This window comes from Nocardiopsis coralliicola, from assembly GCF_054779695.1.
The window spans coordinates 398,837-502,835 of sequence record NZ_BAAGXT010000001.1 but is presented as its reverse complement, the minus strand read 5'-3'; the positions used below and the strand labels follow the sequence as shown (position 1 = coordinate 502,835).

General features: G+C 72.1%; 90 protein-coding genes, 1 tRNA gene and 3 pseudogenes (1 of these 94 only partly in view). 39 read left to right on the top strand and 55 right to left on the bottom strand.

Annotated elements, in window-relative coordinates:
* Positions 1 to 318: 318 nt before the first annotated feature.
* Positions 319 to 546: pseudogene (locus ACYVGT_RS02090) on the top strand (hypothetical protein); the annotation flags it as partial.
* Here the strand turns inward: ACYVGT_RS02090 and ACYVGT_RS02085 are convergent.
* The 4 genes from ACYVGT_RS02085 to ACYVGT_RS02070 all read right to left on the bottom strand — a co-directional run bounded on the left by ACYVGT_RS02085 (position 543) and on the right by ACYVGT_RS02070 (position 7,330).
* On the bottom strand, positions 543 to 3,395 hold the full coding sequence (locus ACYVGT_RS02085; RefSeq protein WP_460854617.1) for a BTAD domain-containing putative transcriptional regulator: 2,853 nt from the start codon (positions 3,393 to 3,395) through the stop codon (positions 543 to 545). The pseudogene ACYVGT_RS02090 and the gene ACYVGT_RS02085 sit on opposite strands and share 4 nt — an antisense overlap.
* A gap of 54 nt (positions 3,396 to 3,449) precedes the next feature.
* Positions 3,450 to 3,911, bottom strand: coding sequence for a hypothetical protein (locus ACYVGT_RS02080; RefSeq protein WP_460854616.1), 462 nt, complete (start codon positions 3,909 to 3,911; stop codon positions 3,450 to 3,452).
* A gap of 97 nt (positions 3,912 to 4,008) precedes the next feature.
* On the bottom strand, positions 4,009 to 6,036 hold the full coding sequence (locus ACYVGT_RS02075) for a CocE/NonD family hydrolase (RefSeq protein ID WP_460854615.1): 2,028 nt from the start codon (positions 6,034 to 6,036) through the stop codon (positions 4,009 to 4,011).
* 19 nt (positions 6,037 to 6,055) lie between these two features.
* Positions 6,056 to 7,330, bottom strand: a complete 1,275-nt coding sequence (locus ACYVGT_RS02070) for an ATP-grasp domain-containing protein (RefSeq protein ID WP_460854614.1) — start codon at positions 7,328 to 7,330, stop codon at positions 6,056 to 6,058.
* Between the two features lie 294 nt (positions 7,331 to 7,624).
* Between ACYVGT_RS02070 and ACYVGT_RS02065 the strand changes: the two genes are divergently transcribed.
* Positions 7,625 to 8,848: a DUF418 domain-containing protein gene (locus ACYVGT_RS02065; RefSeq protein WP_460854613.1), complete on the top strand. Its 1,224-nt coding sequence runs from the start codon at positions 7,625 to 7,627 to the stop codon at positions 8,846 to 8,848.
* A 147-nt stretch (positions 8,849 to 8,995) separates the two neighbouring features.
* On the top strand, positions 8,996 to 10,243 hold the full coding sequence (locus ACYVGT_RS02060) for a M20 family metallo-hydrolase (RefSeq protein ID WP_460854612.1): 1,248 nt from the start codon (positions 8,996 to 8,998) through the stop codon (positions 10,241 to 10,243).
* 58 nt (positions 10,244 to 10,301) lie between these two features.
* On the opposite strand, the gene ACYVGT_RS02055 is transcribed toward ACYVGT_RS02060, so the two are convergent.
* The 6 genes from ACYVGT_RS02055 to ACYVGT_RS02030 form a co-directional block, all read right to left on the bottom strand.
* A complete protein-coding gene (locus ACYVGT_RS02055) occupies positions 10,302 to 11,000 on the bottom strand; it encodes a hypothetical protein (protein WP_460854611.1) in 699 nt (232 codons plus the stop codon).
* A gap of 66 nt (positions 11,001 to 11,066) precedes the next feature.
* The gene (locus tag ACYVGT_RS02050; protein WP_460854610.1) at positions 11,067 to 12,296 is read right to left on the bottom strand and encodes an aminotransferase class III-fold pyridoxal phosphate-dependent enzyme; all 1,230 of its coding nucleotides are present in this window, start codon (positions 12,294 to 12,296) and stop codon (positions 11,067 to 11,069) included.
* The gene (locus ACYVGT_RS02045) at positions 12,293 to 13,336 is read right to left on the bottom strand and encodes a transketolase family protein (RefSeq protein ID WP_460854609.1); all 1,044 of its coding nucleotides are present in this window, start codon (positions 13,334 to 13,336) and stop codon (positions 12,293 to 12,295) included. Before ACYVGT_RS02045 ends, ACYVGT_RS02050 begins: the two co-directional genes overlap by 4 nt.
* Positions 13,333 to 14,190 (bottom strand): transketolase, encoded by an 858-nt coding sequence (locus ACYVGT_RS02040; protein WP_460854608.1) that lies wholly within the window; start codon positions 14,188 to 14,190, stop codon positions 13,333 to 13,335. The genes ACYVGT_RS02045 and ACYVGT_RS02040 overlap by 4 nt, the downstream gene beginning before the upstream one ends.
* Before the next feature lie 74 nt (positions 14,191 to 14,264).
* Positions 14,265 to 16,439 carry a N,N-dimethylformamidase beta subunit family domain-containing protein gene (locus tag ACYVGT_RS02035; RefSeq protein ID WP_460854607.1) on the bottom strand — a complete coding sequence of 725 codons (2,175 nt, stop codon included), beginning with the start codon at positions 16,437 to 16,439 and terminating at the stop codon, positions 14,265 to 14,267.
* Positions 16,436 to 17,455 carry an extracellular solute-binding protein gene (locus tag ACYVGT_RS02030; RefSeq protein ID WP_460854606.1) on the bottom strand — a complete coding sequence of 340 codons (1,020 nt, stop codon included), beginning with the start codon at positions 17,453 to 17,455 and terminating at the stop codon, positions 16,436 to 16,438. Before ACYVGT_RS02030 ends, ACYVGT_RS02035 begins: the two co-directional genes overlap by 4 nt.
* A gap of 377 nt (positions 17,456 to 17,832) precedes the next feature.
* Between ACYVGT_RS02030 and ACYVGT_RS02025 the strand changes: the two genes are divergently transcribed.
* Genes ACYVGT_RS02025 through ACYVGT_RS02000 form a run of 6 tightly spaced genes read left to right on the top strand, consistent with a single transcriptional unit; the run spans position 17,833 to position 22,911 of the window.
* Positions 17,833 to 18,630, top strand: a complete 798-nt coding sequence (locus tag ACYVGT_RS02025) for an ABC transporter permease (protein ID WP_460854605.1) — start codon at positions 17,833 to 17,835, stop codon at positions 18,628 to 18,630.
* On the top strand, positions 18,627 to 19,418 hold the full coding sequence (locus ACYVGT_RS02020; RefSeq protein ID WP_460854604.1) for an ABC transporter permease: 792 nt from the start codon (positions 18,627 to 18,629) through the stop codon (positions 19,416 to 19,418). The genes ACYVGT_RS02025 and ACYVGT_RS02020 overlap by 4 nt, the downstream gene beginning before the upstream one ends.
* Entirely contained in the window at positions 19,411 to 20,499 is a 1,089-nt protein-coding gene (locus ACYVGT_RS02015; protein WP_460854603.1) for an ABC transporter ATP-binding protein, read from the top strand. Before ACYVGT_RS02020 ends, ACYVGT_RS02015 begins: the two co-directional genes overlap by 8 nt.
* Positions 20,496 to 21,140 (top strand): class II aldolase/adducin family protein, encoded by a 645-nt coding sequence (locus ACYVGT_RS02010; protein ID WP_460854602.1) that lies wholly within the window; start codon positions 20,496 to 20,498, stop codon positions 21,138 to 21,140. Before ACYVGT_RS02015 ends, ACYVGT_RS02010 begins: the two co-directional genes overlap by 4 nt.
* Positions 21,137 to 22,117 (top strand): carbohydrate kinase family protein, encoded by a 981-nt coding sequence (locus tag ACYVGT_RS02005; RefSeq protein ID WP_460854601.1) that lies wholly within the window; start codon positions 21,137 to 21,139, stop codon positions 22,115 to 22,117. The genes ACYVGT_RS02010 and ACYVGT_RS02005 overlap by 4 nt, the downstream gene beginning before the upstream one ends.
* On the top strand, positions 22,117 to 22,911 hold the full coding sequence (locus ACYVGT_RS02000) for an IclR family transcriptional regulator (RefSeq protein ID WP_460854600.1): 795 nt from the start codon (positions 22,117 to 22,119) through the stop codon (positions 22,909 to 22,911). Before ACYVGT_RS02005 ends, ACYVGT_RS02000 begins: the two co-directional genes overlap by 1 nt.
* A 215-nt stretch (positions 22,912 to 23,126) precedes the next feature.
* Here the strand turns inward: ACYVGT_RS02000 and ACYVGT_RS01995 are convergent, their stop codons facing one another.
* The 9 genes from ACYVGT_RS01995 to ACYVGT_RS01955 form a co-directional block, all read right to left on the bottom strand.
* Complete coding sequence (locus ACYVGT_RS01995) at positions 23,127 to 24,254, bottom strand: hypothetical protein (protein ID WP_460854599.1); 1,128 nt, start codon at positions 24,252 to 24,254, stop codon at positions 23,127 to 23,129.
* Positions 24,255 to 24,694: 440 nt separating this feature from the next.
* On the bottom strand, positions 24,695 to 24,844 hold the full coding sequence (locus ACYVGT_RS01990; protein ID WP_460854598.1) for a hypothetical protein: 150 nt from the start codon (positions 24,842 to 24,844) through the stop codon (positions 24,695 to 24,697).
* Positions 24,845 to 25,098: 254 nt separating this feature from the next.
* A complete protein-coding gene (locus ACYVGT_RS01985) occupies positions 25,099 to 26,301 on the bottom strand; it encodes a glycerate kinase family protein (RefSeq protein WP_460854597.1) in 1,203 nt (400 codons plus the stop codon).
* A gap of 57 nt (positions 26,302 to 26,358) precedes the next feature.
* On the bottom strand, positions 26,359 to 28,008 hold the full coding sequence (locus ACYVGT_RS01980; protein WP_460854596.1) for an SLC13 family permease: 1,650 nt from the start codon (positions 28,006 to 28,008) through the stop codon (positions 26,359 to 26,361).
* A gap of 327 nt (positions 28,009 to 28,335) precedes the next feature.
* Positions 28,336 to 28,956, bottom strand: coding sequence for a DUF1345 domain-containing protein (locus tag ACYVGT_RS01975; RefSeq protein ID WP_460854595.1), 621 nt, complete (start codon positions 28,954 to 28,956; stop codon positions 28,336 to 28,338).
* A 478-nt stretch (positions 28,957 to 29,434) separates the two neighbouring features.
* Complete coding sequence (locus ACYVGT_RS01970) at positions 29,435 to 29,746, bottom strand: DUF6506 family protein (RefSeq protein ID WP_460854594.1); 312 nt, start codon at positions 29,744 to 29,746, stop codon at positions 29,435 to 29,437.
* A 66-nt stretch (positions 29,747 to 29,812) separates the two neighbouring features.
* A complete protein-coding gene (locus ACYVGT_RS01965; protein WP_460854593.1) occupies positions 29,813 to 30,652 on the bottom strand; it encodes an ABC transporter ATP-binding protein in 840 nt (279 codons plus the stop codon).
* Positions 30,625 to 31,509, bottom strand: a complete 885-nt coding sequence (locus ACYVGT_RS01960) for an ABC transporter permease (protein ID WP_460854592.1) — start codon at positions 31,507 to 31,509, stop codon at positions 30,625 to 30,627. Before ACYVGT_RS01960 ends, ACYVGT_RS01965 begins: the two co-directional genes overlap by 28 nt.
* Positions 31,510 to 31,550: 41 nt before the next feature.
* The gene (locus ACYVGT_RS01955) at positions 31,551 to 32,537 is read right to left on the bottom strand and encodes an ABC transporter substrate-binding protein (protein ID WP_460854591.1); all 987 of its coding nucleotides are present in this window, start codon (positions 32,535 to 32,537) and stop codon (positions 31,551 to 31,553) included.
* Between the two features lie 197 nt (positions 32,538 to 32,734).
* Here ACYVGT_RS01955 and ACYVGT_RS01950 point away from each other — a divergent pair, with 197 nt between their 5' ends.
* A complete protein-coding gene (locus ACYVGT_RS01950) occupies positions 32,735 to 33,511 on the top strand; it encodes an IclR family transcriptional regulator (RefSeq protein WP_460854590.1) in 777 nt (258 codons plus the stop codon).
* A gap of 37 nt (positions 33,512 to 33,548) precedes the next feature.
* Here ACYVGT_RS01950 and ACYVGT_RS01945 read toward each other — a convergent pair whose 3' ends face one another.
* The gene (locus ACYVGT_RS01945; protein ID WP_460854589.1) at positions 33,549 to 34,655 is read right to left on the bottom strand and encodes an LLM class flavin-dependent oxidoreductase; all 1,107 of its coding nucleotides are present in this window, start codon (positions 34,653 to 34,655) and stop codon (positions 33,549 to 33,551) included.
* Positions 34,656 to 34,751: 96 nt separating this feature from the next.
* Here ACYVGT_RS01945 and ACYVGT_RS01940 point away from each other — a divergent pair, with 96 nt between their 5' ends.
* The 4 genes from ACYVGT_RS01940 to ACYVGT_RS01925 all read left to right on the top strand — a co-directional run bounded on the left by ACYVGT_RS01940 (position 34,752) and on the right by ACYVGT_RS01925 (position 38,132).
* A complete protein-coding gene (locus ACYVGT_RS01940) occupies positions 34,752 to 35,282 on the top strand; it encodes a cupin domain-containing protein (RefSeq protein ID WP_460854588.1) in 531 nt (176 codons plus the stop codon).
* Entirely contained in the window at positions 35,279 to 36,178 is a 900-nt protein-coding gene (locus ACYVGT_RS01935; protein WP_460854587.1) for a DsbA family oxidoreductase, read from the top strand. Before ACYVGT_RS01940 ends, ACYVGT_RS01935 begins: the two co-directional genes overlap by 4 nt.
* On the top strand, positions 36,175 to 36,711 hold the full coding sequence (locus tag ACYVGT_RS01930) for a flavin reductase family protein (protein WP_460854586.1): 537 nt from the start codon (positions 36,175 to 36,177) through the stop codon (positions 36,709 to 36,711). The genes ACYVGT_RS01935 and ACYVGT_RS01930 overlap by 4 nt, the downstream gene beginning before the upstream one ends.
* Before the next feature lie 644 nt (positions 36,712 to 37,355).
* Positions 37,356 to 38,132 (top strand): YqjF family protein, encoded by a 777-nt coding sequence (locus tag ACYVGT_RS01925; RefSeq protein ID WP_460854585.1) that lies wholly within the window; start codon positions 37,356 to 37,358, stop codon positions 38,130 to 38,132.
* A 54-nt stretch (positions 38,133 to 38,186) separates the two neighbouring features.
* Here the strand turns inward: ACYVGT_RS01925 and ACYVGT_RS01920 are convergent, their stop codons facing one another.
* The 4 genes from ACYVGT_RS01920 to ACYVGT_RS01905 all read right to left on the bottom strand — a co-directional run bounded on the left by ACYVGT_RS01920 (position 38,187) and on the right by ACYVGT_RS01905 (position 42,756).
* The gene (locus tag ACYVGT_RS01920) at positions 38,187 to 39,512 is read right to left on the bottom strand and encodes an enolase C-terminal domain-like protein (protein ID WP_460854584.1); all 1,326 of its coding nucleotides are present in this window, start codon (positions 39,510 to 39,512) and stop codon (positions 38,187 to 38,189) included.
* Positions 39,513 to 39,570: 58 nt separating this feature from the next.
* The gene (locus ACYVGT_RS01915; protein ID WP_460854583.1) at positions 39,571 to 40,740 is read right to left on the bottom strand and encodes an L-talarate/galactarate dehydratase; all 1,170 of its coding nucleotides are present in this window, start codon (positions 40,738 to 40,740) and stop codon (positions 39,571 to 39,573) included.
* Positions 40,741 to 40,821: 81 nt separating this feature from the next.
* Positions 40,822 to 41,727 (bottom strand): 5-dehydro-4-deoxyglucarate dehydratase, encoded by a 906-nt coding sequence (gene kdgD / locus ACYVGT_RS01910; protein WP_460854627.1) that lies wholly within the window; start codon positions 41,725 to 41,727, stop codon positions 40,822 to 40,824.
* Between the two features lie 135 nt (positions 41,728 to 41,862).
* Entirely contained in the window at positions 41,863 to 42,756 is an 894-nt protein-coding gene (locus ACYVGT_RS01905) for a LysR family transcriptional regulator (RefSeq protein WP_460854582.1), read from the bottom strand.
* 127 nt (positions 42,757 to 42,883) lie between these two features.
* Here ACYVGT_RS01905 and ACYVGT_RS01900 point away from each other — a divergent pair, with 127 nt between their 5' ends.
* The 3 genes from ACYVGT_RS01900 (at position 42,884) to ACYVGT_RS01890 (ending at position 46,015) form a co-directional block, all read left to right on the top strand.
* A complete protein-coding gene (locus ACYVGT_RS01900; RefSeq protein WP_460854581.1) occupies positions 42,884 to 43,891 on the top strand; it encodes a tripartite tricarboxylate transporter substrate binding protein in 1,008 nt (335 codons plus the stop codon).
* A gap of 53 nt (positions 43,892 to 43,944) precedes the next feature.
* Complete coding sequence (locus ACYVGT_RS01895; RefSeq protein ID WP_460854580.1) at positions 43,945 to 44,427, top strand: tripartite tricarboxylate transporter TctB family protein; 483 nt, start codon at positions 43,945 to 43,947, stop codon at positions 44,425 to 44,427.
* 64 nt (positions 44,428 to 44,491) lie between these two features.
* Positions 44,492 to 46,015 (top strand): tripartite tricarboxylate transporter permease, encoded by a 1,524-nt coding sequence (locus ACYVGT_RS01890; RefSeq protein ID WP_460854579.1) that lies wholly within the window; start codon positions 44,492 to 44,494, stop codon positions 46,013 to 46,015.
* A 129-nt stretch (positions 46,016 to 46,144) separates the two neighbouring features.
* On the opposite strand, the gene ACYVGT_RS01885 is transcribed toward ACYVGT_RS01890, so the two are convergent.
* Positions 46,145 to 46,618: a hypothetical protein gene (locus ACYVGT_RS01885; protein ID WP_460854578.1), complete on the bottom strand. Its 474-nt coding sequence runs from the start codon at positions 46,616 to 46,618 to the stop codon at positions 46,145 to 46,147.
* An 88-nt stretch (positions 46,619 to 46,706) separates the two neighbouring features.
* Between ACYVGT_RS01885 and ACYVGT_RS01880 the strand changes: the two genes are divergently transcribed.
* Together ACYVGT_RS01880 and ACYVGT_RS01875 are read left to right on the top strand one after the other, a co-directional pair.
* The gene (locus tag ACYVGT_RS01880; protein ID WP_460854577.1) at positions 46,707 to 47,144 is read left to right on the top strand and encodes an RrF2 family transcriptional regulator; all 438 of its coding nucleotides are present in this window, start codon (positions 46,707 to 46,709) and stop codon (positions 47,142 to 47,144) included.
* A 564-nt stretch (positions 47,145 to 47,708) separates the two neighbouring features.
* Positions 47,709 to 48,926 carry a globin domain-containing protein gene (locus ACYVGT_RS01875; protein WP_460854576.1) on the top strand — a complete coding sequence of 406 codons (1,218 nt, stop codon included), beginning with the start codon at positions 47,709 to 47,711 and terminating at the stop codon, positions 48,924 to 48,926.
* A gap of 22 nt (positions 48,927 to 48,948) precedes the next feature.
* On the opposite strand, the gene ACYVGT_RS01870 is transcribed toward ACYVGT_RS01875, so the two are convergent.
* From ACYVGT_RS01870 to ACYVGT_RS01860, 3 genes are all read right to left on the bottom strand, one after another.
* Positions 48,949 to 49,644, bottom strand: coding sequence for a hypothetical protein (locus ACYVGT_RS01870; protein ID WP_460854575.1), 696 nt, complete (start codon positions 49,642 to 49,644; stop codon positions 48,949 to 48,951).
* Positions 49,645 to 49,810: 166 nt separating this feature from the next.
* A complete protein-coding gene (locus ACYVGT_RS01865) occupies positions 49,811 to 51,007 on the bottom strand; it encodes a winged helix DNA-binding domain-containing protein (protein WP_460854574.1) in 1,197 nt (398 codons plus the stop codon).
* A 137-nt stretch (positions 51,008 to 51,144) separates the two neighbouring features.
* Positions 51,145 to 52,047, bottom strand: a complete 903-nt coding sequence (locus tag ACYVGT_RS01860) for a LysR family transcriptional regulator (RefSeq protein ID WP_460854573.1) — start codon at positions 52,045 to 52,047, stop codon at positions 51,145 to 51,147.
* Between the two features lie 132 nt (positions 52,048 to 52,179).
* Here ACYVGT_RS01860 and ACYVGT_RS01855 point away from each other — a divergent pair, with 132 nt between their 5' ends.
* Together ACYVGT_RS01855 and ACYVGT_RS01850 are read left to right on the top strand one after the other, a co-directional pair.
* The gene (locus ACYVGT_RS01855) at positions 52,180 to 53,364 is read left to right on the top strand and encodes a CaiB/BaiF CoA transferase family protein (protein WP_460854572.1); all 1,185 of its coding nucleotides are present in this window, start codon (positions 52,180 to 52,182) and stop codon (positions 53,362 to 53,364) included.
* Positions 53,365 to 53,380: 16 nt separating this feature from the next.
* Positions 53,381 to 54,673, top strand: coding sequence for an SLC13 family permease (locus tag ACYVGT_RS01850; protein ID WP_460854571.1), 1,293 nt, complete (start codon positions 53,381 to 53,383; stop codon positions 54,671 to 54,673).
* 242 nt (positions 54,674 to 54,915) lie between these two features.
* On the opposite strand, the gene ACYVGT_RS01845 is transcribed toward ACYVGT_RS01850, so the two are convergent.
* The 5 genes from ACYVGT_RS01845 to ACYVGT_RS01825 all read right to left on the bottom strand — a co-directional run bounded on the left by ACYVGT_RS01845 (position 54,916) and on the right by ACYVGT_RS01825 (position 59,139).
* Positions 54,916 to 55,389: a hypothetical protein gene (locus ACYVGT_RS01845; RefSeq protein ID WP_460854570.1), complete on the bottom strand. Its 474-nt coding sequence runs from the start codon at positions 55,387 to 55,389 to the stop codon at positions 54,916 to 54,918.
* Positions 55,390 to 55,634: 245 nt separating this feature from the next.
* Entirely contained in the window at positions 55,635 to 55,991 is a 357-nt protein-coding gene (locus ACYVGT_RS01840; RefSeq protein ID WP_460854569.1) for an MmcQ/YjbR family DNA-binding protein, read from the bottom strand.
* Between the two features lie 160 nt (positions 55,992 to 56,151).
* A complete protein-coding gene (locus ACYVGT_RS01835) occupies positions 56,152 to 57,414 on the bottom strand; it encodes a phospholipase D-like domain-containing protein (RefSeq protein WP_460854626.1) in 1,263 nt (420 codons plus the stop codon).
* Between the two features lie 157 nt (positions 57,415 to 57,571).
* Positions 57,572 to 58,009, bottom strand: a complete 438-nt coding sequence (locus ACYVGT_RS01830) for an STAS domain-containing protein (protein WP_460854568.1) — start codon at positions 58,007 to 58,009, stop codon at positions 57,572 to 57,574.
* A 182-nt stretch (positions 58,010 to 58,191) separates the two neighbouring features.
* Positions 58,192 to 59,139, bottom strand: coding sequence for a YDG/SRA domain-containing protein (locus ACYVGT_RS01825; protein WP_460854567.1), 948 nt, complete (start codon positions 59,137 to 59,139; stop codon positions 58,192 to 58,194).
* A 272-nt stretch (positions 59,140 to 59,411) separates the two neighbouring features.
* Here ACYVGT_RS01825 and ACYVGT_RS01820 point away from each other — a divergent pair, with 272 nt between their 5' ends.
* A complete protein-coding gene (locus tag ACYVGT_RS01820; RefSeq protein WP_460854566.1) occupies positions 59,412 to 64,859 on the top strand; it encodes an ATP-binding protein in 5,448 nt (1,815 codons plus the stop codon).
* Positions 64,860 to 64,976: 117 nt separating this feature from the next.
* Here ACYVGT_RS01820 and ACYVGT_RS01815 read toward each other — a convergent pair whose 3' ends face one another.
* The gene (locus ACYVGT_RS01815; RefSeq protein WP_460854565.1) at positions 64,977 to 65,477 is read right to left on the bottom strand and encodes a MaoC family dehydratase; all 501 of its coding nucleotides are present in this window, start codon (positions 65,475 to 65,477) and stop codon (positions 64,977 to 64,979) included.
* 198 nt (positions 65,478 to 65,675) lie between these two features.
* On the opposite strand from ACYVGT_RS01815, the gene ACYVGT_RS01810 reads away from it, so the two are divergent.
* Together ACYVGT_RS01810 and ACYVGT_RS01805 are read left to right on the top strand one after the other, a co-directional pair.
* Positions 65,676 to 66,464: a TetR/AcrR family transcriptional regulator gene (locus ACYVGT_RS01810; RefSeq protein WP_460854564.1), complete on the top strand. Its 789-nt coding sequence runs from the start codon at positions 65,676 to 65,678 to the stop codon at positions 66,462 to 66,464.
* A gap of 18 nt (positions 66,465 to 66,482) precedes the next feature.
* The gene (locus ACYVGT_RS01805; RefSeq protein ID WP_460854563.1) at positions 66,483 to 66,983 is read left to right on the top strand and encodes a methyltransferase family protein; all 501 of its coding nucleotides are present in this window, start codon (positions 66,483 to 66,485) and stop codon (positions 66,981 to 66,983) included.
* Between the two features lie 38 nt (positions 66,984 to 67,021).
* Here the strand turns inward: ACYVGT_RS01805 and ACYVGT_RS01800 are convergent, their stop codons facing one another.
* Positions 67,022 to 67,186: a CGNR zinc finger domain-containing protein gene (locus ACYVGT_RS01800; protein WP_460854562.1), complete on the bottom strand. Its 165-nt coding sequence runs from the start codon at positions 67,184 to 67,186 to the stop codon at positions 67,022 to 67,024.
* Between ACYVGT_RS01800 and ACYVGT_RS01795 the strand changes: the two are divergent.
* Positions 67,142 to 67,498 (top strand): annotated as a pseudogene (locus ACYVGT_RS01795) (class I SAM-dependent methyltransferase); the annotation flags it as partial. The gene ACYVGT_RS01800 and the pseudogene ACYVGT_RS01795 sit on opposite strands and share 45 nt — an antisense overlap.
* 277 nt (positions 67,499 to 67,775) lie before the next feature.
* Here the strand turns inward: ACYVGT_RS01795 and ACYVGT_RS01790 are convergent.
* The 5 genes from ACYVGT_RS01790 to ACYVGT_RS01770 all read right to left on the bottom strand — a co-directional run bounded on the left by ACYVGT_RS01790 (position 67,776) and on the right by ACYVGT_RS01770 (position 74,554).
* Positions 67,776 to 69,485 carry a DUF2075 domain-containing protein gene (locus tag ACYVGT_RS01790; RefSeq protein WP_460854561.1) on the bottom strand — a complete coding sequence of 570 codons (1,710 nt, stop codon included), beginning with the start codon at positions 69,483 to 69,485 and terminating at the stop codon, positions 67,776 to 67,778.
* A gap of 288 nt (positions 69,486 to 69,773) precedes the next feature.
* Positions 69,774 to 70,808 carry a hypothetical protein gene (locus ACYVGT_RS01785; protein ID WP_460854560.1) on the bottom strand — a complete coding sequence of 345 codons (1,035 nt, stop codon included), beginning with the start codon at positions 70,806 to 70,808 and terminating at the stop codon, positions 69,774 to 69,776.
* Positions 70,809 to 70,983: 175 nt separating this feature from the next.
* Positions 70,984 to 73,065, bottom strand: a complete 2,082-nt coding sequence (locus ACYVGT_RS01780) for a xanthine dehydrogenase family protein molybdopterin-binding subunit (RefSeq protein ID WP_460854559.1) — start codon at positions 73,063 to 73,065, stop codon at positions 70,984 to 70,986.
* Positions 73,062 to 74,057 (bottom strand): FAD binding domain-containing protein, encoded by a 996-nt coding sequence (locus tag ACYVGT_RS01775; RefSeq protein WP_460854558.1) that lies wholly within the window; start codon positions 74,055 to 74,057, stop codon positions 73,062 to 73,064. Before ACYVGT_RS01775 ends, ACYVGT_RS01780 begins: the two co-directional genes overlap by 4 nt.
* Positions 74,054 to 74,554, bottom strand: a complete 501-nt coding sequence (locus ACYVGT_RS01770; RefSeq protein WP_460854557.1) for a (2Fe-2S)-binding protein — start codon at positions 74,552 to 74,554, stop codon at positions 74,054 to 74,056. Before ACYVGT_RS01770 ends, ACYVGT_RS01775 begins: the two co-directional genes overlap by 4 nt.
* A 168-nt stretch (positions 74,555 to 74,722) precedes the next feature.
* Between ACYVGT_RS01770 and ACYVGT_RS01765 the strand changes: the two genes are divergently transcribed.
* Complete coding sequence (locus tag ACYVGT_RS01765) at positions 74,723 to 75,220, top strand: protein-tyrosine phosphatase family protein (protein WP_460854556.1); 498 nt, start codon at positions 74,723 to 74,725, stop codon at positions 75,218 to 75,220.
* 22 nt (positions 75,221 to 75,242) lie between these two features.
* Positions 75,243 to 75,316 (top strand) — tRNA-Pro (locus ACYVGT_RS01760).
* An 80-nt stretch (positions 75,317 to 75,396) separates the two neighbouring features.
* Here the strand turns inward: ACYVGT_RS01760 and ACYVGT_RS01755 are convergent.
* Positions 75,397 to 75,645: pseudogene (locus ACYVGT_RS01755) on the bottom strand (tyrosine-type recombinase/integrase); the annotation flags it as partial.
* A gap of 65 nt (positions 75,646 to 75,710) precedes the next feature.
* Here ACYVGT_RS01755 and ACYVGT_RS01750 point away from each other — a divergent pair.
* The 4 genes from ACYVGT_RS01750 (at position 75,711) to ACYVGT_RS01735 (ending at position 77,565) form a co-directional block, all read left to right on the top strand.
* Complete coding sequence (locus ACYVGT_RS01750; protein ID WP_460854555.1) at positions 75,711 to 76,043, top strand: Scr1 family TA system antitoxin-like transcriptional regulator; 333 nt, start codon at positions 75,711 to 75,713, stop codon at positions 76,041 to 76,043.
* Between the two features lie 8 nt (positions 76,044 to 76,051).
* Positions 76,052 to 76,186 carry a DUF397 domain-containing protein gene (locus ACYVGT_RS01745; protein ID WP_460854625.1) on the top strand — a complete coding sequence of 45 codons (135 nt, stop codon included), beginning with the start codon at positions 76,052 to 76,054 and terminating at the stop codon, positions 76,184 to 76,186.
* A gap of 286 nt (positions 76,187 to 76,472) precedes the next feature.
* Complete coding sequence (locus tag ACYVGT_RS01740) at positions 76,473 to 76,700, top strand: hypothetical protein (protein ID WP_460854554.1); 228 nt, start codon at positions 76,473 to 76,475, stop codon at positions 76,698 to 76,700.
* Between the two features lie 499 nt (positions 76,701 to 77,199).
* On the top strand, positions 77,200 to 77,565 hold the full coding sequence (locus ACYVGT_RS01735; RefSeq protein WP_460854553.1) for a hypothetical protein: 366 nt from the start codon (positions 77,200 to 77,202) through the stop codon (positions 77,563 to 77,565).
* Positions 77,566 to 77,749: 184 nt separating this feature from the next.
* Here ACYVGT_RS01735 and ACYVGT_RS01730 read toward each other — a convergent pair whose 3' ends face one another.
* The 7 genes from ACYVGT_RS01730 to ACYVGT_RS01700 are packed head-to-tail and all read right to left on the bottom strand — an operon-like array spanning position 77,750 to position 86,166.
* The gene (locus ACYVGT_RS01730) at positions 77,750 to 79,174 is read right to left on the bottom strand and encodes a xylulokinase (RefSeq protein WP_460854552.1); all 1,425 of its coding nucleotides are present in this window, start codon (positions 79,172 to 79,174) and stop codon (positions 77,750 to 77,752) included.
* A complete protein-coding gene (locus tag ACYVGT_RS01725) occupies positions 79,171 to 79,884 on the bottom strand; it encodes a GntR family transcriptional regulator (protein ID WP_460854551.1) in 714 nt (237 codons plus the stop codon). Before ACYVGT_RS01725 ends, ACYVGT_RS01730 begins: the two co-directional genes overlap by 4 nt.
* On the bottom strand, positions 79,884 to 81,092 hold the full coding sequence (locus tag ACYVGT_RS01720; RefSeq protein ID WP_460854550.1) for a CaiB/BaiF CoA transferase family protein: 1,209 nt from the start codon (positions 81,090 to 81,092) through the stop codon (positions 79,884 to 79,886). The genes ACYVGT_RS01725 and ACYVGT_RS01720 overlap by 1 nt, the downstream gene beginning before the upstream one ends.
* Before the next feature lie 18 nt (positions 81,093 to 81,110).
* Complete coding sequence (locus ACYVGT_RS01715) at positions 81,111 to 82,799, bottom strand: thiamine pyrophosphate-binding protein (RefSeq protein WP_460854548.1); 1,689 nt, start codon at positions 82,797 to 82,799, stop codon at positions 81,111 to 81,113.
* 17 nt (positions 82,800 to 82,816) lie between these two features.
* Positions 82,817 to 83,815: a hypothetical protein gene (locus ACYVGT_RS01710; protein WP_460854547.1), complete on the bottom strand. Its 999-nt coding sequence runs from the start codon at positions 83,813 to 83,815 to the stop codon at positions 82,817 to 82,819.
* On the bottom strand, positions 83,812 to 85,170 hold the full coding sequence (locus ACYVGT_RS01705; RefSeq protein ID WP_460854546.1) for an MFS transporter: 1,359 nt from the start codon (positions 85,168 to 85,170) through the stop codon (positions 83,812 to 83,814). Before ACYVGT_RS01705 ends, ACYVGT_RS01710 begins: the two co-directional genes overlap by 4 nt.
* Before the next feature lie 45 nt (positions 85,171 to 85,215).
* Positions 85,216 to 86,166: a hypothetical protein gene (locus ACYVGT_RS01700; protein ID WP_460854545.1), complete on the bottom strand. Its 951-nt coding sequence runs from the start codon at positions 86,164 to 86,166 to the stop codon at positions 85,216 to 85,218.
* 728 nt (positions 86,167 to 86,894) lie between these two features.
* On the opposite strand from ACYVGT_RS01700, the gene ACYVGT_RS01695 reads away from it, so the two are divergent.
* A complete protein-coding gene (locus tag ACYVGT_RS01695) occupies positions 86,895 to 87,299 on the top strand; it encodes a zinc-binding dehydrogenase (protein ID WP_460854624.1) in 405 nt (134 codons plus the stop codon).
* A gap of 499 nt (positions 87,300 to 87,798) precedes the next feature.
* On the opposite strand, the gene ACYVGT_RS01690 is transcribed toward ACYVGT_RS01695, so the two are convergent.
* Genes ACYVGT_RS01690 through solA form a run of 6 tightly spaced genes read right to left on the bottom strand, consistent with a single transcriptional unit; the run spans position 87,799 to position 95,871 of the window.
* Entirely contained in the window at positions 87,799 to 89,370 is a 1,572-nt protein-coding gene (locus ACYVGT_RS01690; RefSeq protein WP_460854544.1) for a tripartite tricarboxylate transporter permease, read from the bottom strand.
* 46 nt (positions 89,371 to 89,416) lie between these two features.
* Positions 89,417 to 89,980, bottom strand: a complete 564-nt coding sequence (locus ACYVGT_RS01685; RefSeq protein WP_460854543.1) for a hypothetical protein — start codon at positions 89,978 to 89,980, stop codon at positions 89,417 to 89,419.
* On the bottom strand, positions 89,973 to 90,959 hold the full coding sequence (locus ACYVGT_RS01680) for a tripartite tricarboxylate transporter substrate binding protein (RefSeq protein ID WP_460854542.1): 987 nt from the start codon (positions 90,957 to 90,959) through the stop codon (positions 89,973 to 89,975). Before ACYVGT_RS01680 ends, ACYVGT_RS01685 begins: the two co-directional genes overlap by 8 nt.
* Positions 90,956 to 92,668 (bottom strand): hydantoinase B/oxoprolinase family protein, encoded by a 1,713-nt coding sequence (locus ACYVGT_RS01675; RefSeq protein ID WP_460854541.1) that lies wholly within the window; start codon positions 92,666 to 92,668, stop codon positions 90,956 to 90,958. The genes ACYVGT_RS01680 and ACYVGT_RS01675 overlap by 4 nt, the downstream gene beginning before the upstream one ends.
* Positions 92,661 to 94,721 carry a hydantoinase/oxoprolinase family protein gene (locus tag ACYVGT_RS01670; protein WP_460854539.1) on the bottom strand — a complete coding sequence of 687 codons (2,061 nt, stop codon included), beginning with the start codon at positions 94,719 to 94,721 and terminating at the stop codon, positions 92,661 to 92,663. Before ACYVGT_RS01670 ends, ACYVGT_RS01675 begins: the two co-directional genes overlap by 8 nt.
* Before the next feature lie 13 nt (positions 94,722 to 94,734).
* Positions 94,735 to 95,871, bottom strand: a complete 1,137-nt coding sequence (gene solA / locus ACYVGT_RS01665) for an N-methyl-L-tryptophan oxidase (protein WP_460854537.1) — start codon at positions 95,869 to 95,871, stop codon at positions 94,735 to 94,737.
* A gap of 61 nt (positions 95,872 to 95,932) precedes the next feature.
* On the opposite strand from solA, the gene ACYVGT_RS01660 reads away from it, so the two are divergent.
* A complete protein-coding gene (locus tag ACYVGT_RS01660; RefSeq protein WP_460854536.1) occupies positions 95,933 to 96,838 on the top strand; it encodes a MurR/RpiR family transcriptional regulator in 906 nt (301 codons plus the stop codon).
* Positions 96,839 to 96,971: 133 nt separating this feature from the next.
* Here ACYVGT_RS01660 and ACYVGT_RS01655 read toward each other — a convergent pair whose 3' ends face one another.
* A complete protein-coding gene (locus tag ACYVGT_RS01655; protein WP_460854535.1) occupies positions 96,972 to 98,015 on the bottom strand; it encodes a LacI family DNA-binding transcriptional regulator in 1,044 nt (347 codons plus the stop codon).
* Between the two features lie 246 nt (positions 98,016 to 98,261).
* Here ACYVGT_RS01655 and ACYVGT_RS01650 point away from each other — a divergent pair, with 246 nt between their 5' ends.
* The 6 genes from ACYVGT_RS01650 to ACYVGT_RS01625 form a co-directional block, all read left to right on the top strand.
* The gene (locus tag ACYVGT_RS01650; RefSeq protein WP_460854534.1) at positions 98,262 to 99,410 is read left to right on the top strand and encodes a Gfo/Idh/MocA family protein; all 1,149 of its coding nucleotides are present in this window, start codon (positions 98,262 to 98,264) and stop codon (positions 99,408 to 99,410) included.
* A complete protein-coding gene (locus ACYVGT_RS01645) occupies positions 99,407 to 100,330 on the top strand; it encodes a DUF6807 domain-containing protein (protein ID WP_460854533.1) in 924 nt (307 codons plus the stop codon). Before ACYVGT_RS01650 ends, ACYVGT_RS01645 begins: the two co-directional genes overlap by 4 nt.
* Entirely contained in the window at positions 100,324 to 101,052 is a 729-nt protein-coding gene (locus tag ACYVGT_RS01640) for a cupin domain-containing protein (protein ID WP_460854532.1), read from the top strand. Before ACYVGT_RS01645 ends, ACYVGT_RS01640 begins: the two co-directional genes overlap by 7 nt.
* A gap of 70 nt (positions 101,053 to 101,122) precedes the next feature.
* Complete coding sequence (locus ACYVGT_RS01635; protein WP_460854531.1) at positions 101,123 to 102,442, top strand: ABC transporter substrate-binding protein; 1,320 nt, start codon at positions 101,123 to 101,125, stop codon at positions 102,440 to 102,442.
* Positions 102,442 to 103,395: a carbohydrate ABC transporter permease gene (locus ACYVGT_RS01630; protein WP_460854530.1), complete on the top strand. Its 954-nt coding sequence runs from the start codon at positions 102,442 to 102,444 to the stop codon at positions 103,393 to 103,395. The genes ACYVGT_RS01635 and ACYVGT_RS01630 overlap by 1 nt, the downstream gene beginning before the upstream one ends.
* A protein-coding gene (locus ACYVGT_RS01625; RefSeq protein ID WP_460854529.1) for a carbohydrate ABC transporter permease crosses the window boundary here: on the top strand, positions 103,392 to 103,999 show its 5' portion. It continues 286 nt past the right edge of the window; 608 of the gene's 894 nt are visible here — the first part of the coding sequence; it begins with the start codon at positions 103,392 to 103,394; its stop codon lies off the right edge, out of view. Before ACYVGT_RS01630 ends, ACYVGT_RS01625 begins: the two co-directional genes overlap by 4 nt.

Sequence of the window (103,999 nt, the reverse complement as noted above, 5' to 3'; positions counted from 1 at the left end):
CTGCGGCTGGCGGCGGCGCGCCGGCGCGCGCAGGAGCGCAGGGCGTCCCGGGCCCGCGGCCAGAACGGCGGCCATGGCAACACCGGCGGCCCGCTGGACCCGCCACCGCGGATCCGGTGACCGGCGGAATCCGCCGGCGCGCCGCGAGCGCGGCATGGGCGCCCCTCCGCGCCGGCCTCCGCGGACGGCGGGCGGAGGCGGCGCCGGGCCGGGGCGTTCTAGTGGACGGCTTCTTCGCTGCGCGACGGGTGCCACCCGCGGAATGCGCCCGAGATCGTTGAACGGAGAACCAGCTGCGGACCCGGAGGCGAGGGTGTTCCCGCGTGGTCGCGCCGGCGGATCGAGGCGGTGATCGGGACACTGAAGAACCACCTCGGGCTGGAGCGCCATGGCACCGGCACCGCAGCGGGGCTGCGGGCCGGGCTGTGCCGGCGCACCCTGGCGCTGAACGCGGCCGATCCGGCACAACCGGCCGGGCTCCGGGGGACGCTGTCGCCGACCGCTGACGGCCACTGTCGACGGCGCACATTCCCATCAACGCCTTAGGCGGGCTCCGGCGGCGCGGGGGCGGCCAGCGCATCGAGGAACTCCGCGATCTCCTTGCGGACCTCGTCGGCGACGTACCAGCCGGCCGGGCACTCGGCGAGCGCCCGCTGGGCGGTGCGGTAGGCCGCCGCCTCGTCTCCGCTGCGCAGCTCGATCTCGGCCAGGCCGAGGCGGGCGCTGGCGGTGTTGTCGCGGTCGCCGGCGCGCTGGGCGCCGGCGAGCGCAGCCTCGAAGTCCGCCCGGGCTGCGGCGGTGTCGTCCAGCTCGAGGTAGAGGGAGCCGCGGGCGCGGAGCAGGTCGGGCAGGTCGACGCTGGCCTGCAGATACCGGGCGTGGCGCAGGGCCTCGTCCAGTGCCGCCACGCCGTCGGCCGGCCGTCCGGCGCGGGCGAGCTCTTCACCGAGTGCGGAGCAGGAGATGGCCATCCCCCAGCGGTCGCCCAGCTGGGTGAACCCGGCGACGGCTTCCCGCAGGATCGGCTCGGCCCGCTGCGGCCGGCCGAGCCAGCGGCTGATCGTGCCCGAGCCGATCAGGACCAGCGCGTACATCCACTGCCCGTACCGCGCTCCCACCTCCTCGGCCAGGTGCACCTGCTCGTCCAGTGTGTCGTTCGGCGGGCCGCTGAGCAGGGCGACCAGGTAGTAGACGAACGGGTACCGCGGCACCGCATCCGTGGCGGCGATCCGCGCCCAGGAGGTGTTCCGGCGGAAGAGGTCGGCGGTGGACACCGTCTGGTCGCCGGCGAAGGCCGCGAGGGCCAGGCAGGCCGTCCACTCCTCATCGAGGCCGGGCGGTTCGGCGCCGGCTGCGTCGCGGGCTTCGCCGGCCAGTACCGCCGCCTCCGCCCGCATTCCGCGCAGCCACCAGTACATGCTCAGGCAGGCCACCATGCCCAGCGCGGTCGCGTCGTCACCCGCGGCGGCAGATCGGCGCACGGCGGCGTGCAGGTTGTCGCGCTCGGCGTCCAGCACCGCCAGCCACTCCAGCTGCTCGGCGCTGCGCAGCCGCGGTTCGGCCGCGCTGGCGAGCTCCCGGTAGTGGGCGGCGTGCGCGGCGCGCATCCGCTGCTCTTCGCCGGATGCGGCGAGGTGCTCGGCGCAGAAGGCGTGCACGGTGTCGAGCATCCGGTAGCGGCCGCCGCTGAACTCGACCAGCGACTTGTCCACCAGGCCGCCCAGCGCGGCCAGGGCGTCGGCGCCGCACACCGCTTCGATGGCCGGCGCGTCGGCGCCGGCGGAGAACACCGACAGCCGCCTTCCGAGCCGCTGCTCCTCCGGTCCGAGCAGGTCCCAGCTCCATTCGACCACCGCGCGCAGCGTCTGGTGCCGGGGCTGGGCCGCCCGGCTGCCGCGGGACAGCAGCCGGAAGCGGTCGTCGAGGCGGGCGGCGATCTCCGCGGCCGGCAGGGTGCCCAGCCGGGCGGCGGCCAGCTCGATCCCCAGCGGCAGCCCGTCGAGCCGGCGGCAGATGCGCACCGCCTCGGCGGCGGTGCGGCGGGTCACGGCGAACCCCGGGTCGGCGTCGCGGCCGCGCTCGGCGAACAGCCGGACCGCGGCCGACTCCAGGGCCGTGTCCGGATCGGCGCCGGCGTCTTCCGGCGGGAGCGGCAGGCCGCCGAGCCGGTGCAGCGCCTCACCGGTCATGCCCAGGGGCTCCCGGGAGGTGGCGAGGATGCGCAGCTCCGGCGCAGCGCCGAGCAGGCGCCCGGCCAGCTCGGCAACGGCTCCGACCACGTGCTCGCAGTTGTCCAGGACGAGGAGGAGGCTGCGGCCGGCGAGCGCGTTCTCCAGCCGCTCGACCGGGGGCGGCGCACCGGACGCGGTCCGCCGCAGACCCGACTCCCGCAGCTCCAGCGTGGCGAGGACGAGGGGCGCGATGTCGGCGGGTTCGGTGAGGCGGGAGAGGTCGGCGAAGCCCGCGTCCCCGGGGTATCCGGCCGCGACCCGGGCGGCCAGCCGGGTCTTGCCCGCCCCGCCCGGCCCGGCGACGGTGACCAGGCGGCGCTCGCCGAGGAGCGCGGCGACCCGGCGGACATCGCCTTCGCGCCCCACAAAGGTCGTGAACTGGTGGCGCAGCCCCCACCGCTCCGGCGCCGGGGGCGCGGGAGCGGCGCTGCCGCGGAGCACAGCGAGGTGCGCCTCGGCCAGCTCCGGGGACGGATCCGCGCCGAGCTCGGCGGCGAGCGCGCCGCGGATGGCAGCGAAGGCGTCCAGCGCTTCGGCCTGCTGCCCGGCGCCGCCCAGGGCGCGGATGAGCAGCGCCCACGCCCGCTCGCGGAGCGGGTGGGCGTCGGCGTGCTCGCGCAGGTCCGCCACTGCCTCACCGGCCCGCCCCAGCGCGATGCGCGCCTCGCCGAGGTCCTCCGCCGCCGCTGCGCGCTGGGCCTCCAGCCGCGCTGCCTGCGGCGCCGCGAAGGGCAGTCCGGCGACGTCGGCGAGCGCCTGGCCGCGCCACTCGCCGAGCGCCTCTTCGAGTAGCCGGGCGGCGCTGCGGTGGTCCCCCGCCCGCGCGGCGGTGCGCGCCTGCGCAGTGAGCCGGGTGAAGCGGTGCACGTCCACGTCGCCGGGGTCGACGGCGATGCGGTAGCCGCCGGGGTGGAACTCCACCAGCGGAGCACCGTCCGGCCGGGGCGGCAGCATGCGGCGCAGCCGCGACACCTGCGACTGCAGCGCGTTGGCGGCGTTGCGGGGCGGGTCCGCCCCGTACACGCCGTCGATCAGGGTGCCGGTGGGAACGGTCCGCCCGGCCTCCAGCAGCAGCAGGGTGAGCAGCGCCCGCAGCCGCTGCCCCCCGACCGGGGCCTCGGCTGCCTCGCCCGCCTGCAGCGGCCCCAGGACCCCGAATCGCATACCCCCATTCTTGCCGAAAAGAGGCGGGCGCCGGTAGCGGAGCCCGGGTGCGCGTCAGCCGAGCACGCCGGTGCGGCGCATGCGGAGGCAGTACGCCCAGAAGGCGGCGGTGACCGCCGCAATCCCGATGTCCCAGGAGTTGGTGAAGGCGCCCAGCGCCGCCCACCGGTCCAGCACCGCGAAGGAGACCGCCATCAGGGCGATCTGGGCGGCGGCCGCGGCCAGGGCGGCCGCCGGCGCGTACCGCGAGCGCAGCAGCAACAGCACCGGGGCGGCGAGCCCGGCGGCGATGTTCAGCGTCCACACGGCGCGCAGCGCGACCGGATACCCGCTGAAGTAGGCCGCCGCCTCCGGCCCCCACCCCTGGCTGGCGACGTAGGCCGGATCGGGCCCGAGCAGGTAGGCGTAGTCGCGCGCGCCCATCGCGTACAGCAGCAGCATGGCCGCGCCCGCCGCCCAGAGGTGCCACGGAGTGCGCCCCCGGCCCGCGCCCCGGCGCAGAGTCCCTCCGCCCATTCCGGCCCCGCTCCTCCCGCTGCGCACCGCCGGGCCGGCACCGTCCGCCTCGGCCCCTGCGCCGTATCCTGCCAGTCCGCCGGGGCCGTCCGCCGCCTCAGACGCGGTCGCGGGGGATGTCGGAGGTGTGGGTCGTTGCGGCCACCCGCTCGGTCCCCTCATAGGCGTCGAGCGTGGCGTGCAGGTGGAAGTAGCCGGGGCTCGAAGTCAGGACAGTGCGGGTGACAGTCCGGACCGACCAGTCGTCCCTGCTGAATCCGATGGTCCACACGGTCTCTCCGCGCACGGAGCCGTAGTCGTCCTCCACCCAGCTGTAGGTCTCCACTGCACGCCGGGCCACGTCGAGCCCGATCTCCTCGAAGTGCACCGTGCCCAGGTCTTTGACCACGTTGAGCGAGGAGTGGTACTGGACCAGGTCGCGGGCGATGTCCCAGCGCTCCTCGCCCGGGAGGACCTGGCGGGTGCGGATCGGCGCGGTGCCCTCGGGCTCGCCGAAAGCGGCCGGTTCCGGCCCCGAGGCCGCGCCGTCGGGGCGGGTGGGCAGCAGCAGGCGGGTGGCGGATCCGGGGTAGACGGCCAGCATCACGGGCTCGGGCGAGGGCCATGCCAGCGGCCAGTAGGACGTGGAGATCGCCACCCGGATCCGGTGGCCGGGAGGGAACGCCTGCGCGATGCCGTTGAGCGGCACCGATACGCGGTACCTCCGCCCCGGTTCGAGCGCCGCGGGTTCCGCGTGGCTGTCGCGGTGGGTCAGGTTCAGCAGGCCGTAGGTGACGCGGGTGGCCTGCCCGTCCGGGGCGACGTCAGACAGGCGAACGGCGACCATGGCCTCCGGCCGGTCCACGGACAGCTCCAGTTCGACGACCGGGGCCCCGAGGATCTCCAGCCGCTCGCTGAGCGGCCCGCTGTCGAACACCATCGACCCGCCGTCCTCCTCGCGTTGGTCGTAGGGCAGATCGGGCGGTGCGTTGTAGGAGCACCACTTGCCGGCGAACTTGCCGGTGGACAGCGGTGAGGACAGGGTCGACGGCCGGCCGCCGGAAACCTCGCCCTCCTCCAGGATCCGCCCGCCCCCGAGCGGGCAGACCTTCGGCACCACGCTGGGCGAGGGCCAGGAGTCCTCCCCCACCCAGCGGCCCGGGCGGTCCTCGTAGTGGGTCGAGGGCTCCACGCTGTCCTGCATCCAGGCCCGCAGCATGGGCGCGTCCATGACGTCGTTGCCGGCGCCCTTGAGCCACCGGTCCCACCAGCGCACCAGTTCCTGGAGGAAGCCGATGGCGGGCCCGGGCTTGCCCAGGTGGGGGTACTTGTGCGACCACGGGCCCAGCAGGCCCAGCCGCGGGACGTCGAGCCCGGCGAGCAGCCGGAAGACCGAGTTGGAGTAGCCGTCGGCCCAGCCACTCACCGCCAGCACCGGCACCTGGATCGCACCGAGGTCCTCCACCACGGAACCGTGCCGCCAGTAGGCGTCCCGGCGCTGGTGGCGCAGCCACGTGTCGAGCCACAGGCCGCTGTTCTCCAGCCGTTCGCGCCACATCGCGCGCCAGGCCTCCCCCACCACGGCCGGGTCCGGCGGGCAGGAGTTGTAGGCGAACATGGTCGAAGCCCAGGACAGGTTGTCGCCGAGCAGGCACCCTCCCATGTAGTGCACGTCGTCGGAGTAGCGGTCGTCGGTGGAGGAGGCGGTGACGATCGCGCGCAGGCTCTCGGGGCGCCGCGCGGCGACCTGGAGCGCGTTGAAGCCGCCCCAGGAGATCCCCATCATTCCGGTCCGCCCGTCGCACCAATGCTGGGCCGCGATCCACGCGAGCACCTCTTCCGCGTCGGCGAGCTCCTGCTCCAGGTACTCGTCGCGCAGCACGCCCTCGGAGTCACCGCTGCCGCGCAGGTCGACGCGGACACACGCGTAGCCGTGGCCCGCCATGTAGGGGTGGTGGATCGAATCCCGCTGCGCCGTCAGGTCGCGCCGCCGGTAGGGGATGAACTCGAGGACTGCGGGGACCGGCAGGGCTGCGCGATCGGCGGGGCGCCAGATGCGGGCGGCGAGCCGGGTCCCGTCGCTGAGCGGGATCGGAACGTACTCGTCCTCGCGGACCTCGTGCGGAAGCTGCTCAACGGTGCGCATACTGGCCGGCCTCCTGTCCTCACTGCTGGTCGGCGCCGCGGATGTCGAATTCAAGCGCCCGGACGCACTCCTCGTAGGTGCGCTGAGCCTCGTCGGGGCCGTCGGCTCCGACGAAGACGTCTGCGAGCTCGAAGCTGTAGCTGTCCTGGCCGGGAAGGTCGGAGAGCCATTCCCCGGGGCGGGCGACCAGGTCGATGTGGACGCCGAGCCGCTGCTCGATCCGCGCGACCTCGCCGTCGGAGGGGACCGCGTGCACGAACCCGTCGTCGAACCGGCGCAGGAACCACTTGGCGGAGAAGGGGTACCAGCCGCCTCCACCGGTGCGGGGCTCACCGCCGAGCGCGATGCGGAGGACCGCCTCGTGGTTGGCCGCGCCATCGACGCTGCGGAACAGGGCCGCGTGGGACTGGGAGTGCCGTGGATTGATCTCCAGCAGGGTGAGCGCGTCGCTCTCGGGGTCGTAGAAGTACTCGACGTTGAAGGCGATGTCGTCGAGGCCCATCTGCCGCACCACCCGCTCGGTCGCGTCGACGAGGCGCTCCCGGACGCGGTCGGGCTGCTGGGACGGGTAGGAGTAGCACAGGAAGCTCGACGTTCCCGGATAGCAGCGTGCGTCCACGATTCCGTAGACGCGGGGCGCGGAGCCGTGCACGTAGCCCTCCACGGTGACCTGCTCGCCGCGGGCCTCCTCTTCGGCGAGCGCAGCGGTTCCGCCGACCTGCGCCACCTCCTCGGGCAGCCGGACCCTGTCCATGACCCATTGGAAGGGCGCACCGACCCGGCCCGCGCCGTGGCGGATCTGCTCGATCGCCTCCGCGTATTCGGCGCTGTCGGTGACGCGGAAGGCGAGTTCGGACGAGAACGCCTTGACGGGCTTGAGCCAGAGCGGGAAGGACAGGTCCGGCGGGACGCTCCCGTCGTCGAGGTCGACCTCGGCGAAGCGCGGCACCACCTCGGGCACTGCCGCCCGCTGCTCGAGGCGGCTCCAGTACTTGTGCTCGCAGCGGACGATGGCCTCCAGCGGAGCGTGCGGCAGGCCGCGCGGTTCGCAGAGCAGCGGGACCAGTGAGCTGACGGGGAAGTCCCAGTAGCCGATGATCGCATCCGCGGGGCCGTCGAAGGAGTCCAGCTGCTTCTCGGCCTCGGCGAGCAGGGCGGGCATGTCCAGATCCCCCTCGGCCACATCCTCCAGTTCCAGCAGCGGATGGAAGCGGCAGTCCTCGGCGCCGGGCAGTCCGCGCAGCGCTTCGAGGTTGTGGTCGTCGAGTCCGAGGACGAAGACGTTGGTGCTCACGGGGTGCCTCGCTTCCCGGAGGAGCACCGCCGCGCGGAGTCCGGCAGCCGCCGGCCTTGCGCAGGGCGCCGCCCTCAGTCGGCTGCATGCCTGGTCCGGGGTCTCCTGCCTGCGTCACAACCGCGTCCGCTACCCGGCCCGGCCCGCGCCATACACGCCGCGGGCGGGCAGGGGGTTCCGGCCGCGCGCCCGGCGCGGGTGGAGCTGGAGCCACCCGGAGGACTCGCGTCCGGCGGATGGTGCGGCGTGCAGGCGAGCCGCTTCCATGGAGTCCCCCTACCCGGATAGGACCCCATGTCCCAGCAGCGCCCTTCACACCCGTCGCCCCGCCGGCCCGGCAGCGGCCGCCCGGGCCGCACCCGCGCACTCGCTCCCGACCTCGCCCGGGGGTTCATGCTGCTCTTCATCGCGCTGGCGAACGCGCACTTCTTCCTGACCGGCTCCGACCCCCTGCACGCCGGCGCCGACCGCGCCGTGTCCTTCGTCCAGGACCTTCTCGTCAGCGGCCGCGCGGTCCCGCTCTTCTCGCTGCTCTTCGGCTACGGATCAGCGTGGATCCTGCGCAGAGCGGGCTCCGACTGGGCCGCGGCGCGGCCGGTGCTGCGCCGGCGCGGCTTCTGGATGCTCCTGATCGGGCTGGTGCACGGCGTGCTGCTGCTCCCGGTGGACATCGTCGGCGCCTACGGGCTCGGGCTGCTGCTGTTCGCCGGCTGCCTCCGGGCGCGCCCCGCCGTGCTCCTGTGGGCGGCCGCGGGTTCGGCCGCCGCCACTTCCGCGCTGCTGCTCCTGCTCACCGTGTCCGGAGTCGCTGCAGGCGACGGGTCCGCCGAGGCCGCGTCAGCATCGGCGCCCTCGCTCGTACAGGCCGACTTCTCCGCAGCGAGCAGCGAGCGGTTCGCGGAATGGCTGCTGTACACGCCGGTGACCCTGCTCCTGGTCGTGCTGCCGCCGCTGCTGGTCGGGATGTGGGCCGGACGCCTGCGGATTCTGGAGCGTCCGCAGGAGTACCGCCGGCTGCTGCAGCGGACAGCGGCCGCCGGACTGGCTGCGGCGGTGGCGGCCGGGATCCCCGCGGCGAGTGTAGAGGCAGGGTTCGCGGCCTCCCCCGGTCCGATTGCCGAGGACCTGCTCTGGGCGGTGCACGACCTGGCGGGCTGGCCGGGCGGCGCCGGCTGGTGCGCCCTGCTCAGCCTGCTGGCGTGGCGCCTGGAGCAGCGGGCCGGAGCCGCCGGCCGCACGGCGCCCCGCGGCCCCGTAGTGGCGGCGGTCGCGGCCGTGGGCGAGCGCTCGCTGAGCTGCTACCTGTTCCAGTCGATCGCGTTCACGGCCGTCTTTGCCCCCTACGGACTGGGGCTGGGAGCGACCGCCAGCGCCTCAGCGGCGGCGCTCACCGCGGTGGCGACCTGGACGGCGACCGTGGCCATGGCCGCCGCCCTGCAGCGCAGCGGCCTCCCGGGCCCGGCCGAGGCGGCGCTGCGGAGGCTCACCTACCGCACCAGCCCGGGCCCCCGGCGCTGAAGGGCGGCCGGGGAGCCGCACCGCTCCCCGGCGGCCTGCGCGCAGCCGTGCCGTGGATTGCCTGCACCGGTGGGTAGGCCAGCAGGGACAGTCCTGCGGCGCCGGACTCTCCGGCGCCTCCCCTCCGCAGAAGGCAGAGTGACCCCTGTGGCGACCCCACCCGCCCCCTCCCGTGAACGCCTCGACGCCGAACTCGGCGAGCTGTCCGCCATCACCGACGATGCCCTGCCCGGCTGGAGCAGGATCGCCCTGACCGAGGCCGACCGCGCCGGCCGGCAGTGGGCGCTGGACGCCATGCGCGCCGCCGGGCTGGACGCCTCCATCGACCCGGCCGGCAACGTGGTCGGCGTGCTGGAGGGCCGCGACCCCTCCGCCGGCGCGATCGTGACCGGCTCGCACACCGACACGGTGCCCGGCGGCGGCCGGTTCGACGGCACCGTCGGCTTCATCGGGGCGCTGGAAGCGGTCCGCGCACTGCGCGAATCCGGCCGCCGGCTCCACCACGACCTCATCGTCGTGGACTTCTTCAGCGAGGAACCCAACGCCTTCGGCCTGAGCTGCGTCGGCAGCCGCGCGCTCACCGGACAGCTCACCGGCGGCCACCTCGCGCTCACCGACGAGCACGGCACCCGCTTCGGCGACGCCCTCGCCGCCGCCGGGATGGACCCGTCGGCGATGGCCGCGCACCGCCTCGCTCCGTCCCGGGTCCGCGCCTTCGTCGAACTCCACATCGAGCAGGGACCGGTGCTGGAGCAGCAGGACGTGCAGATCGGCCTGGTCTCCACGATCACCGGCATCGCCCGGTTCCGCGCCCTGTTCGGCGGCCGCCGCGACCACGCCGGCACCATGCCCATGGCCGACCGCCGGGACGCGGGCTGCGCCGCAGCCGGCACAGTCCTGGCCGTGGAGCGGATCGCCTCCGGCGCCGGCCACGGGCGGGGCACCGTCGGCGCGGTCACCTTCACGCCGGAGGCGGTCAACGTCGTGACCGAGCGGGCTGAAGTCCACGGCGAACTGCGCAGCCCCGAGCGCGACTGGCTGGAGCAGGCCCGCACCGCTCTGGCCCACGCCGCCGGAACCGAAGCCGACCAGCGCGGCGTGACCCTGGACTTCGAATGGCTGCCCAGCAAGGAGCCGGCCGCCATGGCCTCCGGCGTGCTGCGCGCCAGCACCGGCGCCGTCGAGGAACTCGGCTACCGCCACTCGCGGATGTACAGCGGCGCCGAGCACGACGCCGCCATCATGTCCGCCCTGTGCCCGACCGGCATGATCTTCGTGCCGTCCCACCAGGGCCGCAGCCACTGCCCCGAGGAGTGGACCGACTCCACCGACATCTACGCCGGCGTCCACACCCTCCTCGCAACCCTGCTGCGCCTGGACGCACCTCCCTCGTAGCGGCTTTCGCGCAACTCTGGCGGGCCCCGGCGCGGCGGCGCTGCCGCGCCGGGGCCGCTCACTCTTCTTCTGAGAATTCCAGTCCGTTGTCGAAATAGAGGGTGTGGACACTCCCGCTCGCTGCGTCCGGACGCCACGTATAGCACTGGAACTGGCCCAGGTCGGCTACAGGGGCAAGCCGCGGGCGGACCAGCGGGTCGCACCGCACTTCCAGGTCGCGGTCGCGTTCGCGCTTGTGGGCGGTGTGCTCCCAGATCGTGCGGTGCAGGGCCGCCTCGGTGAGGATCACCTCGCCGGGCTCTTCGATCCGGCCATCCCAGGTGATGAGGAAGCCGCCGCTGCTGAGGCCGCTGATGCGAACGCCGTAGGACATCTCCACGCCGCTGGCGGCCACTGAGCAGTCGGCGTACCCGTCCGACGACCCCAGCGAGAGGTCGCATTCGGCCTCCGTGTCGAAGAGGAAAAGGTCCCGGTGAGCCTCCTGCCGCACAGAGTTCTCGATGGACCCGCGCACCGAAGAATGCGTGCTCGACCTGTCAATCTTTTCGCTTTCGCGTTCATAGTCCCATTCCGGAGGGTCGTCCGGCTTTTCCACCGCTACGGTCCGGGTGTAGTCGAACGGTGGGTCGCGGGGCGCATCGCCGAAGATCACGAAGGCGATGAAGGACACCACCACACTGCCGACCGCGAGGGAGATGGCGCAGCCGCAGGTCGCCTCTGCCTTTTCGCGGCACGAATCGCCGGCCGTGTTTTCCATGGACCAAAGTGTGCGCACACCCGACTCTCCGGGTGATCGAGTGGCCACATAAGGTCGCCCCGCGGGTCAGCGCAGCGCAGCGAACGCGCCGTCGGTGCGGTCGAGGACCGCGTCGATCACCTCGTCGGTGTGCGCGGCGGAGAGGAACCAGTTGTGCCAGGGGTGCAGGTAGACCCCGCGGCGGGCGGCTTCTTCGGCCCACGCCCGGGCCAGCGGGAAGTCCGGGCCGTCGCCGTCGAAGGCGAGCATGGGCATCTGCACCGGGCCGGTCTGGCGGATGCCGATCCCGTGCGCGGCGGCCTGCGCGGACAGGCCGTCGCGCAGCCGGCGGCCGGCCCGCTCCATGGCCGGCAGCGCCTCGCCGCGGCGCAGCTCGGTCAGGGTGGCGAGCGCGGCGGCCAGCGGCACCGCACCGGTCCAGAACGAGCCGGTGACATAGACCGAGCGCACGGCGTCGCGCAGCGCATCCGAACCGGTGACGGCGCCGAGCGGCTGGCCGTTGGCGAGCGGCTTGGAGTAGGCCGCCAGGTCCGGGCGGACGCCGATCGGCTCCCAGCTGCCGCCGAGGTCGAGGCGGTGGGTGCACCGCACGTCGTCCAGGATGAGCACGGCTCCGCTGCGGTCGGCGAGGCGCCGCAGGCCGCGGGCGAACTCGGGGTCGACGAGTTCCTGGTCGCGCTTGACGTCGTGGCGCATCGGGCAGACGACGATGGCGGCGAGGTCACCGCCGGCCTCGTCTGCGGCGGCGGCCGCCGAGCCCAGGTCGTTGTAGTGGTAGCGGACCAGGTGCTGCTGGTCCGCCTCGGTGACCCCCTGCCCGCGCAGCGAGCACCACGGGACGGCGCCGTGGTAGGCCCCGTGCGCCACGAGGACCTTGCGCCGCCCGGTGGCGGCGCGCGCCGTCGTCACGCAGGTGGTGACCGCGTCGGTGCCGTTCTTGCAGAACAGCGCCCAGTCCGCGGCGGGGATGGTGTCGACCAGGAGTTCGGCGTAGTCGACGGCGACCGGGCTGGTGCCGTCCAGGCAGTCCCCCCTGTCCAGCTGGGCGTCGACGGCTTCGCGCACCCGCGGGTGGCCGTGCCCGAGGATCATCGGGCCCCAGCTGCACATGAGGTCCAGGTACTCGCGGCCGTCGGCGTCGGTGACGCGGGCGCCGTCTCCGGAGGCGATGAACTGCGGGTGGGCGGAGCTGAAGGCGTCCACGGCCATGTGCCCGTACATCCCGCCCGGGATGACCCGGTGCGCGCGGTCGCGGAGCGCGGATTCCCGCGCGCCGAGGAGGGGCTGCAGCGTCATGGGGCGCTCCTGTCGGTGTCGGTGAGCTCGCGCGCGACGGCGGCGATGCCGGGCGCGTCGAGCCGGTAGTGGGCGTAGAGGGCGGCGGGCGGACCGACCGGGACGTGCTCGCCGGGGATCCCGTGCCGGCGCAGCCGGACCGCGGTTCCGGAGTCGGCGAGGCACTCGGCCACCGCCGAGCCGAGGCCGCCGCGGACGTTGGCCTCTTCCACGGTCAGCACGGCACCGGTCTCCCGCGCCGCGGCGAGGACCGCGGCTGAGTCCAGCGGCTGCACCGACCACATGTCCACCACCCGCGCGGACAGGCCCTGCGCGTCCAGCTGCTCGGCGGCGGCCAGGCTCGGGTGCACGGTGGATCCGGTGGCGATGATGGTGAGGTCGGTGCCCTCGCGCAGGGTGACCGCCCGGCCCAGTTCCAGCTCCGGCGGGGCGGGGTAGACCTCCGGGTCGCGGCCCCGTCCGAGGCGCAGGTACATGGCGCCGGGGTGGTCCAGGCTCAGCCTCAGCAGGGAGCGCAGGTGGTTGGCGTCGGTGGCGCAGACGACCGCGAGGTCGGCGATGCTGCGCAGGATCGCGAGGTCCTCGAGGCTGTGGTGGCTGGTGCCGTAGAAGCCCATCGACATGCCGGAGTGGTGGCCGACGATCCGGACCGGGAGGCCGGGGTAGGCGCAGTCGGTGCGGATCTGCTCGGCGCACAGCAGCGCCGCGAAGGAGCCGAAGGTCGCGGCGAAGGGAACCATCCCGGAGGCGGCCATGCCCGCGGCCATGGTGACCATGTTCTTCTCGGCAATACCGACGTTGACGAACCGCTCGGGATGGCGCGCCGCGAAGTCGAGCGTCCGGTTGGACCGGCCCAGGTCGGCGGTGAGGACGGCGATCCGCTGGTCGGTCTCAGCCAGCTCGGCCAGCTCGTCGCCGATGACGAAGGCCGGGACCGCCCGCGTGTCCGTCCCATCGGCCGAGCGGGCGTCCTTGAAGCCGACGGCTGCGGTGCCGTTGAAGATCTCGGACTGGTCCTGGGCCGGCGTGCTGGGGCTCATCGGTGCAGTTCCTCCATGACGTCGTCGTAGTCGGCGCCGGCCAGGTTCCCGACGTGCCAGTCGGGGCTGAGCTCCATGCGCGCCACCCCTTTGCCCTTGACCGTGTCGGCCACGATCAGCTGCGGGCGCTCGCCGCCGCGGGGCGGGAGGGCCGCGAAGGCCGCGCGCACCGCCGCGATGTCGTGGCCGTCCACCCGGCGGGTCTGCCAGCCGAAGGCGGCGAACCGCTCCTCGACGGGCTCGGCGCGCATGGTCTCCTCGACGAATCCGTCGATGCCGAGCTGGTTGGCGTCGACGACGGCCGTGAGGCCGCCCAGCCGGTAGTGGGCGGCCGCCATCGCGGCCTCCCAGATCTGGCCTTCGGCGAGCTCGCCGTCGCCGAGCATCACCCAGGTGCGGTGGTCGCTGCCGCGCAGCCGGCCGGCCCAGGCCATGCCGGCACCGATGGACAGTCCGTGGCCGAGCGACCCGGAGGAGAAGTCGATGCCCGGGATCCGCTTCATGTCCGGGTGGTCGCCGAACGCACTGCCCAGCCGCGTGTAGTCCTCCAGCAGGGCCGGGTCGAAGTAGCCCAGGTCGGCCAGGACCGGGTAGAGGCCGATCGCCGCATGGCCCTTGCTCAGCACGAAGCGGTCGCGGTCCGGCCATTCCGGACGTTGCGGGTCCAGGCGCAGGTGGTCGTAGTAGAGCACGGAGAGCAGCTCCGCGCAGGAGAACACGGCGCTGTAGTGTCCGGCTCCGGCGATCCGGGTGAGCCGCACGGTCTCGGTGCGGATGAACCGCGCCTTCTCCGTGAGCTGGGGCTCCGTCGGCGCCCCGGGACGGGGTGCGGTGGTCGGTGCGGGGTCGGGCAAGGGTCTCTCCTTCTCGGTTCGGGGCGCACCCGGCCGACCTGTGCCGCCGGCCGGGTGCGGGCCGGCGGGCCCGGTCACGGCGCGATGCTGCCGTCGGCCGTGCGGAACCGGTCCAGGACGTTGCCGGTGACGCGGGCGACCGCGTTGTCCCCGCCGGCATGGCTCATCGCCGTGGTCCAGCCGATCGAGCCGACGGCGAAGACGGCTCCCCCGCCGGGGCGCCCGAAGAGGACCACGTCGGAGCGGACGTTGGGGTGGACGCCGGGCGGGGGCGCCGCGTAGCCGTGGTCGACCTCCTCCGGAGCCAGGGCGATCCGTTCGGAATGGCCGACCGAGGAGGCGAGTACGGCGGCGCCGGCCGGGGTCCCCAGTCCGGTGTCGGCGCGGTCGAACTCGTCGGCCGCGGCGCCGCCCAGCCCGGGCCCGGTGGCGCCGAACACCTCGCCGGCCCCGGCGTCGACCCCGGCGAACACCCAGGCCACATCGGGGTCGCCGCTGCGGGCGCTGCGCCGGTACCCGTGGCCCTTGTCGAACCCCTGGGCGGTGAATCCGACGCCGACCAGCCGGTTGGGGGCGCGGCCGCGCATGCGCCACAGGCCGCCCGGCTCGCCGGTGGCCGCGAGGTGCTCCTCGCCGGGGTCGGAGACCCAGGTGGCCACTCCGGCGTGCCCGCGGCGGATCTCGACAGCGCTGGGGCACGCCGGCGATCGGGAGGTGACCTGGTAGAAGCCGTTCCCGCCGAGGTACATGAGGCGGCCGCCCGAGCGCGTGTAGGCGCTGTAGGCGTCGAGCATCGCCGCCGAGCAGTATTCGGGGTGGCTTCCGGTGAGAACCACCCGGTAGCGGCTGAGCAGGCCGGCGCCTTCGCGGTCCACCTCGTCGTCGGTGGCCACGGCGTACCGCTCGCCCCGGGAGTCCAGCCAGTGCAGCAGGAGCAGGTCTTGGGCGAAGTGCCGGAAGCCGCGCGTGGTCGGCGTGTAGTAGTCGGGGCGGAGGTTGACGATCGGCCGCAGCGCGCTGGAGTGCACCACGCCCGAGCCGTCTCCGTGCACGTCGTAGAGGGACTTCCCGAACTCGGGGTGCCGGGTGAGCCAGCGGTCGCGCTCGTCGATCCCGCGGTCTTCGCCGTAGAGCGCCAGGCGCTCCGTCTCGAACTCGGCGTAGGTGCGCCAGTTGGCGTAGGCCAGATAGGTCCAGGTGGGCAGCACGACCAGTACCGGGGCGGTGTGCCGGTGCGGGGTGACGACGACGGGGATGCGGTCGGTATCGCCGCCGGCGGACACCTTCAGCGCGTACACGCCGCTGTCCAGCCCCTCCGGAACCGACCAGACCAGGTCGGGGCTCCACCCCGCGTCGGAGAGGTCGTCGTCGTGCAGGTGGACCGCGTCGAACTCGGCCGGAGCGGCGCGGAAGTCGCGCTCGGCGCCGCGCCAGAAGGGACCCGGGACGCCGCGTGCCGGCAGGTGGTGCACCGTTGCGCCGCTGGTCAGGCTCCCGAGGTCGGGCACCGCAGCGCCGGCGGGGCCGGCGGCCAGGTCCAGGACGCTGGTGCGGGCCGGGTCCGCAAGCTCCAGCGGGTCGCGCCCCGCAAGCAGGTGCGCGTGCAGGCGCCGGTCCCAGTCGGCGGTGACCACGGGACGGGCCACCGCGCCGTTGAAGGTCGGGCGGGCGGGTGCGTCTGCTCCGGCCCGGTCGCCGCCCGCGCCGATCAGCAGCGGACCGGCGACCGTGCACGGACTGGTGCGGCCCTCGGCGGTGCGGGTCTGCGCATCGGCGGCGGTGGCGGCCAGTTCCACCCGGCCCAAGCTGTCCACGGCGAGGGAGACGAGGTGCCAGCGACCGGGCGCCAGTGCGGCGTCCAGGCGCGCTGCGGTCCGTCCGCCGATCTCGGCGCGGATGCCGTCGGAGGCGGCGGTGAGGGCCACGGGGCCGGCCGTCAGGACCGGCCGGGCCTCGGTGCCGCCGGTGGTGGGCCGCAGCCACAGCGCCATGCCGATGGCGGGGTGCTCCGCATCCAGCCGGGCGTGCAGGTAGGAGCCAGACTGCGTGGCCTGTACCCGGCCGGGCACGGATTCGGCGATTCCGGCCGGGACGGGCTCCTCGATCAGCGCGGTGTGGTGGCGCGGACCGCCGCCGCGGCGCAGGCGCACGATCTCGGTGTGCAGGCGGGGATGCTCGGAGGAGAGGTGGAAGGCCACGTCCTGCCCGGCGGGCACGGACAGCCGGTCGGCGTATCCGCAGATCTTCATCGGTTCACCCAATCCGTCCACCGCTGGGTGGCCTCGTCTTCGTTCTGCGCCCACCACGCGTCGTCGCGCTGGACTTCGGTTCCGTGCGCCTGCGGGTCGTCCACAAAGGCGCGGATGTCGGGGTCGTCGCTGATCGCGGCGTCGCTGTTGGCCGGCCGGTACGGCAACCGGTCCGCGATGGCCTGCTGGTTGGCCGTGCTGATCAGGCTGTTCAGCAGGTCGTAGGCGAGGTCCGGCTCGCGCGCTCCCTTCACCACGGTGAGCACGTCGGTGTAGAGCACGGGCTGGTTCCAGGCGACGTCGATCGGCGCGCCCGCCTGCTGGGCGTCGTAGGCCCGCCCCGGCCAGGCCAGCATCATGTCGACCTCGCCGGACTGCAGGCCCTGGGTCTGCTGGGCGCCGGTCTCGTAGAAGCGGACCGAGTCGCGGACCTGCTCCAGCTGTGCGAACGCCCGGTCGTAGTCGAGCGGGTAGAGCTCGTCGCCGGGGACGCCGTCGGCCAGCAGCGCGGTCTCCATGCCGCCGTCCTTGGCGAAGTTCATGATTCCGCGGGTCCCGGGGAAGCGCTCGGTGTCGTAGAAGTCGGCCCAGCTCTCCGGCGGGTCGTCCGCGTAGGTCTCGGTGTTGTAGACGAGCAGGAGCGAGGATTCCACGATGGGGACGCCGCACTCGGTGATCTGCTCGGGATCGATCCCGGCGGTGTCGATCCGGCCGGGGTCCAGGGGTTCGAAGAGGGTTCCGCATTCGGCGCGCGCCAGGTAGGGCGTGGAGTAGTAGAGGTCCCACGTGGGTGAGCCGCCCTCGACCATCGCCGTCAGCTTGGCCTCGTTGTTGGGGGCCTCTTCGGCGACCGAGACGCCCTGCTGCTCCAGTTCGGGGTAGGCGTTCCCGGCGAACACCTCCGGCAGCGCCCCGCCGGTGTTGGCGAAGACGACGGTCGACCCGTCGCCGGCCGCTCCGGCGAACAGCGGGCCCGCACACCCGCTGGCGAGCACCGCGAGACAGCCGCTCAGCACGGCGGCGGCTCCGGCTCTGCACGGCTGATCCACCGGCTTCACCCCTCAGGCGTTTCACTTTGTGAAATCTTGTTCACTATGCGATAAGCATGAACACCGAAAGAGCGGGCCGTCAACCCCGGTCCGCCGGAAAAGGCATTCCGCATCCGGGTCTTGACAGAACCGGCACCCCGCGGCCACCGTTATTTCACTTTCCAAAATCGGTATCGCACTGCGGAATGCTCTGTTCGGCGGAAGGGTCGATGATGGCGGTGACTTCAGCTCCCCCCGGGCCGGGCCGCGGTGCGGTGCGGGCCCAGCGGCACAGGCCCCGGCGCAGCGCACCGGCCCGGGCCGCCATCTGGTTACTGGCCCTTCCCGCAATCACGGTTCTGACGGTGTTCTTCGTGGTCCCGGCCCTGCGCCTGCTCTGGCTCTCGGTCACCGCACCGGAGCCGGGTCTGGCCAACTACGCCGCGATCACCGGCGAGGGAGTCGCGCTCAGCGTCATCCAGCGCACGCTCGTCATGGCGCTGGTCGTCACCGCGGTGTGCGTGCTGGTGGCCTACCCCTACGCCCATCTCATGACGGTCGCGACGCCGCGCTGGCGGGCCGTGCTGCTGGTGGTGGTCCTGGTCCCGTTCTGGACCTCGCTGATGGCCCGCACCTTCGCCTGGGTCGTACTCCTCCAGGACGGCGGAGCGGTTCAGCGCACGCTGGCTGCGGCAGGGCTCGGCGAAGTCCGGCTGCTCGGGACGGGCGCCGGCGTCACGCTGGCGATGGCCCAGGTGATGCTGCCCTTCGTCGTGCTGCCGCTGTACACGGCGATGCGGTCGATTGACCGCCGCCTGGTGGACGCCGCGCTGTCGCTGGGCGCCTCTCCCCTGCAGGCGTTCCTGCGGGTCTACCTGCCGCTGTCCTTCCCCGGGGTCGCGGCCGGCGCCACCCTGGTGCTCGTCCTGTCCCTGGGCTTCTACGTCACCCCGTCGCTGGTGGGGTCGCCGCAGCAGTCGATGCTGGCCCAGTTCATCTCCGTGCAGGTCAACCAGATCGTCGACTTCGGCGCGGCCGGGGCGCTCGCGGTCACCCTGCTGATCGTGACGCTGCTGCTGCTCGGCGCCGTCCGCATGGCCACCCGCACCCGCGGCCAGAGCACGGGCACCGTCGGCGCGAGCATGGCCGGAGGTGCGCAGTGAGATCCGGAAGCGCGCTGCGCTACAGCCTGGTGGCGGTCGCCGCCCTGGTCGGCCTCTGGCTGGTGGTGCCCACGCTCGTCGTCGTCCCGATCAGCTTCTCCGGCGAGGACAGCTTCGCCTTCCCGCCGTCCTCGTGGGGCCTGCGCCACTATGCGACGTTCTTCAGCGACACCGGATGGACCACGGCGCTGCTGGTGTCGCTGCAGCTCGCCGCGATCGTGACGGTTCTGGCGAGCGTGCTGGGCACGATGGCCGCGTTCGCGCTGGAGCGGGCGCCCCGGCTCCTCGCCGGGCCGCTCGACGGGCTGTTCATGGCGCCGCTCATCGTGCCGGGCATCGTCGTCGCCGTCGCCGTCTACGCCGCATTCCTCAACTGGGGGCTGATCGGCACCGCAACCGGCTTCATAGCGGCCCACACCGTGCTCGCCCTGCCGTTCGTTTTGGTCAACGTCTCGGCGGCGCTGCGCACCCGCGACCCCGTCCTGGAACGCGCCGCCGCCGGCCTCGGCGCCTCGCCGTGGGTGCGGTTCCGCCACGTCACGCTGCCCGCCATCCGGCCCGGAGTGCTGGCCGGGGCCCTGTTCGCCTTCGTCACCTCCTTCGACGAGGTGGTGGTCTCGATGTTCGTCCAGTCCCCGCAGCTGCAGACCCTGCCGGTGCGCATGTTCACCTCGGTCACCAACGAGGTCGACCCCACCATCGCCGCGGCCTCCACCATCGTGCTCACCGTGTCCACCGTCCTGCTGGGCCTCGCCGGCCTGGCACGGAGGAGTAACCGCCATGCCTGAGGAGAACCCCGGCGCGGGCATCCGCGTCGAAGCGCTCACCAAGACCTTCCCGGGAACCGCGGCGCCCGCCGTCGACGGCGTCGACCTGGCGGTGCGGCCCGGCGAGTTCATGACCCTGCTCGGCCCCAGCGGGTCGGGCAAGACCACGACGCTCAACATGGTCGCCGGCTTCGAGCCGGTGACCGCCGGGCGCATCCTGCTCGACGGCGAGGACATCGCGCGGCGCCCCGCGCACCGGCGCAACCTCGGCATGGTCTTCCAGAGCTACGCGCTCTTCCCGCACATGACCGCGGCCGAGAACGTGGCCTTCCCGCTGCGCCGCCGGAAGGTGGCCCGCGCCGAGGCCGCCCGCCGCGCGGCGGAGGCCCTGGAGCTGGTGCACCTGGGCGGCCACGGCGACCGCCTCCCGGCCCAGCTCTCCGGAGGGCAGCAGCAGCGGGTCGCGCTGGCGCGGGCGGTGGTGTTCCGGCCGCGCGCCCTGCTGCTGGACGAGCCGCTGGGCGCACTCGACAAGAAGCTGCGCGAGTCGCTGCAGCTGGAGATCGCGCGGCTCCACTCCGAGCTGGGCATCACCTTCGTCTTCGTCACCCACGACCAGGAGGAGGCGCTGGCGCTGTCCGACCGGATCGCCGTGTTCCGCGACGGCCGCATCGAGCAGGTGGGCACGCCCGGCGAGCTCTACGAGACGCCGGCCTCCCGGTTTGTCGCGACCTTCCTGGGCGATTCCAACCTGTTCCGGGGGCGGGTGGCCGGCGGAGTCCTCGACACCGGCTCGGCGCAGCTGCGCTGCGCCGCGGACGACGGCCCGGGGGCGCTCATCGTCCGGCCCGAGCGGATGCTGCTCGCCGAACCGGCGCCGGGAACGGAGGAGGCCGGGTGGAACCGGCTCTCGGCGACCGTTTCCGACGTCGTCTACCAGGGCGCCTTCCGCCGGGTGCTGCTCCGCTTCGACGACGGCGCGCAGGGCCAGGTGCGCGACGGCACCGACGGGCGGGCCGTCGCCCCCGGCGACCGGGTCGAGGTGCGCTGGCGGGCCGAGGCCGGCGTCGTCGTTCCCGACGGCGCGGAGGCCGCCGCGTGAACGGGGCTGCCGACCTCGATGCCGCGCGGGCCGCGGTGGCCGCTACCGGGCGGCGGATGCACGCCGACGGGCTCGTCACCGGGACGGCCGGCAACGTCAGCGTCCGGGTGGGCGGCCTCATCGCCGTGTCCCCCTCCGGACGGGAGTACGCCGCGACCGGCCCCGGCGACGTCAGCGTCGTCGACCTCGACGGACGCGTCGTCGACGGCCCGCACACCCCGTCCTCGGAGACCCCGCTCCACCTGGCGCTCTACACCGGCGCGGAAGGGGACCGGATCGGGGCCGTCGTCCACCACCACGGCCTGCACAGCACGGCGGTCTCCCTGGTGCACGAGCGGCTGCCCCCGGTGCACTACTACGTCGTCCGGCTCGGCGGCCCTCCGCGGGTGGCGCCGTATGCCACCTACGGCACCGGGCAGCTGGCCGCGGCGGTCCGCACCGCCGTGGCGGGGCGCAGTGCCGCGCTCCTGCAGAACCACGGCGCGGTTGCCCACGGAGCCACCGCCGAGGAAGCCTACGAACGCTCCCACCTGGTCGAATGGCTGTGCCAGCTGTACACCACGGCGGCACCGCTGGGGACTCCGCGCCTGCTCGACGAGGCGGAACTGGCCGCGGTCGCGGAACGGAGGACAGCGCAGTGAGAGTGGTCTGCCTGGGAGCGCACATCCTCGATGTGCTCGGACGCCCGGTGACCGGTATCCCCGAGGGCCAGGGCCGGAGCGTCCTGGAGGAGATCCGCCTCACCGCCGCCGGGACGGCCGGCGGTACCGCGGTCGACCTCGCCAAGCTGGGCGCCGAGGTGCAGTCGGTGGGCGCCATCGGCGACGACGCGGCGGGGCGGATGCTGCGCATGCTGCTCGACCAGCACGGTGTCGGCACCGGCGGCCTGGCCGTGAAGCCCGGCGCGGCCACCCCCGCGACGATCCTGCCGATCCGCCCGGACGGCTCGCGCCCGGCACTGCACGCGCCGGGCGCGATGGGCCTGCTCTCCGCCGGCGACGTCGACGCCGACGTGCTCGCCGAAGCCGACGCCGTGCACGTCGGCGGCCCCGACGTCCTCGGGGCGTTCGCCTCCGGCCCGCTGCCCGAGCTGCTCGCGCATGCGGCCGCGCACTCCACGGTGATCAGCGTGGACCTGCTCACCGTCGGGCGCCCCGCGGCACTCGCCGCACTGGAGCGCCTGTGGCCGCTGGCGGACTACGTACTGCCCAACGACGACCAGCTGCGGGGCATGACCGGCCTGGCGGACCTGCCGCGGGCCGCGCAGGTCCTGCGCGATGCGGGGGCCAAGACCGTAGTGGTCACCCGCGGGGCCGACGGCGCGCTCATCGTCGCCGAAGGGGTGGAGGAGGAGGTCCCGGCACTGGACGTCGACGTCGTGGACACCACCGGCTGCGGCGACGCCTTCAGCGCCGGCTTCCTCGTGGGGCGCGATGGCGGCAGCACGCTCCGCGAGGCGGCCCGGCTGGGCGCCGCCGCCGCTGCGCTGGTGGCCGGCGGACTGGGATCGGACGCCGGCATCGCCGGCCTCCCCCAGGTGCTGGACGTCCGAAACAGCGGGCCCTCCCGGGATAGGCTGAACCGGACCGCGGAACCCAGCACTCGAAAGGCACCGTGATGTCGGAGCGGACGTCGGGCGGAGGCGAGCCGGTCCGCGTGCTCGTCAAGGCGATGGCGGTGCTGGACCAGCTCGCCGCCTCGCCCGAGCCGCTCACCCTCGGCAACATCGCAGCCTCCCTCGACCTCAACAAGAGCACCTGCTACCGGATCCTCAACACCCTGGCCGCCGGCGACTACGTGGAGCGGCCGGCCCCGGGCACCTACCGCCTGGGGGTGGGAGCGTTCCGCATCGGCAGCGCCATGGCCCGCCGCATGGGGGTCCGCGAGCGCGCCCTGCCGGCCCTGCAGGACCTCTTCCGCGCCACCGGTGAGACCGTGTTCCTGCTGGTGCCGCACGGCACCGAGGCGGTCTGCGTGGAGCGCCTCGACGGCCGCTACGCGGCGACCCACACGCTGCGGATCGGCGGTTCGCTCCCCCTCCACCTGGGTGCCGGGCCGCGGCTGCTGCTCGCGGCCCAGCCCGATGAACAGGTCGAAAGCTACCTGGCCGGCCCGTTCCGCCAGGCCGAGGGGGCAGACGCCGGCGCCGCCGACCGGCTGCGCGCCGAGATCGCCGAGATCCGCGCGGCCGGGCACGCCGTCAGCCAGGACGACGTCGAGGAGGGCGTGCGCGCGATCAGCGTCCCGGTGCGCGACCACGACCACGCGGTGGTCGCCGCCCTCAGCATCAGCGGCCTGTCCGCCCACCTCCCCGACACCGAGCTCGCCACCCAGGTCGGCCGCCTGGAGAGCGCCGCCCGGGCCGCCTCGCTCGCACTCGGCATGACAGAGCAGCCCGAAGGCGCCCGGTGACGGCGCCGCCCCGCTGACACCGCCGTGCCGCACCTCCGCCGGCGGCCGCGGCGGTGGCCGAGCGGACCGGCGGGGGTACTCAGCGCGCAAGGCCCGGGTGCCCGGTCGCCCGGACGCTGCATCGCAGTCCGGCTGCGCCGCGCACCTCGCTGCTCCCCACCCGCCGCCAGGAGCGTCCGGCCCGGCCCCGGCAGACCCCCGGGGCCGGGCGCCCGTCAGCCGACCGGGGTGAAGGGGTCGGGGGTGTCGCCGGTCCAGGTGTGCAGGCGGGCGGTGGCGGTTTCGAGTTCGGTGCCGCCGTCGTCGCGCTGGCCGCTCTCGACGACGTAGAAGCGGCCGCCGCCGACGGATTCGAGGCCGTACTGGCCCTCGCCCATCCAGCCGCGGACGCCGGTCTCCGGGTCGTGCAGTCCTTCCTCGCGCAGCGGGAGGAGGAGGCCCTGCTCGGGTTCGGGCTGGCCGCGCAGGTCGCCCTGCTCGGGCTGGGACGCGCCGTCGACGGCGAACAGCGAGTAGTTCGGGAAGGCGGCCTTCTCACCTTCGTAGGCGGCCATCAGCCAGTCCCCGCGGTGGGCGTCGTAGGCCAGGTTCTGCACGCCGTAGGTGGTGTTGCCGGTGTAGGCGAAGTACTTGCCGCCGGGCTCGTCCGGCCCGCTGGTGTGCGGGGCGCCCTGGTCGAGCGGGCGCTCATAGCGGCGCCAGGAGGAGGTGTCGTACTGCAGCAGCACCTGGTGGTCGTTGTCGGTGCGCTCGGTGTTGGAGTAGACGCCGTAGCCCACCGTCAGCAGCGGCTTCCCCCCGCTGCGGCCGAACTCGGGGCCGAAGGCGACGCCGTCGATCCCGCTCGCGCCGTAGCGGTGGTCGGCGGTGTCGGCCGTGTCGCCGTCGAAGGATCCGTCGCCGTCCATATCGGCGGTGTAGTCGTCGACGACCTCCTGGAGGTGGACCGTGCCGAGCACGCCGTCCTCCTCGGCGTCCATGCCGGTGCGGGTGATGCGCTCGGAGTCGAAGACGGCGATGTAGAACGCCTCGGCCGACTTGTACTCCAGCGACCCGTAGACGCGGCCGTCGCGCTCGTCGAAGGCCAGGTCGCCGAGGTGTCCGGTGAGCCCGGTGACGGTGCCGACGACGTCGCCGTCCAGGTCCGTCTTGACCAGGGTGTCGGTGAAGGAGAAGTACATGTGGCCGCGCTCTTCGTCGAGCGCGATGCCCTGCACGTGCCCCGCCGGCCAGGCGCCGCCGTCCACCTCCTCCGGAAGGGACTCCGCCGCAGCCGGGCCGGCCATGGCGGACGCCGCGAGCGCCCCCGCTGCCAGTCCTGCCATCGTCTTCCGCCGCACCATCGGTCCACGTCCTCTCCGCTGCGCTACCGGCCCGGACGCTACAGCCGCCGCGCGAACCCCGCACAGCACCTTGGCGAACAACGGGCAAAGCGCCCTCAGTCTCAACGAATCCGGCACCGCGGGCATGGGCCCCGCCGTATCCGGCCGCGGAACTCTGCGAACCGGATCCCCGGACCCGGGCCGCAGGCGGAAATGGTCTCCGCGAGATCGCCCGACCGCTGCGGCTATGCCTGCTCTGGCCGCCGCTGCTGCCGGCGCGGCGCAGGCGCCGCTCCGCACTTCCCGCCTGCTCCCCCTGCCGAAGTCGCACGGAAGTCCTGCGGCCTGTCAACGCCGCAGGCGGCGCTCCGTTCGGGTGCCCTCTGACCCGTCCGGTGCGAAGCGCCGGACGGATGGGGCTGCCCCGCGGGACGGGTGCTCCCTGCCCCGCCCAGAGGGGGCTAGGACTCGGCCATCGGGACCAGGCACAGTGCGGCCCCCACCGCGGCGGCCGCGAACACGATGCCGAGTCCGACATCTCCGAACAGGAGAATCCCGACTGCGAGGCCGATGACGGGCGCGACGACGAAGGTGATCCGATTCTTAGCCATGACCGCGACCCTGCCTGATCCCCCAGGCACCGATGTAGATGCCGCCATCACCGACCGGTGATGACATCGGTCATTGGCCCCCGACTTCGGCCGGTCGAGCCCCTGGGCACCCCGTACCCCGCCTCGCTCATGCCGCGTGGCGGCTCCGCCGATACTGCCGCCTCAGGCAGGAGGAGCGGTGCAGACGGAACGGGGTGCATTGTCGCCGTCGCTAGACCTGTCGCGAAACCATCGAGCAGCAGCTACGCGCCGGTTCACCCGGCGGCCGGGAGGAGGCGGCGGCGGGCGGGGCCGTGCAGGCCGGCGCCGACCAGGATCATGCGCAGTGTGCGCTCGGCGGCGTCGGCGGTGAGGGTGGCGGCCTGCTCGATGGCGCCGGCCAGGTCGATCGGGGCGGCAAGGATGCCGGAGATCGCGGCGATGCCGGCGGCGCGGCTGAGGTCGGCGCCGCGGCCGACGGTGCCGGCTAGGGCCACGACCGGGGTGCCGTAGCGCTGGGCGCGGCGGGCGACCTCGGCCGGCACCTTCCCGTTCGGCGTCTGGTAGTCGATGGCGCCTTCAGCGGTGATGACCAGGTCGGCGGCCGCGATCCGGCGGTCCAGGTCGAGGTGGCCGGCCAGCACCTCGAAGCGCGGCACGAGGCGGGCGCCCAGCACGGCCGCTGCGCCCGCGCCGAGCCCGCCGGAGGCGCCGCTGCCCGGCGCGGTGCGCACGTCGCGCCCCGCGTGCGCGCCGAGCAGCGCGGCCCAGTTCTCCAGCGCCGCCTCCAGGCTGCGCACCTGCTCCGGCGTGGCGCCCTTCTGCGGGCCGAAGACGCGCGCGACGCCCTTCGGCCCGGTCAGCAGGTTGAAGGGGTTGCAGGCCAGCACGGTGGAGGTGCCGGCGAGGCGCGGGTCGAGGCCGGAGGCGTCGATGCGCGCCAGCCGCGCCAGTTCCGCGCCGCCGCGCCCGATCGGGGCTCCCCGGCCGTCCAGCAGCCGCACACCGAGCGCCTGCAGCATGCCGGCGCCGCCGTCGCTGGTACCCGAGTCGCCGCAGCCGACGATGATGTGCTCGCAGCCCTGGTCCAGTGCCGCTGCGATCAGGGTGCCGACGCCGTAGGTGGAGGTGGCGCCCGGGTCGCGGCGGTCGCGGGGCACCAGGCGCAGCCCGGCCGCGGCGGCCATCTCGACGACCGCGGTGCGCGGCCCGGGGCCGCCGAGCACCGCGAAGTGGGACTCGACCGGTTCACCGACCGGGCCCTCGACGGTGGTGTGCACCAGGCGGCCGCCGGTGCTGCGCGCCATCTCCGCTGCGGTGCCTTCGCCGCCGTCGACCATGGGGGCGGTGTCGATCAGCGCGCCGGGCACGGCGCGGGAGGCGCCTTCGGCGATCGCGGCCGCGACGGCGCCGGAGTCGAGGGACTCCTTGAAGCCGCTGGGGGCGACGAGGATGCGCATCCGGTGCTGTTCAGACATAGCGGGGCCTTTCCGTGGCTGTACGAGAATGCGGGGTGCGGGGTGCGGGAGCGCGCGTCAGCGCAGCGGCAGTCCCAGGTACGGCCAGATGTAGAGGGCGGCGCCCATGACCAGGGCGACCATGAGCGGGCCGAGGAGCAGCGCGAGGCGGAGGAGGTCGGCGCTGCGGTAGGTGGGGGTGCCGTCGGGCAGGTCGGAGAAGAGCGCCACCGGCTTGGCCGAGGACGTGAGCGTGTGGCAGAAGCCGGCGGCCGCGGTGGAGGCGAAGACCGCGGCGGCGGGGTTGAGCCCGGACGCGGCGGCCAGCGGGATGACCGCGGGCACCAGCACCGCCGCCCGCGCCGAGCGGGACTGCAGCACTAGGTGGGCGGCCGCGCTGACCGCGACGACCGCGGTCAGCACTGCGGCGGGTTGCCAGCCGGCGGCGACCTGCAGCGCGGCCTGCGCCGCCCATTCGGCGGCGCCGGTCTGCACCAGGGCCTCGGCCAGTGCCGTCGCGCTGACCATGAACACCAGGAGCGGCCAGGGCACCGACTTCAGCGCGGCCGTCATGCGCACGGTCCCGTAGCCGGGGGCGGTGGCCGCCAGCGCGCCGATCAGCGCGACCGCGGTCGGGGGCAGCCCGTGCAGGGATTCGGTGCACCACAGCGCCACGACGGCGGCGACCAGGGCGAGCATGCGGCGCTGTGCGGCGGTGAAGCGGGCTGAGGGGGCCGCGGCCTCCTCGGGGCGGTCGCCCGCGCCGGGCGCAGCGGAAGCCGCCGCGTCCGGGCGCTGTGCTGCGAGGCCGTCGATACGGACGTCGGCGGAGAGGCGGCCGCGCCGGTCGCTGCGCCGGGTCATCAGCAGCAGGACCAGCTCGGCGGCGAGGTGGGCGGAGACCGCGGCCAGCGGGACGCCGAGCAGCAGCCAGTGGCCGAAGCCGATGCCGGACCCGGTCATGCCGCGCAGGATCTCGTCGCCGATCAGGTGGGCGGCGGCGCCGATGGGGGTCGCGATCGCGGTGAGCAGGATCGTCGCGGGGAAGAGCAGTGCCAGCGCCCGCACCACGGCCGGCCGGTCTCCGAACACCCGGGCCAGCGCCAGGAAGACCGGCAGGGCCAGCGCGGCGCGGCCGGAGGTGGAGGGGATCGCCAGCGCGGTCAGCACCACGCCGGCGGTGACCAGGTGGAACAGGCCGCGGACGGTGGTGGCGCGGCCGATGAGGGCGCGGGCGGCGCGAGCCGGGAGCCCGGCCGCTTCGATCCCGGCGGCCAGGATGCCGGCGGCGACCAGGAGCCAGACCGCCTCCGCACCGAGCAGGCCGAGCACGTCGCCGTAGGGCAGGACGCCGAGGACGATCAGGGCGGTCACCGCGGCCATCCCGATGAAGGTGTCGTCGGCGCGGGTGAGCGTCCAGCAGAGCACGGCCGCGGTGAAGACGGCCAGCACGGTGCGGCCGCCGGCGGTGAGGCCGCTGCCCGCGGGCAGCAGGACCGCGGCGGCCAGCGTGCCCGCGGCAACGGCGGCAATCGCCGCGGCCGTGCCCGCGTACGCGGCCCAGCCCCGGCGGGGGGCCGGCGCCATCGGCACGGTGGGCGACGTCGGGCCGGACACCTCCGGCGCGGCGGCGGGCTCCGCGGTCTCCGTGCCTGGCGCGGCAGCGGTCGCGGCGGCGCCGGCGCCCGAGTCGGCGGCTTCATCCGGCGCAGCGGTGTATCTGCTCATGGTGGTTCAGCCTCTCGGGCGCTGCTGAACCTCCGATGAGGCATTCATGAGCAAGTCCTCATGAACGGATCTGCAGTGGTCAGCGCTTCCCGCAGGCGCCCGGCCCCGTCCTCCCGCGGCCGGGGCCCTCCGACCCGCAGACGAACAGCAGCGGACTCACCGCCGGCCCGCGGGACCTCCGCTGCCGAACCCGGTAGCGAGATCCTCGAACCGCCGGCCGGCCCGCCGGCGGGCAGGACCGCATCCGGCGCTACCTGGTGGAGCCCCGGCTGAAGGAGCGCAGGATCGCGCCTCCCTACAGCATCCTCGACTCGCGGGCGGCGCGGTTCAGCCGGTGACGATCCCGGCGACGAGGTTGATGGTCGCCGCGAGGATGACCGTTCCGAAGATGAACGAGAGCACGGCGTGGCGCAGCACCATGGCGCGGACCGCGGTGCTGGAGACGTTGTTGTCGGCGACCGCGTACGACATGCCGACGGTGTAGCTGAAGTAGAAGAAGTCGCGGTAGCTGGGCTGCTGGCCGGCGTGGTTGAAGTCGATTCCGCCCGCCGGCTCGGCGTAGTAGAGGTGGGCGTAGCGGGCCGTGTACATCAGGTGCAGCACCGCCCAGTTCATGAAAACCCCCGCGAGGCCGACCGCTGCGGCGGCGTTCTCGGCGGCCGGGCGGTCCGGCGCGAGCAGGAAGGCGATCGCGGCGAGGCTGGCGATCGTCGCCACCACCACTGAGAGCTCCTCCAACACGGGCTGGTAGTCCTCCTGGACGGCGTTGCGCTGCGTCGTCTCCGGGTCCATCGGCCACAGGGCCGCCACCCCGGACACCAGGAACAGCCCTGCGGCTGCGGTGATCCCCGCGAGAACCCCGAGCACGGGGCCGCTGAGCACGGCGCTGAGCAGTCCGGCCGCCAGGCCGACCGCCACCGACAGCAGCAGCCTGGCCAACGGACTCACCGGCACCCCGCCCACGATCGCCGCTCCCCCTCACCGCCGGCACTGCGCCGTGTCCGCTTGTGCCGGGCCGCCACGTTAGCGCGGCCCGATCCGGGGATCGGGCTGCCGCGCCCGGCCGGCCGGGCCCTTCCGCGGCCGACTCCTGATTGTGGGAAGCGTCTGCAGCGCGGGCACGCAGCCCCCTCGCAGCATCGCTGAGTCCGTGCCGCCGGTCCTGGGCCGCGGCGGACAGCCCGCTCCGGTCCGCCCCAGGGCCCGCACGGCAGGAGGCGCTGGGCCCCCGCCCCCGAGCCCGTCACCGCGGCCCTCGCGCACACCCGGGCGGCCTCCGCTGGTCGGTCGGCCCGACCGCTACGTCCCCCCGTGCAGCCCCGGCCGCTCGGTGCCGTCGCGTGCAGACCACCGGCACCCCGCCGGCGCGGTGGAAGCGGGGACGCCACGCGGCAGGCGAGGAGGGGCGCCGGCGCTCGGCCGCCTTCTAGCCGTCGAACTGCGCGGCGTAGGAGGCCGCCCCGCGCACGGCGTCGACGGCGTAGGTGACGTGGCCGACCGCGGCGCGGTCGCCGACGGCGGCGATGACGGCCGCCACCGTCGCCGTGCGGAACCCGCCGCACAGCTCGATCAGTGCGGCGCCGTCCTCGGCCGCGAGGCGCTCGGCAACGGCAGGTGCGTCGTCCTGGTCGGCGACCGGGACCAGCAGGGTCCGCTGCCCGCCGCCCTCCAGCACCGTCCGGTCGGCGACGGGGTCGGTCCCGGGGTGTTCGAAGATGCTCGCCCAGACGCTGCTCACAGCGCGCCTCCCTGCGGTGGGTGCGGTTGGTCGCCGACCACGCTAGAACCTCGTCTTAACGCGAAGTCAATGCGCCGTGTCGGTGTCTTCGGGCGCGCCGTCCCCGGAGCGGTCGCCGCCGACGCCCAGGAGGGCGAGCAGGCGGGTGCGCAGGGCGACGAAGCCGGCGGCGGAGCGGTCCCGGGGGCGGGCCAGGCCGACATGGACGTCGTGGGCGATGGCGCCGCCCTCCATCACGAGGACGCGGTCGGCCAGCAGCGCCGCCTCCTCGACGTCGTGGGTGACGAGCACGACGGCGCAGCCGTGCCGCTGCCACAGTTCGGCGACGAGCTCCTGGGCTTTGATGCGGGTGAGGGCGTCCAGGGCGGAGAACGGCTCGTCGAGCAGGAGCAGGTCGGGATCGCGGATCAGCGCGCGGGCCAGCGCCGCGCGCTGCGCCTCCCCGCCGGAGAGCACTTTGGGCCACACCGCGGTGCGATGGCCCAGCCCCACTTCTTCCAGGGCGCGGACGGCACGGGCGCGGTCGGGCCGACCGGGCAGGCCGAGCACCACGTTGCGCCAGACCCGCTTCCACGGCACGAGCCGCGGCGCTTGGAAGCCCACCGCCCGGTTGCGGGCCACCCGCACGCCGCCCTGGAAGCCGCGGTCCAGGTCGGCCAGCACGCGCAGCAGCGTCGATTTGCCGCAGCCGCTGGCGCCGAGGAGGACGACGAACTCGCCGGGCGCCACGTCGAGGTCGAGCCGGTGCAGGACCGGGCGGCCGTCGAAGGCGCGGGTGAGCCCGCGCACCGCGACCACTGCGCCGTCCTGCCGGGGGCCGGAGGCGCCGTCCGCAGGTGCGGCGGCGCTTGCGGGCGCGGCCGCACCGGGCCCGGTGGTCAGGTTCCGCTGAAGGCCGGTCGCCATGCGAGGAGCACCCTTTCGAGGAGGCGGACGATGAGGTCGGCGAGGAGCCCGAGCAGGGCGTAGAGGGCGAGGCAGACCACGATGACGTCGGTCTGGAAGAACTCGCGGGCGTTGTTCATCAGGTAGCCGATGCCGGAGGTGGCGTTGATGGTCTCGCCGAAGACCAGCGCCAGCCACGCCGAGCCGAGCGCGAAGCGCAGGCCCACCAGGGCACCGGGCATCGCCCCGGGCAGCACGATGTGGCGCACGGTGCCCAGCCAGCCCACGCCGAGCGTGCGGGCCGCTTCGATCAGGGCGGAGTCGACGTTGCGGATGCCGCCGTAGATGTTCATGTACAGCGGGAAGGTGACCGTCAGCGCGATGAGCGCGATCTTGGGCTCTTCACCGATGCCGAACCAGATGATCAGCAGCGGGATGAGTCCGATGGTGGGGACGGTGCGCAGCATCTGCACCGGGGCGTCGATGATGTCCTCGGCCAGGCGGAACAGTCCGGACAGCGTCGCCAGGACCAGCGCGGTGGCGATCCCGATGAGCAGGCCGGCCAGCACGCGGCCCAGTGACACCGCCACGGCCTCCTGCAGCTCGCCGGTCCCGGCGAGGTCGGCCGCAGTGGCCAGCACGACCGACGGGGCGGCGAGCGTGTCGGCGGGCAGCGCACCGGTGGACCCGGCCATCTGCCACAGCGCGACCAGGGCGACCGGGCTCAGCGTCTTGACCAGCCACCGCGGGACGCGCCGGCGGCGCTCGGCGGCACTGCGCAGGTCCTCGGCGGCCACCGGTGGCGCGGCCCTGCGCCCCGAGGCGTCCTGCTCGGCGGCGCCCGGCAGGGCGGGGTGGGAGGCCTGTCCGACGGTCACGGTCGTCCCCTCGGTTGCGGTGGAGTGCGGCGCGGGGCCGGTCACGACCCGGCCTCCGGCGCGTCGGCGGCGATGGACTCGCCGAGATCGAGGCCGCGGTCGGGCAGGACCCCGCCCTGGATCCAGGTCGTGTAGGTCTCCTGGAGCCGCTCGCCCAGTTCGGCGTCGACCGGGATGCGCTCGTAGGAGGTGTTGGAGTCGGCGACCTGCTCGGCGATCTCCACCGGCTGGCCGGCGAAGTCGGCGTAGAACTCCGCGTATTCGCCGGGGTTCTCGCGCCCCCAGGCGTAGCCGGCGTCGACGCGGTCGGCGTAGTCGGCCAGCGCCTCGGCGGTGGCGGGGTCGGCGAGCGCCTCGTCGGTGGCGCTGAGCACGTTGTAGCCGGGCAGCAGCCCCTCGCCGTCGACGAGGGTGCGGGCGCCGAGCTCGCCGCGGGCGCGCTCGAGGTAGACGCCCCAGGTGGCCCAGGCGTCCACCGACCCGGCGGAGAACGCGGTGCTCGCGTCGACGGGGGCCAGGAAGGTGGGTTCGACGGCGCCGAAGTCCAGGCCCTCCTCTTCCAGGGCGCGCAGCAGCAGGAAGTGGGCGATGCTGCCGCGCGTGGTGGGCGAGACCTCGGCGCCCTGCAGGTCGGCGAGCTCCTCGGCGCCGCTGTCCTCGGGCACGACCAGCGCGGTGCCTTTTCCGTCGTTGGACCAGGCGGCATAGACCTGGATGTCGGACCCGCCCGCGATGGCGCTCACTGTGGGGGCGTCGGCCGCGCCGCCGACGTCGATAGCGCCGGCCTTGAGCGCCTCGTGGAGGTTGACGGCAGCCGCGTACTCCGACCATTCGATGGTGTAGGGGACGTCGTCGAGGAGTCCGGCCTCCTCCAGCAGGGCTTTGGTGGCCCCGGTCTGGTCGCCGACCCGCAGTGTGACCTCGCTGATGTCGTCGGCGGGTTCGGCACCGGCTCCGCCGCACGCGCCGCTCGCGGCGAGGAGGACGGCGGCGGCCGCGGCGGCCGCCGCGCGCTGGTGGACGGTCATGGATCGGCTCCTGATCATGGTGGCCGGCGGGGAGGCCCGCACGGCCCTTTGGTCCCACTTGGTCCCACATTGCGATCTCAACATCCCGCAATATAGTAATTCCTACTTAGTCAGTCAATATTGTGGATTAAGCGGCCGCGCTGGCCCGGCAGTGCCGTGTGTCACGTCGGCCCCCGCGGGGAGCGAGACTGGAGACCATGACCACCGAGACCCCAGAGTCGACGGCCGCCCGCTCCCGTACCGGGACCCAGTCGGTGGATCGCGCGATCGCGATCCTTCGGTGCTTCGAGGGAGAACCGTCGCTCACCCCCACCCAGGCGGCGCACCGCCTCGGCCTGACCGTCAGCACGGCGCACCGCCTGATGCGGGCACTGCACGGCACCGGGCTCCTCGGCCGCGACCCTGCGACGGACAGCTACCACCTCGGCGCCACCGCCGCCGTGCTCGGCCGCATCGCCCTGGAGCGGCTCGGGGCCACCGCCATGCAGCCGGCCCTGGAGGCGCTGCGCGACGCGACCGGGGAGTCGGTCACGCTGGGGGTGCGCTCCGGTGACGAGGTGGCGGTCCTGATGCAGTTCCCCTCGCCGCAGCCGCTCCGCTACGACCAGCAGCCCGGCGCCCGCAATCCCATCCACGTCTGCTCGATGGGCAAGTCGCTGCTGGCCTTCGGCGACCCGGGCCTGCACGGCCCCGAGCCCTACCCGCGCTACACCGATGCCACCATCACCACTCGCGCCGAACTCGACGCCGAGCTGTCCCGCATCCGCGCGCGCGGCTACTCGCTGGCCGACGGGGAGCGCGTACTGGGAGTCCGTGCCATCGCGGCGCCGGTGCGCGACTCCTCGGGAGGCGTGTTCGCGGCGGTCGCACTGCAGGTGCCCAGCGTGCGCTTCGGCGACGACCGGCTGCCCGAACTGGCATCCGCAGTGACCGGGGCCGCCCAGCGGCTGTCGGCCCAGCTGGGCGCGGGCTGAAGACGCCGCTGGACGGCTGGCCGCGGCGCAGCGCAGGTCAGGCCGGCGCGGACGCGGCGGCCCGGTGCGCCAGCTCGGAGCGGACCAGGGGCAGCAGGTCGCGCCCGAAGGCGACGGCGTCGTCGAGGGGGTCGTAGCCGCGGATGAGGATCGCGGTCACCCCGATGTCGACGTAGTCCAGGAGTGCGCGGGCCACCGTCTCGGGGCTGCCGACCAGGGCGGTGGAGTTGCCGGCCGCGCCGGTCGCGCGCGCGGGGGCGGTCCACAGCGCCCGGTCGTGCACCTCGCCGCGGTCGGCCGCGGCGAGAAGCCGCTGCGAGCCCGCACTGCCCTCCCTGCCGAGGATGTAGGGCGCGCTGCCGTTGCCGGGCGGCGGCGCGGCCCCGCCCTCGATGTCCGCGAGGATGGAGTGGGCCCGCTCCCACGCCTCAGCGTCAGTGCGGCCGAGGATGGGCCGGAAGGACACCGAGAAGCCCAGCTCGGCCGGGTCGCGCCCGGCCTGCGCGGCGGCGGCCCGCACGGCGGCGATCTGCTCACCGGTCTCCTTGAGCGGCTCGCCCCACAGGGCGAACACGTCGGCGTGCTTGCCGCCCACCCGGTAGGCGTCGGCGGAGGACCCTCCGAAGTAGACCGGCACTCGCGGCCGGGAGAAGGTGGGCACCTGGGACAGCGCGCCCTCGACCGAGTAGAAGTCGCCGGAGTGGTCGAAGGGCTCGGTCGCCGACCAGGTCTGCTTGGCCACGTCGAGGTATTCGTCGGTGCGCCGGTAGCGCTCCGGCTTGTCGCTGCGGTCGCCGTCGCGCAGCTGCTCGGTGTCGCTGGCGCCGCTGATGATGTGCACCGCCACCCGGCCCTGGGTGAACTGGTCCAGCGTGGCGATGGAGCGGGCCCAGACCGTAGGCGCGACGAAGCCGGGCCGGTGGGCGATCAGGAAGCCCAGCCGCTCGGTGTGGGCTGCGGCGTAGGACGCGACGGCGAAGCCGTCGGCGTCCCAGGAGTGGTAGCCGATCAGGACGCGGTCGAAGCCGCCGTCCTCGTGGGCCTGCGCAAAGCGCCGCGTGTAGTCCCGGTCCAGCAGAGGGCCCCGGCGCTTGCGGATCTCTGACTGGTCGGCGGTCCTGATCATGCCGATGAACTCAACCATGTGCCCCTCATCCCATATTGCGCGATCGTCGATCCATAATGTAGTAATGCCTAGTAATTCGGTCAAGATAGTCGACTACATGGATCGGAGGCCGCGGTGACGGCCACGGAACACGGAGACCGCTCCGGCAAGCCCTCCCCCGGGCGCGCCCACGGCGACAGCGTGTGGCACGGGCGGCTCGAGCACATCCCCGCGAAAGCGGTCAGCGGCGACACCGGGCAGACCTCGGGCATGCGCCGCTTCGAGGCGGTCTCCGGCACCACGGTGGGATCGCAGAAGATCTGGATGGGCCAGACCCACGTCGGCCCGGCCACCAACTCCGGAGACCACCACCACGGCGAGGCCGAGACCGCGATCTACGTGGTCTCCGGCCACCCCTCGTTCGTCTTCGCCGACGGCGACGAGGAGATCCGCATCGACACCGGGCCCGGCGACTACGTCTTCGTGCCGCCCTACGTGCCGCACCGCGAAGAGAACCCCTCCGCCGAGGAAGAGGCCGTCGTCGTCATCGGGCGCAGCACCCAGGAGGGCATCGTGGTCAACCTGCCCAGCCTGTGGGCGCCCGCTGAAGGCGGCGGCAGCGACTGCGCCAGTACTGCGCAGCGGCCGGACGGGGCCGGCCGGTGAGCGCGCCCGCCCCGGTCACCGTCACCGAGTACACCGACCCCGGATGCGTCGTGTCCTGGGCGAGCGAGCCGCAGTTGCGCCTGCTACGGCTGCGCTACGGCCACCTCGTGCGCTGGCGCCGCGTGTTCGGGCTGCAGATCGCCGATGCCCGGGCCGACGACTCCGGATTCGACGCGGTCGGCTCCGCCCCGGCGCGGCTGGAGCGCTGGACCGCGGCCGCCCGCGCCACCGGCGCACCGATCACCGGCCGCCTGCACTGGCTGCACTCCTCCACCGGGCCCGCTTGCCGCGCGGCCATCAGCGCCCGCCGGCAGGGGCCCGCCGTGGCGGAGCGCGTCCTGCGCCGCCTGCGCGAAGCCGTGTACCTGCACGGCAGGCCCGCCGACTCGGCAACGGGCGCGCGCCGGGCCCTGGAGGGGGTGCCCGGGCTCGATGTGGAGGCGCTGCTGGCCGACTTCGGCAGCGACCGCGTGCACGGACTGCTGCACGCGGAGGCCGCCGAGGCCCGGCGGGTGCATCCGGACACCGAGAAGGCCGCACGCACCGGTTCGACGCCCGCGCCGGGGCTGCCGGTCGCTGAGGAGGGCGGGCACCGCTACGGCCTGCCCACCGTGGTGGTCGCGTCCGCCGGACGCACTGCCGTAGTGCCCGGTTTCCGCACGCCCGAGGAGTACGAGGCGGCCCTGGAGCGGGTGCGGCCCGGCATCACCGCCGGTGCCCGTCCGCTGCCGGAGCCCGCCGAGCTCCTGGCCGAGTTCGGCACCCTGACCGGACGCGAGGCCGAACTGCTCGCCGGCGGCCGCCTGCCCGACGGTGCCCTGCGCACGGCAACCGCCACCGGCGACGTCTGGCATGCAACCGCCGCCGCACCGCCCACCGAGGAGGACGCAGCATGAGCCGGACCGCCCGCCTGCACGCCGCCCCGCACTCCCCCGCTGCACCACCCGCCGTCGACGCGGACACCTTCCGCAGCGCCCTGGCCGCCCATGCGGCCGGCGTGGTGGCGGTGACCGCCGCCGACGACGGCGGTCCCGTGGGGCTCACCGCGACCTCGTTCACCTCGCTCAGCCTGGACCCGCCGCTGGTCGCGTTCGCCATCGCCGCGACTTCCACCACGTGGCCCCGGCTGCGCCGCGCCGACCGGTTCGCCGTCAACCTGCTCACCGAGGACCAGCACGAGCTGGCCGCCCGCTTCGCCCGACGCGGCGGCGACCGCTTCGCCCCGCCCACCGAATGGGAGCCCGGCGCCGGCGGCGCGCCGCTGCTCGCCGGCGCAGCCGTCCACCTGGAGTGTGTGCCGGAGCGCATCGTCGAGGCGGGCGACCACTGGCTGGTCCTCGGACGCGTCTGCGCCGCCCGGACCGCCGGTCCCCACCGCCCGCTCCTCTACCACCAGCGCGCCTTCGGCGCCTTGCGCCGCATCGCCTGAGCCGCCGCGCACCGGGCGGCCTCCGCGCGGTCCGCCACCGCACGGAGGCGCGCTCTCGGCCGGCCCGGCTCCGCGGTCGCCACGCTGCGGACGGTGAGGCGCTGGAAAGGCGGGCACACGGCGGCTCTGGGAGCCGCGGCGGCCAGCGGCACGGAGGTCTGGACGGACCGCGCCGCCCGGGGCCGGATCAGCCTGCCGTGGCGCGTTTCCACCGCTGCCCGGAACGCTTCAGCGAGAACCTCCGGCGGGACCGGCCCGGGCACCGGCAGTTCCGCGGCGCCCGCCGCAGGCCCGCACCGGGCCGCGGCCGCGCATGCGCCCCCGGTCTCCACGCTCCGCGCACCCCGGCCGCCTCACCCGCGGCGGGGCGTTCTTCGGTGTCCAGCCGTTCGGCGCTGCGGCCGGGCGCACCGCCGGGCCGGCCGGCCAGCGCCCCGCCCACCGCTCCGCGGACCCGCCGTGCCCGGAAGCCGGCCCGGCCGCCTGGAGGCACGGCCTGCGGCCTCTGCCCAGCGGCGCGGGGCAGCCGCCGCCCGACGCCGCGCACCCGCCTGGCAGGATGTCCGCAGGCGGGATCCCGCCTCGCCCGAGGCGCCCTCCGCCCCGGGCCGCGAGTCCGCACCGACCGCACAGAGGAGGCCGGAGTGGCCACCCGAACGCGCCCCGCCGGAAAGGGCAGCCGCGCCGAGCGGCGCCCGCACTGGCGCGCCCCGGACGCCGTTTCGCCGGCGCCGCCCCCCATACCCGGCCCCCCGTTCCTCCGGCAGATCTGGACCGATGTCGCCTTCCTCCACTGGAGGGTCGAGGCCGCCGACGTGGCGCCGCTGCTCCCCGAGGGCACCCGGGTGGACACGCTCGGCGGCGCCGCCTACGCGGGGCTGGTGGCGTTCCGGGTCCCCGGATCGGTCGCCTTCGGCGCGGTCCCCACCGGCGCGTTCGGCGAAGCCAACGTGCGCCTGTACTCCGTGGACGAGCGGGGCCGGCGCGGCGTCGTCTTCGTGTCCATGGACGCCGACTCGGCACCGGTCACCGCAGCCGCGCGCAGCCTGGCCGGGCTGCCCTACGTCTGGTCCGACGTCGCGCTGCACCGCGGCCGGAACGGGCGCCGCGCGGGCGCGGTACGGCGCCGCGCGCCGGGGCGGGCCCGCGCCTCCTGGTCCCTGCAGGTCGGCGCGGAGCTGGCGGAGCCGGGCCCGCTGGAGCACTTCCTCACCGCCCGGTGGGGGCTGCACACCCGCCACCTCGGACGCACCTGGTGGATCGGGGTCACCCACCGCCCGTGGCGGCTGCACCGCGCCGCCCTCCTGCACCACGGCGGCGGACTCCTGGCCGCCGCCGGCATCACGCCGCTCACTCAGGATCCGGAATCGGTGCTCTGGTCGCCCGGCGTGTCGAGCTCCTTCGCACCGAGCCTGCAGTGAGCAGGCCGCCCGGACCAGCCCTGCCTTAGCCGGCCTCGGCCCGGGCGGCGCAGCTCACCGCACCAGGCTCGGGCGCTTCGGGTCGAACTCCCAGCCGGGGACGAGGGTGCGCATGGCGGCGGCGTCGTCGCGGCCGCCGAGCCCGTGGCGGAGGTAGAGGTCGTGGGCGGCGGCGATCCGGTCCGGGTCGGGCTCCACCCCCAGGCCCGGTGCTTCCGGCAGTGCGATCTCGCCGCCGGAGATCGCCATCGGGTCGGCGGTGAGCCGCTGGCCGTCCTGCCAGATCCAGTGCGTGTCGATCGCGGTGATCTCCCCGGGTGCCGCGGCTGCGGTGTGCACCGCCATCGCCAGCGAGACGTCGAAGTGGTTGTTGGAGTGCGAGCCCCAGGTGAGACCCCACGCGTCGCACAGCTGGGCGACCCGCACGGAGCCGGCCATGGTCCAGAAGTGCGGGTCGGCCAGCGGGATGTCGACGGCTCCGGCGCGTACCGCGTGGCCGAGCTGGCGCCAGTCGGTGGCCACCATGTTGGTCGCGGTCGGCAGGCCGGTCGCCCGGCGGAACTCCGCCATGGTCTCCCGGCCCGAGTAGCCGTCCTCGGCGCCGCAGGGGTCCTCCGCGTAGGCCAGGACCGGAGCCAGGGAGCGCGCGACGTCGACCGCTTCGGCCAGCGGCCAGGCGCCGTTGGGATCCAGGGTGATGCGGGCGCCGGGGAAGCGCTCCTTGAGGGCCGTGGCCGCGGCGGCCTCGTCGGCTGCGGCGAGCACCCCGCCCTTGAGCTTGAAGTCGCGGAAGCCGTAGCGCGCGTGCGCGGCCTCGGCGAGGCGCACGACGGCCGCTGCGTCCAGTGCCTCCTGGTCGCGCAGCCGCAGCCAGTCGTCGGCGCCGGCGGCGGGGGCCCGGTAGGGCAGGCCGCTGCGGGTGCGGTCGCCGACGTAGAAGAGGTAGCCCAGGACCGGGACGCGGTCGCGGCAGCGGCCGTCCCCGAGCAGGTCGGCAACAGGCAGCTCCAGGTGGCGGCCGAGCAAGTCGAGCAGCGCCGACTCCACCGCGGTGACGGCGTGCACCGCCACCCTCAGGTCGAAGGTCTGGGCGCCGCGGCCGGCGGCGTCGCGGTCGGCGAAGCGGCGCCGCATCGCGGCCAGTACCCGGTTGCGGGCGCCCACCGGAGCGCCGGTGACCAGGTCGCGGGCCTCCTCCAGGGTGCGCCGGATCGGCTCTCCGCCCGGCACCTCGCCCAGTCCGGTCCGGCCCTCGGAGTCGGTGAGCAGGACCAGGTTGCGGGTGAAGTAGGGGGCGTGGGCGCCGGAGAGGTTGAGCAGCATGCTGTCCTCGCCGGCCACCGGCACGACCCGCATCTCCGCGACGACGGGCTGGCTCATCGCGGCACCTCCCCTGCGGGGCGCTGCACGGGGGCCGGGTCCGGGGGCACCTGGGCCATCACGCACCGCCCTGCAGGTCGGCGGTGCCGTCGGCGTCGATGCGGGCCTGCTGCACGGTCCAGGCCCGCGCCTGGTCGCTCAGCGAGATGCCGAGCCCGGGCCGGTCGGGCACGTACATGCGGCCGCCGGCGATGGCGGGGTGCTCGGTGAACAGCGGCTGCAGCCAGTCGAAGTGCTCGACCCACGGATCGATCTCGTAGGCCGCGGCGAGGTGGAGGTGGATCTCCATGGCGAAATGCGGTGCCAGGCGCACGCGGCAGCGGCGGGCGTGCGCGGCGACGTCGAGGAAGGGGGTGATGCCGCCGATGCGGCCGGCGTCGGGCTGCAGGAAGCCGGCGGCGCCCGCCTCCAGCAGCGCGGCGTGCTCGGCGGCGCTGGTGAGCATCTCGCCGGTGGCGATCGGCGTCGCCAGGCTGGCGGCGAGGGCGGCGTGGCCGGCGTTGTCGTAGGCGTCGAGCGGCTCTTCGATCCAGACGAGGCCGAACTCCTCCAGGTCGCGGCCCATCCGCGCCGCGGCGCTGCGGTTCCACTGCTGGTTGGCGTCGACCATCAGCGGAAAGTCGCCCAGTTCGGCGCGGAGCGCGGCCACCCGCTCCAGGTCGGCCCGGCGGTCGGGGTGGCCGACCTTGACCTTGATGCCGCCGATGCCCGCGACCCGGGCGGCGCGCGCGTTGTCCAGCACCTCCTCCAGCGGCGCCGAGAGGAAGCCGCCGGAGGTGTCGTAGCAGTCGACGGCGTCGCGGTGGGCGCCGAGCAGCTTGGCCAGCGGTAGCCGCGCCCGCTTGGCCTTGAGGTCCCACAGGGCGATGTCGAGGGCGGCCACCGCCTGGGCGGCGAGCCCGCTGCGGCCCACCGACGCGCCGGCCCACAGCAGCCGGGTCCACAGGCGCTGGATGTCGGCGGGGTCGGCGCCGATCAGCTCGGGGGCGACTTCGCGGGCGTGGGCGTACTGCCCGGGGCCGCCGGCGCGCTTGGAGTAGGTGAAGCCGATGCCGCCGGCGCCGTCCTCGGTGGCGATCTCGGCGAAGAGCACCGACACCGAGGTGAGCGGCTTCTGGCGGCCGGTGAGGACTTTGGCGTCGCTGATGGGGCGCGGTAGGGGCACGTCGGCGCGGGAGAGGGTGATGGCGCTGATGCGGTCGGCGGCGGGGGCGTGCGGAGCGGTCATGGCGTCCTCTGGAGGGTGCGGCCGGCCGGGCCGGCGACGGCGGAGAGGGCGAGGGCAGGGGACGGCGGTTCGCGGGCCGGGTCAGGCTACTCCGGCGATGAGTGCGGACAGCTCGGCGCGTTCGCCGTGGGTGAGCGCGGTCAGCGGCGGGCGGACCGGCCCGCCCCCGCGGCCCACCGCGTCCAGTCCGGCCTTGACGATGGAGACCGCGTAGCCGCGCCCCCGGTCGCGGATCTCGGTGTAGGGGATGACGAAGTCGTTCAGCTTGCGGTACACGGCGGCGGTGTCCCGGGCGCGCACCGCCCGGTAGAAGTCCAGCGCGAAGCCGGGCAGGAAGTTGTACAGCGCCGAGGAGTAGGTGCTGACACCCAGTTGCAGCAGCGGCAGCGCGAACGTCTCGGCGGTCGGCAGCCCGCCGATGTAGATGAGCCGGTCGCCGACCTTGGCGTAGGTGCGGGTCATCTGCTCGATGTCGCCCACCCCGTCTTTCAGCCCGACCAGGTTGGGGTTCTCCTCGGCGAGGCGGGCCACCGTCGCCGCGGTCAGTACCGCGTTGGAGCGGCTGTAGGCGATGACGCCGAGCCGGGTAGCGCGGCACACGGCGCCGACGTGCCGGGCGAGCCCCTCCTGGCCGGCCTCGGTGAGGTAGGGCGGCAGCAGCAGCACGCCGTCGGCGCCGGCCTCCTCGGCGGCGCGCGCCTGCGCGGTGGCGGTGGCGGTGCCGCCGGTGGCCGGAGCGATCACCGGCACCGCGCCGGCGGCGGTGCCGACGGCGGCGCGCACCACGCGGTCCAGCTCGGCCGGGGTGAGCGAGAACCCCTCCCCGGTGCCGCCCGCCGCGAAGAGCCCGGCCACGCCGCCGCCGGCCTGCCAGGCGATGTGCTCGCGGTAGCGGTCCTCGTCGAAGGCGAGGTCGCCGTCGAAGTGGGTGACCGGGAACGACAGCAGTCCGGACGCCAGCCGGGCTGCGGCTTCACCGGGGTCCATCGGGCTCACGCGCTTCTCCTCGCCTCGGCGGCGCGGGAGCCCGGCCGGGCTTCCGCGGTGGTCCGGGGCAACGGTAGAAAGGCCCGTTCGATGCTGTCCAAGACTCGTTGAGCATGAGGTGATACCGCGGCGGTATCAGCGCTGCGCGGTGTCCTCCGGCGGCCACACCTCCAGGACCCGGCGCAGCGCGGGGTTGCGGGAGTCGCGCCGCCAGATCAGGTGCAGCTCGACGGGCGACTCGGGCAGCCCGTCGATGGGCAGGAAGGCGACCCCGGAGATGCCGAGCCCGGTGGCCGACTCGGGCACGAACGCCACGCCGCGCCCCGCGGCCACCAGCCAGACCATGGTGAGGATCTGGCTGACGGTGTGCGCCACGTTCTGGTGCGCGATCGGCACCAGGCCCACCACCAGGTCGTAGAAGTAGCGCGCCTCGATCGGCGAGTGCATCACCAGCGGCAGGCCCGCCAGGTCGGCGCGGCCCGCCGGCCCGCCGCGCCGGGCCAGCGGGTGGTCCTCCGGCACGGCCAGCAGCAGGCGCTCGCGCTGCTGGACCCGCGAGGCGACGACGTCGGCGTCGAAGGGGGGACGCGCCAGGCCGAGGTCGATCTCCTCGGCCAGCAGCGCGGCGACCTGGTCGCGGGTGACCATCTCGGCCAGTTCGATGTCGAGTTCGGGCAGGGCGGCGTCGAGCCGGTTGAGCAGCCGGCCCAGCGGCCCGTAGGAGGCGGCCGCGGTGAACCCGATGCGCAGCCGGCCGCTGGCGCCGTCCGAGATCCGGCGGGCGGTCTCGGGGGCGCTGTCGGCGAGCACCAGCAGCCGGCGCGCGTCGATGAGGAACGCCTCGCCCGCCGGGGAGAGCGCCACCCGGCGCCGGTCCCGCTCCAGCAGCCGGGCGCCGACGGCGCGCTCCAGCTTCTGAATCTGCCGGCTCAGCGGCGGCTGGGTCATGGACAGGCGCTCCGCAGCGCGGCCGAAGTGCAGTTCTTCGGCGACCGCCACGAAGCAGCGGAGCTGATCGAAGGAGTACATGATGCGCGAAAGGTATCAACTTATGCCCAATTGGCCTTGGACACGCATCAAGGCGCCCTCTTAGGGTGCCGAAGCACCGAGTCACGTGACACCGATCACAGCAGGTAGGCCCCAGGGAAGGACGGCCATGACCGGCTTCGCGAAGCGGACCCCCCTCAGGCGCACCGGCACGGCCGCACTGGCCGCCGGGCTCGCGCTGGCCGCCACCGGATGCGGCGGCAACCTCGGCGGCGGCGACGCCTCGGAGTTCCCCAGCGGCCCCGTCACACTGCAGGTCGGCCAGGAGGCCGGCGGCAGCACCGACCTGATCGCCCGCGCCCTGGCCGAGCCCGCCGCGGCGGAGCTGGGGGTGGCGATGCCGGTGGTCAACACCCCCGGGGCGAACGGCGCCCTGGCTGCCCAGGAGGTCGCCGGCCAGCCGCCGGACGGGCAGAACCTCATCCTCATCACCGCGTCGCTGACCACCATCACGCCGCTGGCCGTCGGCGCCGACGAGGCCGTCGACATCGACGACTACACCGTGGTCACCGGCGTCTCCCGGGACGACTACGTGCTGGTCGCCAACTCCGCCTCCGGCATCGACACCCTCGACGGCCTGCTGGAGTCCGATGGAATCGACTTCGGCACCACCGGCGTGGGCACCGGCAGCCAGCTCGCCCAGGAGCTGCTGTTCGCCCAGGCCGACACCGAGGGCACCGCCGTCCCGTTCGACAGCGGCGCGCCCGCGCTCACCGCCCTGCTCGGTGAAGAGGTCGACGTCGCCGCACTGCAGCTGGGCGAGGCGCTGGGCCAGATCGAGGGCGGCGAGCTGACCCCGCTGCTCACCTTCTCCGAAGAGCGCAACCAGTACCTGCCCGACGTGCCCACCGCCGCCGAGGAGGGCTACGACGCCCAGGTCTCGCAGTACCGGGCCGTCGCCGCCCCCAAGGACACCCCGCCGGAGGTCGTGGAGCAGCTCGGCGCGGCCTTCGGCACCGCGTTCGACTCGGAGGACTACCAGAGCTTCAACGAGCAGCACCTGCTCACCCCGGCCGAGACCGAGGGCGGGGCGGTCGCCGAGGAGTGGGCCGGGCTGCACGACGACTACCGCTCCCTCGCCGAGGAGCACGGCATCGACCTGGGCAGCGGCGAATGAGCCCCGGCGGCAGCGCCCCTTCCCGCACCCCGCACGGAGAAGACGGCCCCGCCATGGATGACGGAGACGCAGACGCGGCAGCGGAGGCGCCGGCGCCTCCGCCCGCGAGCCGGGCGGCCAGTGCGGGCGCGGCCTGCGCCGTCCTCGCCCTCGGGGCCGCCGGCGCCGCGGGATCGGTGGCGCTGGGGCTGGGCAGCCCCGCCCAGCCCGGTCCGGGCCTGTGGCCGCTGCTGGTGAGCGCTCTGCTGGTGCTGCTGGGCGCGGTGCTGCTGGTGCAGGCCCGGGCCGGCGGCGGCGAGGCGTTCGGCCGCTCCTCACTCACCGTTGCGGCGGGCCTGGCGACCATGGCGGGGTTCGCGGCCGTGGTCGGCACGGTCGGCTTCGAGATCCCCGCGGTGGTGCTGGCCGTCATCTGGCTGCGCTTCCTGGGCGGGGAGTCGTGGCGGCTGTCGCTGATCACCGCGGTGGCCACCGTCGCGGTGTTCTACGCCGTCTTCGTGGGCGCGCTCGGCGTACCCATCCCCCACCTCTTCTAGCCGCCGGCCCGCCCGCGCACGCATCCCGTTCCCGCGCCCCCGCCCCCTCGCCTTAGGAGCGCCGATGGACTCCCTGACGCCGGTGATCGACGGGTTCGGCGTCGTCCTCGAACCGGTCAACCTCCTCTACTGCCTGATCGGCGTGGTGGTGGGCATGCTGGTGGGCGTGCTGCCCGGCCTCGGCCCGGCCGCCACCATCGCGATCCTGCTGCCGCTCACCTTCGGCATCGAGCCGGTCACCGCGATCATCATGCTCGCCGGCATCTTCTACGGCGCGCAGTACGGCGGCACCATCACCTCGGTCCTGCTGCGCCTGCCCGGCGAGGCGTCCACCGTCGTCACCGTCTTCGACGGCCACGCCATGGCCCGGCAGGGGCGGGCGGGGACCGCGCTGGGCATCGCCGCCATCGGCTCGTTCGCCGGCGGCACCCTGTCCATCGTGGTGATGACGCTCCTCGCGCCGCTGGTCGCCGCGTTCGCCCTCGACTTCGGGCCGCCCGAGTACACCGCGCTGGCGCTGCTGGGCATCCTGCTGGTCGCCTCGGTCAGCGGCGGCAGCCGCGGCAAGGCGCTCGCCGCCGCCGGCTGCGGGCTGCTGCTGGCCACCGTCGGCCGGGACACCTTCACCGGGGCCGAGCGGTTCACCTTCGATTCGCTGGCGCTCGCCGACGGCCTCGACTTCGTGCCGATCGCGATGGGCGTCTTCGGCGTCGGCGAGATCCTGTACAACCTCGAGCAGAAGAACACCGCCGCGGCCGTCCCAGGGCGCATCACCAATGTCTGGCCCAACCGCGCCGACCTGCGCGAGGCGCGCGGCGCCATCGGGCGCGGCTCGGTCCTGGGCTTCGTGCTGGGCCTGCTGCCCGGCGGCGGCGCAGTGCTGTCGTCGCTGGCCGCCTACGGGGTGGAGCGGCGGATCGCGAAGAAGCCCGAGCGGTTCGGCCGCGGCGCGATCGAGGGGGTGGCCGCGCCGGAGAGCGCCAACAACGCCGCCTCGACGTCGTCGTTCGTGCCGCTGCTGACGCTCGGCATCCCGGCCAACGCCACCATGGCGATGATCTTCGGCGCCCTGCTGATCCAGGGCGTCACGCCGGGCCCGCACCTGGTCACCGAGGAGCCCGACCTGTTCTGGGGCGTGGTGAACTCGATGTACATCGGCAACATCCTGCTGCTGGTGATGAGCATCCCGCTGGTCGGGCTGTTCGTGCGGATCCTGCGGGTGCGGGCCTCGATCCTGGCGCCGATCACCATCCTGATTACCCTCATCGGCGTCTACACCGTGCGCAACAGCGTGGCCGACATCGTGCTGGTGATCGTGTTCGGCCTGGTCGGCTACCTGATGAAGAAGTTCGGCTTCCCGCCCGGGCCGCTGGTGCTGGCCTTCGTCCTCGGGTCGCTGCTGGAGTCGTCGCTGCGCCGGTCCCTGCTGCTCTTCGGCGGCGACCCCACCGGATTCCTCACCCGCCCCATCTCGGCCGGGCTGCTCGCCCTCTTCGCCGCCGTGCTGCTCCTCCCCCTGGCCCGGGCCCTCCTGGCCCGCCGCCGGACCGCGGCCGAGGAAGGCAGCGAACGCGAGCACGCGGGATGACGCCTGCCGCGCGCCGCGCGGTTTCGCCGGGTTCGTCAAGGACACCTGCGCCTCCGGTGCCTGGGACGGGCCGGACTGACCGGGCGGCGGGCGGCCCCCGGCGCCGCCCGCTGCAGCGGTGCAGCGCCGTCAGTCGCGCTCCAGTGCGTGGCCGCAGCGGGGGCAGAAGAGGGCGTCGCGGGAGTCGGCGAGGCGGCCGCAGTCCGGGCAGACGCGGTCCAGGAGGCAGGCGGCCCCGTCGTCGTCGGTCCCGCCGCGCAGCGGGCGCCGGCGCTGCACCGCGCAGTAGGCGACGCCGCCGGGGCCGGGGTGCAGCAGCGCAGCAGTGCCGTGCGGAACCCAGCCGGGGGCGTCCGGGCCGACCTCGTGCCGCTCGCCGCCCGCCTCGAGGACCGCATGGCCGGCGGTGACGCAGACGAGGGTGTCGAGCTCGGGTTCGTCGAACACGGCCGGCGGCGCGCCCCCGGCCAGCCGGGACAGCCGGGCGTCGAGCTGGCGCGGCCGGGCGTGCAGCCGCCACGGGGCCGCGGCCGGGTGCGGGTCGGGACCGGATCGGCCTGCGGGAGCAGCGCCGGACGGGGGCGGATCGGCCGACGACGCCATGGGCACCTCCTGTGACGGGTACGGGGAAGGCTACCCCGACGGGCCCGGATAATCATCACCTGATATGCGTATTTGATAGGGTCCGGCTGTGCGGCTGACGAGATTCACGGACCTGGCGCTGCGTGCGGTCATGCGGTTGGCTGTGCCCGGCAGCGGCGCCACGCCCACCACCCGCGCCGTGGCCGAGCAGATGGGCGTCCCCTATACCCACATGGCCAAGGCCGTGGGGCGGCTGCGCGCAATGGGTGTGGTCGAGACCCGCCGCGGCAGGGGCGGCGGCCTGGCGCTGAGCGACCTGGGTGCGACCGCCTCCCTCGGCTGGCTGGTGCGCGAACTGGAAGGCGCCGACGAGGTCGTCGAGTGCGAGGGCGGCACCCCCTGCCCGCTCCGCGCCGCATGTCAGCTGCGCCGGGCACTGGCCGACGCCCAGGAGTCGTTCTACCGCACCCTCGACCCGCTGACCGTGCGCGACCTCGTCGCCGCCCCCACCGGCCCGGTCCTCGTCGCACTGTCTGCACCCGGCTGACCGCACCGCTGCCCGGGATCGCCCCAGGCGACGAAGGGACCGGGGAGCGGTCCTGCCCAGAGCTCCGCGCGCGCGACTGCCGCGCGGCCCGGGCTTCCCGGCCGCCCACCGCCCCGGCCCGCCTCCCCTCCCCTGTACTGCGGCCGTGCGGGGCACCCGCTGCCCTGCCGCAGCGCCCGCGACCCCCGCTCTCACCCGGCGGAGGGTGCGGCTCGGCTCGCAGACCCGGAGGGCCGCCCTGCCCGCTCCTGCCCGGTCCGCGCTCTCGCGGCGGCCGCGGGAGAGCCATCCCACAGGCGGATTCGGCGGCCGGCAGCCGCTCGCTGAGCCGCGGGCGGCCGCCGAAGCGCACCCAGCGCCCCGCATGGCCGGGCACACTGCGGCCGAAAGTTGCCCGGACCCCGACATCAGCCCCTAGCGGTCGGCGCCGCGCGCGCCACTGGGCCGCCGCTTCGCCGCAAAGCGCCTGCGCACAGCACGTCCACTGCTCCCCGCACCCCGCGAGAAGCCCCTCTTTCGCCGGTGGTAAATCTGAATATCATCCGCAAATTATGGAGGTGTCCGGTGCTCTCCGAACGCTCGGCCGCAACCGTCCGCGCTACGCTGCCCGCCATCGCCGAGTCCATCGACGCGATCACGCCGCTGTTCTACCGCCGCATGTTCGGCGCACGGCCGGAGCTGCTGCGCGACCTCTTCAACCGCGGCAACCAGGCCACCGGCGACCAGCCCCGCGCCCTGGCCGCGTCGATCGCCGCCTACGCCGGCTACCTCGTCGGCGACGCGCCCCGCCCCGCCGAGCTGCTCGACCGCATCGCGCACAAGCACGCCTCGCTCGGGATCGTGCCCGAGCAGTACCCGGTCGTCCACGAGCACCTGTTCGCCGCGATCGGCGAGGTGCTGGGCGACGCGCTCACCCCGGAGGCCGCCGCGGCCTGGGACGAGGTCTACTGGGCGATGGCCGGGGCGCTGATCGGCGAGGAGGCCGGCCTGTACCGCGCCGCGGGGGTGCGCGCCGGAGACGTGTGGCGCCGCCTGCGCGTCGCCGCGCGCCGCGAGGAGACCGCCGACGTGGCCGTGCTGGACCTGGTCAGCGCCGACGGAAGCCCGCTGCCGGCGGCCCGGGCCGGACAGTACGTCGCCGTGCAGGTGGCGCTGCCCGACGGGGCCCGCCAGATCCGGCAGTACAGCCTGGTGTCGGCACCCGGCGCAGGGCAGTGGACCGTGGCCGTCAAGCACGAGCGCGGCGGCCCGGCCGCTCCCGACGGCGAAGTGTCAACGCGGATCCACACGACCGTGCGCACCGGCGACACCCTCGACGTGTCGCTGCCGTTCGGCGGGCTCACCCTCCAGCCCGGCGACGGCCCGCTCCTGCTCGCCTCGGCCGGGATCGGCTGCACACCGATGACGGCGATGCTGCGCGGCCTGGTGGCCGAGGGGTCCCAGCGCCAGGTCACGGTGGTGCACGCGGACCGCTCCCCCGGAGCCCATGCCTTCGCCGCCGAGCAGGCCGGCCTCGTGGCCGCGCTGCCGGCGGCGCAGCAGGTCCTCTTCTACGAGGACCCCGGCTCCTCCGGTGCCCGGCAGGGGCTCGCCGACTTCAGCGGACTCGACCTGCCCGCGGGGCTGACCGCCTACCTGTGCGGCCCCCGCCCGTTCATGAGCGCGGCGCGCGGCGCGCTGCTGCGCGCCGGCGTCCCCGCCGCAGCGGTGCGCCACGAGACGTTCGGCCCCGACGTCCTCGATGCCGCTCCCGCTCCGGCCCTGCAGGCCGGCGGCGTCTAGCCCGGAGGAACGCCGGCGCCGTTCAGCGGCGCCGGCGGTACTGCTCGGCCTCGATGGCACCGGTCCGCTTCGCGGCCAGCCCGGCGCGCAGAGCCCGGTTGTAACCGATGACGGCGCCCACCAGAGCGGCAACACCCGCAAGCAGGAGCAGAACGTCGCCCAGGACCCAGCCGGCGGCTGCGGCCGCGATCCCGGCGCTCAGCAGCACACCGGCCCACCACCAGCGCAGGCCTCCCAGGACGATACCGCCGGCCACAGCTGAACCCACGATGGCCACGGCAATGCACAGCGCGGCGACGCTGCCGCCGGCAACCACGGTCGGGATCACCCAGGACGGCGGCGGGTCGGTGTCGGCGTAAAGCGCAATCGGAAGCCCGGCTCCGAACAGGGCGACAACCCCGACCACGAGGAGCGCAACGGCACCCAGGGTCATCTTTGCGGTGAGGCTGAGCGGCTCCGAGTAGTTGTCCAGCGTCGCCGACCAGGATCCCCACAGGATCCATCCGCCGGCGGTGAGCACCGTGCCGGCGCCCAGCGGAGCGAGGAAAAGCGGGCTCTCCATCGATCCGCCGGTCTGGCCGAGCACGATTCCGATGACGATGCTGACGCCGAGGAGCCCCAGGCCGGCCAGCGCGCCGTAGCCGAACGCCCGCTCCATGCGCCGCGCGGGGTGGTTCCGCCCGACTCCGCGCCGGATGCCCGTGCCGCTCTTGCCCATGTTCCGCCGCCGATCTCCCGCCCGCTCAGCCCACCTGGGACGCGCCGTGCACCGGCCCGGTTCCCGGCAGTGCGCCGAAGACGATCGCTGCACCCGGATCAAAGGGAATGCGCGGCGGCTGCGGCGCCCGCGCGCTGCCCTGCGCGGCGGCCGCGCACGGGGCGGGTCAGGTGTAGAGCACGTCGCATTCTTCGGCCCCGCGGAACGGCGCGAGGGCGGCGGCCTCTTCTTCGATCGCGGCGCGCAGGCGCCGGTCCAGTCCAGTGAACCCCTCCACGGTCACCTGGAGCCGGCGCCCCTTCTTCTTCGCCGTCCAGACTCCGGCGACCGCCCCGTCGGCCAGCACGGCGCCCGGCGTGTGCAAGGGCTTCCACAGGGCGCGCTGCTGGGCGCGGTCGGCGACGGCGGTGGCCCGGTCGCGCAGCTGCAGGTAGGGGTCGCTGGGCGGCAGCAGGCGCACCCCCGCGACTGGATCGGACGCTGCCAGGGCCTCCGCGTCGTTTGCGAGGATCCACCGGCGGCGGCCCTCGACGCGGCATTCCAGCAGCTCACCGCCGACCCGCTGCCATGCCTCCCGCGCGTCGGGCGGCGCGAGCCCGGTCCAGCCGGCGAACTCCGCAGGGGTGGCGGGGCCGAAGCACCGCAGGTAGCGCCGGACCAGCTCGGCGGCGGACTCGCCGGGGGTGCGCGCCGGCGCCCACTCCCCCAGCCACTCCGACACCAGCGCGAACGGGGCCGTGCCGCCCTCCCGAGGTGCCATGCACAGGCGCATGCGCAGCGTGCTGATGCGCAGCGCGAAGTGCACGATCCCCTCGCCCGCGGGCTGCCCGGCGGCGTAGGGGCCCTCCTCCTCCCACACGGCGCGCTGGTGCGGCGGCAGGTCAGCCGCGATGGCCTGGGCGATCGCGGCGCCGAGCGGGCCGATGCCGAGCCGCCGGCCGGACAGTGCACCGGGCAGCGCCGCCTCGGTCCGGCGCACCGCCTCGGCAAGGTCCATGCCGAGCCGGCCGAGGGTGGGACCGGCACCGGCGAGGAAGTCGGGCAGGCGATCGGCACGGGGCAGCATCCCGGCGGTGAAGACGTCGGCGTCGCGCACCGGCAGGAAGTAGGGGGAGCCGCGCATGCACCACGTCTGGACGAGCGTGCGGCCCGGGTCGACCGCGGCGTGGAAGTGCTCGGGGGCCAGACCGTCCAGCCGTGCCTGCGCCGCCACCGCCGCCGTCCACGGCGGACTGTTCTGTAGGCCGCACGCGCCGACCGCGCGCTCCAGTTCCGCTGCCGGGCGCCGCCGGTCCAGTCCGTGCCGGGCGAGGCGGAACCGGCGGACCTGCTCGGCATCGGCATCGATCGGGTCCATCGGCATCGGTACTCCCCCGGCGGTGCGTTGCGCGTACTGCTCGGACCGTTCCCGATGCGCACGCTGCCACCCCTGGCCAGCGGGTCCCGTCTCCGAGGCGCTGCCCTGCGGCGCCGGGGCGGCCGGGAGGGCAGGCCGCCCGCTCACCTTCCGGCGGCGCCGGCAGCGCTGAGCAGCGAGCGGGCCTGCTCCTCGACGAGACGGCGCACGACGAGAGCGGCGGGCGAGGGCCTACTGTCCCCCCGCTGCACGAGGCAGATCTCGACGGGGGCGGCGCCGCGCAGCGGGATCCAGCGCAGCCCGGGCACGTCGGTGGATGTCCTGAACGGTGCGAGCACGCCGATCCCCGCGCCATGGCTCACCATGACCTTGACGGACCGGTCCGAGACCGCCTGGACGACCACGTCGGGGTCGGCGACGTTCTCGTGCAGCCGCTCCCACATCACGGTCCCCGAGCGCATGGTGACGATCGGCCATGCCGCGAGGTCCTGCCAGGTGAGTTCGTCGCGCTGGGCGAGCAGGTGGTCCATCCGCACGACCGCGCCCAGGGGGGCAGTGAGCAGCGGTGCCCTGCGCACCCCTCCGGCGGCGGCCGCAGCGGGGGTCGAGATCACCCCGAAGTCCAGCGCCCCGTCGCGCACTCGCTCCTCGATCTCGCCCGAGGAGATTTCGGCGACGCTGAAGCGCAGGTTGGCGTGGTCGGCACGCAACCGGGCCACGACGGGAGCCACGAGGGTCTCAGCGACGACGGATATCGCACCGATCGCCACCTTTCCCTGATAGGCGCCGCCCGAGTCCGCGGCGGCTGCGCGGACGGCGTCCTCCGCCGCCACCAGGCGGGAAAGGGGTTCGATCATCGCCTGACCGGCAGCCGTGGGGCGCACCCCGTTCCGGCTGCGGGTCAGCAGGACCACGTCGAGCTCCTCTTCGAGCAGGGAGACCTGCTGCCCGTGTGTCGGCTGGCTGACTCCGCACCGCGCCGCCGCGGCCCGCAGGGACCCGGTCTCGACGGCCGCCAGAAAGTACCGCGCACGCTCGACCCTCATCCCGCCACCCTAAAGGGATTTCCTATCACCCATCCAAGGGTTTGCGATCTTCCGTGCAGGTGCAGCCGCCCTCCATCATCGGCCCATGGGCACTGTGCCCTGGGCCACTCGCCGCGTGAAAGGAAACCGCTGATGCCATCCCCACCGCTCGCGGGGGTCACCGTCCTCGATGTGTCCACCATCCTGGCCGGCCCGCTGGCAGCGACGCTCCTCGGCGAGTTCGGTGCCGATGTCATCAAGGTCGAGCAGCCGGGGACCGGAGACCCCGCCCGCGGCTACCCGCCGCTGGACGGTGGGACTTCAGCGAGCTGGGCCCTCCTCGGGCGGACCAAGCGCAGCGTCACGCTGGATCTGCACCGCCCCGGCGCCGCAGGAATCGTCGGCCGCCTGGCACGGGAAGCCGACCTCGTCGTCACCAACTTCCGCCCCGCCACCCTGCGCCGGTTCGGCATCGACTTCGACGACCTGTGCGCCTACCGCCCGGACCTGGTCATGGTGCACGTCAGCGCCTTCGGCCGGACGGGGCCCTACGCGGACCGCCCGGGGTTCGCCCGCGTCGCCGAGGGGTTCGCGGGACTGACCCACCGGACCGGCACCCCGGACGGCCCGCCGACCTTCGCGGGCTACCCGGTCGCCGACGGCGTGACCGGGATCTACGCGGCCTTCGCGGCCCTGCTCGCTCTGCGCCAACGCGACCTGACCGGAAAGGCGCAGCTCGCCGACATCCCGCTGTACGAGCCCCTGCTCCGGATGATGGAGGACTTCATCGCCGACTACAGCGCGACCGGGCACAGCGCCATGCGCCAAGGCAACCGGAATCCGCACGTCAGTCCCAACAACCTGTACCGGACCCGCGACGACTGCTGGGTCAGCATCCCCGCGTCAACCGACCGGATGTGGGAACGGCTCGTCGGCGTGATGGCCGCCCGCGACCTCGAGGTCCACTCCTCGATGGCCGACCGGGTCGCGCACCGCGCCGAGATCGAGGCCCGGGTCGCGGAGTTCGTCGGCGGCCACGACCTCGAACCGCTCCTGGCACGGCTGGACGCCGCCGGCATCGCTGCGGGGCCGGTGAATTCGGCGGAGCAGGTGTGTACCGATCCGCACATCCGGGATCGCGGCTCGATCGTCGAGCTCGAAGACGCCGACGGGCGCCGGCAACTGGTGCAGGCGCCGGCCGGACGGTTCTCCGGCTTCGCCGGAACCATCGACCCTCCGGCGCCGGCGCTGGGCGAGCACACCGCAGAGGTCCTCGGCGACCTGCTCGGACTGGCCCAGCACGAGATCGACGATCTCCGCGAACGCGGCGTCATCTGAGCGACAAGGACCCCCCATGCCCCTCGCCGACGTCTCCATCGTCCTCTTGCTCCTGCTGTTCGCAGCCACCGCCCTGCGCGGCTTCAACCTCGGGCTGGGCGCCTTCGCGGCGGCCTTTCTGATCGGCCTCGCCGCCGGGGTTCCGCCCGATGCCGTCACCGGCTTCTTCCCGGCGGACTTCTTCATCCTGATCGTCGGCGTGACCGCCCTGTTCGCCGTCGCCAAGATCAACGGCACGCTCGACTGGCTGCTGGACGGACTGCTGCGGCTCGTCAGGGGAAAGGCCGTGCTGGTCGCCCTGGTCCCGTTCGTCGCCGGCGCGCTCCTGGCAGCTTTCGGAACGCTCCCTGCCGCGGCCACGGCGATCGTCGCGCCCATCGCCCTGGGGCTGTCGGCGCGCTACGGCCTGCCGCCGCTGATGATGGCTGTTCTCGGCATCATGGGCATCCTCAGCGGCCTGCTGTCGCCCCTGGCCGTGTACGGCGTGACGGCTCGGCAGCAGGACGCCTCGCTCGGGCTCGGCCTGCCCGATCATGCTCCGGTCCTCCTGCTGGCCGGCTCCATGCTCGCCGGCATCATCGTCTGCACCGGCGCGCTGGCCGCGGCCTGCGTCCGCAATGCGCTGCCGGCAGCGGGAAGTCTGGTGCTGGCGGGTGATTCCGGAGGGAACCCGGCGGGTGGGCCAGGGGGCGCCCCGGCCGGGGCGGAGCGCGCCGAGGCCCCCAACCGGGTGGTCCTGTCGGTGACCCTCGGCGGCATGGCGGCCGTTCTCGTCCTGTCGGTGGGTTTCGACATGAACATCGGCTATCTCGGTGTCACTGCCGCCTGCCTGCAGCTGCTGATCCTTCGGATCGACCCCGCGCCCGCAGTGGCCCGGATGCCCTGGGGCATCGTCCTGCTGATCGGGGGGCTGCTCACCTACATCGGCGTGATGCAGGATCTCGGCGCGTTCGAGCGCATCAGCGACCTGCTCACGATCGAGGGTTCGGCGGCGCTCACCCTGCTCCTGCTCTGCTACATCGCCGGCATCACCTCGTTCGCGGCGAGTTCGATCGCGGTCTTCGTGACGGCCATGCCGCTTCTGCCGGCGGTCGTGGAGGCGGGGGCCTCACCCGTCGGCGCTGTGCTCACGGTGGCGCTGTCCTCGGTTGTGGTCGACATCAATCCGCTCGGTATCACCGGGGGGCTGATCCTCGGAGCGGCACCGGAGGAGACCCGGCCGGCGCTCTTCCGCCAGCTGCTGCTCTACGGCCTGGTGTCCGTCGCGGTCGGCCCCCTACTCGTCTGGGCCCTCTTCAGCTGGTGGTGACCGATCCGGTGCCGGCCGCTGATCCGCGGCGGCCGCGGCGGGCAGGGCCCGGCTGCGGCGGGCTCTGCGCTTCGCGGTTCAGGCGGCGCTGCCGCCGCGCACCGCCGCACCCGCCGAAGCCGTCCGCCTCCAGTGCCCCGGTCGTCGGGACCGGTCCCCCGGCGCGCGGCACGTCCCGGACCGGTCCCGGCCCGCCGCGCGCCGTTCCCTCCGCGCCGGCGGAAGGCGCGGATCCGGGCCGGCTAGGCCAGCGTGCCCAGCGCCGTGCCGACGAGGCCCATCGTCGCTGCACCCCAGACCAGGGCGGACACCCCGTTCCAGATCAGCACGGTGCGGCTGTTGAGGCCGGCGGCGACCATGGCGAACGAGGTGAGCGAGATGGCGAACAGGGTCGGCGCCAGCAGGCTGGCGGCCGGGATTCCCCACTTCTCCACCCGGGCGATGATCTTCTGCTGGCGGGGGCTGGGCTCGCGGCCGCGGGACCAGGTGCGGCGGGCCCGCCCGGCGAGGGCCACGGCGAGCGCCACCGCGGCCAGCGTTCCGGCCACCGCGCCGAAGAGCGCCACCGGCCAGGGCATCGCGACCACGACACCGAGAGCCGCGCCGACGTAGCTCTCCAGGAAGGGGATGGTGCCGACGGCGAAGACCGCGGCGAACTGGATGGCCCAGTGCGCCCCCTCGATCGCGCCGGCGATCCATTCGGTGAATCCGTTCATCGGGGGAACCTCCGGTGGTGGCGGTGTAAGTCAGTCTCCGACCGGAGGGGACGGCCGGGGCAGGTGCTCTCTCCTGCGCTGCCCTCATCCTGGCCGGAGGCGGGGTCCGACCGGCAGTCACGCCAGTCACCGGCCGACAATGACGGACGTCATCTGAACCGCGGGGGGCTCCGCCCCGGCGCATTCTGCGGGTGCTGCGCACCCCGCTGCCCCGCCGGCCGCGGCCGCACTGCGCCCCGCGTCCGTCAGGAGGTGAGCTCCCCCGGATTCGGCGCGCTGTCGGCCAGTTCGGCGGGCGCGGTCAGCCGCCACGCTTCGACGACCAGCTCGCCCAGCTCGTCCAGCTCGATGCCGTCCAGGTACACCACCACCCACCCGAACGACGCGGTGGTGAACTGCACCTCGAACACCTCGGGCCGCTCGGCGACCAGCGCCGCCTGCTCCGAAAGCGTCTGCTTGAGCCCCACCGTCGCCGTCCGCGGCCAGAGGTACCCGAACGTCCGCCCGCCCGTCTCCAGCACGGTGTAGCGGTCCAACTCCCGCTGCTTCACCCCCGGAAGCTTTCCCACCAGCCGCAGGAACCCCGCAATTTCAACACCCATGGCAGGAGCAAACCACACCCCGGGGACGGTCTTGTGTGGCGGAAGCCAAGCCGCACCTTTACGGCGTAGATTCAGAGCGGGTTTCTCCGGCAGTCCAGGGACACAACGCGGGGTGCCCGCCGCGGCGGGCACCCCGGACATCGGCGCGGACTGCGCGCGATCAGCTGTCGTCGGCGGCCGCTCCGTCCTCGTCGGGCAGCACCTTCGGGCAGTCGGATTGGCGTGCGACGTTGATGTCGGCGGCCTCCTGCACCTTGGCGAAGTTGCCGGCGAACTGATCGTGGACCGCGGTGTTGCCCAGGATGCGCAGCACGTTCTCGTCGTTGTTCTGCCAGGAGAGGCTGTTCCAGTTGTGGCTGCCGGTGAAGACGGCCTTGGCGCCGTCCTCGAGGTAGTGGCCGTCGATCAGCAGGTTCTTCTGGTGGGTGCCCGCGTCCTGGTTGGTGAAGCCGCGGATCGACAGGCCCTCGGGAAGTCCGCCGCTGGTCATCGCGTTGCAGGCGCCCTTGCGGATTCGGGTGGCCACGACGTCCACCGTGCAGCCCTCTTCGGCGAGATCGCGCAGCTTCTGCCCGATCGGCGCGCGGGTGAAGGACCACATGTCAACCCGGACCGTGGTGGACTGCGCCGCGCAGTCGACCTCGTTGAGGCTGTTCAGGTAGGTGTCCCGGCCCTCTCCGTCGGCACGCGGATAGAAGTAGGCCTTGGTGTCCCCGTAGATCTCCGGAGGGTTGGAGCCGTAGTAGTCGCCGTCGGGGGGCTGCTCACCGTCGGCCACGCCTTCAAGGTCGCCGAAGTAGGCGCCGTAGCGCTCATACAGGCCGCTGTTGCCGCTGGTCGTGTAGAGGCTGTTCCAGCCGCCGGTCCCGCCCACGCCAGTGCCGCTGTGGTTGTAGGAGCCGGTGGACAGCACCTCGGTGGCGCCCGATGTCTCCGAGAACAGGAAGAACTTGTTGTGCATGGCATTGCTGCCGTTGCAGCCGGCCCGCTCCCCTCCCGGGGGGCCGTCGTCGCAGATCTTGACCCAGGTCGCGTCGTCGCCGTCGTCGGCCAGCGCGGCCTCCAGCCGGGCGAAGTCGTCGTCCTCGCCGTCCTTGCGGGTGCCGTGGTCGACGAGGACCTGCACCTGCACGCCGCGGTCCACCGCGGCGCGCTCCAGCGCGGAGGTGATCTCGTGATCCCGCAGCCGGTACTGGGCCACCCGGATCGTCGAGCCGTCCTCGGCTCCGTCGATCAGCTCCTCGAGCTCGGTGATGATCTCCGTGCCATTCGCGTCCCCACCGGGCTCGTTGAACGTCGCTTCAGTGGCCTGCAGCGCGTCGCCGCCGGCATCGGCGGACGCTGCCCCCACCGCCCCCGCCACCAGCACAGCGGCGGCCCCCGCCGCCGCTAATCCCCTCGCCCGCCCCACTCCTCCGAACATGGCCACTCCCTCTCCCCGCACCCCAGCGGCGACGCTCCGTAACCAACGCCGCCACTGTGCCCCACCCGCCTTACGGACCCCTTACACCCGGCACCCCAGGAGGTTCCCCACAAAAAAGACCCCCTGCCACCTGGGCAGAGGGTCACAGCATCAGCATTCACCGCTCCAGCGTGTCCCTCCCCAGCGCGCGGTCGACGCTGTCCCACACCGCAACCCGCCGGTCCAGCGAGGTGACGTGCAAGACCTTGGCGATGTGGCGCGACGGCGCAGCCACGGCGATGCCGATTCCGGCAGCCGAGGCGGTCTCGTGGGCAGAAATGAGGACCTGGAGTCCGCTGGAGTCGATGAAGCGGACCTCGGTGAAGTCGAGCACCAGGCGGTTGGGCGCTTGCGCGAGCGCCGCCTCGAGCGCGGTCCGGAACGACTCCTGGGACCCGAGGTCGATCTCTCCGCGCAGGGCCACGATCGCCGCGCCGCCTCGCGTGGCGAGGTTGGCGGTCAGTTCGGGCACGGTCGCGTCGAGCTGCGCTTCCCGCGGCTGCGGCGCTGACGGCACGCCGCTGCCAGCCGCCGCTCCGATCTCACGCTGGTCCACTCCTGCTCCCCTCCCGTCCCCCATCGGGACAGCCTCCGCTCGGAGACAACGCCTCGCCGTGCCCTTGTTGTTCCACATGCGAACCCTGAGATGACCCCGAGATGCTCCCGCTCCCCAGTAGGGGCACCCTCTCCCCGCGGCCACACGGGCCTCCGAAGCACCTCGGCCTTCCCTGCTCCGCCCTACTGCGCCATCCCCACGATGGAACGTCGGTGATATCGCACATGGTCAAGGTTAATGTAATGGCGGCGATCCACGCGCAGCTGGGATATAACTACTCCACCATTGAGCGCATCCACCACCCGCATGTCATCCGTGATGTAAATCGCCATAAAATCAAACCTCTGATGATCGTTGGGGCAGAGGCAGAGCATATTACTCTCATCATCTGGACCGTTATGCGGTCGACTCAGTGGTCGAATATGCGCCCCATTACTAAACCCGCCATTGGGGAGCATGATCACCTCACCGCACACCTGACAGTGATTTTCGTACCAGCTTTTCACGCGACGCACTACCGCAGGATCCCGGACGAATTTAATTATTCGGCGCACGGCCCAACTGGGCGAGCCCCCGTCGGAAGCGGCCTGCGCAGAAGTCCCCACAGCGGCATCCACACCCCCTGCGTCACCCACACTCCCTTGCACACCGGAGCCCACCGGAGTGTTCGGATTCTCGGCCTCAAGGAGGAACTGACAGACACGAAATCCGTCACTTCTGCGCTTGTACCAACTATCCGAAACCCAATAGAGACCATCGTAGCGATACCACGGATCGGGCTTCGGCTTAATTTGGCGAATCACCCGAACGGGAAGGCCCTCCTGCTGACTTTTAATCAGCGCGGCATTTCCAGAAACAGCGAAATCCTGGTCCTCAATCTGCTTCTTAGTGCGGGGATCACGCCCACCCTGGCCCGTGTATGTGATGACGTCGCCGTCATCACCGTCGTCCTCGTAGCCTCCACTCAGAACGATGGCGTCCGCCCCCTCATGCGGGGTTCCCGAGATCCCGGCCCGCAGGTGCCCGTGGAGACCGGCCGCCTTCACCGATTCCCTCAATTTGTACACCGTTCCCACAGGCTGATTGGGGATCTCACCAAAACGGCGTTGGTAATCATTCTTTTGAGCCATGACGTGAGCATGCCATGGTCGGCTACTCGCGGCGAGAGGCACTTGTTCACCCGACCGCACACCACGCTTGGCCACCGAGAGTATCGGTGGAAACACCATCTGCAACTCGGGCACGGCAGGGCGGCTCCGGGGCCTTTGTGTGGTTTCCACAAGGCGGGGTGGGCGGCCTTCGGTGGGTCCGGCATGGCGCGGGGGGTGGGGGACGCGGAAAGGTGAAGTCCGGAGAGGTCCGCCGGGGGGCGGGCCGTTCGACGTTCAGGAGGGCTCGGTCGGTGTTCAGTCGTATCGCCATCGTCAACCGCGGTGAGGCCGCCATGCGGCTCATCCATGCCGTCCGCGATCTCGCGGCGGAGACCGGGAGCCGCGTGGAGACCGTGGCCCTGTACACCGACGCCGACCGCCGGGCCGCGTTCGTGCGCGAGGCCGACATCGCCTACGACCTGGGGCCCGCCTCGGCGCGGCCCTACCTCGACCTGAAGGCGCTGGAGACGGCGCTGACCGCCACCGGTGCCGACGCGGCGTGGGTCGGCTGGGGCTTCGTGGCCGAGGACCCCGCGTTCGCCGAGCTCTGCCGCGACCTCGGCATTGCCTTCATCGGGCCCGACCCCGAGGCCATGCGCCGGCTGGGCGACAAGATCGGCGCCAAGCTGCTGGCCGAGGAGGTCGGCGTGCCGGTCGCGCCGTGGAGCCGCGGCGCCGTGGAGAGCCTGGAGGACGCGCTGGCCGCGGCCGAGCGCATCGGCTATCCGCTGATGCTCAAGGCCGCCGCGGGCGGCGGCGGGCGCGGCATCCGCGTCATCACCGGCAAGGACGAGCTCGCCGGCGCCTATGACCGCACCGCTGAGGAGGCCGCGCGCGCCTTCGGCAGCGGCACCGTCTTCCTGGAGCGCCTGGTCACCGGCGCCCGGCACGTCGAGGTGCAGGTCATCGCCGACGGCCAGGGCACCGCGTGGGCGCTGGGCGTGCGCGACTGCTCGGTGCAGCGGCGCAATCAGAAGATCATCGAGGAGTCGGCGTCGCCGGTCCTCGATGCTGCCCAGGTCGCCGAGCTCAAGGGCTCGGCCGAGCGGCTGGCCGTCGCCGTCGGCTACCGCGGCGCCGCCACCGTGGAGTTCCTCTACCACCCCGGCGAGAAGCTGTTCGCCTTCCTCGAAGTCAACACCCGCCTCCAGGTCGAGCACCCGATCACCGAGTCCACCACCGGCACCGACCTGGTCAAGGCGCAGCTGCACGTCGCCTCCGGCGGGCGGCTGGAAGGCGCGCCGCCCGCCGAGCGCGGCCACGCTGTGGAAGCCCGGCTCAACGCCGAGGACCCCGACCGCGACTTCGCCCCCTCCCCCGGCCGCATCTCCCGCCTCGACCTGCCGACCGGGCCCGGAATCCGGGTGGACACCGGCGTCGAGGAGGGCGATTCGATCCCCTCCGACTTCGACTCGATGATCGCCAAGATCATCGCCCACGGCAGCGACCGCGAGGAGGCCCTGGGCCGGCTGCGCCGCGCCATGGCCAAGACCACGGTCGTCATCGAGGGCGGGGCCACCAACAAGAGCTTCGTGCTGGACCTGCTGGACCGGCCCGAGGTGGTGGGCGCCACCGCCGACACCGGCTGGATCGACCGGGTGCGCGCCGAGGGCGGGCTGACCACCGACCGCCACTCCGGTGCCGCGCTGGCCGCGGCCGCCATCGAGGCCTACGAAGAGGCCGAGGACATCGCGCGGCGCCGCCTGTTCACCACCGCATTCGGCGGCCGCCCGCAGGCCAGCCTGGACAGCAGCCGCCCGATGGACCTCAAGCTGCGCGGTGCCGGCTACCGGGTGCGGGTCGCCCGCACCGGTGCGCAGCGCTTCCGCGCAGGCATCTCCGCCGGCGGCGGAGAGGAGCGCACCGCCGACGTGGAGATCGAGCGGTTCGACCGGCACACCGGCCGGATCACCGTCAACGGCGAGCGGTTCCGGCTGCTGTCGGACACCCACGGCCCCATCCACCTCGTCGAGGTCGACGGAGTCACCCACCGCGTCGGCCACGACGAGGGCGGCGTGCTGCGCGCCCCCACTCCGGCACTGGTGGTGGCCACGCCGCTGCAGGTCGGCGACGAGGTCGAGGCCGACGCCCCCGTCCTCGTGCTGGAGAGCATGAAGATGGAGACGGTGCTGCGCGCCCCCTTCGCCGCACGGCTCACCGAATGCTCGGTCGCCGTGGGCAGCCAGGTCGAGGCCAACGCGCCGCTGCTGCGGCTGGAGCCGCTGGGCGACACGGGCGACGCCGGTGCCGGAGCGGCGCCGGCCCCGGTCGACATCGACCTGCCGGCGGCGGCCGAGCCCGGCTCCGGCGACCGGCTGGCCCGCTGCGGCGAGGACCTGCGCGCCCTGCTGCTCGGCTTCGACGGCGAGCCCGGTGCCGACGGCCGCGTCCTGCAGGACTACCTGGCCGCGCGGCGCAGCGCGGCCCGGCCGCCGCTGGCCGAGGAGCTGGCGCTGATCAGCGTCTTCGCCGACATGGCCGCGCTCACCCAGAACCGGCCCGCCAGCGAGGACGCCTCCGCCGGCCGGGTCCAGTCGGCGCGCGAGTACTTCCACACCTACCTGCAGAGCCTCGACGCCGAGCGGGGCGGCCTGCCCACCGCCTTCCAGGACCGGCTGGCCACCGTGCTCGCCCACTACGGCGTCACCGACCTGGAGCGCACCGAGCAGCTGGAGGGTGCGGTCTTCCGCGTCTTCCTGGCCCAGCAGGACCTGCCGGCGCATGCGGCCTCCGTCGCGGCGCTGCTGCGCACCTGGCTCACTGACAGCCCGCCCGACTCCACCCTGCGCGAGCCGGCCGGCCTCGCCTTGGAGCGGCTGGTCGCGGCCGCCCAGGTGAACTTCCCGGCGGTGGCCGACCTCGCGCGCGGCGTCGTCTTCGCCTGGTTCGGCCAGCCCACGCTGCGCCGCGCCCGCGCCCGCGTCTACGCCGACGTGCGCCGGCACCTGCGCCACTTGGACGCCCACCCCGACGCCGCGGACCGCTCCGAGCGCATCGCCGAGATGGTGCGCAGCACCGAGCCGCTCGTGCGGGTGCTGGGGCAGCGCATCGTGCGCGGCGACCGGGACGACACGGCGCTGCTGGAGGTGCTCACCCGCCGCTACTACGGCAACCGGGCGATCCGCAGCATCGGCGTGCACGCCGCCGGCGGCTGCACGTTCGTGGTCGCCGAGCGGGCGGAGTCGCGGGTGGTCACCGCGGCTGTGGGCTTCGACGGCCTCGGCGCCGCGCTGGACGGGCTCGCCGGACTCGCTGCCGGCGCGCCCTCGGTCGACGCCGACATCTACCTGTCCTGGGAGGGCCAGCCCGAGGACACCGACGCCCTCGCCAGCGCGCTGCAGGAGGCGGTCGACGCGCATCCGATGCCGGCGGGCGTGGAGCGGATCACCGCGACCGTGGCCGGCCGCGGCGGCGCCGTCATGCACCACCACTTCACCTTCCGGCCGGCCGGGGAGGGGATGGCTGAGCAGCGGCTCTTCCGCGGCCTGCACCCCACCATCGCGCAGCGGATGCAGCTGGAGCGGTTCAACCGGTTCGACCTGACGCGGCTTCCCTCGGCCGACGAGGAGGTGTACCTGTTCCGCTGCGTCGCCCGGGACAACGCCGACGACGACCGGCTCCTCGCGATGGCGCAGGTGCGCGACCTCACCGAGCTGCGCGAGCAGGACGGCCGGCTGGTCTCGCTGCCCACCGCGGAGTACACGCTGGCCGCCTGCCTGGACGCCGTCCGGCGCGCACACGCCCAGCGGCCGTCCCGCAAGCGGGTCGCCACCAACCGGATCGTGCTCTACGTCTGGCCCACCAGCGACATCAGCCGGCCGGAGCTGCAGATGCTCGCCGACCGGGTGCTGCCCACGGTCAAGGGCGCCGGCCTGGAGGAGATCCTCTTCATCGGCCGCCAGCGCGACCCGGTCACCGGCGCGGCCACCGAGATCTCCGCCCGGATCGGCTTCGACGCGACCGGCGCGGCCGAGATCGCCGTCGGCCCGCCCGCGACCGACACGGTGGAGCCGGTCGACGCCTACCGGCAGAAGGTGCTGCGCGCCGCGCGCCGCAACACCGTCTACCCCTACGAGCTGACCGGCCTGCTGGGCGACTTCACCGAGTACGACCTGGACGGGGCCGGCGCCCTGGCGCCGGTCGAGCGGCCGAAGGGGCGCAACACGGCGGCCATCGTGGCCGGCGTGGTCTCCACGGCGACCGAGCGGCATCCGCAGGGCGTCACCCGCGTCGTGCTGCTGGGCGACCCCACGAAGGCGCTGGGCGCGCTGTCGGAGGCGGAGTGCCGCCGCGTCATCGCCGCCCTCGACCTGGCCGAGCAGATGCAGGTTCCGCTGGAGTGGTACGCGCTCTCGGCCGGCGCCCGGATCTCGATGGAGTCGGGCACCGAGAACATGGACTGGGTGGCGGCCGCGCTGAAGCGGATCGTGGAGTTCACCCAGGACGGCGGCGAGATCAACATCGTCGTGGCCGGGATCAACGTCGGCGCCCAGCCCTACTGGAACGCCGAAGCCACGATGCTCATGCACACCAAGGGCATCCTGGTGATGACGCCGGACTCGGCCATGGTCCTCACCGGCAAGCAGTCGCTGGACTTCTCCGGGGGCGTCTCGGCCGAGGACAACGTCGGCATCGGCGGCTACGACCGGGTGATGGGCCCCAACGGGCAGGCGCAGTACTGGGCGCCCGACCTGGCCGGCGCGCGCGATGTGCTGATGGCCCACTACGAGCACTCCTACGTCGCCCCGGGCGAGTCGGCACCGCGGACCGCGCCCACCGCCGACCCGCACGACCGCGACGTCTCCCCCTACCCGCACCAGGCCGAGGGCAGCGACTTCGCCACCGTGGGCGAGATCTTCTCGCCCGCGGCCAACCCGGACCGCAAGAAGCCCTTCGACATCCGCACCGTGATGCGCGCACTGTCCGACCAGGACCATCCGGTGCTGGAGCGCTGGGCGGGGATGGCCGACGCCGAGACGGCCGTCGTGCAGGACGTCCACCTCGGCGGTACGCCGGTGTGCCTGCTGGGCATCGAGTCGCAGCCGGTGGCGCGGCATGGCTTCCCGCCCACCGACGGCCCCGGCTCCTACACCGCGGGCACCCTGTTCCCGCGGTCGTCGAAGAAGGCGGCGCGGGCGATCAACGCGGCCAGCGGCAACCGGCCGCTGGTGGTGCTGGCGAACCTGTCGGGCTTCGACGGCTCACCGGAGTCGATGCGCAAGCTGCAGCTGGAGTACGGCGCGGAGATCGGCCGCGCCATCGTGAACTTCCGCGGCCCCATCGTGTTCTGCGTGATCTCGCGGTACCACGGCGGCGCGTTCGTGGTGTTCTCCAAGGCGCTCAACCCGCAGATGACGGTGCTGGCGGTGGACGGGTCGTTCGCGTCGGTGCTGGGCGGTGCCCCGGCGGCCGCCGTGGTGTTCTCCGGCGAGGTGGACTCCCGCACCGCGGCCGATGCCCGGGTGCAGGAGTTGGAGGCGCAGGTGGCCGCGGCGTCGGGCGCGGAGCGGGCCGAGCTCGCCGCCGAGCTGGACGGCGTGCGCTCGTCGGTGCGCGCCGAGAAGCTGGGCGAGGTCGCCGCCGAGTTCGACCAGGTGCACGACATCCGCCGGGCCGTCGAGGTCGGCTCGGTGGACGCCGTGATCCGCGCCGCCGAACTGCGCCCCCGCATCATCGGCGCCATTGCCCGCCAGGACTGAGGCGCAGGGTCTGCGGCGCGGTGCGCCCCGGCAGCCGCTGGCTGCCGGGGCGCACCGCTGTCCGATGGCTGCGCTGGCCGGTGGGGGTCAGGGCGCAGGCGCGGAGCCGCCGCGGCTTCAGTTGCGGGGCCGCGTGCGCATGATGTTCATGCAGACAGCGTCGAAGACCTTGGTGCCGTCCTGATTGTGCAGCTGGACGCGGGTGCGCAGCAGGCCGCGGTCGGGCTTGGCGGAGGAGGGGCGCGCCTCCACGACCTCGGTGCGCAGCCGCAGCCGGTCGCCGGGGCGGACCGGCGCGGTCCACCGCAGCTCGTCGATGCCGGGGCCGCCCCTGCTGGCCTGCTGCGAGAGGTACTGGTCGACGTAGAGCCGCATCATGGCGCCGGCGGTCTGCCACCCGCTGGCCACGAGCCCGCCGAACGGGCCCTCCGCGGCCGCCTCGGCATCCAGGTGGAAGTACTGGGGGTCGTAGCGCTGGGCGTAGGAGACGATGTCGTCGGCACTGACGGCGAACTCCCCGCCGAACTCGGTCACCTCGCCGACCGGGTAGTCCTCCAGGTACCGCTCGGCAAAGGCAGCCCGGCCGCTTGGGCCGGTCTCCCCAGGTTCGACGCGCACGTTTCCTCCCGGTGTCCGCAGGGGCCAAGCAGCGGCGAGGCTACCAGGGCGGCGCGGGCCGCCACCGGGGCACTGCGGCACTGCTCCCTGCGGGCGCCTGGGAGTGAGCGGTGTCCGGACTCCGTCCCAGCCAGCGCACTGGAACAATACTTGTCCTGACACTTGAAACGATTCCCTATCTATCATAGGTTCAGTTCCATGATCGAGGATCTGGTCGACGCCGCCGTCCGGGCCGCCCGCACCCGCAACCAGGACGTTGCCGCCGTACCGCTGCCCGCGATCGCGGAGGCCGCCGGAATCTCCCGGAGCACCCTTCTGCGACGCCTGGGCGGCTCGCGCGCCGCACTGGACGCGGCGGTACGGCGATCCGGCATCGACCCGGGCGGTCGGCCGCCGGTCCGCGAGCGAGCGGTCAGCGCGGCGGCGCGGGTCATCGCCCGGGAAGGCATCGGCGATCTGACGCTGGATGCCGTCGCCGCCGACGCGCAGTGCTCCGTCCCCAGCCTGCACACCGCATTCGGCGGGCGCGACGGACTCCTCGCGGCGGTGTTCGAGCGCTATGGGCCGCTGCCCGCCGTCGAGCGGCTGGCCGCCGATCCCCCGGCCGACCTGGAGTCCGCCGTCCACGCGCTGCACCGGGCGGTCATCGCCGCCTTCCGCCAGGACCCCAGCGTCCTCCCCGGGCTGCTCGCCGAGGTGACAGCCCGTCCGAACACTCCGATCGCACAGATGTCGAAGAGCTCCTTCCCGCAGCTCTTCCAGGCATTCGGCCGCATCCTGCTCCCGCACGTCGCAGCGGGCCGGATCCGCCCTATCCCGCTACCGCTGCTGATCCAGGCGCTCATCGCGCCGATCGTGCTCCACCTGGCGCTCCGCCCCACACTCGAACCCGCGATCGGCGACGCCCTGCCCGACCTGGAGGCGTCCGCCGAGGAGTTCGCCCGAATGTTCCTGCGGGCCGTGGCCACCGACCCGCCCGCCCGATGAACACTGAGGAGTCACACCATGCGCTCCCGATCCGCCGCTGCCTACGGAAGCATCCTGTTCTTCATCATCGCGCCCGGTACCGTCGTCGGCCTGCTGCCCTGGCTGATCACCCGATGGCAGTTCCATCAGCCGCTGCCGTTCTGGTGGGCAGCCCAGGCACCGGGGGCACTGCTGATCGCCGGCGGGGTCGCAGTCCTCGTCAGCGCCTTCGTCCAGTTCGTCCGCGCCCGCGGGGTTCCGGCTCCGGTGGCCCCCACTGAGCACCTGGTCGTCGAGGGCCCCAACCGCCGGGTCCGCAACCCCATGTATGTGGCGATCGCGGCGGCGCTGATCGGGCAGGCGCTGCTCTTCGGCTCGGTGTGGATGCTGCTCTACGCCGCCGCGGTCACCGCAGGGTTCATGGCCTTCGTGCGCTTCTACGAAGAGCCGACCCTGGCACGGCAATTCGGCGACGATTACGCCCAGTACCGGCGCAACGTGCCCGGGTGGGTCCCGCGCCTGCACGCCTGGTCCCCGTGAACCTGACCGCCGGCGGCTGGTCTTCTCCGTGGAGCGGATCAGCCGCCGGCGCCGGCCTTGCGGGCCCGGAACGCCGCGGCCTTGGCCCGGTTCTGGCAGGCGGTGGAGCAGAAGCGGCGGGTGCCGTTGCGGGAGGTGTCGGCGAAGACGCGGTCGCACTGTCCCGCCGATCGAGCGCTGGGACTCCCAGCAGGAGGGTTCATCCCCGACCGCGAAGAGCGCTTCGCCGTCCTGGCGATGCGGTCGCCGCCGCTCTGGACGGCACCGACGCACCCGTCCTGGTCGACCTGGGCTGCGGCCCGGGCTCACTGACCGCGCGGCTGGCCCAACGCCTTCCCGGCGCGGTCTTCATCGGCGTCGACGCCGACCCTCTGCTCCTCGCACTCGCCCGCACCCGCTATGGCGATACCGCCACCTGGATCCAGGCCGACCTCGCCGACCCGGAGTGGATCACCGTGCTGCCCGGGACGATCCACGCCGCGGTGTCCTCCACCGCGCTGCACTGGATGGATCGCGACTCCCTGGCCGCCCTGTACACGGCGCTCGCGGCCCGCACTGCACCCGGTGGCGTCTTCGCCAACGCCGACCACATGCCGCTGCCCGACCGCCTCACTGCCCTCTCCGCCCCCGCCTCTCCCCCGCCTCCGCCCACCACCACGGCACCAACGCCCTCACCACCGCCGACCACACCCGCCTCCTCCACACCGCCGGCTACATCTCCGCCGCCCCGCTCTGGCAGACCGCCGACGACCACATCATCGCCGCGATCCGCTGAGGCGGCCGGCGTGTGGGTCACACCTGAGGCACCCCGAGGAGGGAGAAAAAGAAGTTGGTGTCGGGGTCGACCGAATAGAACACCGCGCCCCGCAGGCCGCGCGTCGCGAGAACGCGGTAGGTGTTGCGCACGAGGTGGTGGAACTCAGCCTGACCGCGAGCCTTCGCACCCGGATCGTGGCTCCGCTCCATCCAGGAAATCCATCGGTCGCGCCCCCAGACAAGATCCGGCCCGAATATCACGCCCGCGTAGTCGTATTCGAACCCTTGGGCCGTGTATACGCATCCGACCTGACCTGCACCGCGGGGGTCGGTCGCCCAGTAGTCGGAGGACGGAGCGCCGGGCGCCGAATAGTCCGGCTTCACGTTCCAGGGACGCCGCCAATCTCCGATGACCACCTCTTCCACCAGGGTTCCGTCCTTGTTCGGAGGACTCCACGGCCAGCAGTAGCCTGCAGCTATGCGAGCCCGCATCCCCTGCTGCGCCTTCCCCTGAAGGAATTCCTCCATCTGCTGGGGCGATTCTGCTACGCGAAGGTCAAATGACTGGGGCGCAGACCACTGTCCAGGCCCTTCCGGGACGAATCCCATGAGCCGATCCACCCACTCCAGATACTCCGGTGATCCATTGCAACGGAACTGACGGCGTAGGTCGATCCTCTGCACACCAACGCCAAGATCACGCGCGGCCGCCTCGATGACATCGGGTCCTCCGATCTCGTTCGGACGGACCTGCTGGTTCTCGTCGAGGAAGAACACTGGAACTCGAGCGGCCCGGATCAGGCCTTTGGCCTGAAACATTGCCCCGGAGTCGTGGGCTGGGGCGCCCGGCTTGGTGCGGATCCGGTGCGCCTCGTCGGCGAGGAGGACGTCAACACTGTTCGGCGGGCTTGTTGCATACCCGTTGAAGTAGCCGAACGTACGATCGGAGCGCTCTCCCACCTCTCTTCTCAGGGTATTCGTAAATGACCGGCTCCCCGTGGCGTGTACCGTACTGACGCTCTCCTGGTAGAGAGTCCGCATTAGTTCCAGGGCAACGACGCTTTTTCCGGTTCCTGGGCCCCCCACGATGACCGCGACCTCCTTGAAGTCCCCGCTCCGGGACTGCGCGACCTGAGCCCGAACATGATCGTAGGCCGCCCTCTGCTCGTCCAGAAGCGTGAAGAGGGTGCGCCGCCCGAGCCCTTTCCCGGCCACGGACATGAGCGTCTCGGTCGGTTTTACTGGGGCTTCGAGAAGGTCTCGTGCGTACTGCTCGGCTCCTTCGGCAGCCAGTACCGACTCGAGTCTGCGTCGGAACTGCGGGCGCTCGTCGAGGCCATACATCTGGGCATGGCCCCGCATCTCATCGACTCCCGCGAGACCCTGCCTGCTCGGCCGGATCTCCTGCAGGGCACTGCCGGGGGCGTTGTGCAGGTTCGCGACGCAGTAGACCTCGGTGTCCCGCAGCAGGGGGATGAAGTCGTTGAGAACCTGACGGTAGCCCCAGACCTGGTTCACAGGGTGCACGACCTGAAGCTCAGCCGGATTGGTGAAGCTGACGAGTTCGGAGTAGGGCACGGGGACGGCTCGCGACCACTGCTTGTTCTCGACGACCACCACCGAGATCTCCTGGTGGCGCGGGTGCGATCCCACCAGCACCATGTCCATACGGATATCGGTCAGCGGGGTTGCCATCTCCAGCAGGACCTGGACCTCCCCCAAGCCTGCGTCGACCAGGAGCTCCACGACCGTGGGGATGCTGTTGCGCCATGATGCGACTTCGCCCCGGCTCGGAGCTGAGCCGTAGTGATCCCGGAACGCCCGCTCCATATTTCCGATGAGAAAATCACCAGATATATCCCGATTGAGTTCATTGGCAGATGCATGGTATAGGCAGTGCGAGCCCAATTCACCTCTCCTTGCGCACATCAATGGGAGCAGCAGGAAGGATCACGGGGCGATTCCCCGCACCGCGCCGCCTAAGTGCATTTCTTCCCCGCGTCAATCCGGAGGCTTCAAAGCCTTCCGATCGGACTATCCCTCAGGCTGCCAGAATTTTACGATCATCGCCCGGTTGGCTTCGGGCGGTTCAATCCGCTCGAACGAGCCGCCCGCAGACAGGTAAATGCAATCGATACCGTAGCGGTGGAGATAAGCGATCAGCCCGTCGTCCGGACGATCTGGGAAAAGCGCCGAAACCCGGTCCGGAGGTTCGGGCGCGTGAGGGGCGTAGTCGAGTAGCTGAGCCAGCGCCGCACGCACGTACTGGCGACTGCTTCCGCTCTTGGCCTCGATCAACTCCACCTCCGCAGATCGCCGAAGGTAGAGGTCGCTGATGCCAGCCGAGCTGCTGGTCCGCTTTGCAGGTACGTCGTGGAGTGTGCCCATGTAGGCGTCGAGAAGAAGCCCTTCCGCGCGGCGCAGGGTGATGCCGCCAGCGGCCTTCTCGTAGGTGGTGGTGCGCGTACGGACGCGCTCAGGGTCGATTACCTTGGCCGATTGCAGGAAGCGTTCCGCTGTCTTTTCCTCTTGCTCGATCAGGTCGCGGAGCTGCTCCTCCGGCGAACCGACCTCGATACCGAGCCCTTCGAGGAGGATCTGGCCCAGCTCGTCGGATAGTACGCGCATTCCCATGAAATTGTCTTTGGATTTGAACCCGGGAAGGGCCCACACCGCTTCATAGCCGATACCAATCCATTCGAACGCCGTAAGGGAGTAGACGTTGCACCAGCTCCCCTTTTCCGGGTCCGGCCGCCACAGCGTATCGGCAAACTCTGCATTCTCGATAATCACGCCGATGCGGCCCACTGCGCGCATCTTCTTTTTTCCCGTGAAAACCACAATATCGCCGGTACGCAGCTTGGCCATGTTGCGGTCCTGTACCTTGGGTGTGCCCCAGAACTTCGCCCGCTTGTTCGGATGCAGGTCAGTGAGCAGCCTCCGCTGCTCGTCGGTGAGCGCCCCGTCGCGCTCGGGCGTAGAGAAATCCACCTCCTTGTCGAGCGTCAGAGTCCAGTTGTACTGAGCTGCAGCGTTTCCATAAGATGGCTGGATGGCGACGGTGACCAAGGAGGGGAATCCTTTCCGTGTCGGGCGACCAGTCTATTGCCGCCACCTGGCCGCCTCATCGCCCTGAGTCTTGGGGCCGGACTCTGAAGCACTTCAGCTACCACGGAAAGGACAGGTCAGAAGCCGCGCAAGCGACTGCGGCCCAGCTGCAGCACCTACCGATGCCGCTCGGCGTTCACCCCGCGCCCAGGAAGAAGTCCGGTGTGATCGGCAGGGCGCGGGGGCGGCGGGCGGTGGCGTGGGATGCGGCGTTGGCGATGGCGGCGGCGGCGCCGACGATGCCGATCTCTCCGGCGCCGCGGGAGGCGGTGGGGCCGGCGAGGGGGTCGGGGCCGTCGAGCCAGAAGGCGTCGATGGAGCCGATGTCGGCGTTAGCGGCGACGTGGTACTCGGCGAGGTCGTGGTTGACGACGTGGCCGAGTTGCGGGTCCAGCGCGCCGTGCTCGTGCAGCGCCATAGACAGGCCCATGGTCATGCCGCCGATGAACTGCGAGCGGACCGTGCGGGGGTTGATGACGCGTCCGACCGAGAAGACCCCGAGCAGGCGGGGCACGCGGATCTCGCCGGTGTCGGCGTCGACGTGGACCTCGGCGAAGTGCGCGCCGAAGGAGTACATGGCGTAGCGGTCCTTGTCCGGGCCGCTCTCGGCCGCGGCCTTCTCCTCCGTGCCCGGCGCGGGCGAAGTGCCGTGCCTGCGGCGGAACGCCGCCACCGCCGCAGTGATCGCCATCCCCCACGAGGTGGTGCCGGACGAGCCGCCCGCGACGCTGGCCGTGGGGAAGTCGGTGTCGCCCAGCCGGAGGCGGACCGCGCCCAGCGGGCGCTCCAGGGCGTCGGCGGCGATCTGGGCGAGGGCGGTGCGGGCTCCGGTGCCGATGTCGGCGGCGCCGATGGAGACCGTGTAGCGGCCCTCGCCGTCGTGGCGGACCAAGGCGGCCGAGCCCGGGATGGCCAGGTGCGGGTAGACGGCCGCGGCGACGCCGGTACCGGTGAACCGGCGGCCGCGGCGGTGCGGCCCCGGCCGGTGGTCGCGCTGGTCCCACCCGAACCGGCGCGCGCCCTCGCGCAGGCACTCCACCAGGCGCCGGTCGGCCCACGGCAGACCGCTCTCGGGGTCGCGCTCGGGGTCGTTCCGCACCCGCAGCTCCACCGGGTCGATGCCGCAGGCCTGGGCCAGTTCGTCCATCGCCGACTCCAGGGCGAACATCCCCGGCGCCTCGCCCGGGGCGCGCATCCAGAACGGCACCGGCACGTCGAGGGCAGCGAGCCGGTGCCGGGTCCGGCGGTGCGGAGCGGCGTACATCATGCGCGTGCAGGTCGCGGTCTGCTCGGCGAACTCCATGACGGTGGAGGTCTGCTCGACTGACTCGTGCGCCACGGCCTGCAGCCGTCCCTGCGCATCGGCGCCCAGGCGCACCCGCTGCAGCGTCGGCGTCCGGTAGCCGGCGAGGGAGAACATCTGCTGGCGGGTGAGCGCCAGCCGGACCCACCGGCCGGGGTGCACGCGCGCTGCGAGCGCGGCCAGGACAACGTGGGGGTGGGCGGTGCCCTTGCTGCCGAATCCGCCGCCGACGTGCGGCGCGATGACGCGGATGCTGGCGGGATCCAGGCCCAGGACCGGGGCGATGACGGTGCGGACGGTGTGCGGGCCCTGGGTGGAGTCGTACAGCGTCAGCTGGTCCGGGCCGGTCTCCCACAGCGCCACCGTGGTGTGCGGCTCCATCGGGTTGTTGAACTCATACGGCGTGGAATAGGTGTGGTCGATGGCGACCGGGGCCTGCGCGAGCGCCGCTTCGACGTCACCGGTGTCGGTGTCGGATTCGGCGCCGGCGTTGACGGCGTCGGGCCGGTACAGGTCGGCGCGGTCGGCGTCGAGCACGACGTCGTGGGGGTGCTCGTCGTAGTCGATGCGCACCAGCGATGCGGCGCAGCGGGCCTGCTCCGCGGTGTCGGCGACGACGGCGGCCGCGATCTGGCCGCGGAAGGCGACCTCGCCCGACTGCAGGACGGCGAGGCGCCGCTCGGCTCCGTCTGCGAGGCGGGGCGCGTTCTCCGGGGTCAGGACGGCGCGCACACCGGCTGCGGCTTCAGCCGCCGCAGTGTCGGTGGCGCGGACAGAGCCGCGGGCGATCGCGGCCTGGACCACGTGCACATGGAGCGGGTCGGGCACGGGGTGGTCGGCGGCGTAGGGGGCTGCACCGGTGACCTTGGCTACAGCGTCGCTGCGCGGGATCGGGCTGCCGATGGACGGGGTCATCGCGCGTCCTCCCCTGCGCCGGCCAGTTCCCGCAGTGCGGCGACCAGCGCCCCGGCGGCCATCGGCGGTTTGAAGGCCGTTCCGGGCGAGGTCGGGGCTCCGGCCAGCTCTGCCTCGGCGGCGGCGCGGAACGCCGCCTCATCCGCGGGTGCACCGCGCAGGGCCGCCTCGGCCGCATGCGCGCGCCGGGGGCCGTGCGCCAGGCCGCCGAAGGCGATGCGGGCGTCGGTGACCGCACCGTCCTCGGTGGCCAGCGCCGCGGCGACCGAGACGAGGGCGAAGGCGAAGGACGCGCGCTCGCGCACCTTCCGGTAGGTGGAGCGGGCGGCGATCGGCAGCGGCGGGAGGTCGACGGCGGTGATCAGTTCGCCGTGGTGCAGGACGGTATCGCGCTCGGGCTCGGCTCCGGGCGCGCGGTAGAGGCCGGCGACGGGAACGGTGCGCTCGCCGTCGGGGCCGAGCAGGTGCACCTGCGCGTCCAGCGCGGCCAGGGCGACCGCCATGTCGGAGGGGTGCGCGGCGACGCAGTGGTCCGAGGTGCCGAAGACCGCGTTGTAGCGCTCATAGCCGCCGCGGGCGGGGCAGCCGGAGCCGGGCAGGCGCTTGTTGCAGGGCGAGGAGGCGTCTTGGAAGTAGACGCAGCGGGTCCGCTGCAGCAGGTTGCCGGCCGTGGTGGCCAGGTTGCGGATCTGCCCGGAGGCGCCGGAGAGCACCGCGGCGGCCAGCGCCGGGTACTCGCGGCGCACGTCGGGGTGGGCGGCGAGGTCGGCGTTGGAGAGCGCTGGCCCCAAGCGCAGGCCGCCGGAGGGCAGGCGCTCCACGCCGCCGGGCAGGTGGGAGACGTCGACCAGTGTTTCGGGCGCGGTGATGCCGAGTTTGAGGTGGTCGACGAGGTTGGTTCCGGCACCGAGGAACACCGCGCCCGCATCGCCGGCGACGGCGGCGACCGCAGAGGGCGCATCGTCGGCGCGCCGGTAGGCGAACGGCTTCATTCCGCGGCCTCCCGTAGCGCGGCGACGATCCCGGTGTAGGCGCCGCAGCGGCAGAGGTTGCCGCTCATGCGCTCGCGGATCTCGTCGTCGGTGAGCTCCACCGGCCCGGTGGGGCTGCCGGCCGCGCTGGGGCGGCCCTGGGCGAGCTCGTCGAGCATCCCTACGGCCGAGCAGACCTGGCCCGGCGTGCAGAACCCGCACTGCAGCGCATCGTGGTCGACGAACGCCTGGGCGACGGGGTGCAGCTCCCCTTCCGGCGCCAGGCCGGCGGCCGTGGTGACCTCGGCGCCGTCATGGGCGACTGCGAGCGGCAGGCAGCTGATGGCGCGGCGGCCGTCGATGAGCACGGTGCACGAGCCGCACTGGCCGTGGTCGCAGCCCTTCTTCGGCGCGGTGGCGCCGAGCCGGTCGCGCAAGGCGTCCAGCAGCGTCGTGCGGGTGTCGACGGTCGCGGTCCTCCTGCGGCCGTCGACGACCACGGTGATGTCGGCTTCCACGGATACCCCCCTGCCGTGTTCCTACCGGTGCTGCGAGCACCTTCCCCCGCCCTAACCCGCTGTGCGCGCAGTCAAACAGAGAGTGCCCGAATCCGGGGCGAGGATGTGCACGACGCATTCCTCCCGCCAGAATGGCCACAAGATCCGTCCGGGAGTGGGAGGCGCACCGTGGAACCGACACCGGGAACGCACGAGCCGACGGGGTGGGACTCGGCGGCCCGCGGTGTGCTGCAGCTGCCGTCGGGGCTGCTGGTCCGGGCGCGGGGGCTGCGGGATCCGGCACCGGACGGGCCCGAGCCGGAGTACGGGGTCTACCTGCTGGGCGCACCGCCGCCGCGGGTAGCCTGGCAGCAGCGGTGGGTGCAGTGGGCCGACTTCTGGGTCCCGTCGGACCCGCGCGACCTGGCCGCGGCGCTCGCGGCAGCCCGGCGCCGCGCACGCCGGGGCCGCGTCGAGATCGCCTGCTGGGGCGGCCGAGGCCGGACCGGCACGGCCCTGGCCTGCCTCGCCGCGCAAGACGGCCTCTCCCCCGCCGGCGCCGTCGCCTACATCCGCGCCCAGGGAATCCCGCACGCGGTGGAGTCGCCGCCGCAGCGCGCCTTCATCGCCCGCTTCGCCCGCCGCGCTCGCCTCACCGATTCCCCTTCTGCACCGCCGATGCGGTAGAGTCCCCACGTCGGCAACGCCGCGGGACGTAGCGCAGTTTGGTAGCGCACTTGACTGGGGGTCAAGGGGTCGTGGGTTCAAATCCCGCCGTCCCGACGCAGGTCAGAAGGGGGATCCGAGGCTCTCGGGTCCTCCTTTTCGCGTCCGGTGGGGTTGTGGGTGGGGTTGAAGGGTTTTCACGTTCCGGCTCCTCGCAGGATCGCCTCCATCGGCCCCGCAGCCGAACGGCGCACCGGCCGCAGCTGCCGGCGGTAGACCCGCTCGGTCGTATCGGTGCCGTCATGGCCCACCAGCAGTGAGATCTCCTCGATCCCCACACCGTGGTCCGACAGCAGCGACACGAAGGTGTGCCGCAGTTCGCGTGCGGTCCACTCTGAGGCGTTGAGCCCGGCCGATTTCATGATCTGGCGCAGCCCCCGCAGGACGTTGTGCTGGTGCCGCGGTCGTCAACGAAGCCGCCCTGCATCGCGCTGTTGGCAACCCTCAGATCGTGCGCCGCCAGCTCAGCCATCTCTTGGAAGTCAGCGAGTACGACGCAGTCGAGCTGCGCGTACTCCCCTTCTCAGCGGGAGCCCACACGGGAATCGAGGGAAGCTTCGTGCACCTGCGCTTCCCCGACATCATCGATGGCCTGCCCTCCGGCGAGGTCGTCTACATCGAGCACGCCACCGGTTCGGTCTTCCTCGAATCCCCCGAGGACACAACTCAGTCCGCCGCACTCCACCAAGCGGTCCGCGATACGGCACTCGGGGCAGACACCACTCGCGACCTCATCAACTCCCTACTGCGGAGCGAGTACCCGCTAGAAAGCAGGGTCACGTGAACAGCCCAATGCCCCACTGGAGAACGTCCAGCTACAGCGGAGGGGGTGAATGCGTAGAGATCGGTGACCTTCCGAATGGCACCCAGATGTTGCGTGACAGCAAGCACCCCCAATTCCGGCAGGATCGAGCTGACCGCCGCTGAGTGGAGCGCGTTCATCAGGAAGGTCGCTGCCGAGTAGCGGCAATGTTCCCTCCCGGCAGGCGCGAGTGGCGCTGTCCTGCTAACGCCTGTTCCTCACCCCACCCTGCGTCCGAGCACCGAATGGGTTCTCAGGTAACTACTACCGTTGCTGGCAGAGAAGACCGCGGTTTCGCCACTCACGTCTGCCGCAGCATGACATGATCGGATTGTGATCCTTCCAGTGCGTTGAACGCTTCCAGGATCGCGTCGGGCACGCTACCGGTGAGGTTTTGCGATCCCTCCAGGGATGATCAGGTCCTACGACAGGTCGATGCGTATGTGGGATGCCGACACCTGCGAGGAAAGGGGGGTCGTCGGCATGCACCGTGACCGTGTGACCAGTGTGGACTGGACTTCTGACGCGCGCCTGGTGGTGTCGGGCTCGCACGATGCAACGGCCCTGGCCGGACGGTTCTCACCACAAGTTCGTCCGCTGAACCAGAGGCCTCACCCCGGCATGCCCCCGCTGACTTGAGTGACTCTTCTTGGGCGCCGGGTGGGCCCGCGCCGTGGCCTGAGCGCCGAACAGGAACCGCCAGCACCAAGGTCTCGGACAGCGCATCCCGGCACAGTACGGCGGCCATGGCCGTCCTCGGGCTGCTCGGCGACGGCGGCGGCGAGGCGACGGTGGGGCTCGGCGGAATCACCGAGGACCATGGTGCGGGTTGCTCATCGACTGCGTACGCAGTGCGTGCGCCCGCGGTAGTTCTTCGGCTGGCAACAGTCACGGTTGCCCCGGCTCCCTACCAAAGTGGGGTCCAGGTGGGGTTGAAAGAGGGGCGCCCGTAGGCGCCCCTCGATGACCGGTCCCGTACTTCAGCGGCCGGAAAAGCCGGTCCGGCCTGGGGTTTCACGGACTTCAGTGACTTCTGACGACTCGCCCTGACCGTGGCAATCGTGCCTCAGCGTCAAGTTCGGCATGCTGCTCACCCCCGGGGCCCACATGGCCGGCCAGGAAAACCCGTCCGGCGTCGGTGAAGAACTTCCTGACCCACACGCTGACGCGGCTGGGCCGTGACCCCGTGGCCCACCTGCAGATCGAGTACTCGCTGTTCTCCCGCGCGGTGGAGGACGGGGGCCTACTCGCCCTGCGCGAGTCCGGCGTCGGCATGACGGCCTACAGCGTGCTCAGTCGCGGGATGCTGTCCAGACACTGGACAGCGGAGAGCGGCGGACCACGCGCCATCCGTTGCGGCACGGTCAAGGCTTCCGGGGCGGCCGACGCCGCCACGACCGATCACCGGCCGCCGCCTCAGTTCCTTGGCGGGGACGGAGCCAGGTCAGCGAATGCGTCGAGGACGAAGCCGGCGGGTCCCGCCCTCAGCCTCTACGGGACCTGACGGGTCACGCCGCGCCGTGCGTGCAGGGGCGGCGGTGACCTCGGAGCCGCCACCGCCGTGTTCTCCCGGCACCGGTGCCCGCCAACCCGACAGCGGATGCTTCGCCGCCCGGAAAGTGGGCGTGGCGCCACCCCGTCGCCGCTGGGCCCGTCCTCTCCGAGGGCGGGGAGGACAGGCCCAGCCGTCACACGGAGCGCAGGAGGGAGTCGCGCTCGGCCGCCCAACGGGTGAACACCTCGTCGTAGCGGGCGGTGCGCCCGGGATCGGGGTGTACCGCCACGAGGCTCAGGCCCAATTGGTCCCTCGCCTCGCCGAGGGTCTGCACCTCGCCCACGCCGACGAGCGCCAGCGCCGCCGACCCAAGCAGGGTGACGTCGGGGTCGCTGGCGACGTAGACCACCCGCCCGAGGACGTCGGCCCGCATCTGTGCCACATGCCCGGAGCGCGCCGAGCCGCCCGCGAATATCAGCGGCAGCGCACGGTCGGGGTCCAAGACGTCAGCCCCCTCGCGCACGGTGAAGCCGGCCCCTTCCTGTGCCGCCCGCAGCAGCTCCGCCGGCCCGTGGCCCAAGTCCTGTCCGACGGCCGCGCCCCGCGCTTCAGAGCGCCAACGGGGAAACCGCTCGCCAGACAGGCACGGGAAGACCAGCAGGCCCCTGCTGCCCGGGGGCACGGCGCGCAGGCCCTCCTCGTCCACGGCGCCGACCAGCGACCGCCACCGAGCGACCGCGCCCCCGGTCATCCCGGTCGCTCCGCCCGCTGTCCACTTCCCGGGCACCATGGCGGGGTTGACGACGGCGCCGCTCCCGGCTCGGGCGGGATCGTCTACGAGGCGGCCCATGACGTCGGTCGTGCCCGCCACATCGGCGATCGCCGAACCGCTGTCGCCCAGGAGCACACCGATTCCCACCGAACCGTCGGGCCCCCCGCACACGAGCGGGGTCCCCTCCGGCAGGCCGGTCCGTTGGGCGCCCGGACCGTGCAGCTCGCCGAGCACGGCGCTGGGCTCGGCCTGTGGCGCGAACCAGGACTCCGGGACGCCGAGAGTCCGCAGGGGCCCGCTCTGCCAGGTCCTGGTCGACACGTCGGAGGCAAGGGTGTAGGCGGCGTTGACCGTGTCCCAGGCCAGGTGCCCGGTCAGCTGGGCCACCAGGAAGTCCTTGGGGCTGAGCAGCGCGTGGACACGATCCGCGGTTCCGGACGCCTTCAATGCCAGGGCGAGGGGCAGCGCCCCGCCCGCAAGAGCGGGGCGTCGCGCTGCAGCGAGCACCGCTTCGCGCGCCTTCTCCGGGGTCCCCCGGAGAAGATCCAGACCGCGGGTGTCGGACCACCCTCCCGCGGGCAGCATCGGATCGAGACCGGCGTCCACGGCGACGGTGCCGATATGGGCCGAGATGCAGAGCGCGCGCGGCTGAGACTCCACGGCCAGTTCGCGCAGGGCCGCACAGACATCGTCGAGGAGCTGGGCGGCGTCGAAGAGGTCGCCCACACCCGAAATGCGCGCGACCCGTGCGGAGCGCAGCAGCTGTCCCGACAAGCCGAAAAGCCCGGAGCGCACGGCGGAGGTGCCGACGTCGACAGCGACGACAGCGGGTTCGTGAGCGCTCATTCGGCGTCGATCCGCAGCAGCAGGGGGAACTCGGGCAGCGTCCAGCTGTTCGTGTACTCTATGGCGCGCTCAGCGTCGGAGTAGGTGACGCGCAGGGAGTGCAGCACCGCCCCTCCCTCCTTTGCCGAGAGCAGTTCGGCCTCCACGCTGCTGAGCAGCGCAGCCGTCATGGTCTGATTGGCCCAGCGGAGTTTCAGACCGTGACGTTCCGTCAGGGTGCGGTAGAGGGAGCCGTCCACCAGCGGCTCCCGCGCCAGTCCGGGCGCGACGGCGTAGGGGATCCAGGCGTCCTGGACCGCCGCGGCGACCCCGTCCACCAGGCGCAGGCGCCTGATCCGGTTCACCGCGGCGTCGGCCTCCAGCCCTAGCCCGTCGGCGACCTCCTTGGGAGCTTTCTCCTCGGAGGCGGTGAGGATCTGGCTGGTCACGGCCTCGTCCGCCGACACGAGTTCCTCGGCGAAGGAGCGGAGCCGGTTGAGCCGCCGCCCCCGCCGGTTCTCCCGCACGAACGTGCCGCTCCCGCGCTTGCGGACGACCAGCTCGTCGGCGAGGAGCAGGTCGAGGGCCTGCCGCACGGTCATGCGGCTCACCTGGTACCGACGGGCGAGTTCGGGCTCGCTCTCCAACTGCGATCCGACTTGCAGGTCGCCGGAGGCGATCTGGGCGGATAGATCGTGGTAGATCACCTGGTAGCGGGCGTTTCCCGGCATCAGATGACGCCTTCTTCGCGGAGCTGTCGGATGTCCTGGTCACTCATCCCCAGAACGGTCCCATACACGTACTCGTTGTCCTCTCCCGCCTGCGGGGGCGCCTTGCGCACCGTGGGCGGTGACTTCTCCATGTGGATGGGGTTGTTCGGCAGACGGATGGTCCCCAGGGAGGGGTGCTCAGTCTCGACAATCATGCCACGCGCCGCCAGTTGCGGTGAGGCGGCGGCTTCGCGGACGCTGGCGACGTTGGCGTAGGGCACGCCGGCGCCGTCGAGCCGACCCCCGATCTCGTCCCGGGTGAGCCCGCCCGCCCAGGCCTGGATGGCCTCCTCCAGAGTTTCTTGGTCGGCCATCCGTCCCTCCACCGTGGCGTAGCGCGGTTCCGCGGCCAGGTCCGAACGCCCCATCTCGGCACACAGCTTCGGAAACAGCGAGGCTGTCCCGGCCTGGATGTAGATCGGCCCGTCCGCCGCCTCGTAGACGTTGACCGGGGCGGTCAGCAGGTCTCGTGAGCCCGATCGGGGCATCTCCAGCCCGAGCATGAGTTCCGCGATCAGGCGTGTACCCAGCGCGGAGAACATGGTGTCGTAGCTGGCGACGTCGACCAGCTGGCCCTCGCCTGTGCGCTCGCGATGGGCCAGCGCGGCCAGGGCGCCGATCGCTCCCTGGTAGCCGGTCGTGTAGTCGGCGATGTAGGTCCCGCTGAGCGTGGGCTTGCCGTTGGGCTCACCGGTCATGCTCATCAGGCCGGAGGATGCCTGCGAGATCGCGTCGAAGAGAGCCCGGCGGGAGTCCGGCCCGGTCTGGCCGAAGCCGGAGATCGAGACCAGGATGACGGACTCGTTGAGCTCCTTCATACGCTCGTAGCCCAGCCCCATCGCCTCTATGGTGCCGGGCCGGAAGTTCTCCACCACGACATCGGCCCAACGGACCAGGTCCTCCAGAATCCTCAGGGCGCGCGGGTGGCGAGTGTCCAGGGTCGCGGCCTGCTTGTTCCGGTGGTAGAGAAACATGTAGATGCTCTCGCCCTGCCAGTACGGGCCGTGGTGCCGTGAGTCCTCGCCTGCGGGGCGCTCCACCTTGACCACGTCGGCGCCGAAGTCGCCGAGGATCTGTGCGCACAGCGGGCCCGCGATGAAGCGGGACAGGTCCAGGACCTTCACCCCGTCGAGCGGCCCCGGGCCCTTCTCGGTACCGTGCTGTTCCATGTCGCTCTCTCCTCTGCCTCAGCCCGTGTAGGGAGTGAACGCCTCGTAGGTCCAGGCGTTGGCCTCGCGGTCCAAAACGAGGTCGACCACCAGAGGCGTACCCGAGGCGAACCCCTCGCGCACAGCGTCCACCAGCGACTCCTGGTCGGTTACCCGCACGCCGGTCAGACCCATCCCTCGGGCCACCTGCGCGAAGTCCACGTCCTGGAAGTCCACTCCGACCGTGCGGCCGTTGAAGTGCAGGACTTGCTCCTGTCGGATGTTGCCGTAGCTTGAGTCGTTGAGCACCACGACGACTACGGGGCCGCCCACGCGTGCCAGGGTCTCCAGCTCGCCCAGACTCATCCCGAGGGACCCGTCGCCGATCAGCGCCAGGACCGGCCGCTCGGGGGACTCGGCCGCCGAGGCGATAGCCGCGGGCAGGGCGAAGCCCATGTTCCCGAAGCCGACCGGCTTGATGTAGCGGTAGGGGACGGGCATCTCCCACAGGAAGGACCACACCCCGGGGTTGCCCGCGTCCGGGATGAGCACGGCGTCTTCGGGAGTGACGTCGCGCAGTCGGCGCACGGCCACGGCGGGAGAGACCGTGCCCGGGTTGCGCGGCTGCACATCGGAGCTGAGCTCCCACCAGTCCTGTTCGGCCTTGCGCAACTCCGCGACCCACTCCTCGCGGGAGGCCCGCGCCCGCTCTGCCTCGCCCGCGGTGGCCTGGGTGAGGTCGCGCGCAAAGGCGCCGAGTTCACCCACGACACCGGTGGTGACCTCGGCGTAGTAGCGGCCGATCATGGCCGGGTCGACGTCGACCTGGATGATCTCGGGCAGCGCGCGGCGCCAGCGGGTGGTGGAGACGGCGTTGAGGCTGTTGCCCAGAGCCAGCACCAAGTCGGCGTCCCCGATCACCCGGGTGGACAGCTGGGTCCCCATCCGGCTCAGCGCCCCGAAGACCAGGGGGTGGGAGGTCGGGACCGCGCCCATACCGTTGAACGTGGTGATGACCGGGATGTTCAGGGCATCGGCGAGGGCGAGGACGTCGTCGCTGCTTCGTCCGCGGTTACCCCCGTTGCCGAGCCAGATGACCGGGCGCTCGGCGGCGAGCAGGCGGGTGGCGACCGCCTCGACCTGCGGGGGCGCGGCCACGGGGCGCGAGCCCACCCAGGAGCGGACCGGGTGCACCTCGGGAAGCGCGGGCGGGTCGGGCATCGGCTGCTCGATGGTGTCGCGGGCGAAGTCCAGGTGGACCGGGCCCGGGTTGCCGGTCATGGCGTTGACGTAGGCCTCCTCCATGGCCTGCTTGATCGAGGTGGGATGCGCCACCAGGCGGCCGTACTTGACGTAGTTGCGGAAGATGTCGACGTGGTCGGCGTTCTGAGCATCGTCCTTGTGGATGTTCTCGCCGTTGTTGTTGCAGGTGACAATGATCGCGGGGCTCGAGTCGCGGAAGGCGCCGCCCACCCCGGTGAGCAGGTTCGTCGCGCCCGGTCCGGTGGTGGAGATCGCCACCGCGGGGCGGCCGGTGAGCCTGCCGTAGGCGTCGGCCATGACCGCCGCCGCGTTCTCGTGGCGAGTGTGCACGAACTCGATGGAGTCCGTGTCGATGATCGCGTCGGTGATGGCGAGGGTCTGCCCGCCCACCACGCCGAAGACGTGGGTGACTCCGAGCGACTCCAGCATTTTGACGACGAACTCGCCGCCGGTCATCTCCGTCATGGGGTTCTGTTCCGTTCTCATCGGGTGGCTGTCTGGTGGGGGGCGCTGGCCCACCCGGCGGCGCTAAGCTTCCCGTCAGCTCGGCGCACCCAGATTTCGAACTCGGTCCTGTCGTGGTCGACCGCGGTGACCACGCCTTCGGCCGTGAACGGCTCGTGCACGTCGAGGGTGTTGAGGAACTTGACGCGCATCCAGCCGCCGGCGAAGAAAGGTGCGCCGACAGCGCGGGTCAGGAGCTCGGCGAGAACGCCGAACTGCTGCTGCCCCTGCACGATGGGGACTTCCAAGCCCGCTTCCCGTGCCAGGTCGAGGTCGTTGTGGATGTTGCGCACGTACTCTCCGACGCGGGAGAACACGGCGGCCTGTTCGACGGTGATGCTCTTGGTCAATGGGCTAAGTACCTGTCCCGGCTCCGGCGCGGCGGGGTCGAAGGCAGGGGCCCCGTCCGGCACATCGCCGGTGACCCGGCGCGGCCCGGCGGCGCCCGGCTCCGAGGAGCCCCGGCCCGCGACGTCGCCCGGCCTGGTGCGCAGGATCTCGACGCCGCGGTGGCGCAGCACGCTGCGCCCGTCCTGACCGGTGGCGGTGGCCTCCATCACGACGTAGCCCTGACCGCGCCGTTCATAGGACTCCGTGTAGGCCCCCGCGAGCGTGACCTCTTCGTCAAGAAAGGCCGGGGAGTCGAACCAGAGCTGTTCTTCGGTGTGCAGCCCCACGACTCGACTGGCCGCGTAGACCGTGGTGAACAACTGCACGAGGTCGTTGCCCAGCAGCGCGGCGTGTCCCACGCGGCGCCCGTCGAAAGGGCTGGACTCCAGGTGCCACGGGTGATGGTCGTCCTGGGTGAAGGCGAACCTCTTGATCTTGTGGTCGTCGACGCGCACCGTCGCCGGTCCGAGCCGCTCAGGGATCTCCAGGTTCTCGAAAAGCGGTTCCTTCAGCCCGACCTCGGGGTCGTCGCCCGATCGGGCGGCGCGGGGATCGGTGAGATCACGCCATGCGGGTTCGGGGCTCACCGGACGTCCTCACTCTCTTCATTGAGTTCCGACCTGTTCGTCTCCGGCGCCAGATAGGCGCAGAACACGCCGACCCCCAGGGACGCCGCCGTGAGTGCGGCGATCGGCCACGGGTCGCCGTCAGTGGCGGCGAACAGGGCCGTGGCGAGCATGGGCCAGAACCCGATCAGGATCGAGGGGACCTGCGCCGCCAGGGAGACGCCGGTGTAGCGGACCTTGGTGCCGAACAGCTCCGAGAAGAACGCGGGCTCCACCCCGTACACCGCTCCGACCCCGATGCTGTAGGTCAGCGTGTAGATCACGTACATCAGCAGGATGTTCTCGGCTGAGAGGATCCAGAAGAAGGGGAAGACGACCACGGCTCCGAACAGGGAGCCGCCGATGAAGACCTTGCGCCGCCCGAGAGTGTCGCTGTACTTGCCGAAGAAGTAGTAGGTGTAGATGGCGAATCCGGCGGCGATCGACGAGGCGATCAGCACGTGCGTGCGGGGGATGTCGGTGTAGTTCTCGACGAAGGTCAGGCCGATGGTCAAAACGATGTAGCCGAAGACGGCCTCGCCGAGACGCATACCCATCGCGAGCAGCAGCGGCTTCTTGAAGTTCTGGAAGAGATCGACCAGGGGCATCTTCTCCTTGGCCTTGGCGGTGTCGCGCTCGCTTTCCAGGCGGTTCTGCGCCTCCTGGAAGGCGGGGGTTTCGGTGAGCTTGAACCGGATGAAGAGGCCGACAACGATCAACACGGCACTGAGCAGGAAGGGAATCCGCCAGCCCCAAGCGAAGAGTTCCTCGTCCGGCAGGAGCGAGACGACGGCGAAGACAGCGGTGGAGCAGACGAGCCCCACTGCGTTGCCGATCTGCGGGAAGCTTCCGTATGCTCCGCGCTTGTCAGCCGGCGCGTATTCGACAGCGACCAGGGAGGCCCCGCCCCACTCACCTCCGACGGCGAACCCCTGCGCGAGCCGGAGCACCACCAGCATCGCCGCCGCCCACAGGCCGACCTGCTCGGCCGTCGGCAGCAGGCCGATCAGGAAGGTGGACACGCCCATGAGCATCAGCGTGGTGATCAGCGCGATCTTGCGGCCGAACTTGTCCCCGAAGTGGCCGAAGACCACGGCACCGAGCGGACGAGCGACGAAGCCGACACCGAAGACGGCGAACGCGGACAGGGTGCCCAGGATCGGGTCGTCGTGATTGGGGAAGAACAGCGGCCCGAAGACCAGAGCCGAGGCGGTCCCGAAGATGAAGTAGTCGTACCACTCGACAGCCGTACCGACGAGGCTTGCGACGGCGGCCCGCTTGGCGAGCTTGCCCCGTTCCTGGGGCGTCTCCGGCGCTAAAGGCGAGGTGTTGGTCATGGTGGTTCCTCTAGATTTCGCTGGATCCAAGAACGTGTCGACCGGTCAGATCAGTCGGCTGGGACGATCGGGGGAGCCGCCGATCTCGGCGGAGGCCCAGCCGACCGCGGTCTTGACCCCGTGGTCGTTCTCGATCCAGACCTCGAGTTCGAGCCGTCCGTCGATCTCTCCGAGCACTGCTCCGGTGGTGGTGAGCACGTCGCCGACGTAGGCCGGAGACAGGAAGCGCAAGTCGAGGTCTCCGCTGGTGAACCAGGTCGCGCCGAAGAAGTCGACGAGGTTGCCGATGATGTGCCCGGTCTGCTGCTGGGCCTGCACGATGGTGCGGTCCAGACCGGTCTCCGCGGCCTTCTCCACGCTGGTGTGCACGTTGGCGTAGCCCTTGCCGGCCCAGGAGAAGACGGACATCTGGTCCTGGGTGAAGCTCACAGTGCGGGAGGGGATCGCGGCCCTCTCCGCCGCGCCTCGGACTGCGGTGGGGAGAGCGGGCACGGAAGCATCAACGACGCCGGACACCGAGCGCTTGCGCGATGACTCCGCGGAACGGCCCTTGCCGACAATGTCGCCGGCGACCGTGCGCATGATCTCCCGGCCCGTGTGTTCGACGAGCACTCGCCCGTCGGCGCCGCGAGCCGTCGCCTCAAGGGTGACGTAGCCCTGGCCGCGGGACTCGTACTTCTCGGTATAGGCGCCCTGCACGGTCACGGTCTCGCCCACGGAGACCGGTGAACGGAACCGCAGCGTCTCGTGGGTGTGCAGACCTTGGGCGGTGTTGCCGTCGTAGCCCTGGTAAAAGAGAAACAGCAGGTCGTTGGCGAGTACGAGCGGGTGCCCGACCGGCCCGCCGAACGGTGATCGGCGGAAGTACCAGTCACCGAAGTCGTTCTGGGCGTAGGCGTAGTCCAGCACCTTTCGCTGATCGACGTCGAGCGTGACCGGGCCGAAGGCTTCGGGGATCTCGACGAGCTCGTAGCGGGCTTCCTTCAGGGGTGCCATGGGTCCTCCGTCGGAGTGCAACAAGGCGAGATTAAGAGGAGATGTCTAGACAACTAGTTTTATGTTACGGCTGTTGCTTTTGGAGTGTCAAGAGTCACGTTGAGGCGGTGTTTCTCGTGTTGTCCTCACTTCGCCAGTGCGGGCGAGGGCCGCATGCGGGGGCACGGGAGGCTTCCGAGCCCGGAAGGGATCAGCACCCTGTTAGCGCCGAGGCAGAACAGCGGTGGCCTCGATGGACACGCAATCCGCGCGGCCGCGAACGCTCGCCGTGATCCGGCCCGGCCGCGGCGGGCCGTCGCCGCGGTACCTCGTACCGCTCGGCCCTTCAGCGGCGACGAACGAACATCCCTACGACGGGACTGGCTGCACGAGCGAGGAAACTGCCGAGGTCAAATGCCTCAGAGCCGAGAACAAGCGGGCCCCTGAACACCGTCGCCCGCAGGAAGATCGACACCGAACGCATCCGCCACCACTAGGACGACATCTGCCGCGTGGTCGCTGTCAGCTTTCGCCCGCACCCACGGTCAAGACGCACGGCCTACTCGTTCCCGCTCCCGGACGTGCCCGGCGGGCGCCGTCAGCTCCGCGACCCCGACCAGACGCTGAACGGCAACGAAGAGGAGTAGGCGCCCGCCCGTGGGCAGCGGCCCCATCGGAACCCTCGCGGTCGCCGGAGCCCGACGGGCCGACGCGGCCGAGGTCATCGCCGCCGACCTCCACGCCGCCGCCTGCACATCGCCGAATCGGTCGGCGCGACGCACACCCTGGACGCCGCTGACGGGGCGGCGGTAGCCGCAGCCGACGCTGATGTAGCCATCGAGTCGTCCGGCACCCACCAGGGGCTGGCCTCAGCGATCAGCGGGACTACCCGCGGCGGCACGGTCGTCATGGTGGGGCTGCTGCCCGGTGGTCCGCAGCCGGTGCCCGTCGCGCTCGCGATCAGCCGCGAACTCCGCCTCGTCGGATCGTTCCGCTTCAACGACGAGAGCGATGAGGCCATCGCGGCGATCGCGGACGGTTCGCTGGCCGTCGAACCGATCATCACCCATACCTTCCCCGTCGGCCAAGCCCTCGACGCCTTCGGCACGGCCGCCGACCCCTCAGCGTCCGGCAAGGTCCTGCTCGCCTTCTGAGCGGACGGAGCGCCATGTCAGCCGCCGGCGGTCGCGCCGCTCCCGCCTGACCCTTGCGCCAAGCGCGTCGCCGGGTCCGGCGGGCCGACATAGGACTTGGCCGCCCTGGCCCGGTCACGGCCCAGCACGGGACAACGCCGGCCCCAACCGCTGGCGCCTCGGGCAGAGGTGGGAGGCGCGATTGGTGAACGCCTCGCGCATGAGCGGTCAATCGCACCGCAGACATGGCAGGCCATCACGCCCGTACGTGTTCAGCGAGTGCGCGAAGAACCCCCCTCCCCGCGCTGGCTACGTTGGACACTGATCCGCGCCGAGGAGGCCTTTTTTTCCTGTTCCGAGACCGCTGTCAACGAGGTCCGCCGTTTATGGAACCGCGCAGCGGTACGTGTTGTGCACACCTCTATCCATGTTCTGCAATGGTCGCGATGGCGACGAAGCACACAATGGCGAGCCCGCGTCAGCCATTACCGCAGGTATGAGAACCACGACCTTCGCTGCACTACTGTGCGCCGTCCCTACGGATTGTCCGCTCCTGGGACTCGTCCTCGCTTTCGCGGGCCGCCGCGTCGCCCTCCTGTAGCGCTGCGCTCTCTGCCATAGCCCTGCTCGCGCGCCGGTGCAGCCGGTAGGAGAGCAGAGCGGATACCAGTGCGGCGGCGACGAAGCAGAGGAAGATCGGGCTGGAGAGCATGGACGAGGGGGAGATCGCCATGGTCTGGCGCAGGGACAGCTCCAGCATCGGCCCGAGGATGAACCCCATGACGAACGGCGCGATCGGCAGCTTCCACTTCCCCATCGCCCAACCTGCGAGTCCGGCGATGAGGCAGACCCACACGTCGAACACGCTGTTGCGTGCGGTGAACGCGCCCACCAGGCAGCAGGCCAGGATAATCGGTGCCAGAATCCCATAGGGCACCTGGGCGATCTTTGCCCAGAGGCCGACGAGCGGCAGATTGAGGAGTAGCAGCACGATGTTGGCGATGAAGAAGCTCGCGATGATTGCCGCTGTGAGGTCGAGATTACTGGTGAACATGGTGGGCCCGGGTGTCACGCCGTAGACCATGAGTGCGGCCATGATCAGCGCCATGGTCGGCCCAGTGGGGATTCCCAAGCTGAAGAGCGGTACGAAACCGGCCATCGCCGTGGAATTGTTGGCGGCCTCGGCGCCCCCGATGCCCTCGACTGCGCCCTTTCCGAACCTGGATTCCCCGCGGCGCAGGGATCGTCGGCGCTCCGTGGCATAGCTCAAGAAGGCGGTGATCGACGGCAGCATTCCGGGAATCAGCCCCAGGGGGAATCCAAGGGCCGTCCCACGCGCTCCCGCGGCGGCGCTGCGACGGACCTCGCCCCTGGTCGGCATCAGTGATCCGACACGTTGCGAGCGCACCTTGACCGCGCCCTCTTCCAACGTGCGGAGTACCTGCGCCACTCCGAACAGTCCGATCATCACGGGAACGATGTCGAGCCCTTGCATGAGCTCCGTCGAACCGAAGGTCATGCGGGGCTGGCTACTGGTCAGATCCAGTCCTACCGAGGCCAGGAGCATTCCCGCCGCGGCCATTCCGATGCCGCGCACCACGGATCCGGCCGACAGCGCGGCAATGGCCGTCAAGCTGAACACGACCAGTCCCAGCATCTCCGCGGGGCCGAACTCCAAGGCGAGCCCTGCCAGGTGCGGCCCGATCAGGGCTACCCCCGCGGAGCCGATGATTCCGGCGGCGAAAGACGCGACGGCGGCGATCGCCAACGCGACGCCGGCTCGGCCGCGGCGGGTCATGGGGTAGCCCTCGAGTGCTGCGGGAAGGGAGGAGACCTCACCGGGAATTCGGAGGAGGACTGCGGTCGTTGACCCCCCGTACATGGCGCCGTAGTAGATCGACGCAAGAACCATGATTCCCGCGGCCGGTTCGAGGTAGGTCGTCAGTGGGAACAGGATGGCGATAGCTGTGACCGGCCCGAGACCGGGTATGACGCCGACCATCGTCCCGGCAAGGCATCCCAATACGGCAAGAAGCAGCACTTGAGGGCGCATGATCTCGGCGAACCCGCCGAGGATTTCGGGAATACCCACCAGTCGTCACCTTTCAAGCGCGCCACGGGATCGGCCGGGTTTGAAGTCAGAATCCGAAGGGGCCGCTGGGCAAGACCACCCCGATGGCGGAAAACGCCAGAACGAAAGTTGCGCCGATCACCGCGGCGCCGAGGATGGATCCGATCCAGCCGAACCGGGATATGAACCGAAGGAACGCGAATACCGTCAGGCCGTTGGTGATCGCGAAACCTGCGAACGGGAGCGCGGCGGCGTAGAGAACGACCAAGGCGATGCACAACGAGACGTCACGCACCGGATTTGCGGGGGTGATGACCTCGACGTCGCCGGTCTCGTCTTCGTCATTGACGACTGAGCCCCGCACCTTGGCGACGCGGCTGGGGCGCTCGGCGTACGCCGCACTCCCGAAGATTATGATCCCCAAGCCCAGGAGGTACCAGCCGGCCATGTCCGCCTGTGCCTGGACAGGGATGTACAGGAGGAAGCGCAAGCCCTCTGCCACGGCGATCAGCGCGACAAGGAGAAGGGCAACAAGAGGCAGGTAGTCGTTGACTTTTCGGCGCGGCGAGTCCGATTCCTTCGGGCTGGATTCCTCGACCGCCTTGTGATCCTGAGAGAGTGGATTACTCATCGGATAACCTGATCTCGTCGTACAGCCCGGAAAATTCGTCGCTCTCTTCTGCGACCGCGTCTCGCAACTCTTTTCCTGTCACTACATCAGGTTCCATTCCGACGCTTTCAAGTTGGCCTGCGAAGGCGTCCTGTTCAGCGAGAACGGTGACGAGATCAGCGATCACATTCGCCAGGTTGTCGTCCATGCCCGCGGGGCCCGACACCCCGACCCAGTACGGCATGTCCACTTCAGGAAGGTCGAGTTCCGCGGTTGTGGGGGCGTCAGGGAGTTCCTCCATCCGCTCGTCACCGGTCACTGCCACGGCGCGCAGCTCACCCGACTCCTGCAGGGTGAAGGTGGAGCTTGCCCCGCCGGCGCCGAAGTCGATATCACCGGCTGCGACCGCCCGCATGACGTCTCCTGAGCTCTCGAACGGCACGCGCCGCACTTTCGTGACGTCGATGTCGTGTGCGGTAAGGAGCTGGACCGTCGCGAAGTCGCTGGTGCTGCTCCCGCCGATCCACCCGACGGTGAAGTTCTCTGGCACTTCGCGAGCCGCATCCAGGGCATCCCCGAGGTCCTGGTACTCGGAGTTGCCTCCGACCACGTAGGCGTGCGGCCCTGACGCGATCCGAGCGATGAAGGTCCGATCTTTCCAGTCGTAGGGCACATAAGGCAGGAGCCCCTGAATGGAACTCGATCCGGCACCGTCCGCGAGAAGCGTGTACCCATCCGGGTCCGCTCTGCGCACGTTATCGACGCCGATGATCTGGTCCGCGCCGGGCTGATTGACGATGTTGACTGGAACCCCGATCTCGGCGCTCAGGGCATCGGCGGCGGCCCGTGCCGCGATGTCGGTCGCTCCGCCGGGGGCGAAGGGAACGACGTATTCGACAGCTCGACTGGGGTACTCCTCTGGCGGCTCTGAAGCCTCACTACACGAGGTGGTGAGGATCAGGGCAGCGCCGACCACGGCTGCCGAGCGCAGGCATTTCATGGGCGGTCGCCCTCAATCTGGGCTGCCCGCTCTTCAGCAACGTCCACCCCGTAGATGTCTCGGGCCGCATCCGGCGAGATCCGGCGCCGCCGCAGGTCGGCCTGCACGGCTTGGGCGGGGCGTTCATTCGGGGGGCCGTAACCGCCTGACCCGGGGCTCTCGATGCGGACCACATCATCGCGGCGCAGCACGACTCCCGACAGACGTCCTCCGGGGAGGGTTTCCTCGTTGGGAGTACCGGGGCGCAGGATAAAGCGGCCTGTGGTGCCGTCCGTGCCGCCCTCCAGCCCTCGGGGCGGCAGGAATTGGCGGTCTGCGTGTGCGGAGAAGTCCGCCTGGTCGGCGAGGACGCGGATGTCGCGACGTACGCCGAGTCCTCCGCGGTGGCGGCCGGCACCGCCGGAGTCGGTGATCAGCTCGTAGGTCTCCACGCGGAGCGGATACTCCAGTTCGAGTGCCTCGATCGGCAGGTTGGAGGAGTTGGTGACGTGGACCTGTACCGCGTCCATGCCGTCCCGGTCGGCGCGGGCACCGCTGCCGCCTGCGATGACTTCCGGATAGACGAAGAAGTCGTCGTCGGTGCCGGCAAAGGTGACGTAGGTGATGGAGCTGTGCGATCCCGCTGGGACGCGGCCGGGGGCGGCTTGCGCCAGTGCCGCGAGCAGGACGTCGGCGACGCGCTGACACGCGTCGGTCCGGGCTGCCACCGGTGCCGGGGCCTTGGGGTTCACGATGCTGCCGGCGGGTGCGTCGATGCGCACTGCGTCGAAAAAGCCTCCGTTCGCGGGAATCTCCGGGTCGAGCACCGCCTTCAGTGCGTAGTAGACGGTCGCCTCCAACGCGGAGCGGACCACATTGATGGCGACTCGGGCCTGTCGGCCCGTGCCGGCGAAGTCGATGTCGATCTCGTCTTTGCTGATCGTGATCGCCGTGCGGATCTCGATCGGTTCCTCACCGGGGACGTCAGGGTCGAGCCAGTCGCTGGCACGGTAGGTCCCGTCCGGAATCGCCTCTAGAGCGACTCCGAGTCGGCGTCGCGCGTAGGCCAAAAGCTCGGTGCAGACTGCGTCGATGCGCTGTGTGCCGTGGCGTTCGTGCAGTTCCGCGCAGCGGACCGCTCCGGTGTGTGCGGCCGCAAGCTGCGCCAGGAGATCCCCGTGCCGTTCTTCCGGCAGCCGGGAGTTGAGGGTCACGAAGGAGAGGACCTCGTCGTTCACCCTTCCCTCGATGGCGAAGCGGACCATCGGGATCCGCAGGCCCTCCTGGTAGATGCTGGTCGAGTCCCCGGAATTACTTCCGGGAACGTGTCCACCCACGTCCGAGTGGTGGGCGATGTTGGCGCTGAAGCCGACGAGAGCGCCTTCCACGAACACCGGGGCGCACATGGTGATGTCGGGCAGGTGGGTCCCTCCGGCGGTGTAGGGGTCGTTGGTGATGTACACATCGCCGTCTTTCAGGCCGCTTGCCCCCACGGTGTCAAGGAGCGCGTCCACCAGTCCCTTCATCGATCCCATGTGGATCGGAATGTGTTCTGCCTGCGCGATGAGGTTTCCCGCCGCGTCGAAGAGCGCCGTGGAGCAGTCGGAGCGTTCCTTGATATTGGTCGAGTAACTGGCCCGGCGCAGGACAGCGCCCATTTCCTCAGCCACGGAGAGCAACGCATTGCCGATCACTTGAACAGTGATTTGGTCGATCGGGCGTTCAGTCATCGTCTCCCACCTTGATCACCAGGTTGCCAATGCTGTCGACGGTCGCGACGGCCTGCGGGGGCACAACGGTGGTGGAGTCGAGCTGTTCGATGACCGCGGGGCCGGGGATCACATTTCCAGCCCGCAGCTTTTCTCGATCCAGCACGACTGAAGGCAATCTTCCCCGTTCTTCCCCGAAATCCACGGGCCTGTGATCCATTACCGCCTCACCCGGGGGTGGGGCGTCGCCGGTGTCCATCGTGGGAAGCCGGGGCTTGGCCACTCTCCCGTGAGCCACCGCCCTCAGATTCACCATCTGCACGGCGGAGCCCGGGTGTGCGAATCCGTAGGACTTCTCGTGTTGCCGATGAAAGTCGGCTACGGTCTCCGCCAGGCTGGTCTCATCGACTCCGGTGGCCGGGAGGTCGATGCGCAGTTCGAAGTTCTGGCGGGGATAGCGGGCGTCGGCGAGGATACTGACGCTGTGCTCGTCGGCGTCGCGCGCTTCGGCCTGGAGCCATTCCAGCGCCATCGTGTTGAGTTCTCGAATCGCACCGTTGAGCTCAGTGAGGATCTCCGGTTCTGCACGACGCATGAACGAACGGGTGAACTCGCTGCCGACATCACTGACGAGAAGACCGAGGGCGCACAGAGTGCCGGGGTTGGGGGGCACGAGCACGTAGGGCATACCGACCTCCGCGGCGACCTCGACCGCGTGCAGAGGACCGGCGCCGCCGTAGGCCATCAGCACGTAGTCGCGGGGATCCTCGCCCTTCTCCACCGAGACCTTGCGGACAGCGCGCGCCATGTGGGAGTTCGCGAGCCGGGTCACTCCGCGTGCCGCGTCGAGCATGCTGACACCGAGGGCTTCGGCGGTGGTGCCGATCGCGCGCTCGGCGGCTGGTGCGTCGATGGACATGGCGCCGCCGAGGGCCATCGAGGGGTTCTGTCGACCGCGCACGACGTTGGCGTCGGTCGTGGTGGGGTCGGTGCCACCGCGGCCGTAGGCTGCCGGTCCCGGGGATGCTCCCGCGCTCTGCGGGCCGACCCGGAGCCCGCCCGCGGCGTCCACCGCGGCAATGCTTCCGCCACCGGCCCCGATGGTGTGGACGTCCACGGACGGCACTCGGATGGGGTACCCGCCGAGCTCTCGCTCACTGGTGGGCAGGGGACGTCCTCCGCGGATTAGGCACACGTCGGTGCTGGTACCGCCCATGTCGAAGGTGATGAGGTTGTCGAAACCGGCGATACCTGCGAGGTGGCTCGCTCCGACGACGCCGGCGCTGGGGCCGGACAGCAGGGTGGAGACCGGGTGGCTGGCGACTGTTTCGGGGGAGGCGAGCCCGCCGTTGGATTGGATCACCTGCGGTCCGACGGGGAGCCCGGCGCCGGTGACGCGTTCGTCGAGCCGTCGAATGTAGCTGGACATTGCGGGACCGATGAACGAGTTGATCGTGGTTGTGGAGAATCGTTCGTATTCACGGAACTCGGGGGCGATGGCACTGGAACGCGATACATACAGTTCGGGGCGCCGAGCTCGCACGGCGGCCTCCAGCCGCCGTTCGTGCTCCGGGTTCAGGTAGCTGTGCAGCAGGCACACGGCCACGGCTTCGACATCCTGGGCCGCGAGCTGCTCCAGTACCCGGTCGATCTCGGCGTCCTGCAGGGGACGTACCGGGTGGCCGTCGGCCCCCATACGTTCGCGCACCTGGATGACGCGATCGCGAGGGACCAGGGCGGGTGGCTTCTCGGCGAAGAGTTCATAGAGGTCGGGGCGCTTTTGCCGGGCGATCTCCAGGATGTCGGGAACCCCCGCCGTGGCAATGAGCGCCGTGCGTGCCCCTTTCAGCTCGAGGAGCGCATTGGTCGCGACCGTGGTGCCGTGTCCTAGGTAGCTGACGCGGCCAGCGGTGTGCTCGCCCGGGGGGAGCACGCGGTTGACCCCGTCCGCCACTGCCTCGGACTGGTCGTGCGGAGTCGAAGGGAGTTTGTGGATGTGGAACGCGCCCGTTTTCGTGTCGAGCGCGGTGACGTCGGTGAATGTGCCGCCGACGTCGACGCCGATCCGGATCATGCGTGAGTCCGCCTCACTGTTGGTGTTCGCGGGCTGGTGAGAACGGGGTGATATCCCGGTCGCTGGAGCCGTCGGCGATGAGGTCGGCGGCGATCTCTCCGAAGACGGGAGAGAGCTTGAAGCCGTGTCCCGAGAATCCGCTCATGGCGAGCTGGCGCCGACTGCCGGGTGGTCGTCCGATGAGTGCGGTGTTGTCGGGCGTGTAGCCCTCGGCGAAGGCACGGGCGCGGACATGGTTGGGCTGGAGGCCGTTGAAGAGGTCGGCGACCGAGGATTCGACTTGGCGCGTGTGCTCCGGTGCGACCTCGTGGGTGAATGCGTCGATATCGGGCACTGCTTCTTTGGGGACGTGGAGGTTCACCTTGACCAGTCCGTCCTTGACTGCGGGGAAGAACGAGAGATTCTTGCCGGGTCCGCTCCTGCGGATTCCGACCGGGAACTCCCCCGGGGCGAACTTTTCCGGTTGCTCGGCGCGGAACCAGTGGAGGATGACCCTCCTGATCTCGAACCCTGCGCCGGGGAGGAGCTGGTGGGTCCAGGGGCCGGCGCAGAGGAGTACCTGGCCGGCTTCGACGACGCCCTGGTCGGTGTGGACCGCGACCCCGTTGTCGGTTTCCTCGACTCGCAGGCACCGCGTGGAGGGACGGATCTGTGCACCGTGCTCAGCCGCAAGGGCGGTTGCCGCCTGGACGGATGCTTCAGGATGGAGAAGTCCGCCCGCCGGGTCGTGGACTACGATTTCGTGGTCGCGCATTCGGTGCTGAGGGAAGCGGTCACGTGCTTCGCGTGCGGTGAGGACCTCATGGGGCAGATCATGTTGCTGCGCGCTGTCCAAGACGGCCGCGACGTCTGGTTCCTCCGGGGAACCGATCGTCAGGGCGCCGCTGGATACGAGCAGTTCGCGTCCTGAGGATCGGGATAGTTCCTCCCACATGCCGCGCGCTTCCCGGAGAAGCGGTACGTACCAGGAGCCCTCCTTGTAGGCGAGGCGGAAAATTCGCGTCTCGCCTCCCGAGGCACCACGACTGTGCCCGATGCCGTGTTGTTCGATTCCAACGACGCGCAGTCCTCGGGACGCCATGCGCCACGCCGCCATACTGCCCATGGCGCCGAGGCCGACGATGGCCGCGTCCCAGTTCGGCATTGCCATCCGTGCCCCTTTCCGCTGACCCGCATGGTAGATTTGACTACATGAGAGAGTCAATACTGTAATGAAAACTACAGAGAATGATTCGACTCCCCTGCACGAACGAGTCGCAGCCCTGGCCGATCAGCTCTCCCAGCGAGAACGCGACGTGGCCACCTACATGGCGGCCCACCCCGACGAAGTGGTTGCGTGTTCCACAGGCGAGCTCGGCGAACGGGTGGGGACCAGCGATGCGACCGTGGTGCGCGCGACGAAGGCGCTCGGCTACAGCGGCTACCGCGAGCTCAAGCGCTCCCTGCTGCGGACACTCACCCGCCAACGCGACCTCGCGGCCACGATGGAGGACCGCATCGGCCGGTTCGCCGAACCGGACGGCCATCACCACCCGGCACGCGTGGCAGACGACACCGCGTCGCTGCTCGGTCAACTGCGCGACGGGCTCGACGCTTCCGCGTGGCAGGCCGCCGTGGACACATTGGGAGCAGCGCAGTCCGTGATGGCCTACGGAATCGGCCCCGCAGCGACCATCGCTGACTTTCTCGCGCTGTCGCTGAACCGCATCGGCCGTTCGGCCCGCAGCGTTGACCGGACCGGATTCCGCCTGGCCGACGACCTGCTGCCCCTTAAGGCCGACGACGCGGTGGTGGTTTTCGCGCCAATCAGACCATTCCGAGAAATCACCCTCGTGATCGAACACGCGGAGACGTTGGGTGCACCCGTCGTGGTGGTGACGGAAAGCCTCGGCATGGCTCTGGGCAAAGAACACCGGATCGTGCTCTCCACTCCGCAGTCCACCACGTCCTCCGCGAGTGAAATCACCTCTGGCCTCGTCCTCGCACAGGCACTGACGCTCACTCTCGCCTCGGGCAACCGGGCAGCAGCCGTGGGCACGTTGGAGACCGTGAACGACCTGCGATCCAAGATCGGCGGCGCCGGCCTCGAAAGCCCCACCCTCCCCACAGACGTGTGACGGGGGCCGGCCGGTCCGGGACAGGGGGTTCACGGCGGGCATACGACCGCCGGCTCGCCCCCCGCCCCGGCGCGACCTGCTCAGTCCGGCCGGATCGCCGACCGCGCGCGGCGCGCCCGCACCGGCTCCGGCCTCACACGGCGAGGGGGTGTCGGCCACCGAGAGTGGACTCGCGCGCCTCCAGGTGGTGAGGTGCGATGAATACCTGGCCGGCGGGCGGCGTGGCGGCGCCGATCCGCGCCGCTAGACAGTGCACCGCGAGGTCGGCGAGGGCCGGTTTGTCCGGCACCGAGGTGGTCAACGAAGGAGTGCCGTAGAGCCCTTCCTCGGAGCCGTCGATGCCCGCGACCGCCACGTCGTCGGGAATGCCCAGACCGGCTTCGTACAGGGCCCGCAGGGCCCCCACGGCCAACGAGTCGCTGAAGCAGAACAGCGCGTCGGGCCGCACATCGGCCGGGAGCTCCGCCAGGGAGCGCGCGGCCAGCAACCCGTTGCGGCGGTCGAAGTCGCGCACCGGAGGGACCCGCCGCGGGTCGAAGGGCAGTCCCGTCTCCTCCAGGGCCTGGCGGAAACCCTCCAGCCGCTGGCGGCTGGTTGCCGTGGCCTGGGGGTCGGCGCCCACGGCCGCGATCCGGGTGCGGCCCAGAGCGGCGAGATGGGCCGTGGCCTCGCGGGCGGCGACGACGTTGTCGATGAGCACATGGTCGGCAGCGACGTGCTCGCCGACATAGCTGCGTTCGCCGAGTAGGACCAGCGGGAATTCCCCTGCGACGGAGACGAGGTCGTCGGCCGCTGCGCGCAGCGGCGAGAGGATCACGCCGTCCAGCAGCGAGGCCCCCACGCCGGTCGCGAGACGGAGCTCCTCGGCCGGGTCGCCGAACGTCTCCTCGACGAGGACGGTGAGGCCGAGGTCGGCGGCCTTCGCCCGGACGTGGCGGGCTAGCTCGGCGAAGTAGGGCGTAGAGAGTTGCGGCACCACCAGGGCGATCAGGCCGCTGCGGCCGGTCCGCAGGCGGCGCGCCGAGGGGTTCGGGCGGTAGCCGAGCTCCTCGATCGCCTGCAGGACCCGCGCTCGGGTTGAGGGAGCGACGCGGACCGTTCCCCGGACGACGTTGGAGGCGGTCTTCACCGATACGCCCGCGCGCCCCGCCACGTCCTTGAGCGTCGTTGCCGCCACCCGTCGCCTCCTGTTCGACCTGCACAGCCCTCGGCCCGGCACAGGTCCGCGGGAGCGGATCGGGCCCAGGGGGTTGACGTTCCGGACATCGGGAGTTTACAACGTTGAAAAGCGATTACAACGTTGGAATTCCGGTGAGCGGGCTCTCCCAGCCGCATCCCGCCGGGACCGATCCGCCGGACACCGCCGCGCCGAGGGTCGCCGACCGCGGCGCGGCCGCCCCCACCCCCCGACGAGAGGTGCCGCATGCCGCCACCTGATCGAACCGCCCCCCTGCGCACCCTCCTGGTCGGCACGGGCGGCATCGCCCGCGTCGCCCACCTGCCGGCGCTGCGCGCGCTGGAGGCCGAGGGCGCCGCCGAGCTCGTCGCGGCCGTCGACGTGGACGCCGCGGCGGTCGAGGCGTTCTGCGCTGAGTACGGCATCCCCCACGCCTCCACCAGCCTTCCCGCGACGCTCGCCGAGATCGCCCCCGACCTGGTCGTCCTGTGCACCCCGCCCAGCGTCCACCGCGGTCAGGCCGAGACGGCCCTGCGGGCCGGCGCCTGGGTGTGGTGCGAGAAGCCGCCCTGCCCCTCGCTAGCCGACTTCGACGCGATCGAGGCGGCGGAGAGCGGCGCCGACGCCGGCCCCTACGCGGCCATCGTCTTCCAGCACCGCTTCGGGTCCGGCGCGCGCCACGTGCGCGACCTGCTGCGCAGCGGCGCGCTGGGGCGGCCCCTGGTGGCCCACTGCCAGACCACCTGGTACCGCGACGAGGTCTACTACGCGCTGCCCTGGCGCGGCCGCTGGGCCACCGAGGGCGGCGGACCCGCCATGGGGCACGGCATCCACCAGACCGACCTGCTGCTCGACCTGATGGGCCCGTGGACCGAGGTCCGCGCCATGGCCGCCCGCCTGGTGCACGACGTGGAGACCGAGGACGTCTCCACCGCCCTGGTCCGCTTCGCCGACGGAGCGGTGGCCACGGTGGTCAACAGCGTGCTGAGCCCCGACGAGGTCAGCCGGGTGCGCATCGACTGCGAACGCGCCACGGTCGAGGTGACCCACCTCTACGGCCACCGCAACGCCGATTGGCGGATCGTCCCCGCTCCCGGGGTCCCCGAGGAGACCACCGCCCGGTGGCGGGACTTCGGCGCCGACGAGCCCAGCTCGCACCTCGCGCAACTGCGGGCCCTGACCGCCGACATCCGGGCCGGCCGGCGCCACCGCACCAGCGGCTCCGGCGGGCGGACGACCCTGGAGTTCATCACCGCCCTGTACAAGTCCGCGTTCACCGACACCACCGTGCGCGCCGGCGACATCGGGCCGGGCGACCCCTACTACACCGCGCTGCACGGCGGTGCGCCCGGCTGGGCGCCGGCGGAGACGCACACCGAGGAGGCCCGCGCATGACGCTCGCGCTGACGCACGTCCACGGCGACCGCATCACGCTCGCTCACGAGGAGTCCGGCACCGAGCTGCTCTCCTACGTCTACAGGCCTGAGGCCGCGTGGGAGGCCCCCAAGCCCTACCTGCACCCCCTGCGGACCCTCTCCGGCGCGGCGGTCACCGACTACCGGCCCAACGACCACCGCTGGCACAAGGGCCTCCAGCTCACGGCCTCCCACCTGTCAGGGCAGAACCTGTGGGGCGGCAACACCTACGTCCACGGACAGGGCTACCTCGCACTGCCCGAGCGGATCGGGTCGATGGCCCACACCGCGTTCGACGAGGTCTCGGCCTCCGGCGATCGCTGCGTGATCGCCCAGCGGCTGACCTGGCACCCCCACGACGGAGAGTTGTGGGCTGAGGAGAAGCGCCGCATCACGGTCGGTGACGTCGACACCGAGGCAGGAAGATGGTCGCTCACCTGGACTTCTGCGATCACCAACCGGCGCGGCGAACCGCTGCGCTTCGGCAGCCCGACCACCCACGGCCGCCCCGACGCCGGGTACACGGGACTGTTCTGGCGCGGGCCCCGCGCATTCCGCGGCGGGCGGGTCTTCACCGCCGCGGGCGGAGACGGCGACCCGATGGGCACCCAGGCCGCGTGGCTGGCCTACTCCGGTGAGAACGACGGCCGCGACGGCCACGCCACCGTTGTCTTCGAACATGCGCCGGGCAATGGCCACGACGGCACGGCGGACAACCACCCAGCGCACTGGTTTGTGCGCAGCGAGCCCTTCGCGGCCGTCGCCCCGTCCTGGGCCTTCTCCGAGGAACTCGTGCTAAACCCCGGCGCTACGCTCGCCCGCAGCTACCGGGTCACCATCGCTGACGGCGCGTGGGATCCTGCGCGGGTGGCCGACCACCTCGGGAGGCTGACGTGGTGAGCACTCGCTACGACGGCTTCCCCGGCGGTGTCGGGGTCTCCCGGCTGCGCGTCTACGACTGGCCGACCCTGGACGGGCTCCCCGGCGGCGGGACACCCCACCTGCACCTCACCTGCAACGAAGGCTACGTGGTGGTCGCCGGTAGCGGCGCGGTGCAGACGCTCACCGCCTCGGGCTACGCCGAGACGCCGCTGGAGCCGGGCACGGTCGCCTGGTTCACGCCGGGCACGATCCACCGCCTCGTGAACAGCGGCGGCCTGGAGATCGTGGTGGTCATGGAGAACACCGGCCTGCCGGAGGCGGGCGACGCGGTCCTGACCCTCCCGCCGGACCTGCTCGCCGACGCCTCTTCCTACGCCGACGCCGTCCGCCTGCCCTCCGAGGGCTCCGACGCCGAACGCGGCGAGGCCGCGCGCCGCCGCCGCGACCTGGCCACCGGAGAGTTCCTCGAACTGCGCGAGGCCTGCGAACGAGGGGAGACCGCCCCGCTCCAGGAGTTCTTGCGCGCGGCTGCGTCCCTGGTCAGCCCGCACGCAGACGAATGGGAGCGGCGTCGGGAGGCGGGGCCGGGCACCGCGGTACGGGCCAGCGCCGACCAGGTGCGGGCCGTGCGCACCGGCGACCCCGCCCACCTGTGCGACGCCCGCGTCCAGGCGAGCGGTCCGGCCGAACGCGGCCGGTACGGGATGTGCGGCCGCCTGGACGTCTATCCCGGCATCTGACGCCCGGGGGTGCGCGGCCCCGAGCGGCCCCCCGCCCTGGTATCCCGACATCGACTGGAGCACCCCCCTTATGCCCGTCCCACGAGGCCCCCGGCCCCCGAGCCGGCGCGCCGTCCTGGCGGCCTTCGGCGCCGGCGCCGCGGCCGCCGGCCTGTCCGCATGCGCCCCGCCCGGCGACGGCGCGTCCCGCAGTATCACCCTCACCTTCGCCTGGTGGGGCAATGACGACCGCGCCGAGCGCACCCAGCGCGCCGTCCGCCTCTTCGAGGAGGAGAACCCGGGCATCACCGTCAGCACCTCCAACGGAGAATTCGGTTCCTACCTGCAGAAAATTGCCACACAGGCCGCGGGCGGGGGCATTCCCGACGTAGCCCAGCTCGACTACCGGCAGATCTCCCAATTCGCGTTGGGCGGCGCGCTGCTCCCCCTCGACGAGGCGATCGCGTCCGAGACCGTGCACACCGACCGGATGGACGCCGATTTCGTCGGAACCGGAGCGGTCGACGACACGCAGTACGCCATTCCGATGGGTCGCGGGATCACCGGCTACGCCTACGACTCCGAGCTCTTCGAGCGCGCCGGGATCGGCGTCCCCGGGCCCGACTGGACCTGGGAGGAGTTCGCCGACGCCGCCCGGCGTGTGACGGCACTGGGGACCACCGGCCCGGCGGGGCGGACCGTCACCGGGGCCAACGACGGCGCGGCCAACCAGGACGTGTACGAGACCTGGCTCCACAGCAAGGGAAAGCGCCTCTACGCCGACCAGGGGCGGCTGGGCTTCACCGCCGACGACCTCGCCGAATTCTGGACGTTCTTCAACGACCTGCGCATCGAAGGCGTGGTCCCTCGCGCCACCGACACCGCCCAGGCGTCGAGTCTGGACACCAGCCCGATGGTGCGCGGCCTTTCGGCCGCCGACTTCACCTGGGACGCCCCCTTCCCCGACTACATCGGGATGCTCGGCGACCACATCCGCTACGCGCCGGTGCCCACCTTCGACGGGCGCGCGGGAACCTACTTCAAGCCGTCGATGCTGGTGGGGATAGGGGCCGGGACCCGCCACCCCGAGGAGGCGGCGCGGCTGGTGGACTTCCTGCTGAACGATCCGCGGGCCGGGGACATCATGGCGTTCTCCCGTTCCACCCCGCCAAACCGCGACATCGCCGAACGGGTGTCGGAGACCCTCGAGGGCCCGGCGCTGGAAATCTACCGCTACGCCGAGGCGATGGAGTCCTACGGGCTCACCTCTCCCCCGATCCCGCCGCCCCCCGTGGACCTTTCCGCGCAGACGGCGTTCAGTCGCCTTTACCAGCGGGTCATCTTCGAGCTGGCCACCCCCGAGGAGGCCGCGCAGGAACTCGTGGCCGAAGTGAACCGGGGGTTGCACTGATGAGTGTCTCTACCGACCGCCCCCCGGCTGCTCCCCTCGCCGCACACCGGCGCCGCGCGCGCCCCCGGATCGCCCGCGAATGGCCCGCCTATGTGTTCATGACACCGTGGATGGTGGGAGCGGGGCTGCTGACGCTGCTGCCGATGGCGGTATCGCTCTATCTGTCCTTCACCGACTACGACCTGTTCACCACGCCCGAATGGGTGGGGTTGCGCAACTACACCGACATGCTTACCGAGGACCCCCGCTACTGGCGGTCGGTGGGCACCACTCTGCTGTACGTGGTGGTGGCGGTGCCGCTGAAGCTGGCGCTGGCGCTGGGTGCGGCGATGCTGCTGAAGAACCTCGGGAGCGGCAAGGGCTTCTACCGCTCGGCGTTCTACGCGCCGTCCCTGCTCGGGGCAAGCATGTCGATCGCGCTGGTGTGGAAGGCCCTGTTCAACGACGGCGGCACGGTGCCCGACGTGCTGTCCTGGGTGGGGATCGACACCGGCGGCTGGGTCGGCAACCCCGACCTCGCCGTATTCGCGGTGGTACTGCTGACCGCCTGGCAGTTCGGCGCACCCATGGTGATCTTCCTGGCGGGTCTGCAGCAAATCCCGAGCGAACTGCACGAGGCGGCCTCCATCGACGGGGCCGGGGCGTGGCGCCGCTTCATCTCCATCACGGTGCCCATGCTCTCGCCGGTGGTCTTCTTCAACCTGGTCCTGGAGATCATCCAGTCATTCCAGGTGTTCACCCCCGCCTTCGCCATCAGCGGCGGCGACGGCGGCCCCGCGGACTCCACCATGTTCTACACGCTCTACCTGTACGAGAAGGGCTTCGTCGCCTCCGAGATGGGCTACGCCGCGGCGATGGCATGGCTGCTGCTCCTCGTGATCGCCGTGATCACACTGGTCCTGTTCCGCACGTCGCGGGCCTGGGTCTTCTACGCCGACGAGGGGGGACGATGACCGCCATCGCGCGTCCGCCGGCATCGGCGCCGCGGAGCCCGTCTCCGGGCCGGTCCGGCGCGGCCCTGCGGCGGCTGCTGCCGCACCTGGTGGCCGGGGTCGCTCTGCTGTTCCTGCTGTACCCGCTGGCGTGGCTGGCCGCCACGTCGCTCAAGCCGGCCGAGGAGGTCATCACCAGCCTCGACCTGCTGCCGAGCCGGTGGGAATGGTCCAACTACACGACCGCCCTGGAAGGCGTCTCCGGCGTCCCGGTGACGACCCTGCTGGCGAATTCGCTGCTGATCTCGGTGGGCTCGGTCGTGGGCAACGTGGTCTCCTGCGCGCTGGCGGCCTACGCCTTCGCCCGGCTGCGGTTCCGCATGAGCACGGTCATGTTCGCCCTGATGGTGGCCACGCTCATGCTGCCCCACCACGTCGTGCTGATCCCGCAGTACATCATCTTCAACCAGGCCGGGATGGTGGACAGCTTCTGGCCGCTGGTGCTGCCGAAGTTCCTGGCGACCGAGGCCTTCTTCGTCTTCCTCATGGTCCAATTCATGCGCGGTCTGCCGCGCGAGCTCGACGAGTCCGCGCGGGTGGACGGCTGCGGCCCCTTCCGAACCTT

What these genes read in the sequence shown, in the direction of transcription:
- ACYVGT_RS01835 (WP_460854626.1), bottom strand. Translation starts at nt 57,414, where the DNA reads ATGTTCGGAGGAGTGGGGCGGGCGAGGGGATTAGCGGCGGCGGGGGCC.
- ACYVGT_RS01715 (WP_460854548.1), bottom strand. Translation starts at nt 82,799, where the DNA reads ATGACGGAGATGACCGGCGGCGAGTTCGTCGTCAAAATGCTGGAGTCG.
- ACYVGT_RS01700 (WP_460854545.1), bottom strand. Translation starts at nt 86,166, where the DNA reads ATGGCACCCCTGAAGGAAGCCCGCTACGAGCTCGTCGAGATCCCCGAA.
- ACYVGT_RS01890 (WP_460854579.1), top strand. Translation starts at nt 44,492, where the DNA reads ATGGACTCCCTGACGCCGGTGATCGACGGGTTCGGCGTCGTCCTCGAA.
- ACYVGT_RS01645 (WP_460854533.1), top strand. Translation starts at nt 99,407, where the DNA reads ATGACGCTCGCGCTGACGCACGTCCACGGCGACCGCATCACGCTCGCT.
- ACYVGT_RS01865 (WP_460854574.1), bottom strand. Translation starts at nt 51,007, where the DNA reads ATGCCGATGGACCCGATCGATGCCGATGCCGAGCAGGTCCGCCGGTTC.
- ACYVGT_RS01840 (WP_460854569.1), bottom strand. Translation starts at nt 55,991, where the DNA reads ATGGGTGTTGAAATTGCGGGGTTCCTGCGGCTGGTGGGAAAGCTTCCG.
- ACYVGT_RS01870 (WP_460854575.1), bottom strand. Translation starts at nt 49,644, where the DNA reads ATGGGCAAGAGCGGCACGGGCATCCGGCGCGGAGTCGGGCGGAACCAC.
- ACYVGT_RS01680 (WP_460854542.1), bottom strand. Translation starts at nt 90,959, where the DNA reads ATGAAATGCCTGCGCTCGGCAGCCGTGGTCGGCGCTGCCCTGATCCTC.
- ACYVGT_RS01740 (WP_460854554.1), top strand. Translation starts at nt 76,473, where the DNA reads ATGATCAGGTCCTACGACAGGTCGATGCGTATGTGGGATGCCGACACC.
- ACYVGT_RS01630 (WP_460854530.1), top strand. Translation starts at nt 102,442, where the DNA reads ATGAGTGTCTCTACCGACCGCCCCCCGGCTGCTCCCCTCGCCGCACAC.
- ACYVGT_RS01670 (WP_460854539.1), bottom strand. Translation starts at nt 94,721, where the DNA reads ATGATCCGGATCGGCGTCGACGTCGGCGGCACATTCACCGACGTCACC.
- ACYVGT_RS01915 (WP_460854583.1), bottom strand. Translation starts at nt 40,740, where the DNA reads ATGACCGCTCCGCACGCCCCCGCCGCCGACCGCATCAGCGCCATCACC.
- ACYVGT_RS01720 (WP_460854550.1), bottom strand. Translation starts at nt 81,092, where the DNA reads ATGGAACAGCACGGTACCGAGAAGGGCCCGGGGCCGCTCGACGGGGTG.
- ACYVGT_RS01780 (WP_460854559.1), bottom strand. Translation starts at nt 73,065, where the DNA reads ATGACCCCGTCCATCGGCAGCCCGATCCCGCGCAGCGACGCTGTAGCC.
- ACYVGT_RS01855 (WP_460854572.1), top strand. Translation starts at nt 52,180, where the DNA reads ATGCCATCCCCACCGCTCGCGGGGGTCACCGTCCTCGATGTGTCCACC.
- ACYVGT_RS01885 (WP_460854578.1), bottom strand. Translation starts at nt 46,618, where the DNA reads ATGGCGTCGTCGGCCGATCCGCCCCCGTCCGGCGCTGCTCCCGCAGGC.
- ACYVGT_RS01675 (WP_460854541.1), bottom strand. Translation starts at nt 92,668, where the DNA reads ATGACTGAACGCCCGATCGACCAAATCACTGTTCAAGTGATCGGCAAT.
- ACYVGT_RS01845 (WP_460854570.1), bottom strand. Translation starts at nt 55,389, where the DNA reads ATGAACGGATTCACCGAATGGATCGCCGGCGCGATCGAGGGGGCGCAC.
- ACYVGT_RS01730 (WP_460854552.1), bottom strand. Translation starts at nt 79,174, where the DNA reads ATGAGCGCTCACGAACCCGCTGTCGTCGCTGTCGACGTCGGCACCTCC.
- ACYVGT_RS01825 (WP_460854567.1), bottom strand. Translation starts at nt 59,139, where the DNA reads ATGGCTCAAAAGAATGATTACCAACGCCGTTTTGGTGAGATCCCCAAT.
- ACYVGT_RS01985 (WP_460854597.1), bottom strand. Translation starts at nt 26,301, where the DNA reads ATGTCTGAACAGCACCGGATGCGCATCCTCGTCGCCCCCAGCGGCTTC.
- ACYVGT_RS01635 (WP_460854531.1), top strand. Translation starts at nt 101,123, where the DNA reads ATGCCCGTCCCACGAGGCCCCCGGCCCCCGAGCCGGCGCGCCGTCCTG.
- ACYVGT_RS02035 (WP_460854607.1), bottom strand. Translation starts at nt 16,439, where the DNA reads ATGAAGATCTGCGGATACGCCGACCGGCTGTCCGTGCCCGCCGGGCAG.
- ACYVGT_RS01650 (WP_460854534.1), top strand. Translation starts at nt 98,262, where the DNA reads ATGCCGCCACCTGATCGAACCGCCCCCCTGCGCACCCTCCTGGTCGGC.
- solA (WP_460854537.1), bottom strand. Translation starts at nt 95,871, where the DNA reads ATGGCAATGCCGAACTGGGACGCGGCCATCGTCGGCCTCGGCGCCATG.
- ACYVGT_RS01955 (WP_460854591.1), bottom strand. Translation starts at nt 32,537, where the DNA reads ATGACCGTCCACCAGCGCGCGGCGGCCGCCGCGGCCGCCGCCGTCCTC.
- ACYVGT_RS02065 (WP_460854613.1), top strand. Translation starts at nt 7,625, where the DNA reads ATGTCCCAGCAGCGCCCTTCACACCCGTCGCCCCGCCGGCCCGGCAGC.
- ACYVGT_RS02085 (WP_460854617.1), bottom strand. Translation starts at nt 3,395, where the DNA reads ATGCGATTCGGGGTCCTGGGGCCGCTGCAGGCGGGCGAGGCAGCCGAG.
- ACYVGT_RS02075 (WP_460854615.1), bottom strand. Translation starts at nt 6,036, where the DNA reads ATGCGCACCGTTGAGCAGCTTCCGCACGAGGTCCGCGAGGACGAGTAC.
- ACYVGT_RS01810 (WP_460854564.1), top strand. Translation starts at nt 65,676, where the DNA reads ATGATCGAGGATCTGGTCGACGCCGCCGTCCGGGCCGCCCGCACCCGC.
- ACYVGT_RS01685 (WP_460854543.1), bottom strand. Translation starts at nt 89,980, where the DNA reads ATGAGTAATCCACTCTCTCAGGATCACAAGGCGGTCGAGGAATCCAGC.
- ACYVGT_RS01920 (WP_460854584.1), bottom strand. Translation starts at nt 39,512, where the DNA reads ATGAGCCAGCCCGTCGTCGCGGAGATGCGGGTCGTGCCGGTGGCCGGC.
- ACYVGT_RS01995 (WP_460854599.1), bottom strand. Translation starts at nt 24,254, where the DNA reads ATGGTGCGGCGGAAGACGATGGCAGGACTGGCAGCGGGGGCGCTCGCG.
- ACYVGT_RS01900 (WP_460854581.1), top strand. Translation starts at nt 42,884, where the DNA reads ATGACCGGCTTCGCGAAGCGGACCCCCCTCAGGCGCACCGGCACGGCC.
- ACYVGT_RS02050 (WP_460854610.1), bottom strand. Translation starts at nt 12,296, where the DNA reads ATGACGCTGCAGCCCCTCCTCGGCGCGCGGGAATCCGCGCTCCGCGAC.
- ACYVGT_RS02000 (WP_460854600.1), top strand. Translation starts at nt 22,117, where the DNA reads ATGTCGGAGCGGACGTCGGGCGGAGGCGAGCCGGTCCGCGTGCTCGTC.
- ACYVGT_RS01965 (WP_460854593.1), bottom strand. Translation starts at nt 30,652, where the DNA reads ATGGCGACCGGCCTTCAGCGGAACCTGACCACCGGGCCCGGTGCGGCC.
- ACYVGT_RS02045 (WP_460854609.1), bottom strand. Translation starts at nt 13,336, where the DNA reads ATGAGCCCCAGCACGCCGGCCCAGGACCAGTCCGAGATCTTCAACGGC.
- ACYVGT_RS01745 (WP_460854625.1), top strand. Translation starts at nt 76,052, where the DNA reads ATGCCCCACTGGAGAACGTCCAGCTACAGCGGAGGGGGTGAATGCGTA.
- ACYVGT_RS01950 (WP_460854590.1), top strand. Translation starts at nt 32,735, where the DNA reads ATGACCACCGAGACCCCAGAGTCGACGGCCGCCCGCTCCCGTACCGGG.
- kdgD (WP_460854627.1), bottom strand. Translation starts at nt 41,727, where the DNA reads ATGGACCCCGGTGAAGCCGCAGCCCGGCTGGCGTCCGGACTGCTGTCG.
- ACYVGT_RS01775 (WP_460854558.1), bottom strand. Translation starts at nt 74,057, where the DNA reads ATGAAGCCGTTCGCCTACCGGCGCGCCGACGATGCGCCCTCTGCGGTC.
- ACYVGT_RS02080 (WP_460854616.1), bottom strand. Translation starts at nt 3,911, where the DNA reads ATGGGCGGAGGGACTCTGCGCCGGGGCGCGGGCCGGGGGCGCACTCCG.
- ACYVGT_RS01725 (WP_460854551.1), bottom strand. Translation starts at nt 79,884, where the DNA reads ATGCCGGGAAACGCCCGCTACCAGGTGATCTACCACGATCTATCCGCC.
- ACYVGT_RS01930 (WP_460854586.1), top strand. Translation starts at nt 36,175, where the DNA reads ATGAGCCGGACCGCCCGCCTGCACGCCGCCCCGCACTCCCCCGCTGCA.
- ACYVGT_RS01980 (WP_460854596.1), bottom strand. Translation starts at nt 28,008, where the DNA reads ATGAGCAGATACACCGCTGCGCCGGATGAAGCCGCCGACTCGGGCGCC.
- ACYVGT_RS02055 (WP_460854611.1), bottom strand. Translation starts at nt 11,000, where the DNA reads ATGGAAAACACGGCCGGCGATTCGTGCCGCGAAAAGGCAGAGGCGACC.
- ACYVGT_RS01705 (WP_460854546.1), bottom strand. Translation starts at nt 85,170, where the DNA reads ATGACCAACACCTCGCCTTTAGCGCCGGAGACGCCCCAGGAACGGGGC.
- ACYVGT_RS01945 (WP_460854589.1), bottom strand. Translation starts at nt 34,655, where the DNA reads ATGGTTGAGTTCATCGGCATGATCAGGACCGCCGACCAGTCAGAGATC.
- ACYVGT_RS01860 (WP_460854573.1), bottom strand. Translation starts at nt 52,047, where the DNA reads ATGAGGGTCGAGCGTGCGCGGTACTTTCTGGCGGCCGTCGAGACCGGG.
- ACYVGT_RS01805 (WP_460854563.1), top strand. Translation starts at nt 66,483, where the DNA reads ATGCGCTCCCGATCCGCCGCTGCCTACGGAAGCATCCTGTTCTTCATC.
- ACYVGT_RS01990 (WP_460854598.1), bottom strand. Translation starts at nt 24,844, where the DNA reads ATGGCTAAGAATCGGATCACCTTCGTCGTCGCGCCCGTCATCGGCCTC.
- ACYVGT_RS01850 (WP_460854571.1), top strand. Translation starts at nt 53,381, where the DNA reads ATGCCCCTCGCCGACGTCTCCATCGTCCTCTTGCTCCTGCTGTTCGCA.
- ACYVGT_RS01660 (WP_460854536.1), top strand. Translation starts at nt 95,933, where the DNA reads ATGAAAACTACAGAGAATGATTCGACTCCCCTGCACGAACGAGTCGCA.
- ACYVGT_RS02015 (WP_460854603.1), top strand. Translation starts at nt 19,411, where the DNA reads ATGCCTGAGGAGAACCCCGGCGCGGGCATCCGCGTCGAAGCGCTCACC.
- ACYVGT_RS01895 (WP_460854580.1), top strand. Translation starts at nt 43,945, where the DNA reads ATGGATGACGGAGACGCAGACGCGGCAGCGGAGGCGCCGGCGCCTCCG.
- ACYVGT_RS01905 (WP_460854582.1), bottom strand. Translation starts at nt 42,756, where the DNA reads ATGTACTCCTTCGATCAGCTCCGCTGCTTCGTGGCGGTCGCCGAAGAA.
- ACYVGT_RS01800 (WP_460854562.1), bottom strand. Translation starts at nt 67,186, where the DNA reads ATGAACCCTCCTGCTGGGAGTCCCAGCGCTCGATCGGCGGGACAGTGC.